This is a genomic window from Parafrankia irregularis, assembly GCF_001536285.1.
In the GTDB taxonomy this organism is placed as follows: Bacteria; Actinomycetota; Actinomycetes; order Frankiales; family Frankiaceae; genus Parafrankia; species Parafrankia irregularis.
This window is the reverse complement of record NZ_FAOZ01000015.1, coordinates 1-114374: the sequence shown is the minus strand read 5'-3', so window position 1 is coordinate 114374 and position 114374 is coordinate 1. Positions and strand designations below refer to the sequence as shown.

Sequence of the window (114374 nt, the reverse complement as noted above, 5' to 3'; positions counted from 1 at the left end):
CGACGTGCTGCCCCTCACGCTGCCCTCGCTACTGACCCAGGATTACCCCGGCCCGCTGAGCATCGTCCTGGTGGACGACGCCAGTACGGACGGGACGGGCGAGATCGCCCAGAAGCTGGCCGCGCAGGCCGCGGCCGACCGCCCGAACGGCGCGGGCCTGAACGGCGCGGGCCTGAACGGCGCGGGCCTGAACGGCGCGGGCCTGAACGGCGCGGGCCTGAACGGCGCGGGCCTGAACGGTGCCGGCCTGGACGGTGCCGGCTCGGGGGGCGCGGTGACACTGACCGTCATCGGGTCCAGTGAGCCGCCCGCCGGCTGGACCGGCAAGCTCTGGGCGCTCCGGCACGGCGTCGCCGCGGCCGGCCCGGTGGACTTCCTGCTGCTCACGGACGCTGACATCGGCCATGAACCGGGCTCGGTCCGCGCGCTGGTCCGGGCGGCGACCGACCAGCGGCTGGATCTCGTCTCGCAGATGGCCAAGCTGCGGGTCAGCACCGGCTGGGAGAAGCTGATCGTCCCGGCCTTCGTTTATTTCTTCGCGATGCTCTATCCGTTCCGGCGGTCGAACAATCCGCGGTCACGGGTCGCCGCGGCGGCCGGGGGATGTTCCCTCGTCCGCCGGCGGGCGCTGATCGAGGCCGGTGGCATCGAGGCGATCCGGGACGCCGTGATCGACGATGTCACGCTCGCTCGGCTGATCAAGAACAAGCGCGGGCGAACCTGGCTTGGGCTCGCGGACCACGTGTCCAGCCGCCGGCCGTACCCGCGTCTGGCGGACCTGTGGGACATGGTGGCGCGCACCGCCTACGCGCAGCTCTTCTGGTCTCCGCTGCTGCTGGTCGGCACCGTGTTCGGGCTCGCCGTGGTCTTCGTGGCGCCGGTGGCCGCGACCGTGGTCGGGATCGCCGCGGGTGACGTCGCGGTCGCCGCCGCCGGCCTGCTGGCCTGGTCGATCATGATCACCACCTACACGCCGATGCTGCGGTACTACGGCCAGCCGGCGCGCAGCGCACTCGCGCTGCCCTTCACCGCCGCGCTCTATCTCGCCATGACCATCGACTCCGCCCGCCGGCACCGGGCCGGCCGGGGCGCCGCGTGGAAGGGGCGCACCTACGCGGCCCCCGAAGGAAAGCGGGCCGGCCAGCGCGTCGAGCCGGCGGCGCAGGCAGGGAACGTCGTCCGCCAGCGCGCGGACGAGAACACCGAGACCACCGGGACTGCGCAGCAGCCTGAGGGCGGCCCCGTCCCGGACCGGGCTGATGGTCGCATCGAGGCCGGCCGGCGGACCGGCGAGGAGCCCTGACCCGGCCGGCCGGGTCAGGGCAGGTCGGCGAACACCACCAGGTTGTCCCGGTAGCTTGACCGGGCCCGGTCGAAGACACCGCCGCAGGTGATCAGTCGCAGCTCCGGCGCGCCGGTGGGGCCGTACACCTCGGCGGCGGGCAGGGCATCCTTCGGGAACCAGGCCCGCCGGCGCACCACGAAGACCGCGGACGAACCGTCGGCCCGCTCGACCTCCACGCGATCACCGGCGACGAGCTCCCGCAGGCGGAAGAACACCGCCGGGCCGGTCCGCGAATCCACGTGGCCGGCGATCACCGCTGTGCCCGGCTCGCCCGGCTCCGGGCCGGCGGCGTTCCACCCGGTCTCCTCGAACCTGGACGGGGCTCGCAGCCGTCCACTGTCGTCGAGGGTCAGCGACACGACGGGCGCGGAGACGCTGATCGCCGGGATCCGGACCCGCACCGGTTCGGCGACCTGGCCCGCGCCCAGGCCTGTGCTCGTCCGTGCGGCTGTGCCCGGGGTGGGGCCGGCCGCGGCCCGCGTGCCGCCGGTGGGGGCCGCGTCCCCCACCGGCCGGCTGGCCGGAACGGTCCCGCTCACCGATGGTGCGGCCGGCCGTTCCGCCGGCCGCGCACCGCAGCACACCGACCAGGGAAGCAGAACTGCGAGCGCCGCCGCGGGCAGCCAGCGTCGCCGCCGTGCCCCGGCCCTCGCGCCCGGTTCCGCCGTGCCCCGGCCTTCGCGCCCGGATCCGGCCACGCCTTGAGGTCTCGCCCCGCTTCTGCCCCGGGGCGCGTGACCGGCTCCCGTTCTGGCCACGATCAGCCGTTCACCCCGGCCCGGCGCCGCCGTAGGCCGAGGCCGGTGAGCGTGGCGCCGACGGCGGCGAGTGCGCCGAGGCCAGCGCCGCCCGCGGCCGGTGCGAGACCTGTCTGGCCGGCCGCGTCGGTCGCGCCGGCCCGGCCGGCCGCGAGGGTGGCGGGTGCGGTCGCTGTGCCTGTGCCTGTGCCTGTGCCCGTGTCTGTGCGCGCTGTGCCGCCGGCGCCCGTGTCGACGCCGCCGACCGGAAGGGCCGAGTCGCCGTCGAGGGCCGCGTCGGCGCAGCGGCGACGGGCCGCGGCCTGCTCCGCCGGGGAGGCCCCCGCACCTGCCTGATCGCAGGTGGGCGCGACCACCACCTCCGCCGGTACCGGGGCGGCGTCTCGCACCGTGGGCAACGGCGCTTCGGCCCGGGGGCTGGGGATGGTGGTGGCCCCGGCGGCCGCCTCACCGGCGCTGACGGGAACCGACGGCGGGGCCGCGGCCTGCCCGGCTACCGAGGCCGGCCTGGGTGCCGGGCTGGGGGTGGCTGTGGTGCCCGTGGCGTGTGCGGCACCAGCGCCGGCACCGACCAGCGCCGCGGCCAGCCCGACCGTGCCCAGCAGCCTGGATCCGGCCCGCGGCACCCTGCGCCCCGCGGCACTCCGGCCGTGCCCGGTGCCGGTGCGCCGATGAACCGCGCGATCGTCAGCATCAGCGTTGTGACCCATCGAGTCATGACCTCGCTTCGGTAGTCCCGTGCCGCGGCGACCCCCGGCATGGGAACGACGCTCGTCGCTGACCGTGGGTTGGGGGTGAGCCACCGGTGAGAGCCTTCTCATCGGCTCCGGCTCCGGCTCCGACTCCGACTCCGGCTCCGGGCTGGCTCCGGCCCCGGAGCCAGCCGGCGAGTCCGCGGCGCCCTGACGGAGTGTCCGCGGCGCGGTGCCGGAGAAGCGTGTGTGGTGGAGACGTTTGTGAACATCCCGTTAGCCTTTGTGGCTATGAGGCGCATTCGGCGTGACGGGCGCCACCGGCCGGCCACCCGAGTCCGTGCCACCTCCAGGGAGATCCGCCGCAGGCTGCCGACGGCGGCCCCGGGCGTCGTGCTGGCCGCGGTGGTCGCGGCGGCGATCGTCGTACCCGGGTTCGGAGTCGCGGTCACCGGCGGCAGCATGCCGCCGCCGCCTGATCTCGGCGGCCCGATCCTGCTGCCCGCGGGCGCCCCGACGCCGACACCGAGGCCGGGCGGTGTCTCCGCCGAGCCGGTGCCGGTGCGGCCCGAGGAGGTGCCCGGCGCCGTGCTGGACGAGGACGCTCGGCGTCGGCTCGCGGAGATGGTCGAGTCGCGCCAGGGCACGGAGGAGCTGGCGCGTGCTGGCGCCGTCGGCGGAGTCCCGGCGGTGACCGTCCGCCCGCTGCCGGCCGCCGTGGCGCCCGAGCAGTCGGCGGCGCCCGAGCCGGCGGCCGGGCCCGAGCCGGCGGTCACGGTGCCGCCCCCGCGGGCCAGCTCGACCCCGTGACCGAGCTGTTCACGACGCGGAGATGAGCGAGTTCTCATCAGCGTCACATGCGCGTCGAGGGCTGCCTCGACCAGGCTGGTGGGCCGTGAGGCCGTTCCGGACCCGCCGTGCCACGCGACACGTGACGACCTCGGCGCGCCTGCGGATCCTCGGCTGGCAGGTGTTGCTGGTGGCCGTGGCCCTTGCGGGGTCGGTGCTGGTCTCGCGCGAGGTGCTGCTAGCTCGGGTGGACGAGCGGGTCGACCGTGGCCTGGCCCGCCAGGTCGCCGAGCTGCGCCGGCTCGCGACGGCCCCCGTCGACCCGCGCACCTCCCAGCCGTTCTCGAACGTGCGTGACCTGCTCCAGGCACATCTGGAGCGCACGATTCCGGGGCCCAACGAGACCATGCTCGCGCTCGTCGACGGCGCACCGTTCCGGCGCAGCGCCGAGGAGCCGGTCTATCGCCTGGACAGCGACCGGCAGGTGGTCGCGGCGTTCGCCGCGGACCCGCAGCCGCGCTACGGGACGATCCGGACGCCGGCCGGCGAGGTTCGGTTCGCCACGGTCCCGGTCCAGGTGGCGGGCGCGCCGGAGCGGGGAGTGTTTGCCGCGGCGGTCTTCGTCGACCGGGAGCGGGCCGAGGTGGGGGAGGTGGTCCGGGTGCTGGCGATCGTCGGGTTCGCGGCCCTCGCCCTGGCCGGAGCCGGCGGCTGGCTGGTGGCGGGCCGGGTACTCGCTCCGGTCCGGGAACTACGCCGCACCGCCCAGGTCATCAGCGACACGGACTTCTCCCGGCGGATCCCCGTGGCGGGCCGGGACGAGATCGCGGAGCTGGCGCGCACCTTCAACGGCATGCTCGATCGCCTGGAGGACGCCTTCGCGACCCAGCGGGCGTTCGTCGACGACGCCGGGCACGAGCTGCGTACCCCGATCACGATCATCCGCGGGCACCTGGAACTGCTCTCCGACGACCCGGCGGAACGCACGGAGACCGTCGCCCTGGTCACCGACGAGCTTGACCGGATGAGCCGCATGGTCGACGACCTGCTGACGCTCGCGAAGGCCCGGCGGCCCGACTTCCTCCAGGTCGCGGAGGTCGACCTGACCGCGTTCACCGATGACCTGATGTCGCGGGTCTGCGCGTTGGCGTCACGGCGGTGGCGACTGTCGGGGACGTGCCCGGGCACCGCGGTGATGGACCGCCATCGTGTCACGCAGGCGGTCGTCCAGCTCGCGCAGAACGCCGTGCAGAACACCGACACCGGCGACGAGGTGCGCCTCGGCTCCCGCCCGTACGCCGACGGGGTGTGCTTCTGGGTCACCGACACCGGGCCGGGTGTCGTGCCCGGGGACCGGGAGCGGATCTTCGAGCGGTTTGCGCGCGGTCAGCCCGGTCGTGGGTCGTCCGAGGGCGCCGGGCTCGGCCTGGCCATCGTGCGCGCCATCGCGGTCGCGCACGGAGGGGACGTCCGCGTGCTCGGTGAGCCCGGCGACGGCGCGACCTTCGAGCTGACGGTGCCTCGCCAGGGGCCGGCCGGTGGGGCGCGGGTGGGTACCACCCGGGGGAGTGACCTGGCTCGGGAGGGTGACTGACATGGCCCACCGGGTACTGATCGCCGAGGACGAGTCCCGCATCGCCTCCTTCATCGAGAAGGGCCTGCGCGCCAACGGGTTCCTGACGGTCTGTGCCCGCGACGGGGCGTCCACGCTGGACCTCGTCCTGCAGGGCGGGATCGACCTGGTCGTCCTCGACCTGGGCCTGCCGGACATCGACGGCTTCTCGGTGCTGCGGCGGCTGCGCGGGGCCGGCGTGGCCGCTCCCGTGGTCGTCCTGACCGCGCGGGACGGCGTGCGTGACACGGTGGCGGCGCTGGAAGGCGGAGCCGACGACTACATGACCAAGCCGTTCCGTTTCGAGGAGCTGCTGGCCCGCGTCCGGCTGCGACTGCGTGGCGACCGGGCGCCGGAGCCGACCGTGCTGCGGGTCCGGGATGTCAGCCTCGACCTGCGCACCCGCCAGGCGCAGGTGGGCGGCCGGACGATCGACCTGACGGCCAGAGAGTTCCTGCTCGCAGAGATGTTCCTGCGCCACCCGGGCCAGGTGCTCGCCCGCGAACAGCTCCTCTCGGCGGTCTGGGGCTACGACTACGACCCCGGCAGCAACATCGTGGACGTCTACGTCGGCTACCTTCGACGCAAGATCGGTGCGGGCTGCATCACCACCCTACGTGGCATGGGATACCGGCTGGAAGCCTGACGGACCCGGCTCGCGGGCCCGTCGCAGCCACCGGCCCTGGCGCTGCCAGGACCAGCCACCGGTCCTGGCGCTGCCAGAAGTCGGCAGTGCCAGGCGTAGGCGTTACCAGGTGTCGGCGGGTATGTCGGCCAGGTCGCCGGCGAGCGGTCCGGCCAGTGAGTCGAGGCGGCGGCGCAGCGTCACCGCGTCGCCCGCCAGCGCGCTGACGAGCGCACCCGGTCCGGCCAGCCGCAGCAGAGCGACCCCGTCCGCCACCGAGCCGGAACCGGTAGCCGAATCGAAGCTGGTAGCGGGGCCCGCGACCAGGACCGAACCAATGGCCCGCGCGCCGGCGAGCACGGCCGGACCGGCTGCCCCGGGCAGGTCCGGGCCCAGCCGGAGCTCCTGGCACAGCAGCGGCCGCCGCCGCGGCGCCGGAGACGCCGGGTGCACGGAGGGTGCCGGGGGTGCTGCCCGGTCGACGTCGACGTCCACGCGCAGTGAGGTCGTCAGGCTGCCGCCCGGCTCCTCGAACCGGCCGAGCAGGATCTCCTCGCGGTAGCGCAGCGACGAGTCCGGCGTGAGGGTGATCTCGGTGGTCATCCGGTGCCGGGCGCCGGCGGCGACCACGGTCGGCTCGGGGAGCCAGCTCAGCGCCGCCGCCGGGCCGACCTGCGCATGCACTGCGAACGTCGACGGCCCGGCGCCGTGACCGGGCAGCGCCACGGTTGCGGCCACCGACCGCACGACCAGGTGCGCCCCCGCGCCCACGGTGATGTCGAGGCCGAGGTCGTCGCCGGCAAGCGGGCCGCCGGCACCACCCACGAGGTGGATCACCACCACTCGCCCCGACCCGCCGGTGCGCCGCAGGATCACGGGCACCGCGGAACGCAGCTCGGCGATCCTGGCGGTGCCGCCGGCGTCCAGCTCGACGCGCAGGGCCGCGCGTGCCCGAACGGTCGTGCGGGACGGGGCCGACAGCCTGGTCGTCGGGGCGGGATCGGGCGTCGTCGCCGTCGCTGCCGCAGTTGCCGCCGTTGCTGTCACCGGCGCGGGCTCAGCGGGGGTGGGCGGGCGACGGCAGCTGGGCGAGCACCCAGTCGGCGACATCCGCGGCCCCGGTGTCGGAGCGGAGGTTGGTGAACAGCACCGGGCGGTCCGCGCGCTCGCCGCGCATGGCGGCCGCGTCGCGGGCCATGACCTCCAGGTCGGCGCCGACGAGCGGGGCGAGGTCGGTCTTGTTGATGACCAGCAGGTCACTGTTGGCGACGCCGGGCCCGCCCTTGCGGGGCACCTTGTCGCCTCCCGCGACGTCGATCACGAAGATCTGCCGGTCGATCAGGCCGTAGCTGAACGTCGCCGTGAGGTTGTCACCGCCGCTCTCGACCAGGATGAGGTCGAGCCGGCCGAGTTCGGCCTCCAGGTCCTCGACCGCGTCGAGGTTGGCCGTGATGTCATCCCGGATCGCCGTGTGCGGGCAGCAGCCCGTCTCGACGGCTCGGATCCGGACGGGGTCGAGGACCCCGGCGGCGCGCAGGAAGTCGGCATCCTCGGTGGTGTAGATGTCGTTCGTCACCACCGCGAGGCGGACCCGGCCTGCCAGCACCCGGCACAGCGCCGCCACCAGCGCCGTCTTGCCGCTCCCGACCGGACCGCCGACTCCGACGCGAAGGGCGCGGTCCGTCGGCGGCGGCCCGGCGGGCGTGCCGGGCGGGCTCTGCCAGCGCGGTCCCGACTCGGCCGCGGAGCTGGGCGAGGGCAGGCCCGCCCCGTCTACCAGCGAGCCGCCTACCGCGCCACGTCGATCGTGATCAAGGTGCACCGGTCGTCGCTCCTGTTCCTGCCTGTGCCGGGTGTTCCGCTGGTGCTCGGTGTTCCGCGCGCGGTGTGCTCCGCGGCCAGCCGGCCTGCCTACCTGCCCGTTTGCCCGTCTGCCTGCTCCGATCCTGCTTGCGAAGCGTAACCCCCGCCCGCGCCGCACCGACTCGCGCGCCTCTGGGACAGGACCGAAGCGCGTGATCGATAACATTCCGGCCCGGCCCGGAGTCGCTCGCCGCCGCCTGGGCGAGGATGGCCGTTCTCGTCGACGCGATGCGCGACGCGATGGGCGCCGGGCTGCTGCGTGCCGGCGACCCCGAGGCCGTCGCGTGGCTCCTGCACGCCGCCGCGCACGGCGCGGTGAGCCTGGAGATCTCCGGCCATCTGACGGGCGACGACGCGTTGCGTTGCTTCCGCGAGCTGACCTCGGCCGCCTTCGCCGCGAGCACGCCGTCCGGCAGGCCCGGCCCAACCTGAGGACCAGGCTCTCAGGACGTGAACATGCGGACCTGGGCCGTCCGGTGCCGTTCGGAGAGCAGGTCGAGGTGCGGTGCGCTGCCGGCGGGAAGGCTGGCGGGGGAGCCGAGGGACGCCTGGTCGGCTTTGAAGGCGGTGCTGTCCACCGAGGCGGCGATCTCCGCGAGCAGACCGGTGACGGCCAGCGGGTCGAGGCCGAGGAGCCGGACGGCAGCCGTCGCCGGGCCGTTGACCGAGGCGTGGGCGGCGGCGAGGGCCGCGTCGCGTGGTTCGAGGCCGGCGGCGGCGGCGACCAGGCCGAGCGCCACACAGTGATGCGGTGCGCTCGGCTGGGTGGGTACCGGCCAGGCGGCCCGGGCCACCCGCATCAGCGCCCGGCCCTGCGCCCGGCTGGCGGCACGCTGCGCCGGCGACGGGGTGCGGGCGTCGACCTCGTCATCGAACGCCGCCAGGACATCCAGCAGCGGGACGTCCTTCGTCCCGGCCGCGTGCGCTGGTTCGGCAGGGCCGGCGGGGTTGGCAGGGCCGGCGGGGTTGGCAGAGGCGGCTGCGGCGGCCGAGGCGGCGGCGTGGACCGCGCGGCAGACCCCTGCGGCGAAGGAGGCGGCGAGCAGGCCTGCGGTCGCGAGCCGGCCGCGCAGGAACTCGGCGAGGTCGTCGAGCCCGGTGATGTCGCCACCGAGCACGGCGGCCTCCACCCCGCCGGAATGCGCATGGCCGCCCGCGGGCAGTCGACCGTCTGCCAGCAGCAGCAAGGCGGCCCGTGCCTCTACGTGACCTGTCGTGGTCGGATCCGCATTCATGCCACCTATCCTTGTCCACCATGCTCGGGCCGTTCGGCCCGCCCCCGGACTGCGTGGACGGATCGGCGTCAGGTCGCTTCTGCGACATATCGCCCACGCTCGGCGCCCGGCCATGCCAGTCTCGGCCGATGTCGATGCAGCAGAGACACCGTCCGGGCCTGCGCCGCAGCGGAAATGCGCGCGTCGCGTTGGCCCTGGTGGGGGCACTGGCGGTGTCCTCGGGAGTGGCCGCCTGCTCGGATCGTCCGCCGAAGCCGAGCTGTAAGGCCGGCTACGTGGCGGACTGGGACGACGACGACCACGAGTGGGAGTGCGACCGTAAGAGCTCGGGCTCGAGTTCGTCGAAATCGTCGGGCTCGGGTGGTTCGCACCGATCGTCGAAGCGGCGCTGACCGCCGGCAACGTGGCCGGACTCCCGATAGCCGGCACCCCGGACCCCGGACCCCGGACCCCGGACCCCGGACCCCGGCGGCTCGGTGGCCCGGTCTGGCGAGTCGCAAGAGTGAACGGTTCTGGTCGTTCCGACGACCAGGATCCTTCCTTCTTGCTGGCCGCCAGGTGAGCCTGCACCCCTTTTGCGCCTCTTGAGGATGAATTGCTGGTGCTGCGCGGCGGTGCGGGATCCCCCGGGTGGGATCGGCGGGCGCCTTCGACGAGGACTCCCCGACCAGAAGGATCCGCCAGGTAGTCGCCACGGTCACGATCGGCCCGAGGTGACAACGGGCGTAACACTGTGTTTTTAGAGTGGGCGGCAGACAGTCGGGCGGTCCAGGCCGACCGGCGGTTCCTGGATCTGCGGTTGCCCGTCGTCCACGGCCGTGCCTGGCCCGGTGGGTGTGGGTGCCGAGGCGTCGCTGGAGGCAGTGGATGGGATCGTCCGTACTCACACCGTTCGCCGAGCCCGGGGTCTTCCGGGCCGGTGCCCCTGGCGCGGCAGGTGCTCCCGGCTCGACCGGTGGGCCGGGCCCGGCGCCGACGCCAGCCGCGGACCGGGCGGCGGACCGGGCGGGGGTTAGGGCCGCGAACCTGGCTACGAACCTGGATCTGGACGAGATCGAGGCGTTCTACCAGCAGCACGGCTTTGTGATCCTGCGTGATCTGCTGGGGGAGAAGCTCATCGCCCGGATGGAGCAGGAGTGCGAGGCCGCGCAGGCCGGTGTGCTCACCGGCGACCTGTCGGCCCGCTACGGCTCCACGCAGTACCTCGACGATGCCGCGAAGGCCGAGCGGTTCGTCAACTACGTCGAGCACATCCAGGAGCTGGCGTCCGCCGTGGGCGAGGCGGCCGAGGACCCGGTCCTGACCGGGGTGATCCGCCGGCTGATCGGCGCCCGGATCTGGCTCAGCGGCTCGGAGCAGACCGGGGTCGTCTACCAGGACGCCCGACCGGGGCGGGAGTCCGGCTACACCCGCATCGGCTGGCACTCCGACTGGCAGGCGATGCCGAGCCTCGACGTCTGGCCCGGACTGGCCATCACCATCCACATCGACGCGACGAGCCCGGCCAACGGGTTCCTGCGGGTTGTGCCCGGAAGCCACCGATGGGCCACACCGGCCCCCTACCGCAACGTCAACGGGGTGACGGTCCCCGCCGACGCCCGCCCGACCGGGGGATACACCGACACCGCCCCGCCGTTCGAGATGCCGTTGGGCTTCGAGAAGGTGCCGGGGGAGATCGCCGTCTACGCCGAGCGGGGAGACGTCCTGCTGCATGACGGCTACCTGTGGCATTCGGCGGCGCGGGCGACCGACGACGACACCAGGCGCCGCCATGTCCGCGGCTCGTTCTTCGCGGGTGAGCAGGCGGCCTACCGGCGGCAGTTCATCAAAAACGCCGCACGCTGATGCCGGGCGCCGGCGCGTGCCGGCTGGCCAGGTGCTGTTCGCGCAGGTGGTGGACGTCCTCGGGAGGCAGCTCGACACCGCGTGGCATCAGCAGATAGGCGTGTGGGGCGATCCGCTCGATGTGCCCGGACAGTGCGTAGACGGCCCCGGCGGCGAAGTCCAGGAACCTGCGCTCCAGGGTTTCGCCGCCGTGATCGAGATCCACCAGCATCGGGATGCCGTCACACAGCCGGTCGACGGGCTGGCGGAAGTCGTCGTAGGTCGTCGGGGCGATCGCGGGAACGGTGGCTCGCGTCCGGGCTTTTCGGGGCGTGGTCGCGTCCATCGATGTGCCTCTCTTGTGCCGGGCCATGGCGGGCAGTCCACATGATTTCCGACAGAACGCGGCGCCGGAGGGCGACACGCCGGGACGGGACCACTGCCGGAAGCGGACCGGCGGCACGGCGGCGCTCGACGACCGGTCGGACCCAGTCCCAGCCCAGTCCCAGCCCAGCCTCAGCCCAGTGCAGGCCCCGGGCCGCCGGACTGGCGAGCTGGCCCGGACGGGCGCCTCAGAACAGGAAGTAGCGCTGGGCCATCGGCAGCTCGGTGGCCGGCTCGGGCTCGATGGCCTCGCCGTCCACGCGCACGGTGAACGTGTCCGGGTCGACCCGGATGTCCGGGGTCGCGGTGTTCTCCGGCAGGTCCGCCTTGCCGCGGCGGCGGACGTTCGCGGTGGCGACCATCGGCGTGGCCAGGCCCAGCCGGGCGTCCAGACCGTCCTCCAGCGCCGCCGGCGCGACGAACATCAGCGAGCCGGCCGCGGCGGGCCCGGGGGCCGCGCCGAACATGGGCCGCGGCAGCACCGGCTGCGGTGTCGGGATGGAGGCGTTCGCGTCGCCCATCGCCGCCCAGGCGATGAACCCGCCCTTGATGACCAGCGACGGCCGAACCCCGAAGAACGCCGGCTCGTAGAGGACCAGGTCGGCGAGCTTGCCGACCTCGACCGAGCCGATCTCGGCGTCCAGGCCGTGCGCGACGGCCGGGCAGATCGTGTACTTGGCGACGTAGCGCCGGGCCCGGTTGTTGTCGGCGGCGCCGTCGCCGGGCAGTGGCCCGCGGCGGCGTTTCATCACGTGGGCGGTCTGCCAGGTGCGCAGTACGACCTCGCCGATCCGGCCCATGGCCTGCGAGTCCGAACCGATCATCGAGATCGCGCCGAGGTCGTGCAGGACGTCCTCGGCGGCGATGGTGGACGGCCGGATGCGGCTCTCGGCGAACGCGAGGTCCTCGGGCACCGCAGGGTTCAGATGATGGCAGACCATCAGCATGTCGAGGTGCTCGTCGAGGGTGTTGACCGTGTGCGGGCGGGTCGGGTTCGTCGACGAGGGCAGGAAGTTGCCGTACGAGGCGACGGTGATGATGTCCGGCGCGTGCCCGCCGCCGGCGCCCTCGGTGTGGTAGGCGTGGATGGCCCGGCCGGCGATGGCGCCGAGGGTGTCCTCGACGAAGCCGGCCTCGTTGAGGGTGTCGGAGTGCAGCGCGACCTGCACTCCGGAGGCGTCGGCGACGCGCAGGCAGGCGTCGATGGCCGCGGGGGTGGTGCCCCAGTCCTCGTGCAGCTTGAAGCCGGCGGCGCCGGCGCGCAGCTGCTCCCACATCGCCGCTTCGCTGACGGTGTTGCCCTTGCCGAGCAGGGCGACGTTGACCGGCCAGCCGTCCATCGACGACAGCATCCGCTGCAGGTACCAGGGTGACGCGGTGACCGTGGTCGCCTTGGTGCCCTCCGCGGGCCCGGTGCCGCCGCCGATGAGGGTGGTGATGCCGGCGCCGAGCGCCTCGGGGACCTGCTGCGGGCAGATGAAGTGCACGTGGGTGTCGACCGCGCCGGCGGTGAGGATCTTCCCGTTCCCGGCGATGATCTCCGTGCTGGGTCCGATGACCAGATCCGGGTGGACGCCGTCCATGATGTCGGGGTTGCCGGCCTTGCCGAGGGCGATGATCCGCCCGTCGCGGACGCCGACGTCCGCCTTGACGACACCCCAGTGATCGAGCACCACCGCGCCGGTGATCACCAGGTCGGGCGCGCCCTCGGCCCGGGTGGCGCGGGCCTGGCCCATCGACTCGCGGATGACCTTGCCGCCGCCGAAAACGGCCTCGTCGCCGGTGGCCGCGTGGTCCGGGCCGCGGCTGAGGTCCTCGGTGACCTCGATGAAAAGGTCGGTGTCCGCGAGGCGCACCCGGTCGCCGACGGTCGGGCCGAACAGGGTCGCGTACCGGGACCGCGGCAGCTCGGTCATCCTCGCCCCTCTCCAGGCTCGGTTTCATGCGCACCGGTTGGGTGCCGGTCGGCGAGCGGGCCGGCCCATTCCTGGCGTAGCCCCGGCACGACGCGCGCGCCGACCAGCTCGACCAGCTCGACCTCGCGCTCGGCGCCCGGTTCGAAGCGCACCGCGGTACCGGCGGGGACGGCGAGCCGGAACCCCCAGGCCGCCTCCCGGTCGAAGTCGAGTGCCGGGTTCGCGGCCGCGAAGTGGTAGTGCGATCCGACCTGGACCGGCCGGTCGCCGGTGTTGCGCACGACGAGGGTGCGGGTCGGCCGGCCCGGGTTGAGCCGCACCGGGTCGGCGGCGGTGACGATCTCGCCGGGAATCAAGGGATCGGCTCGTGGACTGTGACGAGTTTCGTCCCGTCCGGGAACGTCGCCTCGACCTGGACCTCGGCCAGCATCTCCGGGACGCCTTCCATCACGTCCTCCCGGGTGAGCACGGTCCTCCCTGCGGCCATGAGGTCGGCGACGGTGCGCCCGTCCCGAGCGCCCTCCAGGAGATAGGAGGTGATCAGCGCGGTCGCCTCCGGGTAGTTCAGCCGCAGCCCGCGCGCGCGGCGCTCGCGGGCCAGGCCGGCGGCCACATGGATGAGCAGACGTTCCTGTTCATGCGGGCTCAGCAGCACGATCGCGGAGCCTACACGCACCGCACACCGCCACCACAGTGCCACCATCGGCACCGGTGTGCCGTGCACCGATACCGGTACGCCACTGATGGTAAACCTCGCCGCAACGAGATCAGACGCGCTGTGTCGATCGCAGGGGCGCGACCCATATATTCATTTCGGATCGGTTTCGAGCGGTTGCCGTTCTGGTGACATCGCCGACCTCTTGATCGGTTTTCTCCGGCTCGGTCGTTGATTTCCGGACGGGTCGGGTATCTCCCGTCCTCATGGTGGTTACTGGCAATTCACGTGACCGCGATAACTCGGATACGCGTGCTTTCTAGCCTCCGTGGGACCGCCCGGGCCGGCCGGATGGGAACGGTGCGGCGGGGGGCCGTGGGCGCGTTCGATGGGGGCTTTCGATGGGGGCTAGTGTGGCAACAGGGAGCACCAGAGGTCTGGATCGGCGCGGTTTCCTGCGCTCGGGTCTGGGGGCGTCGGCCGGGGCCGCGCTGCTCGCGCTCGGCGGCGGGAGCCTGCTGGCCGCCTGCGGTGATGACGACAGTGAGGGTGCGGCTGCGGGGGGCAGCGGCTTCGGCACGCTCGACATGCGCCTCTCGTGGATCAAGAACGTCGAGTTCGCCGGCGCCTACATCGCTGACCAGCGCGGTTACTACCGGGAGGCCGGCTTCTCCAAGGTCAACCTGATGGCGGGTGGTCCGTCGGCGACGCCGCAGGACACCGACGTGGCGACCGGGAAGGCCTTCATCGGGATCTCCGCGCCGGATATCACCGGTAACGCCATCCTCAACGGCGCGCCCATCAAGATCATTGGTGCGCAGTATCAGAAGAACCCGTTCGCGATCGTCTCCATGGCCGACAAGCCCCTCTCCGGCCCCGAGGACATGATCGGGAAGAAGATCGGCGTTCAGGCGACCAATGAGAGTGTTTGGTCGTCCTTCCTCAAGGCCAACTCGATCGACCCGTCATCCATCGAGAAGGTGCCGGTCGAGTTCGACCCGCTGCCGCTCACCACCGGAACGGTGGACGGCTGGTTCTCATTCGTCACCAACGAACCGAACCTGCTGCGGGTGAAGGGTTTCGAGGTCACCTCGTTCCTGCTCGCCGACCACAACTACCCGCTGGTCTCCGAGACCTACATGGTCCGTACGGAATCGATTGAGAAGGAGCGCGACAAGATCAAGGCGGTGCTGACCGCCGATATTCGTGGCTGGAAGGACTCGTTGGCAGATCCGACGCTCGGGGCGCACCTGGCGGCGACTGTCTACGGTAAGGACCTCGGCCTGGACGAGGACGAGCAGGTCCTGGAGAGCAAGGACCAGAACAAGCTGGTCCTCACAGATGACACCAAGGCCAACGGCCTGTTCACGATCACCGACGAACTGGTCGAGGAGAACATCCGGACTCTCGGGATCGCTGGCGTGGCCATCACCGCGGAGGAGCTGTTCGACTTGTCGATCATCAAGGAGATCTACGCAGCGAAGCCGGACCTGGTCTGATGACCCCGGCCATGCCTGCAACGGCTCCCGGCCTGGCCCCGGACCCGGCGGGCGCATCCGACGGATCCGGGGTGAGCGTGGCCGGGCTCCGCAAGGAGTTCCGCATGGGCCGCGGCCAGGTCGTCGCGCTCGAGAACGTCAACCTGTCGACCGCGGCGGGCTCCTTCCTGACCCTCATCGGGCCTTCGGGCTGCGGCAAGTCGACCGTGCTGCGCATCCTCGCGGACCTGGAGGCGCCCACCGAGGGCCAGGTTCTCGTGCACGGCGAGGCACCCGCGGTGGCACGCCGGGCACACCACCTGGGCATCGCGTTCCAGGACTCGGCCCTGCTGCCATGGCGGTCGGTCGAGGCGAACATCCGGCTCCCGCTGGAGGTCAGCGGGATGAAGGCCAACCGGTTGGTCATCAAGGACCTGATCTCGCTCGTCGGCCTGACCGGGTTCGAGCGGGCCCGGCCGGCCCAGCTGTCCGGCGGTATGCGCCAGCGGGTCGCGATCGCGCGCGCGCTCGTCGTCGAGCCCCGAGTGCTGCTGCTCGACGAGCCGTTCGGCGCCCTGGACGACATGACCCGCCAGCGCCTCAACTTCGAGCTGCTGCGGATCTGGAGCGAGCGTGCGACGACCACGGTGCTGGTGACGCACTCCATCCCGGAGGCGGTCATCCTCTCGGACACCGTCGCCGTGATGAGCGCCCGGCCCGGACGGATCGCCGCCCGGGTCAGCATCGACCTGCCGCGCCCGCGGACACCGGAGATGCTGCGTACGGCGCGTTTCCACGAGCTGCACGACCTGCTCTCCACCGTCCTGTTCTCCGGGGCGAGTCCCGGTGAGCCCGCGCAGGCCTCTGGATGAGCGATCCGAGCGCGCCGCCCGAGGTTCCCGACCTGGTTCTGAGCGCGTCGTCGGCCTCCTCGCCGGCCTCCTGGGTCTCGGTCTCGGTGCCGACCACCGACTCCGACCCGCGCGAGGGTGACACCGGGCCCGACGCGGCGGCCGGCACGACAGGTGCGGTCGGCCAGACGTCCGGACGAGCAGGCGACCGGGCGGCCGGACGGGCGGACGGCCCCGCGGCGGCCAGGCGAGCGGGCGTCCCGTCAGCGGCTCGGCCGGCGGCACCGGCGTGGATCGGCGGCGCGGTCGGCGTCGCCGGTCTGGTCGCACTGTGGTGGCTGCTCGCGGTCACCGTCCTTGATCGTGGCGGTGTCGTTCCGACGCCGTGGGAGGTCGCCCGCGCGCTGTGGGAGGACCGGCAGTTGCTCTGGCGGTCGGCCACCGCGACGGTGTCGATCGCCGCGCAGGGGTGGCTGGTCGGCAACGGCCTGGCGATCGGGCTGGCGATCCTGTTCTTCGGTGTACCCGTGGTCGAGCGGGTGCTGCTCCAGATCGGTGTCGCCTCCTACTGCCTGCCGATCATCGCGATCGGCCCGATCCTGACCACCGTGTTCGACGGCAGCACCCCGCAGAAGGCGCTCGCCGGGATCTCGGTCTTCTTCACCACGCTGGTCGGTGCGCTGCTCGGCCTGCGGGCCCCGGACCAGGCCAGCCTGGACGTCATCCGCGCGAGCGGCGGCAGGGTCATCGACCAGATGCGCTTCGTCCGCCTGCGCGCCGCGTTGCCGAGCACGTTCGCGGCGTTGCAGATCGCGGCCCCGGCCGCGATCCTGGGCGCGATCATCGGTGAGTTCCTCGGCGCGGACCGTGGCCTGGGCATCGCGATGGTCCACTCGCAGCAGGCCCTGGAGGTTCCCCGCACCTGGGCGCTGGCAATGGTGGCGTCCGCCATCGCCGGCCTCGGCTACGCGGTGACGGCCCTGCTGGCCCGGCTGCTCATGCCGTGGGCTCCCCGCGGCAATCCCGGAGGTGCCCGATGAGCACGGCCACAGTCGACGCGGGCGCACCGCCACCGCCACCGACGCCATCGCCGTCAGCAGGGGCCACGGCCGTGGCCCGCGGTCGGCAGGGGCACTCGGTCGCGGGCGCGATCGCCACCCGGATCGGGCGGACGCTGCTGTCCGTGGTCGCCTCCACCGGGGTGATCATCGGTCTGTGGTACGCGTTCATCGAGGTCTTCGACCTCAACCCGCTGGTCGCCAAGGACCCGCAGGCGGTCTGGCAGTACCTGTTCACCGCGCCGGACGCCACCGAGAACCGCGACGTCATCCTGGATGGCCTGTGGCACACCCTGGGTGACGCGGCGGTCGGGTACGCGGTGGGAACGGTCGCCGCCCTCGGCATCGCGATCGCGTTCGTGCTCAGCCGTTCGGTCGAACAGGCCCTGATGCCGGTGGCGATGATGCTGCGGTCGGTGCCGCTGGTCGCGATGACGCCGCTGCTCACCCTGATCTTCGGCCGCGGCCTGCTGGCGGTCTCCGTGATCGCGGGGATCGTCGTGTTCTTCCCGTCCCTGGTCAACCTGGTCTTCGGGCTGCGGTCGGCGTCCAGCGCGGCGGCCGATCTCGTGCTGGCCTATGGCGGCGGCCCGTTCACCGTGCTGCGCAAGGTGTCGCTGCCCAGCGCGCTGCCCGCGCTGTTCGTCTCGGCCCGGATCTCGGTGCCGTCCGCGGTCATCGGCGCGCTGCTCGCGGAGTGGCTGGCCACCGGCAAGGGGCTCGGCTACCTCATGCAGCGTTCGCAGCAGACGTTCGACTACGGCGGGGTGTGGGCGGCGACCGTTCTGATCACCGTGGCGAGCGTGGCGATCTACGCGCTGGTCGGGTTCGTGGAGGCGGTCGTCCTCGCCCGCTACGGCCCGGCGCCCTCCCGGCGCGCCTGAGTCGTCCCGGATGGGGCTGGGGCGTCCGGCGGGATGGGTCGCCACGGTTACGCAGGATGGTCACCACGGTTACGTAGCCGCCGCTGGTTACCCTTGGCGACCGTCCGCGCCCGTTTTTGGTCACCCACTGTGATGTGGCGCATATTGCACTGCTTGCTTTGGGCCACCTGACCACGCGAAGTCCCCGTCTCGTACGAGAATGCGGGTGTAGAGCAGTGCGTCGGAACGTGCCTGGGTGGTCGCGTGATGGCGTGGTCAGTGAGCCTTTTCCATCTCACGCCTGTCGGGCGCTGTCGCGTCAGGCCGGAGTCGACGATGGAAAGGCTCATCGTCGACCCGTCCCAACGAAGTCTCAGCGCGTGCATTCGTTACCGGGAAGCCGGCGGGGCCGGCCGGTGAGCTCCGGAGGGCGTCATGGCCGCTGAGCGGGACGTCGACCCCGTGGTCGACGCCTTCTACCCCTGCGCGCCTCCCGGCGGTGCGCAGGCGGCCGCGGCCGTGCCGGTGGCCACCCCGGTCGCCGCGTCCATCACCCCTCCGCCGGTGTCAGGCGCGCCGGTAGCCGGGCCTGATCGCCCTGTTGTCGGCCCGCTCCCCGGCCTTCCCCCGCTTGCGATGCCGCTGGCGGCACCGGGCGCACGGCGAGGGCCGGCCCGCCGCCGTCCCGCACCGCGCGACAGCGGGACCGCCGGCCACGTCAGCGCGACCGGCCACGTCAGCGCGACCGGCGGCGCGCTGCTCGCGCCGCGCCCACACCTGACCCCGGCAGCCACGTGGGCCGGCGAGTCCCTCGGGCCGTCCCCGGCCGAGATCGAACGTCTGCGGGCCATCGCGCTGGGGCAGGCCGAGGCCGACTTCGCCATCCGCGGCGGTGTCGTGCTGGTCGTCCAGACCGGCGACCTGGTGCGGCGTGACGTGATCATCGCGGGCCGCTACATCGCCGCGATCACCCGCCCCGGCGCGTTGGGGGCACGCCGAAGCCTCGACGCGGCGGGCCGTTTCGTCCTGCCTGCCTACGTCGACGCCCGGACGTCGGTCGAGCGCACCCTGCTCTCTCCCGGGGAGCTCGCCAGGCTTGTCGTGCCCCGCGGCACGGTGACCGTGCTGACCGATCCCGCGCAGATCGAGCAGATGTACGGCACGCCGGGCCGTGCGCTGGTCCTGGGCACCGGAACACCGATGCGGGTGCTGCCCCGCGGGCCGGTCGAGGCGTGGGGCGCTGATCCCGCCGAGCCCTGGACCGGTTCGGCCACGGAGTCCAGTGCCGGTATCGCTGGTTCGGGTGTCGCTGGACCTGGGGTCAGCGTCGGTGTCGGGGCCGGTGTGGACAGCGGGTTCATCTCCCAGGCTGTGCCCCGGCAGGTGAACCCCCTCGAAGGCCTTGCCGGTGGGCTTCCGGCCACCCCGCAGCGGCCCGTTCCGCTCACCGCGCCCGTGCCGCACCTGGTCACCGCCTTCCCGGGCCTGGAGATGCCGGCGCCTCCGCTGGCCGGCGCGTCCGCGTTCCCCCACCTCGACGACCAGGTCCGGGCGCAGATCCGGGCGGGCGGCGGTGTCGGCACCGCGGTCCTGGCGGCCACCCTCGATCCGGCCCGCGCCTTCGGCCTCGATCACGTGCTCGGCCTGATCGCCCCGGCCCGGCTCGCCGACCTGCAGATCGTGCGGGACCTGACCGCCGGTGTCCCGCCTGACGTGGTCATCGCCGGCGGACGGATCGCGGCCGAACGCGGTCGCGCGCTGTTCGACAACCTCGATGTCGCGCCGGACTGGGCCCAGTCGTCCGTGCGGCTGCCGGCGGGGCTGTACACCGGATCCTTCACGTCGCCCTGCATGCACTGGGGCGGGCGCCGGGACACCAGCCTCGGCGTCGTCGACGTGACCGTGCCCGGTGACGGCGGCATGACGTCCGCCGCGCTGCTGGCGCCGGTCCCATCCCCGGTGGTCATCGACGCGTCCGGGGGGCAGGCGGACCGGCCGCGGGTGAGCGTCGTCCGGATCGAACCGACCCTGCGCGACGGTGTCGTCGTCGCCGATCCGTCCCGGGACCTGCTCAAGACCGCGGTTCTGGACCGGACGGGGCGCGCCGACCGGGTACGGGTCGGCATGGTGCGCGGTATCGGGCTCACCCGGGGGGCGCTGGGGGCGTCCGCCGCTTCGGCTCCCGGTGACCTGGTGATCGTCGGGGCCGGTGACGCGGACATGCTGACCGCGGCCCGGGCGCTCGAGGGGATGGGCGGCGGGTTCGTCGTCGTGGACCGTGGCTGGGTGCTGGCCGCCTGCCCGCTGCCGGTGGCGGGCCTGATGAGCGACGCGCCCTGGGAGGCGGTGCTCGGTCAGCTCGCGGCGGTCGACAGCAAGGCCCGCGAGCTCGGCTGCCGCCTCGCCTCACCGCTGCGCACGATCGCCCGCCTCGGCCGGGAGCTGTACATCCGCCCCTGAGCCGGACAGGCGCTCAGATTCCGGGGGCCGCCTGTGCCCCGGAAGCCGCTCGCGCCCCGGAGGCCGGGTTGGGCTCGGAGGTCGGGTTGGGCTCGGAGGTCGTTCGGGGCTCGGAGGACGCGCGCGACCCGGTAGCCGGGCGCGACCCGGTAGCCGGGCGCGGCCCGGGGGCCGGGCGCGGCCGCAGCTGGGACGCCGCCTCACGCAGCGCGCGCCGCACGTCGGGGGACGGCGCCCAGACCCGGGTGCCACGGTCGCCGTCGATGGCCAGCAGGCCGCGGCCGACCATGCCGGTCAGCTGCCGGCGGGCCTGTTCCTTGCCGGTGCCGAGCAGCTCGGCGGCGTCGGCGGTGCGCAGCGGCCCGTCGCGCAGGGCGGTGGTGAGGACGAGCAGATCGGGCAGCTCCAGGGGGCTCCCGGCAGATGAACGGCCGAGCGCGAAGTGCGCGAAGGCGAGATCCGCCTCCTGGGCCGGCAGGACGGCGATCACACAGTCCGCCGTCGAGCGGTGGAAATCCGGCCCGGCGAGCCCGCCGGCCAGCTGCGCCGCGTAGGCGCGGCGGATGCCCCGCCCGGACCGCTCGGTGATGCCGGCCCGGCGGAACGCGTCCGCCAGCAGCGGGCTGCGCGGCCGGGGCGGCCGTACGGACAGTGCGGACGTGTGCGGCGCACGGCCGGCGTCCACGAAGCCGCCGGGGCTGGTGATCTCGATTCCCTCGCTGGTCCACTGCGTGTGGACGGCGCCGACGGCCCGGTAGTCGCGGTGCACGAAGGCGTTGGCGAGCAGCTCGCGGAACGCCTGTTCGGCGTAGGCGGGCACGCTGGTGCGAACCAGCTCGTAGCGAATCTCCCGGCCGGGATTGCGGGCCCGGAAACGTGCGAGCAGCTCCTCGGTGAGGCGAAGCAGCGGCCAGCGGAAGAAGTCGTTCATCCGCGCGCCGGGCTCACCGGCCGCACCAGGCTCACCGGTCTCCGGGCCGATGACCTGGATGGCCGCCTCGTGCTGGGGAACGTGGCGGTGTACGGCCTCCGGCCGCCCGAACAGCAGCACGGCGCCGGCGAGGACCTGCGTGCGGCCGCCCTCGGTGACGACCACTCCCAGCGAGCGGGCGATCTGCTCGTCGGACATCGTCGCGAGCGCTCCGTCGCCCTGGCCACCGGCGGCCCCGACGAGCCGGCGCAGCCGGTCGAACTCCCGCGGGTCGAGATCCCGCCAGCCCGCGGACGTCCGGCGGGCGGCGAAGTCGGGATTGGGCGGCGGGCCCGCCGCGACGCGCGCGCTCTGCACGACCGGAACCGGCGGGTTGGAGAACACGCAGGTGAAGCCCGGACCGGGCCGCCCGCCAGGCAGGTCGTGGCGGGGAAGGGTTTCGTCGGGGTCGCTCATCGACTCGCCTGACGAATCGGTGCTGTTCTGCACCAGGCACCACCTTCCGCCACCGGCCCGCCCCCGAGCCCCCGGGCGACCAGTGGTCGCCCGGTGTCGCGGCCTGATCACATCGTAGTCGGGGGACCCGGCCGACCGGGGCGGTTCCGGTGTCGGATATCCGCGGCATCGCCTCGGTACCGTGGGCCGACCTGCCGTCCGCCGGACACCTCCGTACTGAGTCTTCTCCGATGACGGAAAAGGCCTACTGCGCAGCGCAACATTTTCGCCGGTCGGTGACAGGCCCTGCACGAATTGGCGTGCCGCTATGTATTCAGCCCTGGACCAAGGGATTCTCAGTGCTGATCTTTTCCGTCGTCGTAACGTGGCCGCACTATCGTCGGCCACATGACGACGCCTGGGGGTCCGCCGACCGTCATGCACAGGCCGCGAACCGTCGGGGAGGCTGTCGGGGCGCTCACCGCCGAGGCGGGCGCGGGCCGGCGCGTGTGGCTGTTGGCCGGCGGCACTGATCTGGTCCCCGCACTGCGTGCCGGCAGCCGGGAGCCCGCGGTGATCGTCGCCCTGCGCCGGGTGCTGGAGCTGCGGGCGCGCGGCGCCGGTGCGGACACGCTCACGGTCGGCGCCGGTGTCACCTACGCCGAGCTGGCGGGCTGGTCGCTCGCGCCCGGGCTGGCCGCGACGTCCCGGGTGGTCGGGTCGGTCCAGATCCGCAACTGTGCGACTGTCGGCGGTGCGCTCGGCTCCGCCAACCCGCGCGGTGACCTGCTGACGTTTCTCACGGCCGCGGAGGCCGAGATCCTGCTCGCCTCGGCGCGCGGGCCCCGTACGACCGGCATCGCGGCTTTTCTGCGCGACGGGCTGGAGCCCGGCGAACTGGTCACGGCGGTGCGGATCGCCCGTCCGAGCGGCCCGCAGACCTACCTCAAGATCGGCGGGCGGCAGGCGGCGTTTCCCGCGCTCGTGTCCTGCGCGTTCCTTGTGGACAGAGTGCGTCAACGGGTGTGCTGTGCGGTGAGTGGCGTGGCGGCCGGGCCCTGGCGGGTGACCGAGGCGGAGCTCCTCGCCGGCGAGGAGGTCGACTGGTCGACCGGAACCGCGTCGCCCGCGGTTGCCCGCCGTTTCGGTGAGCTTGCCGCCGAGGTGCTGCGCGCGGCACCGCCGTTGCCCGAGGACCCGCGCCACCCGGCCGACTACCGGGCGCACGCGGGCGGTGTGCTCGCGGCCCGGGCGTTCGCCCGGTGCCTCGGGCCGGCACGGCATGAGGAGGCCGCGTGAGCACGGGTGGCGTGGGCCCTGACGACGCCGGCGTGGGCGTGGGTGCGGGTGCGGGTGCGGGCGGCGTGAGTGCGGGCGGGGATGCGGATGCGGTGAGCGCGGGTGTGCTCTCGCTCTCCTACCGCCTCAACATCGACGGTGTGCGGCGTGTCGTCGCCGACGCCCGGATCGAGGAGTCGCTGCTCACCGTCCTGCGGGAGCGGGTCGGCGTCACCGCGGTGAAGGACGCCTGCGAGCAGGGCAGGTGCGGATCCTGCTCCGTCCTGCTCGACGATCGGCTGGTGCTCGCGTGCACCGTTCTCGCCGCGGACGCCGTGGACGCGCGCGTGGTCACCGTCGCCGGTCTCGGTGCCGGCGGGCCCGCGGCCGACATCCAGGCGGCGTTTCTGGAGCATGGCGCCGTCCAGTGCGGGTTCTGCACGCCGGGCATGGTCGTGGCGGTCACGGACCTGCTCGGTCGCCGACCTGGTGCCGACGAGGATGAGATCCGCGACGCGCTCGCTGGGAACGTCTGCCGGTGCACGGGCTACGGCCGCATCATCGCGGCGGTGCGGGACGTCCAGGCCAGCCGGGCGCAGGCCGCCGCGACCACGGGGACCGTGAGATGGACGAACGGCGCATGACGGGCGAGGCGGGCATGGCCGGGCGGATCGGTGTGACCGGCGGCTACCGGGGCGTCGGGCGCTCGGAACCGCGGCCCGACGGGGTCAGCAAGGTCGAGGGGCGCTTCAGCTACGTCGGTGATCTGAGCGTGCCCGGCATGCTGCATGCCCGCACCCTGCGCTCACCGCACCCCCGGGCGCGGATCAGGAGGCTCGACACCGCCGCCGCGGCGGCGCTGCCCGGGGTGGCCGCAGTGGTGACCGCGGCCGACGTCCCCGGGCTGGCGACGTATGGGCTCATCGTCAGTGACCAGCCGGTCTTCGCGGCGGCCGAGACCCGCTATGCCGGTGAGCCGGTGGCGGCGGTGGCGGCGGTGGACGCGGCCACCGCCCGGCGGGCCCTGGCCGCCATCGAGGTCGAGTACGAGCCGCTGCCGCCGCTCGTCGACCCCGAACGCGTCCTCGAACCGGGTGCGGAGCTCGTCCACCCGGACGGCAACGTCTTCCGGGAGATCACGCTGAGGCACGGCGATCCCGCGGTCGAAGGGAGCGTGGTCGTCGAGGACAGCTATGTCGTCGGAATGCAGGACCAGGCCTTCCTGGCCCCGGAGGCGGCGCTCGTCGTCCCGGCCGCCGACGGCGGGATCGACCTGTGGGTCGCCACCCAGTGGCTGCATTCCGACCGCGAGCAGATCGCCGCCTGCCTCGGGCTGCCCGAGGCACTGGTCCGGCTGGAGCTGGCCGGGATCGGCGGCGCGTTCGGGGGGCGCGAGGACGTGACCCTGCAGATCCACGGCGCCCTGCTGGCGCTCGCCACCGGTGCGCCGGTGCGGATCGCCTATGACCGGGTCGAGTCGTTCCTGGGGCATCCGCATCGCCACCCCGCGCGGATGTGGTTCCGCCACACCGCCACGCCGGCCGGTGACCTGGTCAGCGTCCAGGCACGGGTCGTGATGGACGGTGGGGCCTACGCCTCCTCGTCGCCCGCCGTGCTCGCCAACGCCGTCACGCACGCCGCCGGCCCGTACCGGGTGCCGCACGCGCGGCTGGACGGCCTCGTCGTCCGGACGAACAACCCGCCGTGCGGTGCGATGCGTGGTTTCGGCGTGCCGCAGGTCGCTTTCGGGCATGAAGCCCAGATGGACCGACTTGCCGATCGGCTGGGCATGGACCCGGTCGCGCTACGGGTCCGCAACGCGCTCGTGCCCGGTGATGTGCTGCCGACCGGGCAGGTCCTCGGGCCGCCGCTGCCCGCGCGCGAGGCCATCGAGGCGGTCGCGGCCCGCCCGTTGCCGCCCCGCCTGACCGAGGACACCCCCCGGACGGCTCGTCCCGGCGGCCGCGCCGCCGGGGCGCGGATCAGCCGGATCCGCCGCGGGGTCGGCTACGCGCTCGGCTACAAGAACCTGCTGTTCTCCGAGGGGATGGACGATTCGTCCACGGCGCGGATCAGGCTCGCCCTCGACGACGCCGGGCAGCCGTTCGCCACCGTTCACAGCGCGTGTTCCGAGGTCGGGCAGGGTTTCGTCACGATCGCCGGGCAGATCGCGCGCACCGAGATCGGGGTGGAGCGGATCGAGCTGCTGCCCGCCGACACGCGGGTCGGCAGCGCCGGGTCGACGAGCGCGTCCCGCCAGACCTGGATGAGCGGCGGCGCGGTGCGCGGCGCCTGCGTGGCCGTGGTCGACCGGCTGCTGACCCGGGTCGCGCGGGCGCTGGGCCTGCCGGCGGAGGTCGTCGAGTCGCCGCGACGGGCGCTGGTGATCGACGGGGGAGAGATCATCGGCGCGGAGACGGGGACCAGGCTCGCCCTGACCGAGGCACTCGCGGCCGGTCCGGTCGAGGCCGAGTACACCTTCCACCACCGGCGCACGACCGCGCTGGACGAACATGGCCAGGGTGATCCGCACGTGGCCTTCGCCGCGGCCGCGCACCGCGCGGTGGTCGACGTGGACCCCGACCTCGGCCTGGTGCGGGTCGTCGCGCTGGCCCTGGCACAGGACTGCGGCACGGTGATCAACCCGCTGGCGCTGCGCGGCCAGGTGGAGGGCGGCACCGCCCAGGGGCTGGGGCTGGCGGTCATGGAGGAACTGGTCACCGTGCGCGGTGTGGTGACCAACCCGACCCTGCACGACTACCTGCTCCCGACCGCCGCGGACGTGCCGGCTCTGGACTTCGTCGCACTGACCTACCCCCACCCCGACTCGCCATACGGCGCGAAGGGCGTGGGGGAGACCCCGACCTGCACGGCCACCGCCGCGATCGTGGCGGCGATCCGGGATGCGGTCGGCCGCGACCTGCGCCGCGTGCCGGTGCGCCCGGTCGACCTGGTGGACCTGGCCGACCGGAACGACCTGGCCGACCGGAACGACCTGGCAGACCGAAACGACCTGGCAGACCCGGACGACCGGGACGAGCCGGTGGGCGCGGCGCCGGCGGCCTCCGCGGATCGGCCCGACGCCGCGCATCGGGCCACGGCCACGGATGGGCCGGACACCGTGGGCTGGCCGGAGGCCGTGGTGAGGGAGGGACACCGATGAGCGGTATGCCGGGGCCCGGTCGGGCGGTGCTGCCCGAGGCGGTCGAGGTGGTCCGGTCGAGCCGGGTCGTGCTGCCGGGCGGCGAACGCCCCGCGGCCGTGCACGTCGTCGACGGCCGGATCACCGCCGTCACCGCGCCGGCGGACGTCCCCGCCGACGCGGCGGTCACCGACGTCGGGAACCTGGTGCTCATGCCCGGGGTCGTGGACACGCATGTGCACGTCAACGAGCCGGGCCGCACCGAGTGGGAGGGCTTCGCCACCGCCACCCGGGCCGCGGCGGCGGGCGGCGTGACGACGATCATCGACATGCCGCTGAACGCCATCCCACCCACCACGTCGCTGGAGGCCCTGACGGTCAAGCGCGCCGCCGCGGCCGGGCAGATCGCGGTCGACGTCGGGTTCTGGGGCGGCATCATCGGCGCCGACGCGCGCCGGCTGCACGACCTCGCCGAACTGCACGACGCCGGCGTCTTCGGCTTCAAGGCGTTCCTGGCCCCGTCCGGGGTCGAGGAGTTTCCGCACGTGAGCATGGACGTGCTGGCCGCGGCCTCCCGGCACACCGCCCGGATGGGCGCCCTCACGGTCGTCCACGCGGAGTCGCCGGCGGTCCTGGCCAGCGCGCCGGCCGCGGCGGGCCGGGCCTTCAGCAGCTGGCTGCGGTCCCGCCCGCCGGCCGCGGAGAAGGCCGCGGTGGCCTCCCTGGCAGCCCTCGCCGCGTCGACCGAGGCACGGCTGCACGTGCTCCACCTGGCCGCCGCCGAGGCGCTCGACGACGTCCTCGCCGCCCGCGAGGCCGGCCTGCCCCTGACGGTGGAGACCTGCCCGCACTATCTGACCTTCGTCGCCGAGGAGGTCCCCGATGGTGCCACCATCTTCAAATGCGCCCCGCCCATTCGTGAGCGCCCGAACCTGGATCGGCTGTGGGACGGCCTCGCGGCCGGCCTGTTCGCCGGGGTGGTCACCGACCACTCGCCGGCGACCCCCGCACTGAAGTCGGTCGAGACCGGGGACTTCGGGACCGCGTGGGGCGGCATCGCCTCCATCCAGCTCGGCCTGCCCGCGGTGTGGACCCAGGCCCGCCGGCGCGGCCACAGCCTGGTCGACGTCGCCCGCTGGATGTGCTCGGGCCCGGCTGACCTCGTGGGCCTGGGCACGCCCGCCCCGGGCGGCGATGGCGGCAGCGGCAGCGGCAGCGGCGGTGGCAGCGGCGGTGGCGGTGGCGGTGGCGGTGGCGCGCCGGCCGGTTCCAAGGGCCGCATCGCGGTGGGCGCGGACGCCGATCTGGTCGTCTTCGACCCCGACGCGAGCTTCGTTGTCGACCCGCAGCTGCTGCGCCACCGCCATCCGTTAACGCCATACGCTGGACGAACGCTCGAAGGAGCGGTGCTCGCGACCTATCTGCGGGGGCACCGGGCCGACGGTGACCGGCCGGTCCGAGGCCGGCTGCTCGCACGGTGAGGCACGGTGAAGCTCGGTGAAGCAGGGAAGCACGTCGAAGGAGTTCTCGAATGTCTGATGCGCCCGACCTGACGAACCTCGTCGACCTGGCCGCGGCCCGTTTCGGGGGCTCGGTCGTGGCGGTGAACGACGAGTTCTTCGCGCACGCGGAACGCATGCTCCTCCCGGAGGCCCCGGTGGTCCGTCCCGGGGTGTTCACCGAGCGGGGCCAGTGGACCGACGGCTGGGAGACCCGGCGCCGCCGCGACCTGCCCGGTTCGGACTGGGCGATCGTCCGGCTGGGCGCGCCGGGCATCGTGCACGCCGTGACCGTGGACACGACCCACTTCACCGGCAACGCTCCGGAGGCGGTCGAGCTGCACGGCGCCACGCTGGCCGGCTATCCGTCCGCCGAGGAGGTCGCGGAGGACTCGGTCACCTGGGTGCCGCTCGTGGGACGTACGCCGGTGTCGGCCGACGCGGTCAACGTCCTGGCCGTGCCGGAGGAGGCGCGGTTCCGGATCAGTCACCTGCGGTTGACCATCCACCCGGATGGCGGGGTGGCCCGCCTGCGGGTGCACGGCGTGGTCGTTCCCGACCCGCGGCTGCTCGACCGGGTGACCTCGGATCTCGCCGCCGCCTACCTGGGCGGTGTCGTGGTCGCTGCCAGCGACATGCACTACGGCGACCGCCACAACCTGAACGCCTCCGGCGAGGCCCGGGTCATGGGCGAGGGGTGGGAGACCCGGCGCCGGCGCGGCGAGGGGCACGACTGGGCGGTGGTGCGGCTGGCCACCGAGGGCACGGTGGTGCGGGCCGAGGTCGACACCCGGCACTTCCGCGGCAACGCGCCCCGTGCGGTCGCCCTGTGGGCGGCGAACGCCCCGAAGGCGGGGGACGGCGAGGTGGCCGCGGCGGGCCTCGCGGCGGTCCCCGAGTGGCGCCCGCTGATGCCCCGGACCAGGGTCCAGCCGAACACCCGGCACCTTTTCGACCTGGAGGTACCGGCCGAGGCCACCCACATCCGGGTCGACGCGATCCCGGACGGCGGGCTGGCTCGGCTGCGGCTGCTCGGCAACCCGACGGCGGCCGGTCGTGAGGGGCTGGCCATGCGCTGGTTCGACTCGCTGGCACCCGCGGCCGCCAGGGAGGAGCTCCTGGCCTGCTGCGGCTCCGAGGACTGGGCGGACGCCGTGGTGGCCCGCCGGCCCTTCGGCACCCTCGCGGCGCTGTTGCCCGCCGCCGAGCAGGAGTGGTGGGCGCTGCCCGACTCGGCCTGGCTCGAGGCGTTCACCGCGCATCCCCGGATCGGGGAGCGCCCGGCACCCGCGCCGACGCCGCCCACGTCGTCCCGGGCCACCATCGTCACCATCGACGCCCCCCGGCGTGAGCAGGCCGCGCTCGACCAGGCGAGTGCCGAGGTCCGCCGCGCGCTCGCGGAGGGCAACGCCGCCTACGAGGATCGGTTCGGGTTCGTCTTCCTGGTTCGGGCCGCCGGGCGTGGCGCCCAGGAGATGCTGGACCTGCTTCGCGAGAGGATGGCCAACGAGCCCGACGCCGAGCTTCGCGTGGCGGCCGGTCAGCAGGCCGAGATCACGGCGCTGCGCCTGCGCCACCTGATCACCGGCGAGTGACCGCCGTCGCCCGGCCCTGGGCGACGTGACGGCGACGTGACGAGGCCGCGGCGCAGCTCCGGCTTCGCGGCGGCCGGAGAAGGCGGTGCCTGTGAGCTTGTCGACCCATGTGCTGGACACCGGCGTCGGGAAACCGGCCGTCGGGGTTCCGGTCCGTCTCGAACGGGCTGTGCTGACCCTCGACGGTGAGGTGAAGGGCTGGCGCCCGGTCGCGCAGGCCGTCACGGACGGCGACGGGCGGGTGGCGCAGCTGCCGGCGGACGGCGCCGGCACCTGGCGGCTGCTGTTCGACACCGCCGGGCACTCGGCCTTCCATCCCGAGGTCGCGATCACCTTCGTCATCGAGGACGCGGCCGAGCACGTCCATGTCCCGCTGCTGCTCGCGCCCTTCGGATACACCACCTACCGCGGCAGCTGACCGCGCACCCGGACAGCGACGGCGACCGGCGACCGGCGACCGGATTTGCTGGCTGACAAGATTCGACGGTTCTGGCTGTCAGAGCGCGGTAGCAGAACCCGGCGGAGCGGCGGAGTCCGCTCGCGACCGCGCCTGGTGGTTGCTACCGGACAAGATCAAGGAATTTTGGTCGTCCTGACGACCAGAATTCCTTGATCTTCCCATTCTTCAGCGCCTCCGACTCCTCATGGTCGCCGGGTAACAGCGGGCGGTGTCCGCATCCCGCCGTGATCCCCAGGTCGGGTCAGCGCGGTCGGGCCCCGGGCGGTCGCCCGCCCAGCCGGGAGACTGTCGCGCGGTCCAGGCCGGCTGTGCGCAGCCGCGTGTCGTCCAACAGATGCGCGTCGAGCGCGCGCAGAACATGCCCGGCCAGGGCCCGTGCCGTCGCGGGTTCGTCGGCGACGGAGCCCGAGGCGCGTGCGGCGGCGTAGTCCGCGAGCCGGCGCAGCGCGTCGGGGAGCCCGCGCAGCAGGCAGCCCGCGACCGCGGCGTGCCGGCTGACGAGCTGCGCCGGATGCAGGTCCCAGCCCTGGTAGAGACCCCGTGACCAGGCCCGGCGGACCAGCTCGCCGTGGCGGCGCCAACCGGCGTGGACGTCCGCCGCCGTCCCGACGGGCAGCAGGTTGGAGGAGCCGTCGGCGACCCGGACGCCGGTGCCCGCCGCCGCGAGCTGCATCAGCGCGGTGGCCAGCTCCACAGCCGGATGATCGCTGGCCTGGTCGGCCGCGGAGATGCCGAGCGCCGCGGAGTAGTCGTAGGTACCCACGTGCAGCCCGGTGAGCCGGCCGGGCGCGGCGGCGACCAGCGCGGGCAGGCCCATCACCGCGGCCGGTGTCTCGACCTGGATCTCCAGCGCGACGGGCCCGATTCCGAGCTGGTGTTCCAGAGCCGTCAGGACGTCACAGAAGACCACCACCTGCTCCGGCGCGCTTACCTTGGGCAACGTCACCACCAGGCCGGGTGGCGGCCCGTCGTCTCCGGCCAGGGTGGTGAGGAAGAGGTCGAGGCTGCGCAGCCCCCGGGTTCGTACGGCCGCGTCGAGTGATTTGGGGCGCAGGCCGTAGCAGGCGGGCAGCGTGCCGGCGGCGGCCGCGGACCGCAGCGCCCTGGCCGCGGCTACGGCGTCCGCGTCCTCGGCGCTGTCGGCGCGGATGCCGTAGCCGTCCTCCAGGTCGACTCTGAGGTCCTGGACCGGTTCCGCTGCCAGGGTGCGGCTGACATGCGCGTACACGTCCGCGGCGAGGGCCGCGGCTGACCCGCCCAGGGTGACCAGCGCGAGCGTGTCGGGATCCGGTGCGTGCCGGGTGAGCGTTTCGCGGGCCGCGCGGCCCCATTCACCGACGATGTCCGGGTGAACCCGGTCGGCCGGGACGTAGCAGGTGTGCACCGGCTGACGGGTGCCGGGATCACCCGGGTGGCGGGCCGCCAGTTCGGCGTCGATACGGCCCAGCGTCGCGGTGAGCGCCGCGGTGGTGCCGGCTGACAGCGTCGGCACGACCGCACCGTCGGGTCGGATCTGGGGACGTGCCTGCACGGTGGGAAACCTCGTTAGCTTGTCGATGGCTGCCGGCTGCGTGGCGCGGCAGGAGTACCGCGTCAGCCGAAGTCTGGCGTGCCGAGGTGACCTGGCGTGGCCGAACGACCTGGGCGCCGAGCGCGGCTGGAGTGCCGAGCGCTGGGCGCCGAGCGGCTGCCGGAGCGTCGAGCGGCCGGGGTGCGCACGAGAACGACGCCGCCGCCGGCGCGTTCGGCGCCGATCGGGGGATTCGGCGGGTGGCGCCGACGGCGGCTGCCTGGAACGCGATTCGTGCCGCGGCCGAGGGCGATGACGGCATTGATGCCCTGACAGTCAGGCCGAGCGCCGAACGCGAGCTGTTGGTCCGGAACTGCAAGCTCCCTGCCAGGATACTGCGCCGAAGCGGGTGCAACCAGCCATGTTCAGGGGCCGGATCGGTGTGCTGATGGGCCGTGTACGGAGTAACGGCTACCCTGCATTCTCGAACGCCGCCTGAATGCCCGCTGCGATGCGGCGGTGACGGCTGAGCATCTCGGTCAGGTCGGAGTCGACTGGCAGGCCGTTCTCGACCACCGTGCGCCCGGCCACGACCGTGTGCCGGGCGGCCGTGGGCCCGCAGCGCAGCCAGGCGTCGATCGGATCGGAAAGGGCTCCGGCGTAGGCGATTCCGTCCAGCGGCCAGACGACCAGATCGCCCACCGAGCCAACGGCGAGGAGGCCGATCTCCCCGGCGCGCCCGAGGCAGGCCGCCCCGCCCCGGGTCGCCATCTCCAGGGCGTCGCGGGCGGACATCGCACCGGCTCCCTGGCGCAGCCGGCCGAGCAGCATCGCGGTGCGCGCCTCGAGCCAGAGCGAGGCCGAGTCGGCCGACGACGAACCGTCACAGCCCAGCCCGACGGGGACGCCGGCCGCGCGCATCTCGGCGACCGGGGCGAGCCCGCCGCCGAGGATCATGTTGCTGCTGGGGCAGTGGGCCACCCCGGTGCCCCAGGTCCCGAGGCGCTCGATCTCCTCGGGGTTCGGGCAGATGCAGTGGGCGACCCAGGCGCGGTCACTGCCCCAGCCGACCTCGGCGAACTGGTCGATCGGCCGCCGCCCGAAGACGGCCAGGCAGTAGTCGTCCTCCTCGGGATCCTCGGCCAGATGGGTGTGCAGGCGGACGTCGAGCTTCTCGGCCAGCTCCGCGGTCGCCGTCATCAGCTCCGGGCTCACCGAGAACGGAGAGCACGGCGCGAGCGCGATCCGCACCATCGCCCCGTGCGACGGGTCGTGGTGCTTGGCGACGAGGCGGGCGGAGTCGTCCAGGATCTCGTCGGGCTCCTGGACGACCGAGTCCGGCGGGAGCCCGCCGTCCTTCACCGACAGCGACATCGACCCGCGGGTCGGGTGGAAGCGCATTCCCAGCTGCTGCGCGGCCGCGATCTCGGCCGTGATGAGGTCGCCGCCGCCGCGCGGGTGGACGTACAGGTGGTCGGTCGTCGTCGTGCAGCCGCCCAGCGCGAGCTCGGTCAGCCCCACGTACGCCGACGTGTGGACGGCTTCCTCATCCAGCCGGGACCACAGCGGATAGAGCGTCTTCAACCAGTTGAACAAAGTGCCGCCGAGCGCCGGCGCAAAGGAGCGGGTGAGGTTCTGGTAGATGTGGTGATGTGTGTTCACCAGGCCTGGCGTCACCAGGCAGCCGTCGGCCCGCAGCGTCCGGGCCGCGGCGGGCGGTGTCTGCTCGGGTCCGCCGATCGCGCTGACGAGCCCGTCGGTGATCGCCACCCAGCCGCCGCGGATCTCGCGCCGCTCGGCGTCCACCGTCGCGACCAGCTCCGCGCCGATCACCAGAAGGTCGGCCATGGGGCGTTCCCCGGGCACGGCGCTGGTGTCGGAGGGGCTTGTGTCGGCGGTGCCGGGTGTGCTCATGGGCGGTGATTCTGCAGGTCGTGGGTTTCGTGAATATGACAGTCGGGCGGTGGCGGGGTGGACGAGGACGGCTTGACGGCCGAGGGCGACGGGCCGGTCGTCGTCATCGACGACCCGGCGGACCCGCGCGTCTCGGACTACGTGGCGCTGACCGACGTCGCGCTGCGCCGGCGCCGGGAACCCGAGCAGGGGCTGTTCATCGCCGAGGGCGAGCGGGTGATCGAACGGGCGCTGCGCGCGGGCTACCAGCCGCGCTCGGTGCTGGTGTCACCGGCGCGGCGTCACGGCGTCCCGGCCGGCTTCTGGGCCCGGCCGTCGCCCGGCCAGCCCGCCGCGCCGGTGTATGTGGCGGGTCCGGCGGTGCTGGCGGCGATCACCGGGTTCGAGGTCCACCGCGGGGCCCTGGCGTCGATGTGCCGCCGGGAGCCGCTCGACGCCGCGCAGCTCCTCGCCACGGCACGCCGGGTGCTCGTCTGCGAGGACCTGGTCAGCCACACCAACCTCGGCGCGATCTTCAGGTCGGCCGCCGGCCTGGGCATGGATGCCGTCCTGCTGAGCCCGCGGTGCGCCGATCCGCTGTACCGGCGGTCGGTGCGGGTGTCGATGGGCGAGGTCTTCGCCGTGCCCTATGCCCGCCTCGAACCGTGGCCCGCGGCGTTGTCCCTGCTGCGCACGGCTGGTTTCGAGGTGGTGGCGCTGACGCCGGCCCCCGACGCGCAGGAGCTGACGGCGGCCTGGGCGGCACCGGACGACCGGGTCGCGGTGCTGCTGGGAACGGAGGGCAGCGGCCTCACCGACGAGGTGCTGGCCACGGCGACCCGCCGGGCGCGGATTCCGATGGCCCACGGTGTCGACTCCCTCAACGTCGCCGCGACGGCCGCGATCGCCTGTTACGTGCTCGGGCTCCGCCCGCCCGCACCCACCGCACCCTCCGCACCCTCCGCGCCGGCCGCGCCTGCCCGGTGACCTGATGGCCGCGTGCCGTGGCGGGTGAAGGCGCAGACTGGTGTTGAGTGATGCTCTGATGGCTGACAGTGGCGAGGAGTGGGGCGGTACTCATGGCGCAGGGCCCGGAACCGTCGCCGGTGCCGCCCTATGCGGGTGCGACGGGCGCTGGTGCGTCGGCGTCGGCGGATGACCCCGGGCCGGACGCGCCGGGGTACGCCGGCCTCGCCACCTTCGCGGACCGGCCCTGGATGCCCGGCCTCGACGAGCTGCGGGCGCGCCGTCCCGACGTCGCGGTCGTCGGCGCGCCGTTCGACATCGCCACGACGCACCGGCCCGGTGCCCGGTTCGGGCCGCGGGCGCTGCGCGCACAGGCCTACAACCCGGGCACCTACCATCTCGACCTCGGGATCGAGATCTTCGACTGGCTCGACGTCGTCGACGCCGGTGACGCGCACTGCCCGCACGGCCTGACCGAGGCTTCACACCGCAACATCCGGGCCAAGGTCGGTGACATCGCCCGGCTCGGCATCCGTCCGGTGATCATCGGTGGTGACCATTCGATCACCTGGCCCGCCGCGAGCGGGGTGGCCGAGGCCGTCGGCTGGGGCGAGGTCGGGCTGCTGCACTTCGACGCGCACGCCGACACCGCGGACATCATCGACGGGAACCTGGCCTCGCACGGGACGCCGATGCGGCGGCTGATCGAGTCCGGTGCGGTGCGCGGGCGCAACTTCGTCCAGGTTGGGCTGCGCGGGTACTGGCCACCCCCGGACGTCTTCGCCTGGATGCGCGAGCAGGGGATGCGCTGGCATCTGATGCACGAGATCTGGGAACGCGGCAGTCGTGAGGTCATCGCCGAGGCGATCGCGCAGGCGGTCGACGGCTGCCGCGCGCTTTACCTCTCGGTCGACATCGACGTGCTCGACCCGGGATTCGCGCCGGGCACCGGAACCCCCGAACCGGGCGGCATGACCCCGGCCGATCTGCTGCGTGCCGTGCGGCAGATCGCGCTCGACGCCCCGGTCGTCGCCGCGGACATCGTCGAGGTCTCGCCGCCGTACGACCACGCGGACATGACCGTGAACAGCGCGCACCGGGTCGCGCTGGAGATCTTCGCCGCGCTCGCGCACCGGCGGAGGTCCGAGGCCGGTGGAACGGTGGACCTGCCCGGCCGGCCGCCGCACAGCTGATCGCCGTACGGCCTGTCCGCCAGCACCGGCCTGTCCGCGGCCGGTCAGGCCGCCGTGGGCTCCGCGTGCACCTCGGGTGCCGTACCGACCCGCACGATCCGTCCGTCGCGTAGTACGGCGACCCGGTCGGCGAGGGCCAGTGCCTCGTCACGGTCGACGGTGGTGTGCACGACGGTCAGCCCGACCTGACGCTGCACGGCCCGCAGGTCCTCCCGGAGCGCTGGCCGCAACCGTTCGTCCATGGCCTGGAGGGGATCGTCGAGCAGCAGGATCCGCGGCCGGACCACCAGCGCACGGGCCAGTGCCACCCGCTGCTGCTGCTCCCCGGAAAGCTGCGGCGGGCGTCGCCGCGCGTACTCCGACATCTGGACGGCCGCGAGCGCGGAGCGCACCCGCGCTGACGTCTCGGCGCGGCCGGGGCCGGCCGGGCCGTGGGCGTGCCGCAGCCCGAACGCGACGTTCGCGGCGACATCCAGGAACGGGAACAGCGTGTAGCCGCCGAAGATCGCACTGACGGCGCGTCGGTGGTTGGGTCTGCAGGTCGGGTCCTCGCCGTCGAGCAGGACCCGGCCGGCCGACGGCTGTTCCGCCCCGGAGACCAGCCGCAGTACGGATGTCTTGCCGCTGCCGGGCGGCCCCTGAAGGCAGAAGTACTCACCGGCTTTGATCGTCAGGCTGACGTCGTCAACCGCGGTCCTGCCCCCGAAACGAAGACTCAGCCCGATCAGATCAACCTGGCCGGTGCGACGGCCGCCCTCCGCCATGCCCACCCCCAGCCGCCCGGCCCAGCCTGGTGCGTACCGGGTGAAAACGACAGTCTCACCCCGGTCGTGGACGGGTTCGGCCGGCCCTTCGGCCGCGCCGTGCGGGTCGGCTTCGGATGGATTCCCGTTGGGCGGGCGGTTATGAACGGGCCGGGCCTGGAACGGGAACGCGGGGCTGGGCCGGGAACACTCAGGAACAGTCAGGAACGCGGGTCGAGGTGAAGTGCTTCCTCTTCGGCGGTACGCCGCCACGCCTCGTCATCGGCTGGTCGGTGGCGGCGGTGGGCACCGTCACTGCTCTCGACAACCTGGTCCGAGTTCGTGTCGTCGAACGCCGCGATGTTCGACGAACCTTCGGCGAAGAAATCGCTGTCGTCCGCGCCGGCATCGCCACTTTCCGACTCGGCGTATGGATCAGGGTCAGGGACCTCGGCGGCAAGCTGACGATCAAAGGACGACGAACGCTCTTCCCGCGGCGTGATCGGATTGCGAACCAGTCCGCTCGGCGTGTCCGGCGGATCCCAGCTGTCGTCGAGTGGGTCGAGACCCGCGTCGGTCGACCCGAGGTCGTCGCTGTCGGTGATCTCGGCGCGTTCCAGCGGTGAGTTGCTGTCCAGGTCAAGGACGTCGAGGTCCGGCTGGATGTCCGAGGCGGGCCATGTCATCGCTGCCTCCTGTTCCGGTGCGAACGGCCGAGCTGATGCGGCGTGAACGCTTGCGGACGGCCAGACCGCTGGTGCTTCGGACCCGTGGTGCGCTGGCCGGTCTCGACCTTGGGCGTTCCCGGGACCGACCGGGCTAACCGGTCCACCCACGCAGTACCGCTGGTCTTACGTACCCCCGATGCGGGAAGGAGCGGGGATAACGTATAGCGTCCCCAAATGTGGCTACTGTTGCTGACCGGATTCTCGAGCAGCTCGCGCTGATTCCCGACGGACTGGATGACGGCTCGCTGGCCGCGGCGATCAGCGCGAATCGTGCAACGGTGAACCAGGCATGCCGGCGTCTCGCGGCGCAGGGCAAGTTGGACCGGGGCCCCGGTCCCGGCGGCCTGATCCTCAACCGGCTGCTGGTGACGCCGACCGCGGAGCCGGACGTCGCGGTGGCCGAGCCGGATGTCGCATCGGCCGAGCCGGACGCGGTGGCCGAGCCGGACGTGGTGGCGGTGGCCCAGCCGGACGTGGTGGCAGAGCCGGACGTCGCGGTGGCCGAGCTGGACGTGGTGGCCGTGAGCGCGCCCGTGTCGGTGGGCGCGGCGCAGACAGCGGTGTCGGTGGAGCCCGTCGAGGCGCTACCGGTAGCAGCGCAGGCCAGTGACCTGCCCTTGGCTCAACCCGAGCCGGCGACTGGCGCGGAGCCGGCCTCGCCCCAGGTCACCGTCCCGAGCGCGCGTGTGTCCGAGGAGTCCCTCGCCGACGAGGCGGCAGCTGAGCCCGTCGAGGTGCTCGAGCCGGTCGAGGTGCTCGAGCCGGTCGAGAGCGTGGTGTTGGTCGAGGAGACCGTGTCTGTCGAGGACGTGGTGTTGGTCGACGAGGTGGTGTCCGAGGACGTCGCGCCGGTCGAGAGCGTGGTGTTGGTCGAGGACGTGGTGTTGGTCGAGGAGACCGTGTCTGTCGAGGACGTGGTCCCGGTCGACGAGAGCGTCGCACCCGTCGAGGACTCGGTCCCGGTCGATCAGGTGCCGGTTGACGAGGTGCCGGTCAGCGAGGCCGCGGCGGCCTCGAACGCGCTCGTCGCCGCAGTCGAGGCCGCCGTGGCCCCCTCCATCGAGGCGGTCTCCCAGGCGGCGCTCGCACGGGATGGGGCCACCGACGGGGAGACACCGCAGGGTGTGGACGCGGTTCTGGCACTCGGGCAGGTGATCGCGGCGATCGACGAGACGGTCGCGGCGATCACGGCCACCACCACGGCCGCGGGCCGCGGCGCCCCCGTCCCGGAGGCCGCCCCCGTGTCGGTTCCGCCGCCCGCGTCGGCCGAACCCGTCGGTGACGCACTGTCATCGGGCCGGGCCGTTGACGCCGACGGTGGCGCGGGGAACGACGGCGCCGTTGACGGTGAGCTGGCCCTGGGCGCGAGTGCGGGTGACGATCGGGAACCGGTGGCGGAACCCGCGGTCGTGGTCGCGGAGCCCCCGATCAGTGATGAGGACCTCACCGCTGGCGTGAGTGCGGAGGATGCCGGTGGCCCGGCTGCTCCGCCGGTTCGTCGTACGTGGTGGCGTCGGTTGTTCGTGCGGGGCGCTGGACGAGCCTGACGGCAGGTAGCGGTCCTGTTGCCGACGGCGTGGTCGCTGTCGGTAGCCTGACCGGCGAGGCCCGCGCAGAGCTGGTGGCGTGTGAGCGCCGCCGACCTATCAGAGGAGTGCAATTCATGCGAGCGAGAGCGCTCGTCGCCGGGGTCGTGCTGTCCTCCCTGGCGCTCGTCGCCTGCGGCAGCCGTGCGGGTGACTCGGCTCCGTCCGGCGAAGGTACGCAGACCGGTGCTGCTTCGGCCAACACCGCGTCCGACACCGGTGTGACGCCCACCGAGATCAAGATCGGCAACATCACCGGCATGAGCGGTGGCCTGGGGCCGGAGACGTTCTCGGCGTCCCTCTACGGCGCACGCGCCTATTTCGAGGCGCTCAACGCCAGGGGTGGCGTCAACGGGCGCAAGGTGACCCTGGTGTCGTGCGACGACAAGAGCACCGGCGACGACAACGTCGCCTGCGCGCACAAGCTGGTCGACGACGAGAAGGTGTTCGCCCTCGCCGGTGTGACGGCCTTCGACTACGCCGGCGGCCAGTACATCAACTCCGAGGGCGTGCCGGACATCGGCGGCCAGCCGGTGGGCGTCCAGTACGACCAGTACCCGCACCTGTACTCGATCTACGGCAGTGACTACCCGCGGGACGGCCGCCGGCCGGGCTTCGACGGCAACCTTTACGGCGGCACCGAGGAGTACCGCTGGTACAAGGAGAAGCTCGGCGCGACCACGGCGGCGGTGGTCTACTACAGCATCGCCCAGTCCGAGCGGTACGCGACGAAGATCGCCAACGGCCTGCGGGCCGAGGGCTACAAGGTGGTCGAGGAGCCGATCAACCTCGCCGCGCCCAACTGGGACTCGGTCGCGCAGCACATGAAGCAGCAGGGCGTCCAGATCGTGTTCGACGCGATGGAGGACACCGGTAACGCCAAGCTCTGCGAGTCGATGGAGCGCCAGGGCGTCCCGTTGAAGGCGAAGGTGACCACCGCGCAGGGCATGTCGAGCTCGGTCGGCACGCTCTACGCCAACTCGCCGCAGTGCCGCAACCTCGTCTACGCGACGACCCAGTCGGCGACCTTCTCGGACACCTCGATCCCGGCGGTCAAGGCGTTCCAGGACGCAGTCGCGACGTACGAGCCGGAAAGCGTCGCGAAGATGAACCAGTGGATGCTCGAGGGCTATGCCTCCGCGCAGTGGCTGACCGACGCGATGGCGTCGTGCGGGGCGAACCTGACCCGTGAGTGCGTCGAGACGTACATGAACCGCAGCGAGCCGTACACCGGCAACGGCCTGCTCACCGCCCGTGACTTCGTCAAGGACCAGCAGCCGCCGGCCGAGTCGAAGAACTGCCTCAATGTGGCCCGTTGGCAGGACACCGCCAACGGTGGCAAGGGCGGATGGCTGACGCAAAGCGGCGACATGAACACCAACTGCTACACGGTCAAGAACCTGCCCTACCCGGCAGCCTGAGCCTGACGCCGGAGTGTGTCGGCGCCCGATCCGGGCCCGACACACTCCGGCGTGGTTCCGTCCCACTCCAGGTATGGCCCGCCCGCTCCGGAATCCGAAGAGGCGAAGGGGCATCCGAAGAGGCGAAGGGTGTCGCAGGCCGCGACTGGGATTGCTGCCGGGCAAGATCCGAGCATTTTTGCCGCGAGCGCGACCAGAATCCTCAGATCTTGTCAGAGGCCAGATCTTGCCTTGTCAGAGGCCATGCCTCAGCCTGAGGTCTCAGGCCAGCCCTTTCGAGGGGGCGGCTGAGGGGCTCAGGCTGAGCGGCTGTTGGCGGCTGAGCGGCTGCTGGCCCTTTGGCCCTAGGGTGCGCTGGCGGCCAGCAGCTCGCTGGCGCCGAGCTCCGCCGGTGTACCGGCGAAGGTGATCTCGCCGCGATGCAGGACGTACACCATGTCGGCCAGGGCGAGCGCCTCCTCGGTGTACTGGTCGGCGAGGATCACGGTCGTACCCGCGTCGGCGACCGTCCCGAGCCAGGCGAACAGCTCGCTTGCGACCTTCGGGGACAGGCCCAGCGACAGCTCGTCCACCATGAGCACCGACGGGCGGGCGAGCAGCGCGCGGGCGAGGGCCAGCATGCGCCGCTCACCGCCGGACATGGAGCCGGCCCGCTGGCTCAGGCGCTCCTGTAGACGGGGGAACGCCTCCAGCGCGGGGGTGATGTCCGGGTGACCGCTGGCCTCGGCGATGATCTGCAGGTTGTCGCGGACGGACAGGGTCGCGAACACGGCCCGCTCGTCCGGGACGAGCATCAGCCCACGCTTCGCCCGGTTCGTCGTGGTCATCTTCGTGATCTGCTCACCGCGCCAGGTCAGCGAGCCGCCGCGCAGGGGGATGAGCCCGGCGATGGTGCGCAGCGTCGTGCTCTTGCCGGCACCGTTCGCGCCGAGCAGCGCGGTCACCGCCCCCGAGGGGATGGCCATGTCGATGCCGTGCAGGACCTCGATGGTGCGGTAGCCGGCCCGGGCGTTCTCCAGCCGCAGTTCGACGGCGGGCAGGCCCGCTTCGGCCGTGGGCGTGCCGTTCGGGCCGTCGGCGAGGTGGGTGTCGCCGATCGCGGCGGGGTTGGCGGTCAACGAAGCTCTCCAGACGACACGGCCACGGCGGGCGGACCGCCGGTCGGCGGGCTGTCCGCGGGCGGTCCGCCCCCTGACGGCCCGCCCGCCGGCGAGGCACCCGTGTTCTTCGAGGTCAGCGGACCCTGCGCCAGGTACACCGACTGCACGGTCGGGTCCGCGCGCACGGCCGCGGGTGCGCCTTCCGCCACGACCCGGCCGCCGACCATGGCATACACCCGGTCGACGACCTTGAAGACGAGGTCGACGTCGTGGTCGACGAGCAGGATCGCCACTCCGTCGTCGGCGATCCGGCGGACCAGCGCCGAGAACCGTTCGGTCTCGGCCGCGTCCAGCCCGCTGGCCGGCTCGTCGAGGAGCAGCACGTCGGGGCGTGCGCACAGGGCGCGGGCGAACTCGACGAGCCGCAGCGCACCGGTCGGCAGGGTGCCGGCGATGCTCTCCCGGATGTCCTCCAGCTGCAGGGAGGCCAGGACGTCGTCGACGATCTGCAGCGCACCGGTGCGCCCGCGTGCCCTGAACCCGAGCAGGTCCCCGGCGTAGTCGCGGCGCCGGTTCTCGGCGGCGACGAGCAGGTTGTCCGCCACGGTGAGGCTGGGGAACAGCGACGGCACCTGGAAGGTCTGCACCAGCCCGCGCCGGGACCGGGCGTCCGGGCTCATCCTGGTGATGTTGCGCTGGCCGAGGAGGACCTTGCCCTCGTCGGGCTGCTCCACCCCGGTGAGCAGGCTGAACAGGGTGGACTTGCCGGCGCCGTTCGGTCCGATGAGGCCGGTGATCTGGCCGCTGGGGACGTCCATGTTGACGTCCTCGACGGCGGTGAGGCCGCCGTAGCGGCGGACGAGGCCACGCGCCGACAGGTTGTTGCGGCTCATCAGGCACCCCTCTCAACCGGAACTGCGGGCAGGTGTGGCCGCGGCCCGGAGAGGCCCTGGCGTTCGGCGGAGTCCGCCTCGCCCGCCCGCGCGCTGGGGAGCATGTCGAGGGTCAGCCCGCTGCGGGCCGTGTGGTTCGCGACCGCGATGAGCAGCGTCTCGCCGAGCGGGGTGGGCCTGGGCGCACCGGCGGGCAGCACGATCCGAATGCCGTCGCCGGACCCGCCGGACCCGCCGGACCCGCTGGATCCGGCGGCCCCGTGCCGGGTGGCGCCGGCCGTGCCGGCCATGCCCGGCACGGCCCCGCCGGCCCGGGTCAGCCGGTTGGCCGCGGCGTGGGTGGTGTGCGCCGAGGGCACGAACTCGTCCGCCAGCACCCGGGCGACCCACGCGATGCCGCCTCGGACCGCGGAGGCGAGGCCGCCCGGCAGCCAGCCGAGCGAGAGCGCGAGGATGCCGACCGCGAGGATCGACGAGCCGGCCGGGGCGAGCACGTCGATGGCGACGATGAAGCCGGCCGCGATGATGGCGCCGGCGGCGCTGTCCGCACCGAAGACGACCACCGCCGTGAACCACAGCAGGCTCTGCATCGGGGCGAAGTCGTCGGTGGAGAACGACGACGCGCTGAAGGTGAGCAGCGCGCCGCCGAGGCCGGCCACCGCCGAGGAGATGGTGAACGCGAGCAGCTTGAGGCTGCGGACGTCGACGCCGACCGCCGCGGCACCTTCGGAGTGGTCACGCACCGCCAGCAGCGCCCGGCCGATCCGGCCATGGTGCAGGCTGCGGACGACCAACAGGCCGAGGCCGAGGCAGAACAGCTCGAAGAGGTAGAAGGCCTTGTCGCCCAGCTCGGCGCCGAAGAGCTCCAGCGGGTCCACGTACAGGCCGGAGGCGAAGTCCGGCTGCTCGAAGACGAAGCGGCTCACGACCGCGCCGACGGCGAAGGTCGTCAGCGCCAGGACCAGGCCGCGTCGGCGGATGGCCGGCCAGCCGGTGATCAGTCCGATCGGCGCGACCATGATCGCGCCGATGAACATGGCCCAGATGCCGGGGACGGCCGGCAGGCCGAACAGGTCACCGTTGGCGAGCTTCAGGGTGAACAGGGAGCCCAGCCCCGCGTAGCCGGCGACACCGAGGGAGAGCTGGCCGCTGTACCCGGTGAGGATCACCAGCGACAGGAAGATCAGTGCCAGCGCCGGGACCATGAACGCCGAGCGCAGGTCGGCCGGGGCGAAGGTCATCGGCGCCATCAGCAGCGCGGCGCCGCCGAGCTTGCCGAGGACGTCGCGGCGGGCCTCATCCCGGCTCACCGGGCCCGACGGCGGCGCGCCCCGGCTGGAGAAGCTCCCGGTGGAGCCCGAGTCTCCGTTGCCGAGCTCGCGCAGCCTGGGCACGACGAGGAGCAGGACCAGCAGCATGACGATGAACAGGTTCGACTGCAGGACGGTGAGGACCGTTCCCGCGTCGCCGTCCAGGGTGACCTGCTTGAGCTCGCTCTGCGCGACGGCGATCCCGAGCGCGGTGAGCACCGCCACCGGCAGGCTCGCCAGCCGGGCGGCCACCACGACCGCGAACGTCTCCAGGACCAGCAGGGTCAGACCGTAGGGGGTGAGCCGGAACTGCGGCGCCAGCAGGATGCCGGTGAGGCCGGCCATCGTGGTGCCCAGTGCCCAGCCGGCCGCCGCCACCTTGTCCGCGGGCACCCCGGAGAGCTCGGCGAGCTGCCGGTCGTCGACGACGGCCCGCACCTGGCGGCCGAACTTCGTCTTCGCGCCGAGGACGCCGAGGACGATGCAGAACACGACGACCATCGCCAGCTCGGCGAGGGCGTCCACGCCGACCCGGGTGTCACCGATCTTGACGGTGTCCGCCGGGAAGATGCTCGGTGCGTCGCCGCGGGAGCCGAGACCCCAGATGCCGGCGGTCATGCCGAGGGTGAGCACGAGGACGCCGAGGCTGGCGACCAGCGACTCCGCGGCCGAGGCACGGCGGCGGGCCAGCGGGCGGAAGACGAGCCGTTCCAGCAGCAGGCCGATGCCGGGGGAGAGGACCGCGAGCGCGAGGACCGCGGCCAGCCAGATCGGCAGGCCCCACTCGACGACCATCTCGCGGAACACATAGGCGACCAGGGTGGCGATACCGCCCTGGGCGAAGTTGAGAACGCCGTTGGTCCGGTAGGTGACCAGCACGCCGATACCGGACAGGGCCGCGATCGCCCCGAGCGAGATGGCGGTGAGCGCGAGATCGATACTGGTCATCCGCTCACTCCGCGGGAGGTGCCGGGGACGGGCCGGTCAGCGGCCCCGCGCCCGGGTCGACGGTGCCCATGGTGTCGTCCGGGGCCGGCTCAGAACCGCTGGCCGGAGACGGCCGCGGAGGCGGAGCTCGTCTGGGCCACGAACGGCTGGCCCGGTGCGCCGTGGCCCGGGACGTCGTGCCCCTGGGCGGCGGGCGCGGGCAGGTCGGCGGCCTCGGTGTCGGCCGCTCCGCTGGCCGCGGCGGCGATGATCAGGGTGTGCAGGTCGTCGACCTGGCCGGCGAGCCGGTTCTGCGTGGCCTGGTTGGCGTCCACCCGGTCGGCGACCAGCAGGGCGCTGCCCACGAGGACCAGCGCCAGGCCGCCGAAGCCGCCCGACACCACATACGGGAGCTGGTACGCGACGTCCGTCTCCTTGGAGACGCCCAGGTAGCAGCCGAGGAGAAGAACGCCGCCGGCTGCGGCGACCACCCATCCCCGCAGCGCTCGCACGACATCGACGACGAGGCGCGACGTCGGTCGCGCTCCGCCGGCGGCAGCGGTCTGCTCGTCCACTTTCGTCTCCCCCAAGGAGCGTCTCGGCTGTGCCCGTCGCCCACGATTCACTGCGAGGCACGTCGAAGGTGCCTCGCAGTGCGGTGAATCCCCGACGACAGCCGCCAGATTAGTGTGCTCAGCTCACCAGGTGGAGTGTCAGGTTGCGCGAGGGCAGTTCCCGGCCAGGCAGGACCGGGCACGAGGCAGCCATGATGGATGCCTCCCTGGAAGGATATGACCTGCTTTATAACGTCTTGTCATGCCCTGCCGGGCCACGCTTTGGTCGGCAATCTGTCACGTTGCGTTGGAAAAAATTCTCCTGGCGGAGGGCAGTCCGTGTGCCACCCATGGTGAGGGTGGCCGGAAAGTGGTGGCCCGAGATCGTCTGGTGGCCCGAGACCGTCACAACTCGATGCGGGCGGCGTCGGTGAGAGCGGTGTGCCCGCCCTCCGTGAGGACACCGTCCGCGACGAAACCGTCCGCGTACTCGGTCGACTGCCGGGGGTGGGGCGGCGCGAAGACCGGAGCCCGCACCGCGGCACAGCGCCCCGCGGCGAGCAGGTCCGTGTCGGCGTCGACGTGAGCCTCGGACCGGACCTGGGCATGGGTGCCGGTGCTGGCCGGGGCGCCCGGGTTCGATGCGCCGGCCCCCACCGGCTCGCAGCGGTCCGCCCACACCCTGCGCCGGCTGGAGGTGGACCGGTCCTCCACCTCCAGCGGGGTCGGCACGCCGTTCAGGACGGCCTGCAGGTGGGCCCACTCGTGGGCGCGCTCCCAGCTCGGGAACGCCCCCAGATGCTCGCCCTCGTAGTCATAGACATGGAAGGGACGACCCACCGCTGCCCTCTCCTTCGGTCGGCTCGACTTCGTCGGCTCGGCTTTGGTCGGCTCATCGTTTCACGCCGGCCCGGGCCGATCGGGCATACCGACGAAACCCGCGCCGGGCAATCGGACGGGTCGGACGGTCAGGTGCTCAGCTGCTGAGGTGCTCAGGTGCCGATCGGGACGTCCGCCCGGCCGACCGGGACCGATTCGAGCACGGCGGTGGAGCGCCAGGCGTCCGCGACGATCCGCTCGATGGTCGAGGAGGGTGAGTTCCACCCGAGGTCGGCGCGGATCCGCGTGCTGTCGGCGATGAGCGCCCGTGGTTCGGGCACCGCGGGCAGGGTCACCCGCGGGACGTCCCGCCCCGTCACGCTCTCCACCGTCGCCAGTACGTCGGACACGCTCACCCCGACGCCGGAGCCGACGTTGTACACCGTGCACTGGCCGGGCACGACCGCGCGCAGCGCCGTCAGATAGGCCCGGGCCATGTCGACCACGTGCACGTACTCACGGATCGACGCGCCGTCGCCGTTCACCCGGAAGGCGTCCCGCCGCCCGGAGGCCACCCCGAGCGCGGCCGGGATGATCCGGCTGCTGTCGCGGTCGGAGTGGGAACCGACCGCACCGGCCACGTTGAACGAGCGCAGCACGATCGCGCCGAGCCGCCCGGTCGCGGCCTGATAGGCCACGGCCTGCTCGGCCGCCAGTTTTGAAGCTCCGTAGGGACTGGTCGGCGCGGCGGCGCGGGTCTCCGGGATCGGTGAGGTTCCACCGTCCCCGTAGACGGCGCAGCTGGAGCCGAACACGAACCGGGGGGCCACGCCGGTCGCCCGAGTGCCCGCATCGAGGGCCGCGAGCAGGTTGATTGTTCCGGTGACGTTCGCGGCGAAGTACCGCAGCGGCGTCTCGCGGGATTCCCGCACCCGGGTCAACGCGGCCAGGTGGCACACCCCGTCGAACCCGCGGCTGACGCCGGCCGCGGCGAGCTGACGCGGTTCGAGGAGGTCCGCCTGGACCACCTCGACCATCCGCGACAGCCGCGACCGCGCTGTCGCGTCCCGAACGAGGGCGGTGACCTGGTGGCCGGCGGCGCAGAGCAGGTCGGCGGTCACACCGCCGACGAACCCCGAGGCGCCGGTGACGAGGATGCGCACAGCGGCCTGATCAGACCGCTGACCGCGAGCGCAGGCCCGGCAGCAGGGTCTCCCGGTGCCGCCAGGCGAGCTCCAGGCAGGCCGCGGCGGACGGAGCGAGCGGCTCGGTGTCCACCAGCCGGCGCAGCGAGGCCTGGGTGAAGGGGATTCCCTCATGCGCCTGGCGGCCCGGTCCGGTCGACACGACCGATCCCTCGGCGTTGGTGCGGACCATGTCCGCGAACAGCGAGTCGAACGTGTCGGCCTCCACGACGAGCACGGTGAGGATCTCACCGAACAGCGTCAGGGCGTCCAGGCCGATCCCGAAGCAGAAGACCCGCAGGCCACCGGCCCGGCGTGCCTGCTCGAAGGAGCGGAACGGCTCGTCGGTGTCGTAGTCGATCGGCCGGGACGAGCTGCCGTCGTGCTCGGCGTTGCCGAGCAGTTCCTCGCTGAGCTCGCGCATGACGTTGCGCCACAGGTCGAAGTCGGCGTCGTGGTGGAACGGGGTGATGCCGGACGGCTGGAACACCCCGGCGGGCAGCACGTGGTAGACCCCGCCCGCGGTCGCCACCGAGCCGGCGCTGCGGCGGTGCAGCACGAAGCTGGCGCTGCCCCGGTCGAGGCGGATGGTCAGGGTGTTGATGGACGGCAGCGCGACGCGGCCGGCCAGGTCGAACGGGTCGCCGATGCGGCGGCGGAACGGCAGCGCGGGCCAGGCGAGCTCGCCGCCCATCATGGCCGCGGCGGTCTCGTGCGCCACGGTCTCGCAGACGTCGACCGCGTCGAAGTATGTGGTGTGTCCGAACGTGAGGGTCGGGGCGGCGCCGGCGGTCTCCGCGACGTCCAGCAGGCGGAAGCTCAGCCGGTTCTCGAAGAGGGTCGGCCGGTCGAGGTCGCGCATCGCCCGGGTGTAACGCTGGTAGCGGGACTGCGCGCCACCGTCGCCGACCAGCGGGCGGGTCGCGTCGGCCTCGGGCTCGGCTCCGGTGAGCGCCGGCTCACCGGCCGCCTCCTCCCAGCGCAGGCCGATGTCGTTGATGTCGACCGGCGTGTCCCACACCCAGCCGGGGCGGGCGAGCAGGCCGTTGCCGAGGCGGTAGGTCTCCGGGTACAGCCGCGCGGCGGCGCGCGCCAGGCTGATCCGGTGGTGGTTCAGGTGGTCGCGGGTGAGGCGCCAGGCGCGCTGGCTGCCGGCCACCTTCTCTACTGTCGAGCCGCGCGGTGGCTCACGACGCCGGTCGGCCAGACCGCCGGGGGCGAGTCCGACGTCCTCGGGTGACAGTCCGAGGTTGCGGGCGATGTGGCGCAGCGTGGAGATGTCGTGGATCGCCCGCCGACCGCTCTCGACCTTCGACACATAGGACTGGTCGAAGCCGAGAAGGTCGGCGAGTTGCTGCTGGGTCAGGCCATGGGCCTGCCGGTACGCCCGTAGCAGCGACCCGATTCCAACACTTGTTGGAGTCGGCCGCGGTGGGGTCCACAGCCAGGTTTGTCCAGTCACCCGCTGTCCTCTCGTCCGGCGTCGGAGTAACGCGAAGTGAGCATAACGAGTCAGGCATGTAGGGGCGTGAACACATAAATCGAACTGTGCGCATTATCCATCATTTATAGCGCACTGCGACGCCGCCGATACCTGCTGTTATTGGGGTGGGGACGGGGTGAACTCGCAGTGCGACGTTCCGGCGCGGGACCGGGTGATCGTGGTGGAAACCCCGGGGTGCCACGTCTTGGCCATTGGGCGCACTTCTGGAGTCTTTCGGCCCCTCGACTGGTGATCACCGATTAGCGGCCCCGTCCGCCAGATCAAGGAACACCACCACGATGATCAGTACAAACACCCAGCGCAGCAGGCCCATTCGCCCCCAGACCTCACGGACGAGGCTCCCTCCCGCGCGACGCCCGGCGACCAGCAGGGCGAGCAGCGCGCCGCCGACGACCACGAGGAAAACCCCGGCATAGCTTCGGTCCACGCGCACGACGATCTCACGGACCGGGGGTTCTTGGGACAGTAACTAAGTGGGTACCGGCCAGATCGCGCGTAACAGGCCGATCCCAGGCCCTGGTTGCGCTTCAGGGCGCCTTGATGGGGCGATCCTGGTTACGCTCCGTTAACGAGGCCTGTGTCGTGAATCACATAGCCTGATGAGTGTTTCGAGCCGCTCTCAGGCATACCCGGCCGTGTTGCTGGGTATGCCAGGGCGCGCACTCCAGGTGCCGCCTCCGGCGCCGCGGTCGGCGGCCTGGCCGGCGCCCGGCGCGGCGGCTCGCGGCCCGGTCGAGATGTGATGCGCCAGGCGGCTCTCGTCCCTACCCTGGTCCGGATGTCCACGGTCCCAACCCCCACGGCCCTGACGTCCTCGGCTCCGCAGTCCACCGTCCCGGCGCCGACAGGCCCGGCGTCCGCGGTCCCGACGTCTGCGGTTCCGACGCCCGCGGTCCCGACGTCTGCGGTTCCGACGTCCACGGCGTTGCTGACCGACCACTACGAGCTGACCATGCTGCAGGCGGCCCTGCGCTCGGGCATGGCCGGCCGCCGGGCGGTCTTCGAGGTCTTCACCCGCTCCCTGCCGGCCGGCCGCCGCTTCGGCGTCCTCGCCGGGACGGGCCGCCTGCTCGCCGCCATCGAACAGTTCCGGTTCGGTCCGCGGGAGACAGAGCACCTGCGGTCCACCGGCGTCGTCGACGACCGGACCGTCGACTGGCTGGCCGGCTACCGGTTCGGCGGCGACATCCACGGATTCGCGGAGGGGGAGCCCTTCCTGCCGGGAACCCCTGTCCTGGTGGTGGAGGGCACGTTCGCCGAGTGCGTTCTGCTGGAGACGCTCGTGCTGTCCGTGCTCAACCACGACAGTGCCGTCGCGGCGGCCGGTGCCCGCATGGTCGCCGCCGCGGGAGACCGGCCCTGCCTGGAGATGGGTGGCCGGCGCACCCACGAGCAGGCCGCGGTGGCAGCGGCCCGCGCGGCCTACATCGTCGGGTTCGCCGGGACGTCCAACCTGGAGGCGGCGCGCGGCTACGGCGTGCCCAGCGCCGGGACCAGCGCACATGCCTTCACCCTCGTCCACGACGACGAGACGGCCGCCTTCGCCGCCCAGGTGGCCGCGCTCGGCGCCGGCACCACGCTGCTGGTGGACACCTACGACATCACCACCGGCATCGCGAACGCGGTGGCGGCCGCGGGCACCGGCCTCGGCGCGATCCGGATCGACAGCGGTGACCTGGCCGCCGGCGCCCGCGCCGCCCGGGCCCAGCTCGACGCGCTCGGTGCGGTAACGACCCGCATCGTCGTCACCGGCGATCTGGACGAGCACGCGATCGCCCGCCTCGCCGCGGCGCCGGTCGACAGCTACGGGGTGGGCACCAGCCTGGTGACCGGCTCGGGCGCGCCCACCGCCGGCTTCGTCTACAAGCTGGTCGAGGCCGATGGCCGCCCGGTGGCCAAGACCTCGATCGGCAAAGGCACCCGCGGTGGGCGCAAGGAGATCGTGCGCCGTTTCGGCCCGGACGGATCGGCGGTCGCCGACGTCATCATCCCGGGCGGCGAGTGGCCGGGAGCGGCCCGGGCCCGCGGCGCGGCTCCCGCGGCTCCCGCGAATGCCGCCGATCCCGCGGATGCCGCCGATCCCGCGGCACGAGCAGCCCCCGCGGACCGGCCGCTGCTCGTGCCGCTGATGCGGGCCGGCGCGGTGGTGGCCGAGACCCTGGTCGGCGCGGCCGGTGTCACCCGCGCCCGGGACCATCACCGGGCGGCGCTGGCGTCACTGCCGGCCGCGGCCCGGGATGTCCGCTACGGGCAGCCATGCCTGCCGGTTGTCGTCGCGGGCGATGGAACCCGACCCGTTTCCTGACGGACAGCAAGAGTCGAGGATCTTCGTACCTCACGGGCAGCAAGCGCTGAGGATTCTGGTCGCTCTCGCAACCATGAGCCTCAGATCTTGCGTGGCAGCAACGCCAGCTGCGGTGGCAGCTCGAAGCCGCGGCTCGAAGATCCGAGGATTTTGGTCGTTGCGGCGACCATGATCCTCGGATCTTGCCCGGTAGCAAAGCCAGTCGCGTTGGCAGCCTGGGCCCAGGACGCGGCCGGAGGGCCGCCGGGGTGGCACGCCACCGCTGCGGCCAGACTTGCCCGGTGGCCACAAACCCGCCGTCGAACGCCGCGATTCCGGCTGCCGCCGCGATTCCGGCTGTCGCCGTGAGCGTCGACGTCGTGCTGCTGACCCTGCGGTCGGGGCGGCTGTGCGTCCTCGTCAGCCAGCGGGCCACCGAGCCCTTCTGCGGATCCTGGGCGCTGCCGGGCGGGTTCGTGGCGGCCGACGAGGATCTCGACTCCTCGGCGCGGCGCCAGCTCGCCGAGGAGACCGGGGTGACGACCACCGGCCACCTCGAACAGCTGCGCACCTACGGCTGCCCCCATCGGGACCCGCGCACCAGGGTGGTCAGCGTGGCCTACCTCGCGCTGCTGCCGAACCTCCCTCAGCCCACCACCGGGCGGGACGGGCAGCACGCCCGGTGGTGGCCGGTCGAGGACCTCGGCTCCGCGGACGGGCCGACCCTGGCCTTCGACCATCCGCAGATCGTGGCGGACGGGGTGGAACGGGCCCGCGGGAAGCTGGAGTACACGCCGCTGGCGGCGGCGTTCTGCGAGGAGCCGTTCACCCTGGCCGACCTGCGCCGGGTGTACGAGGCCGCCTGGGGCGTAGTGCTCGATCCACCCAACTTCCGGCGCAAGGTGCTCTCCACCCCGGGCTTCGTCGTGGCGGTCGGGCAACGGTCCTCCCCGCGGGGCGGCGGACGCCCGGCCGAGCTGTACCGGCTCGGTTCGGCGACGGCCCTGCACCCACCACTGCTGCGCCGCTCGGTCTGACCGCCGTTCCGCCCGCTCTGACCGCCGTGCCGCCCGGTTCTGGCGTCCGAACCGGGCGGCCGGGCGATGTTCCGTACTGTTTGTAGTTCTTCGGGTGCGCGGGACGAGAAGGCGCGGCAGTGCGCGTGCGGTCGTGAGCCCGCGGGCGGGAGGGGTAACAATAGACCTCGTGTCCGTCACCGCCGTGTCGCCGGTCGAAGTCGAGGACGTTGAGGACCTCCCCGAGGACGAACGTCTTTGGGTCACCATCGTCTGGAACGATCCGATCAACCTCATGTCGTACGTGACGTACGTCTTCCGCAAGCTTTTCGGCTACAGCGAGCGGAAGGCGACGAAGCTCATGCTGGACGTCCATCACAAGGGCCGGGCAACGGTCACGTCCGGTACCCGCGAGGAGATGGAGGCGGCCGCCGAGCGGCTGCACACCTACGGCCTGTGGGCCACCATCGCGCAGGACTGAGCGTGGCTACGGGGCTGCCGTCACGTGGGTTCGCGGTACCGGCCTGGGCGGCGGGTGCGGTCCGGGTGGCGGTCGGCGCGGTGGGTGTGGCCGGTGCCGTCGGTGTGACAGCCCGGTGGCTGTGGGCCGTAGGCTGGCGGCGGCCGGTGCCGTCGGCCAGGCCCGTGGGTGACCGCGTTCCCCGGCTGGCGGCCATCCGAGCGACGACCCAGGGGTGGATGCGTGTGAACGGTTTCCGGCGGACGAGTGCCGGGATCGAGCTGCGGCTTCCCCGGCTCGAGTCGACGCTGCTCACCGAGCTGCTGGAGCAGGTCGACGGGCTGCTGCAGCCGCCGCCGGTCGACGATCCGCTGGAGGCGCTGGTCGGCCTGCGTGACACCGCGCCCCCGCCGCCGGAGGACCCGGCGGTGGCGCGGCTGCTGCCCGACCCCTACCCGGACGACCCGATGGCCTCCGGCGACTTCCGCCGCCGCCGGACGGACGAGGCGCTGGCTCACAAACGCGACGCCGCCGCCCGGGTGCTGGCCGCGGTGCCGGCCCCCGGTGACGTCCTGCTGCTCGACGAGGCCGCCGCCCAGGACTGGCTGACGGTGCTCAACGACCTGCGGCTGGTGCTCGGCACCCGGCTCGGGCTCACCGACGACGAGTCGACCGAGGAGCTCGACCGGCTCAGCCCGGACGATCCGCGGCTACCGATGGCCGCCGTCTACAGCTTCCTGACCGAGCTGCTCGACGAGCTGACGCGGACCCTGCTCTGATCCTGTTCCCGACCTTGCTCTGATCTTGCTCCGGCTCTGTCTCCGGCTCTGTCTCCGGCCCGGCGCCGCCCCTGTTCCGGCCTGCGCTGGTGCGGCGACCGGACCGGAAGTGGGGCGCAGCTCACGCGGCGCCACCTGCTGCAGGCGGGCTGAGGTCAGGTGTGTGTTCGCATGGACGCCCGATCCGGCCCATCCGCGTCGTACGGTTGTCGCGTGCTGCGCATCGACCGAACCCACTACGAGGCGATCGTCGCCCATGCCCGCCGTGACCATCCAGACGAGGCGTGCGGGCTCATCGCCGGTCCCATCGGCTCGGACCGGCCGGAGCGGTTCGTCCCGATGCTCAACGCCGAGCGTTCGCCCACCTACTACCGTTTCGACGACGCGGAGAAGCTCCGGGTCTTCCGGGAGATGGACGATCGCGACGAGGAACCCGTGGTGATCTACCACTCGCACACCGCCACCGAGGCCTACCCGTCGCGGACGGACATCTCACAGGCGAGCATCCCGGATGCGCACTACGTGCTGGCGTCGACGCGGGATCCGGAGACGGCCGAGTTCCGATCCTTCCGGATCGTGGACGGCGAAGTCACTGAGGAGCAGGTGGAAATCCTCTGACCCCGCTGTGACGTTCTCCCAGAGGACGCGACGGCTCGGGCATCCGGTCCGGGGGCCTGCGAGCATGGGCACCCGGCCGAGTCGGATTCCGACGTGTCCGCAAGCAGCTGTCCGGAAGCGGGCAGCAGACGTGTCACGCCGCCCACGGTGGGCGGCTCGCCGCGCGGCGGATCCGCCAGCGGTAACCGAGGAAGGAGCACCATGGCAGTCCAGGTCCGTGTGCCGACGATCCTGCGCAACTACACAGGAGGCGCCAAGCTGGTCGAGGGCACGGGCGACACGCTCGCGGCGCTCTTCCTGGATCTCGAGTCCCGCCACCCGGGCCTGCGCGGCCGGCTGATCGCCAGCGAGGGCGAGGGTGATGGCGAGGCCCAGCTGCACCGCTTCGTGAACATCTACGTCAACGACGAGGACGTCCGCTTCCTCGGCAGCCTCGACGCCAAGATCAGCGACGGCGACAATGTGACCATCCTCCCCGCCGTGGCCGGTGGCTCCGCCACCGCTGGTGCCGCCGGTGCCTCCGTCGTGGTCTGTGGCTCCACCGGCACCGCCGTGGGCATGCGGCTTCTCTGATCAGGGCGGGCAGGTCCCCACTCATGCGTTACGAATCCCTGGTGGACTCGGTCGGCCGCACCCCCCTGGTCGGCCTTCCGCGGTTGTCACCCTCCGCCGAGGTCCGACTCTGGGCGAAGCTGGAGCAGGACAACCCCACCGGATCGATCAAGGACAGAGCGGCCCTGTGGATGGTCGCGGACGGGGAGAAGCGCGGCCTGCTCTCCCCGGGCGCGACGATCCTGGAGCCGACGTCCGGGAACACCGGTATCTCACTGGCGATGGTGTGCAGCCAGAAGGGGTACCGGCTGATCTGCGTGATGCCGGAGAACACCTCCGTGGAGCGCCGCCAGCTGCTCCAGATGTGGGGCGCCGAGATCGTCTACTCGCCGGCCGCCGGCGGCTCGAACGAGGCGGTGGCGGTGGCGAAGCGCCTCGCCGCGGAGAACCCGGACTGGGTCATGCTCTACCAGTACGGCAATCCGGCGAACGCGCAGGCTCACTACGAGACGACCGGTCCGGAGATCCTGGCGGATCTGCCGAACATCACCCACTTCGTCGCCGGGCTCGGAACCACCGGCACGCTGATGGGAACCGGTCGGTACCTGCGGGAGAACGTCCCCGACATCTCGATCGTGGCCGCCGAGCCGCGGTACGGCGAGCTGGTCTACGGCCTGCGCAACATCGACGAGGGGTTCGTCCCCGAGCTCTACGACGCGTCCGTGCTGACCTCCCGCTACTCGGTCGGCCCGCGCGACGCCCTGCGCCGCACCAGGGAGCTGGTGCAGCAGGAGGGCATCTTCGCGGGCATCTCGACCGGTGCGATCCTGCACGCCGCCCTGGGGCAGGCCGAGCGGGCGGTTCGTGAGGGGCGGCGGGCGGACATCGCGTTCATCGTCTGCGACGGCGGGTGGAAGTACCTGTCGACGGGTGCCTACGCGGGCACCCTCGCCGAGGCGGAGGCCGCGCTGGAGGGCCAGCTCTGGGCCTGAACAGCTCTCCGGGCCCGAACAGCTGTCCGGGCCCGAGCAGCTCCGGGTCTCCAGGCCCGAACAGCTCCGGGCCTGACCTCGGGCCCAGCCCGCGCCCTGGTTCCCGGTCGCTTCCCGTCCGTCCGGGTCAGGCCGGTCGGTGTTGGCACGACCGGCCTGACCTCAGGCCGGTCGTCGGCCGCCCAGCTGGTCGGCGATGACGGTCGCCAGCTCGCGCAGCGCCTTGCCCCGATGGCTGATCAGGTCCTTCTCGTCCGCGGTGAGCTCGGCGTTCGTCCTGGTCTCGCCATCGGCGACGAACAGCGGGTCGTAGCCGAAACCGCCCTCGCCGCGTCCGGCGGTCAGCAGCCGACCGCGTAGCGAGCCGTGGACGACGTGCTCGGCGCCGTCGGGGGTGACCAGCGCGGCGGCGCACACGAAGGCCGCCCCGCGGCGCTCGGCCTCCACATCGTCGAGCTGCGCCAGCAGGAGCGCGTTGTTCGCGGCGTCCCGGTCCGCGCGGGTTCCGGCGCGGACACCGGCCCAGCGGGCCGAGCGCACCCCGGGCATCCCGGCGAGCTCGTCCACGGCGAGCCCCGAGTCGTCCGCGATCGCGGCGAGTCCGGTGGTGGCGACCGCGTCCCGTGCCTTGATCAGCGCGTTCTCGGCGAACGTCGAACCGGTCTCCGCCACCTCGGGGCCGGGTGGCAGCGCCACCACCTCGATCGCCAGGCCCGTGCCGGTGAGGATCCGGTCAAGCTCGCGAAGCTTCCCGTCATTCCGGCTGGCCAGGACGACCCGCCACGGGCCCGCGCCGGTGGCGGTCACCGCGAGCCAGCCGACTTCGCCCCGGGGAGGGCGCGTTCCGGGCGTGGCGGGCCGGCGGGGGCCGGCTGGGCCAGAGCCACGTTCTGGATCTCGGTGAGCCGGGTGCAGCCCGCGGTCGCGAGGTCCAGCAGCTCGTCCAGGGCGGCCCGGTCGAACGGGGTGCCCTCGGCGGTGCCCTGGACCTCGACGAAGCCGCCGGCGCCGGTGCAGACGACGTTCATGTCCGTGTCCGCCGTGGAGTCCTCGGCGTAGGCGAGGTCGAGCATCGGAACGCCCTTGACGATGCCGACACTGACCGCGCAGACGCTGGTGACGATCGCGGACGGACGTCCGAGCCACCGGCAGGCGTCCGCGAGTGCCACGTACGCGCCGGTGATCGCCGCTGTGCGGGTGCCGCCGTCCGCGAGCAGGACGTCGCAGTCGATGGCGATGGTGTTCTCGCCGAGCGCCTTCAGGTCGATCGCCGCGCGCAGGCTGCGCCCGATCAGCCGGGAGATCTCATGGGTGCGCCCGCCGATCCGCCCCCGCACCGACTCCCGGTCGTTTCGGGTGTGGGTCGCCCGGGGCAGCATCGAGTACTCGGCGGTCACCCAGCCGAGGCCGCTGCCCTTGCGCCATCGTGGGACGCCCTCGGTGACGGATGCGGCGCACAGCACCCTGGTGAGCCCAGCGGAGATCAGCGCCGATCCCTCCGCGTGCTCCTGCCAGCCCCGCACGATCGTGATGTCGCGGAGCTGGTCGGTCTTCCTGCCATCGACTCGGATCACGGGAGGAGACCCTATCCGCGTGCGTGACCGGGCCTGCGAGGCGCTGCTCAGAGCTCGTAGACCGCCCCGGTGCTGGCCAGGCTCAGGTCCCCGTCGAACGCGTCCCGGGCCTCGCCATGGGTGCGTTCCACGTTTCCCCAGGGCACCAGGTGCGTCAGCACGAGCCGGCCGACGTCGGCCCTGGTCGCGTGCACGCCGGCGTCCTTGCCGGTCAGGTGCAGATCCGGCGGGTTGTCCTCGCCGTCGAGGAAGGACGCCTCGCACAGGAACAGATCGCTGCCCTGGGCCAGCCGCACGAGCCGGTCGCACGCACCGGTGTCACCGGAGTAGGTCAGGGTCCTACCGCCGGCGTTGATCCGCACGCCGTAGGCCTCGATGGGATGCGCGACCCGGGCCAGGTCGATCCCGAAGGGCCCGATGTGCAGGCGGCCGGGCCCGATCGTGCGGAAGTCGTAGATGTCGGCGAGGGAGTCGTCCGGCCAGCGCTCGAACGCCCCGCACAGGCGCTCCTGGGTGTTGATCGGCCCGTAGACCGGGAGCTTGGGCGGCATCCCCTCGGGGTGGTAGCGCCGCGCGTAGGAGGTGGCGACCAGGTCCAGGCAGTGGTCCCCGTGCAGATGGCTCAGCAGGACGGCGTCGACGTCGCGGATGTCGCAGTGGTTCTGCAGCTCGCCGACGGAGCCGTTGCCGGCGTCCAGAACGAGGCGGAAGCCGTCCTGCTCGATCAGGTAGGACGAACAGGCGGAGGCGGGCCCCGGGTAGGTGCCCGAACAGCCGAGGATCGTGAGCTTCATCGGGCGACCACCTGGCGGACCTGACAGGTCTGGCGGATCGAGCGGGTCCGGCGGTTCTGGCGGATCGGCTGGGTCTGGCGGATCGGCCGGGTCTGGCGAAGCCGACGGGTCCGGGACGCGGCCGGGGCGCCGGGAGCCGGGAGCCGATGGGCCGGTGGTGGTAGATCGGGATCGCGGAAGCGGCCGTCGCGGGGTGGTACCCGGCGGGCCAGTGCCCGGTCAGTGGCCTCTGCCGTCTCCTGCGCACTGCGCACGAGTGTGACCCCCTCTCCCGGAACAAGCCCGATCACACCGGTCAGCAGTGGATAGTGGGTGCAACCAAGAATCACTGTGTCCACATCGGCTTCCTGCAGCGGCGCGCGATACGCCTCGGTCAGTCCCAGCAGCTCTCGCCCGGACGTGATGCCCTCCACGACGAAGGCGCCGAAAGCCGGGCACGCCACACTTACCAGTTCCGTCCCGGAGGCCGCGGAAAAAGCGTCCTCATAGGCCCGACTGGTGTTGGTGGCGACCGTTCCGACGACTCCCACCCGACCACTCCGTGTTGCTGCTACGGCACGGCAGGTCGTGGGCACAATGACCTCGACGACCGGTACGTCATAACGTTCCCGGGCATCGCGCAGGCATGCCGCGCCCGCGGAGTTGCCTGCGATGACGAGAAGCTTCACGCTCGCGGCGACAGGCTGGCCCAGCACCGCCGGTGCAGGTGGGCGGACCTCGGCGCCGGGTCGCGGGCCGTACGGCGCGCTTACGGTTTCGCCGAGGTGGAGCAGGGGCCGCGCTGGGAGTTGCGCCCCGATCGCGGGCGCAACGGTGCGACCACCGACTCCGCTGTCGAACACTCCGATGGGCGCGCCACTCATGAGCGATGAGACTAAGCCGGAAACCTGTCAGCCACCCTGTGGCTGTCGTCACGGGGGCGGTGTCCGATCCCGGACAGTCCGTGCGTCATGGACATGCTCCGCGTTGCGGGGCGGGGTGCGCATTCCCGTCAGCGACGAACCCGTCCAGCTCGTGCCGTGTCGGGTCAGGGCGGCGCCATGGAGGGTGGCGGCCTGACTCGGCCCGCAAGGGGGAGTGGGCCGCCGGCCGCCTCGCTCCAGTGATGGATCTCTCTCCCTGCGCAGCACCCTTTCCCGGGGGCATTGGTGGGTACTGCCGCATGTGTCCGTCTCGTTACTTCATAGGGGGACAGGGTGAGCAAACTGGGTGTACGCTAGAACTACCTGTAGTCGATCAGTGACTAAAAGCTATCGACCAGGTAGGTTGAGGACGCGACTGAGGTGTCCGGGTCGTTCCAATCCGTCCCCGACCCGTGACACCCCAGTCGCATCCTTGATCATGCGCCCGTGCATCGTCCGAAGCGCCCGCAACCCCCGCCATATGTCGAGGTCACGTGTTTGCGGACCGTGGTGCTCAGTCCTGCTCGGATGGCGGCGGCGGGCCCGCCGGAGGTGGTCCGTGTTGCCGCTGACCTGCGGTGCTGCGCCCTTACGGCACTGTCGGGTTGGCGTCGATCGACCCCAGCAGGCCGGTCTGAGGCGTAGGAAGGCAACCGTGGCTCGGTTCATCACGGTGGCGGTCGACGCTCCGGCTTCGGGGGTCGGGGCACTGATCGCACATGCCGCGCCGCTGTCGCCGGCATCGGTGTTGCTGGTCGCAATGATCATCATCGTCGTCCTGGGGGTCAACATCTCTGCCTGGCTTGTGGTCCCGAAGGTCATCGAGTCCGCCTGCGCCTCGCTGCGCCCCACCGGTGCGGGGTGGGAGCAGCCAGGCCGGGGCAGGTCCGGCCGTGGCCGTGACCCCGACGGCGAGTGGGCCTCCTCCACCGAATGGCAGTCGGAGGCGTGGTCGTCGAGCTGGGACTACGCCGGCAGCGACACAGCGGACGGCGCCGACGACGACTGGAACGTCTCCGACTCCCGGGACCGGCGTCACCGTGAATCCGGCGCTGGAGCGAAGGACGAGCACACCGCGGTGCCTTTTGGTTTCTCCTGGGGCGGCGACCATCCGTCCGCGGAGCGCGACAGCGCCGCCACGATCCCGCCGGACTCGTCCGACGGCTTCTCCGCGGCCTCGGGCCGCTCGTCAGCCTCGGGCCGCTCGTCGTCGAGCGGCCCCCACCGGGCCGAGGACCGCCCCGCGAAGCCGTAGAGGTCCGGGATCGGCGGCGGCCCTGGCGATCCGCGGCGGTCAGGCCAGCAGTTCGTCCCGGTGCTGCCAGGCCAGCGCGATCAGTGCCGCCCCCGCGGCCTGTACCCGCTCCTGCCCGACCAGCCGCTCGACACCGGCCGCGGTGAACGGAACGCCGGCGAGCACGGTGCCCTCGGAGTTCAGCGTGACCAGCCCGGCGAACAGCGTGTCGAAGACCGGCGCCTCGAACACCGCGACGACCAGCAGATCGGTGGCGAAGGTCAACGGATCGACACCCAGGCCCAGCACCGACACGCGCACGTCGCCGGCTCGCGCCGCCCGCGTCAGCTCGGCGGCGAACGGCCAGGCATCGTAGGCGATGGGGTGCTGGTCACTGCCGTACTCCTCCGCGGTGCCCAACAGCTCCTCGGAATACTCCCGAGTGATGCACCGCCAGAGATCGAAGTCGTTGCGCACATTCCAGCCCGCCGGGCCAGACGGCTGGAAGATCCCCGCCGGGACGACCTGCAGCAGCCCGCCGGCATGACCGACCTTCGCCGGATCCCGCCGGTGCAGCAGGATGCTGCTACCAGTGCTACCAGTGCTACCAGTGCTACCAGTGCTACCAGTGCTACCAGTGCTACCAGTGCTACCAGTGCTACCAGTGCTACTGGTAACGCTGCCGGGAGCGCGGTCGGCGGAGCGGTCGAGGCGGATCGTGAGTGTGCTGATCGCCAGGTTCGCCGGCCGGCGCAGAAGGTCCCACGGCTCGCCCACCGCGCGTCGTAGCGGCAGCTCGTCCGCGGTCGCAGCGGGCGACGCGCCGGTATCGGGCCGGGCGCCCAGCTCCCGGGCGGCGAACTCGTGCGCGCAGGCCTCGCCTACGTCGATCGCGTCGAAGTAGCTACCGAGGCCGAAGGCCAGCCGCCCACGCCGTCCCGGTAACGACAGGTCGGCCTCGCGCAGCCGGTAGGTGGGCAGATCCGCGAACACGGCGGGACGGTCGATCTCGGCCATCACCGCGGTGTAGGCCTCGTACCGTCGCCCGTCGGCGCGCAGCGGTCGGACACCCTCGCCACTGGCCCCCCGGCCCGTCACCGGCCCAGGACGAGATCCTGTCGGCGCCGTGGTCCCGGGGTCCAGGTCGATCGCGACGTCGGCCAGGTGCAGCGGTCGAGGCGGGATCCAGTGCGGTGCAGCCAACAAGGGCGTCCCGGCCACCCGCGAGGCCGCCGGGTACTCCTGGGCCGCCGTCAGCGCGAGCTCGAACCGCCGGCGCCTGAGCTCGCCCCGGACCCGAGCCCATTCCCTCTCGCCGGCGGTCCTGGCCTCCCGCGAGGCTCCACCTTGCGGGGTCTCGCTGACCTGGGCTTCGTCGACCGGGGTCCCGCTGGCCGTGGCGTCACCGGAGGAGGCACTGCGGTTCAGGGCGCCACCCGTCATCGGTCTGGTGGCGTGGAGATCCCGCCGTTGACGGCGGGGAGCGGACGCCGTCCCATCGTGGTGATCATGTGTGGGTTTCCGTTTCGTGGATGGGTGGGGCTCTCGGTATCGGCTTCGCCCGACAGCCTGATGGGCGGTGACGGCCGCCCACTTCGGTGCCGCTGGTGATCCTACGGAAACATTGGGATGTTACTGACGTTCAGGTTGAAACCGAACCAGGGCGGGTAGCCGGACGGCGTTGAAAGTGCCGGCACGCCGGTGCTGGATACCGGTATCGGGTCGGTGACAGCGCTCTGGTGGCATGAGGGTCGAACTTTTCGCACTGAGTCGGTTTTCGGGGGAAAATCCCGGGCACAATGGAAACACCTGGGACGCCTCGCGCGCGGGCGTCCCCGCCCATCCCGCCAACCACACCATCCGGCCACACTCCATCCGGCGGGCAGTGACACGAGCCGTGAATGGCATGCCCGAGTGCCGCGGGCCGAGCACCAGGCGTGTCGTGGCAGGCCCGGAGCGTGTCCACGCCTGACGATCCATGCTGAGGCGACGACCGGCGCAGCGCCCTGCCGGTCGGGTGGGGCGCTGCCGATGCCGTGAAGAGCCGTTACCTGATGTGTACTCGCTCGACGTGTGCCGGAATAGGTGAAATCGCCAGTATGGGAAAGGTGGCGAGACCATGTCCCGTCGCGGCACGGCGTCGGTGGGCGCTGCCACTGTGAGGAAAGCTCGGCCGTCACCGGCGACTGTCGAGTCTCGTAGCTTGTAGGACCGCGGTTATTCTTGGCGGTACGACGTTGGAGGTGACGTCATGATTTTTCAGTCTCTTCTGCTTGATCGGGTGGGTGCCCGTGTTCGCCGGCGGCCGTCCGCGGCGCGTCGGTCAGCCGCGAGGTCTGGCAGCACACCCATCGCGACCACCTCGGTCGGTGCCGTGCCCTGCACCCACCAGCCCGAGGCGCTCACCTGCCGCCCGGCCGGCAGCCTCAGCCGTACCTGGATCCAGACCTGCGAGTGCGGGGCGGAATGGATCGTCCAACCCTGAAAGCCGACGAGCCGGGTGCTTTCGGCTCAGGTGCTTCCGGCTCAGATGGTTCCGGTGGCCCGCAGCTGAGCTAGCTCCTCGTCGCTGACCCCGGCCGCGCGAAGGATATCGTCGGTGTCCTCGCCCAGCGTGGGCAGGCCGGTCGGCGGTGCTGGCTGCAGTTCACCGGCGGCGCCGAGCCGGAACGGTGCCGCCGGAACCAAGGTGCCCGCGATGTCCACGAGCGTGCCGCGGGCCGAGACGTGCGGGTCGTCCACCAGTTGCACGCCGTCGTTCACCGGGCCGATCGTCGCCTTGGAGCCCACCGCGACCCAGTCCGCGGCGGGCCTGGTGGCGAACACCTTCTCGAAGCGTTCGGCCATCGTCACCTGCTCATCCTCGTCAGCCCACAGCCGATCGACCAGATCGTCGGCGTCGAGCACCCGGCACAGTGCGTGCCATGTCCGTGCTTCGGCGGCGGCGACCGTCACCCACCGGTCATCGGCACACCGGTACAGCCGTCGGCCGGCCGCCCAGCCCGCGTCGGAGTCGATACCCGAGAAGCGCCCCGGGGTGGCAGCCAGCAACCACGTCGCTACATCGTCGATCGACACGTCGAACAGACTGCCGCTGCCGGTGCGCGCCGCCGCGACGAGGGCGGCGGACAGGGCGGCCGACGCGACCGCGCCTGCCAGCGGCGCGGCGATGGGTGTCTGCGGCATCCAGGGGAGCTGCCCCGCGATCGCGGTCAGGGCACCGGAATGACCGAGGAAAGTGATCTCATGCCCGGCGCGGCCGGCGTACGGGCCGTCGAGGCCGAAGGCGGACAGGCCCACCCAGACCAGCCGGGGGTTCAGCTCCGCCGCCTGCGGGTAGCCGAAGCCGGCCGCGGCCCGGGCGGCTGGCGGGGCGCTGTCGACGACGGCGTCGGCGGTGACCACCAGCCGGCGCAGCACCTCGATCCCGGAACCGCTGCGGGTGTCGAGCGTGACGGACCGCTTGCCACGGTTGAGGCCCACGTGCGCCGATGTGGAACCGGTCGGGCCGCGCAGCATGTCGCCGACTCCGGGCGCCTCAACCCTGATCACCTCGGCGCCGAGGTCGCTGAGCAACCGTGTGCACCACGCGCCGGGGAACGTCCGGGACAGATCGAGGACACGGACACCCTGCAGAGGAAGCAGCACACATCGAACCTAGCCATCGAAAAATTCGGATGGAGGATTTGCTGCGGTGGGGGCCGGCCGTGAGGGCGACGCCGGATGGCAGACTGTCCCGCAGGTACGCGCGTTCCGCCGGGCACCGGCCCCGCGGGGAAGGACGAGCCTCGCCATGCCGCAGCTCGACGACCACCGGTGGATGACCCGGGCGATCGAAATGGCCCATCGCTGCCCACCCGCCACCGGCGCCTACTCCGTCGGTGCCGTCATCGTCGACGAGAACAACGAGGAGATCGCCTTCGGCTACTCCCGCGAGGTCGACAACGCGGTGCACGCCGAGGAATCCGCCCTCGCGAAGATCGCCCCTGACGACCCGCGGCTCGCCACCGCGACGATCTACAGCACCCTCGAACCCTGCTCTCAGCGCAGGTCCCGGCCCCGCACCTGCACCCAGCTCATCCTGGCGGCGGGAATCCCGCGGGTCGTCATCGCCTGGCGTGAGCCCAGCCTCTTCGTCGCCGACTGTCAGGGCTGCGAACTGCTCACCGCCGCCGGCATCACCGTCGTGGAACTGCCCGAACTCGCCGAACAGGCCCGCGCGATGAACGCCCACCTGTCGCTCTGAACACCCGCAGTGGACGGACCGGCGTCCGCCCGCGGCTGGAGGCCGGCGCGGACCACCGCGTCGGCTGCTCCGACGTGCCGTCCCGACGGTCCAGCGCTGGCCGGCCTGCCGAGCTGGCTGTCCAGGTCATCGTCCCGTGGCCTCCACGGCCCGCCGTCCCAAAGCCAGGACGACGGGCGGAAACACAGCCCCATTATGTGTGCGGTGCCGGGTACACCCACCCACGGTCAGAACATCGGGCCCGCCCTGACCCGCCCGTCATGTCCACGGACGCAGGGAACCTCTCGAGATGATCTTGAGTTCCGAAGGGCTGCCCGGCCCGGTCCACGACCTGACTACCGCCCGCATGTACGACATCCCGCGTCGCCGGACGCTCCGAACTCCCGCTCGACGCCGGCCTCGGCTTCGCCACCGCCTGGGGACCAGGACACCCGCTACCGCGACGTCCACCGCGCCCGCGCCCCGTCGTGTCGGCGCCACCGCCCGGCCACTCTCCCCTTGTCGACCACAAGGGCATCCAGGTCAACCAAGGGCATCAGGGCGGGGAGACATCGCGATTGGTGATGGCGACGTGCGGTTCATGTTCACGAAAAGCGCATAGGACGGCGCGTATCTTTGGGGGGAATCACATGCAGTTCGACGTCGCTCCCGTCAGCCTGACGCCTGACACGCCTGGACCATTCGTGGTCTGGGCTGGCGACGATGGCTACGACACCCAGGCAGGATACTTCTCCCTGCTCGCCTCCAGCGGAATCAAGGGAACATTCTTCCTGTCGGTCGACTGGGTGGACAGGGCCGGGACATCTCCTGTGTACGGGGACGCTTACATCACGACGTCTCAGGTCGCAGCCATCGTCGCCGCCGGCCACGAGATCGCCACGCATGGCAAGGACCACGAAGATCTTGCCGCCTACTACGCGACCTATGGTCCAGCGGCGCTCGACCTTCTTCTTGGCGCCGCCATCGGCGAGATCCAAACGAGATTCGGCTACTCGGTCAAGACCGGCTCCTATCCGGGCGGGTCGGCGAACAATCGGGTAAAGGAGATAGTCAGCCGTCGGCACGAGTACTTCCGGTGCAGCCGGGGCATCGTCAGCCGAAACGCGCCGGATCCGTTCGACGTCCCGGGGATAGACATCCTTGCTCCGTCCGAGTCGGACATCAAGGCTTACATCGACGAGGCTGTGGCGAACCGCAGCATCGTCGTCCTGTTCCACCATGGATCCATCGACTCGGCGCAGCTGACCAAGGTGTCCAACCTAATTACCTACGCGAGTGGCCTGGGATGTGAACAGGGGACGTTCTACCAGGCAATGAGTCAGCGGACCAGATGGGTGTCGACGCGCGCGATGATCGATGCCCAGGGTAACGCGTTCAATCCGACCGTCCACACCAATGCGGTGATCGTGGACCGCGACGACGGTGTTGGCGGCTACTACTCGCTGGGCCTGGACGAGTCGACGAACGCGCCGTACATGGACGCGACGGGGGGGACGCCATTTGAATTCAGAAAGGAGCTCCTCGCGCTTGCCGCACTCTCTGTGGGGCGCCGTCGGGTGTTCGCCGACTTCACGACGACCAACGCCTCGACGACCGTCTCGTCGGGAAGCGCGGGGTTCCGGGTCGACGACGTGGGCATCTCCATCAGCGGTACCGGCATCCCGGCCGCCACGACGATCGCGGCTGTCGTGTCCCCCACTCAGGCCACCCTGTCGGCTGCCGCGACGGCCAGTGCGACGAATGTGACGGTCACGCTCGGCCGACCCGCGCCCGGCGGCGTGGTGTCTGCGGGAGGAATGCGTCTGTACGACGGTCTTTCCCTGTTCGGGACCGGGTCGCAGGCAGTGTACTTCGAGCGCCTTGAATCGACGGTGGAAGGGTTCATCAGCTCGAACCAGTGGGTCAACAACGGTACGGGCGGCGCCGGTGGCGAGATGGCCATCGACTCGGGCAGCGGCGGGTCCTACGTGAACATCATAGGATTCGCGACAAGGATCCGAAGCCAGGATGACACCATACGTCTGCGCCTGGGGGCCGCCAAGGACGGCATCGATTTCGGCGCGGCCGAGGACGTGACGCTCCAGCGGGACGGGAGCGGAAACCTCGCCGCCAATGTGACCTTCCAGACGGATGGTGATCTGATCGTAGGTAATGCCGGAAACGGGCTCCTGGTCAAGGAAGGGACCAACGCGCGCCTCGGTGCCGCCGCGTTGTCCAGCGGCTCGGTCACGGTCTCCACGAGTGCTGTCACCGCGAACAGCCGGATCTTCCTGACGCCGCAGAACCTGTCCGGGGTCGGTACGCCCCAGCCGATAGGCGTCTCCGCGAGAACAGCGGGAACGAGCTTCACGATCACATCGGCTTCCTCGTCCGACGCGTCGACCATCGCCTGGATGATCGTGGAGCCCGCCTGACACTCCGCGGCCCCGCCAGAAGACCGCCCCGGTTCCCGCCGTGTCATGAGGGGCACGGCCGGACCGGGGCAGTCCTGTCGGGGATTTTCGCGTGCCGCCGCCTACGCGTCACATCACCCCACCAGCCCGCTCCGCCAGCATCCACCCCAGCACCTGGCCGGACGAGCCTCCGGGCTCCCGTGATCACGCCGCATCCCGACCGTTCGCGGCGGAGACCGTATCCCGGGTTCTGGTCGTCCCTTCTCGCCCAAGTGGCAACGTAATGTCGCAACACGGGCGCGCTTAGTCAACATATCTGCGCTGAGGCAATGCTCTATGCACTAGACATGCTACATAGAGTGGTCACAAAGGATGTGGCCCTTCCTTCAGGCAGAAGGAGCAGACATGTCTCAGCGACAATGGCGAACAGGACTGTGCTCGGCGGTGCTGGCCGTCGTCGGGGTGATCGTCCAGCCCACGGCCGCGACAGCGGCCGGGCCCGGCCTGGTACTGGCCTGGGGTGCGAACGGCCAGGGCCAGCTCGGCGACGGCACCACCACGGGCCGCCTGACACCGGTTCAGGTCCTGGGCATAGACGAAATCACCGCCGTCGCGGCTGGCGAGAGCACCGGATACGCGATGGCTTGGGGTGCCGTCCAGGCCTGGGGTGACAACTCGCACAACGAGCTCGGTGACGGCACCACCACCGACCGCCTGACCCCGGTGCAGGTCAACGACCTGGTCGACGTCGTCGCTGTCGGGGCCGGCGCCCACAACGGGTATGCGGTGAAGAGTGACGGGACCGCCTGGGCCTGGGGGGAGAACAGTGACGGCTCCGTCGGCGACGGCACCACCGTCAACCGCTCGATCCCGGTCCAGGTCTCCGGCCTGACCGACGTGATCGCCGTCGCCGGCGGTATGCACACCGGGTACGCGGTGCGCAGCGATGGGACCGCCTGGGCCTGGGGGTTCAACAACGCCGGGCAGCTTGGTGACGGCACCACCACCGATAGCCCGACTCCGGTGCAGGTCAGCAACCTGACCCAGGTGAAAGCCGTCGCCGGCGGCGTGTACCGGGGATACGCGCTGCGCGAGGATGGCACGGTCTGGGCCTGGGGCTCCAACAGCTTCGGCGCGCTTGGTGACGGCACCACGACGGACCGCCTGACCCCGGTGCCGGTCGCCGGCCTGACCCAGATCATCGCCATCGCGGCCGGCAGCAACAGCGGGTACGCGCTGCGCAGTGACGGCACCGTCTGGGCCTGGGGATACAACTACGTAGGCCAGCTCGGTGACGGCACCACGACGAACAGCCCGACCCCGGTCCAGGTCTCCGGCCTGACCCGGGTCGCCGCCATCGCGGCCGGCGCCTACACCGGGTATGCGCTGCGCCGTGACGGCACCGTCCGGGCCTGGGGATCCAACGCCGGCGGCGCACTCGGCGACGGCACCACCACCAATCGCTCGACCCCGGTCCAGGTCTCCGTCCTGAGCGGCATCAATGCGATCGCTGGCGGCGGCCTCAGCGGGTACGCGGTGAACTGAGACGGGCCTCGCACCCGTCCGGCCGTACCACCCGCTGGCCGGATGAGTGCGGCGCACTCGCCCAGGCCCACCTGACCGACTCCCGAAGCCCGGCCGCGCTCATCTGCGGCCGGGCTTCGTCATGTCGAGAACACGATCCGCGAGTGCCACACGCCAGTGCGAGATTGCCATTCCTGACACGCTGAGGATGGGATCTTCCTTCAACGCGCGGTCGTGGGAACGCCGCTCGGCGTCCCGGCCTCTGCTGGAGGCCTGTGCGGCTGACCGAGAGCGACCAGCCGCCCCCGCGGACCCGCCCCCAAAACCACAGAAGCCGAACCCCCGCGGTGAGGGTTCGGCTGTCTCCGATGTCCCGAGACATCACACAGGGTGCGGGAGGGGGGACTTGAACCCCCACGCCCTAGGGCGGCAGATCCTAAGTCTTCCGCCGTCATCGCCGATCATGCCCCCTGACCTGCAGCGATCTCGACCGGTACGCCAAGTCGTAATGATCCGTTCCGTGAATGTGCCGGACGTGTGCTTGAGCGCTGCTCGCTGGGCGCGCCCTACTGGATCATCGAAGCGACCCACCGGACGAGACGACGTCCAGGGACGACCCTGACGGGTTGACCGAAGGGGTGGATCAGGCCGCTCAGCTCGGTGCTGAGTGGTCCCGAGTAGCCCTGAGTGGCCCCCACCTTGCCGGCTGTCCACTGGCCTGCCGATGGCCTGCCCGTGTCCCACAGAGTTGCCACACCGGTGGGCCCGTTCAGGCGTGGATGGGGACGGCCTGAGAGGCGATCAGCTGACTCTCACCGATGAATTTCCGGGCGACGAGCAGGCCGGCGTCGTGGGCTTCGGGCCCTGAGTGGCTCGCGCATGCGTCAACCACGATCCATGGTGTCAGGTCACGCTCGAAGGCATCAACCGCCGTTTTGAGGACACAGCTATTTGTGTCGATTCCGCAGATGTAAAGGTCGGTCCACTCGTGCTCCGCCACGACAGCGGACCCCGCCTCATTGAACAGGGTGTAGATCGTCTTGTCGACGACGGCGGTTGCCTTTTCGTGGTATGGCGATAGCTCGTCAACCAGGTCTGTCTCTGGCGATTCCTGAAGTTTCGTCCACCCCATGATTCGCTCGTACTGGCTCCCCGGAAAGTTCAGATATCGAGTGAAGATGGTTGCGCCGCCTGCGGCCTGCCAGCGTTGCACCAGATCAACGATGGTTGGGACCACCGGGCGAGAATGCTCGGTGAGGAACCCATTTTGGGCATCGATGACAACAAGTACCGGTGAAGCCTGGTTCATGTCCGTCCCCCTTGAACTTCCCGCAGCGTCTCAACTGCTTGGTCCAGATGGCGAGATAGGCCGCTGGTTTCGATGACCGCTTCCCTCATAGACCTGTGTTGCGATGTTTCCTGGGGCCGCTCGGTTGTGAGGCGAGAACGAAGACCCCGCACGAACCGCCATCCGTATTTTTCCGACACCTGCGGGTCGCTGCCTCGCTCGACCTCCGACCTGATGTAGTTGCAGTACGACCACGCGGCTTGCACCGAGAGTTCACACGACACCAGCTCCTGCTCGGTGAGCGCGCGCGTGGGCGCGGTCGGGTGGTAGACAACCCCTGACCAGGAGGCGAAGCCGAGTGAGATACCGCGCATGCCGAACTCGGTGATTTCCGGGTGGTCGAACCCTTCTCGCACCAGCGACTGCTCGACCAGTTCCGCGTGCGCGCGGGATGGAATGTCGGACTCTGCGCGTTCGGTGAGCGCGCGAGGAATGCAGAGCAGGCGAAGCGCGGTGTCAGTCCTGGCCTCATCCCACGGAACGGCATGCACCCAGTAGGCACTAAGGACGTACGGCTCAACGGCCAGTTGGGCGCCGATGCGCTCCTCAAGGCGCCGCGTTGCCCAATCGATGTGCCCCGGATACGAAAGGCTTCGCCAAACGGCGACCTCGGCAATTGATTCTGGCGTCAAGCTTTCGGCCAGATGATAGACGACGACACCGAAAGGCCAGACGTATTTGGTGCAGGAGGTTCCGTCTGGCAGTTCCAACGGTTTGGTGTGACACTCGGTCCACTGGCCGGACGCGCTCTCCATGCCTTCCGCGAGTGCAGTCGCCGCATCCTCACCGATGTAGACCGGCACGAACTTATGGCTTGTGATGCCGAGTTCTCCAGACCCCTCATAGGTCTGCCTGGTTTCTCCGAAAAGGTCGTGGGGTGTGCGTTCGAAGAACTGGCAATACAGGCGAGAATAGAATTCATCGGGTGATCGTACATGCCCGGTTTCCAGGCGGTATATCTGCTTCCTGAGATTCTCCTCCCCTGGCGACGGCCACTGACGGCCGAGACAGTACAGGTGCAGCTCTTTCGCCAGACGGGGGCGGCCCCACTTCCGAGACTTCCGTAACTCCTGCAGTACGAGGTTGGGCGTTCGCTCGGCTGCGGATCCGGATGTCCTGGTGTCCATGCCGGATGTCCCTGTGTCCATGGACATCGGTTCCGTCGTCCCCTGTCCTCGGTGTCATCTATGTCCGGACGTGTCAGGCGAGCAGTCTGACTGCATGCTCCGATCCGCCGAATTCAACCGGTCGACGCCTTGCCGTTCGCGGCCCGCTCCGCCTCTAGGCGTGAGACCCGCTGCTGCAGCTCCTCAACGGCGCGTTCCAGGCTTTCGAGCGTTCGCACCGAGGATTCCGAGACGGCGCCGGGTGCCGATGGCTCCTTGACGACGTAGACGCCCTTGCCTGGCTGTCCGGCGACCACTCCGTCAGCCCGGAGTTCCCCGATCGCTGCTCGCACGACGGTGCTCGACACGCCGTAGGTGGCCATGAGCTGCTTGGTCGACGGCAGGGACTGTCCAACGGGGTGGACGCCACCGAGGATCTTGCTTCGAAGGTCGTCGGCAACCTGCCGGTAGGCCGGCTGACCGGTGACAGCAGTCACGGTGACACCTCTCGTTGCAGGTGGAAAGCCTTACGCACCTTCAACACCAAGTGCATCACAGATCCATCCCAGATCGACGCTTGACAAGCCTTATGCACAAGGTGCACTGTGTGCACACGCCGATCGACGGACCCCGGTGCCGAAGCCGCCAAGCACCGCACCGGGGTCCGGAGTCCCACTCTGTGAGGAGAGAACTCGTATGAAGCATGCCTTGCCCCGCCCGCTGGCGGGTGATGACGGCAACAGCCGTCCGTGGCCGACGCTGCCTGGCGACCCGGAGCCGTCGCGGGACTCGTGGACGGTGATCCTCGATGGGACGTCGGGTAAGGGCGGTGGCCGCTGATGTCCCCGCAACACGCCGGTAAGAGCGCCCCGACCGTCATCACCACCATGAGCGGAGCGCGGGTGACCGTGCCGGATGTCGACGGTCAGATCGCCGCGTTGCACGCCGCCGCCGGGCTACTGAACCGGATCCGCGGCGGCAACATCGCGCTTTACCTCACCTTCCATCCGACGGACGGCACCACGGTCCCGCGGGTGTCCGCCCTGGTCACCAGCGTCGATGTGTACGCCGACAGTGAGGCGAGGGACGCTAACAACCTGTCGGGCCTGCGTCTGCTGTCCCACCTGCTGGACGCGCCGTTGCGGTTTTCCGGCTACGACATGAGCGGGAGATTCCTGCAGATCACGACGACGATCGACGGAGTTCCGGTCGACATCATCGCCATGATCGAGTCTGTGCGGGTCCAGGCGCACGCCCGCGAGCTGGTGTCGGCGGTGGCCCGGTGAACGACCTGGGTGTGTTCGCGATGGAGCGGGAGCCGACGCGGGCGGAGCTGGCCGCGATCGAAGCGGAGTGGCCCTCGATTGCCGCTGACCTTGCCGAGGTCGACCGGGAGATTGCGGCGATCCGGGCCGCCGAGGACGCCAGCCTGATCCGGGTCGGCGGGGCGGGCCGCGGCAAGACGTCACCGGCCGCGGTGACCCTGGCCGCGTTCCGGCTGCCCGTGGCGAAGTCGCTGCGGTGGGCCCACGTCGCACCGTCCATGGTGGACGAGGAGTCCGCGGGGGTCGCGTCGTGAGCACGTGGGCGGAGCAGCGTCGTGCGGACCGCACCGCGGAGCGGAACGCGGACCGGGCGGACCGCGTCGCGGAGCGGGACCAGGACCGGAAGGACGCGGCCGAGGCGGCCCGACTGAAGGAGAAGCAGACCGCGGCCCGGGCCGCGGCGAAGACTCAGGCCCGCGAGAAGCGGGCGAAGTGGCGCCGCGAGCATGCGGTGGAGCTGCTGATCTACCCGCTGGCGGTCGTCAGTGCGGTGATGGCGGTTCCCGCGATGGCGCTGTTCGGGTTGGACCTGTACGACAACCCGTCCGGGCTGGTCCTGCCCCTGCTCTCCGAGCTGGGGGTGTGGGCGTTCGCGATCGCTCTGGAGGTGTCCCGGCGTCGCCACCCGGAGCGGTCGACGGTCAAGTTGACCGCCGGGGTCGCCGTGTTCGGGGTGATGGCGTTCGGGATGAACTTCGCGCACGGCCTGGAGCGGAGCCTGCTGGCCGGACTGATGATGGGTTCGGTGTCCATCGCCGGGGTCCTGGCGCATCAGTTCACCGTCGGTGCCCCGCCACGTAGCCGGGCGGAGCGGGCCCGGGCCCGGATTGAGCGGACGGCGGAGCGTCGGGTGGCGAAGGCCCGCAGGCTCGCGGCCCGCCAGGCCGTGGTCGAGCTCGCCGCGGACGGCACTGCCCGACTCGTGTACGTGCCAGGCCTGTACCTGCCCAAGGGCCGGAAGCTGGAAGCGGCGACGGTGTCCGGCCTGCCCGTGCCGGTCGACGAGTGGGATGCGGCACTCGCCGATCTGCTCGCCGGTGACCTCGATCCGCACGTGTCCGGAGCATCCGATCACGATCTCGATCCGATTCCCGGGGCTGACCTCGGTGGATCGGGCGGGGTGGCGGTGGCGGACCCGCCGCCGCCGGTCGATCCGACCCCGCCGAAGCAGGCGACTCGGACCCGCACGGCGAAGCAGGTACGTGCCGCTGCGCTCCGCCTGGCCCGCAAGAACGGCAAGCCCGTGTCGGCAGAGTTCCTGCGCCGGGAACTGCGGATCGCCCCGGCGGTCGCGCGGACGCTGCGCAACGACGTCAACGCCGAGCTCTACCCCAACTCCTGACTTCCCGGAGCGCGCGGGTCGGCCGGCCCACGACCGGCCCCGCGCGTCTCTGACCAGCCCTGAACGTCTCGTCGAAGGAGAACCTGATGGCCCGCTCCCCGCGCCGCCAGACCCGCGCCCGTGTCCGCGCCCAGCAGACCGCGCTGACCCGCACCCTGACCGGCTTGACCTTGGCCGGCCACGACGCCGCAGGGGACCTGGTCGCTGACCGGCTGGACCTGATCCGGCCCCGCTACCGCCGCTAGCCCGCGCACCTCCCGACCCACCGACGCGAAGGAGATCCCTATGGCACGCGACTGGCTGACCGGCAAGGAAGAGACCGACGCCGCCCGCAGGACCCGCGAACTGCGCGAGTCCGGCTACACCGGATGGATCGACCAGGACGGCAACGCCAAGACGGAGGAGCAGGTCATCGCCGAGAACCCGTGGGCGGAGAAGTTCGTCCGGCACGTCAGCTCGAACTCGAAGCGGAACCGCCGGTAGTTCCGCCCGGTGCGCGGCGTCTCTCTCGCCAAAGGTCGCCGCCGCGCACCGGCCCCAACCGCGCCACCAGCACGCAGGAGGAGAGCCCCATCATGACGCCGCCAGGCCGCACCACGGCACCCCCCGGGACCGAACCCCGCCACCGCGACCACACCGCCCGTTCCCGCCGCCTGCTCGACAGCGCCACCGCCCGGACCTTCGCCAGGCCGCTGGTTCCCGCCACCGGGGGTGCGTCGTGACCGGCATGTCGGACCTGCCCCGGGGGCTGGTGGACGCGGTCCTGGCCCGGTACGGCGGGGTGGCGGTAGGCCGGCTGGTGGTCGTGCTGGCGCTGTTCCTGCTCGCGCACTCGGTGCGGACCGGGCTGCTGTTCGGGGCGCGGGTGCTGCACGCGGCGATGTGCCGCGCGGACGCCTACGTCACCACCCACACGCTGACCGCCGGACAGGGGCCCTCCGATGCCGCCCGGTGAGCACCCGCCGACCCGCGCCGAGCAGGTGGCGGACTGGATCGGCTGGCATCTGGCCGAACTGCTCGCGGTCGGGGTGCCGCTGTTCCTGGCCGTGACGGTCGCGGGGTGGCTGATCGGCCTGTCCGCTCTCGCCGGTGCGGTCTGGGCCGCCGCGGAGATCCGTGCGGCCCGCGCCGCCCGCCCGGAGCTGGACACCACCACCCCCGCCGGACGGCCGGCGCTGTCCGACCGTCCCGCTGACCACCCCACGCCGGCCCGTCCGGTCGGTACCGAGGCCGAGGACCGGCCCGAGCTGTACGGAGACCCCTCATGACCCCCGGCGACATCCCGCCCGACCTGGACGACACCGACGGCGAGCAGGAGTTGGCGACGGTCCATCACCTGCCCGCCGCCCGCCCCGCCCTGGAAGGGGAGGTGATGACCGTTGAGGAGTGGCGGGAGGTCTCCCAACGGCAGCGGGCCGCGTTGCGCCGCGACATCTACACCACTGACGCCCGGCTGGTGTTCCGTAAGAGCAGGGACGTCGCCACGCATCCGCGTACCGCGACCGGCGCGAAGCTGGTGGCCCGGAACCTGTGGTACCCGGTCGCCGGTGCCGGTGTGGCCTATCGCAGGTGGCAGGACACCCATGGGGCGTCGCGGTATGAGCGGCAGATGCGCCGCGCGGAGGTCGCGGGGGATCAGGAGGGCCTGCGGGAGTGGGAGGCCCGCGACGTCGCGGAGAAGGCGCGCCGCCACGCCCGTGTCATGGACTGGGTGCGCTCGCCGGTTGACCTGCTCCGGGCGGCCGCGGCGGGGTTGGCCGGGTTCACCGCGCTGCTGCTCGTGCTCGGTGTGGTTCTTGCGCTGGGCCACCACGACCCCGGTCAGGTCCTGGCCCCGATTGTCGGTGTGATCGATCTGGTCACGTTCGTGTGCTGGTTCTTCGCGGTCTACGGCGCCACCTTCCTGCTCGCCGCCACGGGCGGTGCCGCGGCGTGGCTGTGGCATCTGGGCCGGTCCCGTTCCGAGCTGCCTGCTTGGGTGTCCGCACCGGCCGCCGCCGACGCTGGTGGCCGGGATGTGGTCCCGGACGAGCGGGCGATCACGAACGCGCTGCGGAACCTGAACATGCCGGCGTTGAACCGGAAGTTCCGTGAGGGCTGGACACCGCGCTGGCTTGACCTGCCCGTCCATGACGGCAAGGGATGGCACTCCCGGTTGCTGCTTCCCGAAGGCGTCACCGTGGAGATGATCGTCAACAGCAAGCCCGTGCTTGCCCACAACCTGCTCCGTCTGCCGGTGGAGGTGTGGCCGACCGAGCCTCGTGACAAGCCCGGGGTGCTGGATCTGTGGGTGGCCGATCAGGGCAGCCTGACCAAGCCGGTGGCGCCGTGGCCGCTGCTCACCGCCGGCGTCACCGACTACTTCAAGGGCGTGCCGGTCGCGGTCGACCCGCGTGGGAACGTCGTGCTCGGTCGGCTGTTCCAGGCCAACTGGGGTGTCGCCGGGATGATGGGCTCCGGCAAGTCGACGCTGATCATCACCGCGTTGTTGGGTGCGATCCTCGACCCGCTCGTGGACATCGACGTCTACTGCATGGCCGTCAACGCCGACTACGACCCGCTCCGCCCCCGGCTACGGACCTTGTTCGTCTCCGACGACCCCGACGAGATCCCGACCGTGCTCACCGCCCTCAAGCAGCTCATGTCCGAGCTGTCCGAACGCGGCCGGAAGCTCTCCGCCGCCGGCGAGCCGAAACTCACCCGCGCCCTGGCCGAAGCCGACCCGAGCATGCGACCCCGGGTCGTGGTGATCGACGAGTGTCAGGAGCTGTTCGTCTCCGACGTCGGTGAGGAGGCCGCCGAACTGGTCGAAAAGATCGTGGCCAAGGCCCGGAAGTACGGCGTCACCCTGATCTTCGCCACACCCGTCCCGTCGGCGGACTCGCTGCCCCGCAAGGTCGCCAAGGTGCTGTCCAACCGGGCGTGCTTCGCCATCGGTGACCATCAGGGCAACGACGCCATCCTGGGCACCGGCAAGCACAAGGCCGGGATCTCCGCGACGACTCTGCGGCCGATGACCGTCGCCGCCGACGGCACGGTGGACCTGGGTGACCTCGGTACCGCGATGGCATCGGGGTTCACCCCCGCCGACGGGTTGCTGCGCTGCTTCTACGTCCGCCGCGGCGACGGTGTCGACGACGTCACCCCCGTCGTCGAACGGGCCATGGCCCTGCTCGACACTCCACCGGCCGCCGCCCTCACCGACGGGCCGGAACCGGTCGAGCAGGTCGACTACCTCGCCGACGCCCTCACCGTGATCCGCGCCGCCGGACCCGACCCGATCATGCGCACCCAGGAGGTCCTGGCCGGCCTCGCCGCGCTGCGCCCCGAGCTCTACCGAGGGTGGACGTTCGAGCGGCTCCGTAAGGAGCTCCCCGACTCCGCCCGCCCGTACAAGACCCGGGGCCAGATGTGCGTCAACGCCGACCGCCTCACCGCGGCCATGGCCGACCGCGACACCCCCGAACCTGCCGACGAAACAGCCGACGAGTTCGACACAGCGTGACCGTCCAGGCGAGGGGACCCGTGAGGGACCCCCGAGGGACCGAGGGAGTTCTCCCTCGCCGGCTCCCTCGCCGCCTCCCTCCGTCCGGCACCGCCGTCTAGCAGCGCGAACAACCCCGGACGGCCCGCCGAGGGACCCGAGGGACCCACCCCCACACCGGCACCACCGAAGCCCCGAACACGGGATTGAGGCACTCACCCGTGCCTCCCTCCCTCCCCCTGCCACACCCACCAGCAGTTACGGAGAGTGAGGAACCTGTCATGGCTCGGAAGTCCAAGACGTAGAAGACCACCCCCGCCGCCTGGCGGGCCGCTTGATGTCCGTCCACCCCGACCCAACGCCTTGACCCTCGAAGGGGATGTCCTCGTGAAGCACGCCCGTCTCACCCGCCGCTTCCGCCGCTGGCCGCTCGTCCTGACCGTCGCGCTGGTCGCGTTCGTGGTCTACGCCGCCCGCCAGCCCACCGAGGCCGCCGCCACCGTCACCACCGTCGCCCGCGTCACCGTCGACGTCGCCCACGGCCTGGCCGCGTTCGTCGACGCGCTCTGACCCACCGCCCCGCTCCCACCACAGGAGGCAGTCATGGCCCGCGAGAAGAACACCGAGCCACCCCCCGGCGGGCACCGGCCGGACATTCTCAGTCACCTCATCGACGCTGGTCGTCGCCACGAGGGAGACAGGGTCCTGGCCCTGCGAGCCGCCGTGGAGAGTGCCGACCGTATAGAGCAGGTCTTCCCGGCCATGGACACCGTGGCCGTGAACGGTGCTGATGTTGGGGTCCTGGAGCAGTACGACGCCGGCGACGAACTCGTCGCGTTCGTCCTGGCCGGCCACCTGACCGCGCCCACCGCGCTGTCCGCCGTCCGGGCCTGGATCGACGGGCCCATGACCGCCCTGTGCGGCGCCAGCCCCTACGGCAACGACCTCGACAGCGAGGACCGGGTGTGGTCCCACGCCACCGACCGCCTCAGCCACACCCACATCCGCGTCGTCTCGTGGGAGGGCGAGGAGGCCTGGATGTGGACCGCCACCGGCACGGAGATCCCGGTCACCGTCTACCACCTGCAGGCCTGACATGGGAGATCGCATGACCGCCGACATGTCAAAGCTGTCCGCCCGGAAGCTGCACGCGGTGGTCGACGACGCGGCCGCCGCCCTGGAGGCAAACCCCGACGACCAGGCCGCGCGCACCCGCGGCACGGACGCCGCCACCGAGCTGCTCGCCCGACGCGACGCCCGCCACGAGCGCGAGCGCCAGCGGCGCAACACCTGATCCAGTCCCGCCACCTGTCCCACCTTCGAAAGGACACCTCCTGTGGCCGGAGAAACCGCCATCACCGTCATCGGGAACCTGACTGCCGACCCGGAGCTGAGGTTCACCCCAAACGCTGTCCCGGTGGCCGGGTTCACTATCGCGTCGACCCCCCGCACCCTCGACCAGCAGACCGGGAAGTGGGTCGACGGTGACCCGCTGTTCCTGCGCTGCTCGCTCTGGCGCCAGGCCGCCGAGAACGTCGCCGAGTCCCTGGCCAAGGGCACCAGGGTCATCGTGACCGGCCGTCTCAAGCAGCGCTCGTACGAGACCCGTGAGGGCGAGAAGCGCACCGTCTACGAGCTCGACGTCGACGAGATCGGTCCGTCCCTGAAGTTCGCCACCGCCCGGGTGAGCAAGGCCGCCCGCGGCACCGGCGCCAGCACCACCGCACCCGCCGCTGGCGACGCGTGGTCTGTCCCGCCGTCCGGTGGCGATCTGGACGCGCCGCCGTTCTAGCCCCGCTCCGTGGTGCGGCAGGTCGGCTCCCGACGTGTCCGGCCAGACCCATGGGGTCGGCCCGCCGCCACCACTTCACCCCTGGAAGGGACCTGCTCATCATGCCCGCAGTTCGTGCCCGTAGCGCACGCCCCCCGACCCCCACGCCGGCCCTGCCTGGTGAGATCGACCCGCTGATCACCGCCGCCGTGAAGACGTTCCGCGGCCTCACCCCGGCGGAGCAGGCGACCGTGGCCGGACGCCACGGTGCCGGCACCAGCGGCACGAAGGCCGAGAAGATCTGCCGCGGCTGCCAGTTCCGGTACCGCCGCGGCGCCGCGACCTGCCCGAGTGTGATCTACCTGAACACTGGCAGCTACCCGAGGGCCGCAGCCGCGATCCCGCCGACCACCACCAGCAGGCCATGCCGGATTTGCCGCACCCCGGTCACCGTCCCCGTGTCGACGTCGACCAGCGACCGGCCGCTGTGCGACTCCTGCCAGGACCAGCCGCCCCTGTTCGGTGCCGACGAGGCCGGTTCGGCTGGCGGTGCGGCGTGACTGTGGGGGAGTGGGTTCGTGGGCAGGTCGACGACTGGCGTACGACGCCCCGCACGGTGCTCGACACCGCCGGTCGGAGCAGGCCGAACCCCGCCTACGCCGCCGCCGCCCGCGCCGCCAGTAGCGCGCTACGCACCCTTGCCGGACACCTGCTCATCCCGCTGGACCAGGTGGGTCCGTGCACGACCTGCCACGCCTACCACCACCGCTACGGCGCCGGCGGACGCCCCCTGTGCCCGACCTGCCACACCGCCGCACTCGCACGGGCCCGACGTCGTTACCGGCGGGCCGCGTGAAGACCACCGCCGCGAGCGTTCCGGTGTTCCTGCTGGGGACTCATCAGCCGGGGTGGCTCGCGACCGCGGGGGTGCCGCTGTTCGTCTGCGACCGCCGGCTACGGGTCTACAAGCGGTTGCCCGTCGCAGCTGCGCCGTTCGGTGTGGACTCCGGCGGATTCACCGAACTCCAGCGCTACGGCGAATGGACCGTCTCTCCGGCCGAGTACGTGGCTCGGCTTCGCCGCTACCGCGATGAGATCGGACACCTGCTGTGGGCTGCACCCCAAGACTGGATGTGCGAACGGATCATCATTGACGGCGGGACGATCGCCGGTCAGCGGTTCGTGGGAACGCACCTCTCCGTTGCTGAACACCAGGCGCGGACGGTCGCGAACTTCCTTGAGTTGCGCGACCGGGCCCCCGACCTGCCGATCATTCCGGTCGTCCAGGGAGACACCGCCGCCGACTACGAGCGGTGCGTCGATCTCTACGACGCCGCCGGGGTCGACCTGACCGCAGAGTCCTTGGTCGGTGTCGGTTCCGTGTGCCGCCGGCAAGGCACCGCGGAAGCCACGGGCATCCTGACCGCGCTGCACCGCCGCGGCGTGACGCGCCTTCACGGCTTCGGATTCAAGATCCGGGGCTTGGTGGCCTGCCGGGACCTGCTGGCGTCGGCGGACTCTCTGGCCTGGTCGATCGACGCCCGCCGCCGCGGGAACCCGCTGCCCGGATGCGTCCGGCACAAGAACTGCGCGAACTGCCTGCGCTTCGCCCTGCGTTGGCGAACCCGTGTCCTCGCAGCTGCGACAGCAGGCTCCACCGCCCAACCATTCGCCCCGCTGGACGTCTCGTGATCACGCCGCCGCCGAAGGTGGCGATCCGGGTGCACGGACAGCCCGCCGACGTCGCCGACACCCTCACCAAGCTGCGCGGCCTGTTCCCGACCGCGCTGGTCAGCAGGCCTTATCCCGACCGGGCCGGTGGACGAGTCCGGATCTTCCTCACCATCCCCCGACCACGACCGGAGGTGCCATGACCGTGCCGTGCGCGGATGGGACGGTACTGCCGTCCCATCCGTCCCACCCTCAAACCCGCAGGTCAACCGGGGTGCAGCTGGGACGGCGGGACGGATCGATCCGTCCCAACACCGTCGACCCCCGGCAGGCCGCCGCCGCTGACCTCATCGCCGCGGGCCGGCGGGTGTTCGTCCTGGGCCGGACCAAGCGTCCGGTCGCGAACTGTCCGGCCTGCCAGGCGAGCAAGGGCGACCCCGGTCACGACCGGGAGACCTGCCCGTGCCTGACCTGCCACGGGTTCTACGCCGCCACCGACCAGCCCGACCGTGCCGCGGCCATGCTCGCCGCGGTTCCGGACGGCCTGCTCGCCATCCGCACCGGCGCCGTGTCCGGCCTGGCCGTGGTCGACATCGACCCCGCCCACGGCGGCACCCTCGACCGGACGCTGATGACCCCCACCGCCGTCGTGGCGACCGGCGGTGGGGGATGGCACCTGCACTACACCCACCCCGGCAGGGCAGTCCCTTCCCGCCCGCTCCCGGGGCATCCCGGGGTCGACATCAAGGCCGACGGCGGGTACGTCGTCGCACCGCCGTCGGTCCACCCGATCACTGGTGCGCCGTACCGGTGGGCGGGCGACCGGCCGGTGAATGAGATGCCCCCCGCCCTCATCGCCGCGTGCCTCACACCCACTGGCCTGCCTGCCACGCCCCGTCAGCCCGCCCGCGCGGCCCGCGTCCCGCGAATCGGGGGAGGGGGCATATCAGACCCGTCCGCGCTGCTCGCCGCGACCCTCGACACCGTCACCCGCGCCCCCGAAGGCCGCCGCCGCACCACCCTCTACGGTGCCGCCCGCGGTGTGGCTCGGATCGTCCTGGCCGGACACCTCACCGCCACCGACGCCGTCACGGTGCTCACCGACGCCGGCCGACGGGCCGAGCAGACCGACCGGGACATCCGCGCCGCCATCGCAGGCGGCTTCGCCGCGGAAGGCCTCACCCCGTGACCGGCGACAGCGCCACAGCGCTGGACCGGCTACACGACGCGCTCACCCGGTACGTGATCCTCCCGACCCCCGAAGCCGTCGACGCCGTGGCGTTGTGGATCGCAGCCACCCACGCCCAACCCGCGTGGGCCCACGCCCCCCGGCTGGTCATCCGCGCCCCGGAGAAGCGGTGCGGGAAGAGTCGCCTGCTCGACGTCGTGGAAGCCACCTGCCACAACCCGCTGATCACCGTGAACGCGTCCACCGCGGCGGTGTACCGGTCGATCGACGAGGACCCGCCCACCCTGCTCGTGGACGAAGCAGACACGATCTTCGGCACGGCGCGGTCCGGCGACGCCAAGGAAGACCTACGCGGCCTGCTCAACGCCGGCCACCAGCGCAACCGGCCCGCCATCCGATGGGACCACACCACCCGCACTCGAGAAGTCCTGCCCACCTTCGCCATGGCCGCACTCGCCGGCATCGGCGCCATGCCCGACACCGTCGAAGACCGCGCCGTCATCATCCGCATGCGCCGCCGCGCCGCAGGCGAGACGGTCGCACCGTACCGGCACCGCCGCGACCGGCCCGCACTGCGCACGCTCGCCGAGGACCTGTCCGCCTGGCTACGCCCCGCCCTACCGGAGCTGGAGCAGGCCGAACCGGATATGCCCGTCGACGACCGCGCCGCCGACACGTGGGAACCGCTGATCGCCGTGGCCGACCACGCCGGCGAGGCGTGGCCCGACCGGGCCCGACAGGCACTGGCCGTCCTGCTCGCCGAGACCGCCGCCGCCGATGAGGACCCCTCGATCACCGTGCGGCTCCTGTCCGACACCCGCACCGCGTTCGGGACCGACACCGCCATCACCACCACCCGCCTACTCACCCTGCTCAACGCCGACGTCGAAGCCCCCTGGGCAGACATGGGGCCCGGCGGGCTGACCGCCCGCCGCCTGGCCGCGCTCCTGCGCGAGTACGGCATCCACAGCCGCAACATCCGCCCCGACAACGGCGAGCAGGCCAAGGGCTACGAACGCGCCGCGTTCACCGACGCCTGGCGCCGCTACTGCCCACCCCCCACCGACCCACCCGACGGACCCGACGACCGTCCCGCCTGGCGCTGGGACGGATCGATCCGTCCCACCGTCCCACCCGCACCCCCTCCCACCAGCACCGATGACGTTGGGACGGATGGGACGGCACCCACCCACCAACACGCCGCCGCATGACACCGGCCCCCGGCGGACCACTCCCCAGCGCCCCGCCGGGGGCCGCACCCCACCCGCCCGAAGCAGGACGGAGCACAACCAGGATGCCTGCACTCGCATCAAGCGCAGTGGCCTCAACGAGCGGAGGCCACACCGAGCCCTTGCTCACCCTTGACGAAGTCTGCTCGGAGCTTCGGATTACACGATCAACGTTCTACGACTGGCGCCTCAAGGGCCTGGCGCCGAAGTGCATCACCCTCCCGTCCCGGAAGGTGCGAGTCGAGCGCTCCGAGCTGGAGGCATGGAAGGCCGCCCTCCGGGACGCTGAATGACACCCAACCCGGGTCCGCGCGAACTCTCTTACGACGTGCGGCTCTGGAGGACCCGCAAGACCCAGCGGGCCAAGTACACCGCCTACCGGGTGCGCTGGGAGGTCGCTGGCCAGGAGAAGGGGGCGTCCTTCACCACGTCCGGCCTGGCGTCATCCTTCCGCTCGAAGCTCGTGACCGCGGCGAGGGAGGGCGTCGCGTTCGACGTGGCGACGGGCTGGCCGGTGACCATGGATGCCGAGTACGCACGGAAGCAGGCCGGCAAAGGGGGCACCGAGGCGGCCTCCGGCGAACTGGCCCCGGAGGTGGACACCTGGTACTCCCACGCGACGGAGTTCGTGGACTCCATGTGGGCCGCCGCCGCCCCAGGGCACCGGAAGAACACCGCCGAGGCACTGGCGCACATCACCCTGGCGTTCGTCCGCCAGGACGCGCCCGGGAGGCCCGCCTCAGGCCTTCTTCGTAAGGCGCTCTATACCTGGACCTTCGATGCCCGCAGCCGACTTCCGGTCGCCCCGAAACGCGGAGTGGACCCGACGCCCCCCAAGCCGCCCCAGAGCATCGCGGACGCGGTTGCCTGGCTTGAGAGGAACACGATCCCGCTCGCCGTTCTGGGTGAAACCGAGAACGAGCTGGTTCGCCGCGGACTCGACCTGATCAGCAGGAAAATCGACGGGAGGCCGGCTGCACCGGCCACGATCGCCCGGAAGCGGTCCGCGTTCTACTCCTGCCTGGAGTACGCGGTCGAACGCAAGCGGCTGCCCTTCAACCCGGTCGACCAGATCAAGCGGCGGCCGGTGCGCAACAGCGGCGGAGTCGTCGACCGCCGCGTCGTCTGCAACCACGACCAGGCCCGCCGCCTGCTGGCCGCCATCACCCAGCAGGGGAAGACAGGACCCCGGCTGACCGCGTTCTTCGCCTGCATGTACTACTCGGGCCTCCGACCGGAGGAGTGCAACGACCTAGCCCTGGCCGACATCGTGCTACCGCCCGCCGATGACGAGTGGGGCTGGTTCATCCTCGATGGCGCGGACCCGGAGACGGGCGCGCGCTGGACCGACTCAGGCAAGCGGGAACCGAGGGAACTCAAGCACCGCGCGAAGGGCGACACCCGCCGTGTGCCGATCCCCCCGCCTCTCGTCGCATGCCTGCGCGCTCACCTCGCCGCCTACCCGCCCGGCCAGGACGGCAAGGTGTTCCGATCTCCTCGCGGGGGTCCGGTCCGCTCCAACACCTACGGCCGGATTTGGAAGGCGGGCCGCGAGGCAGCGCTCTCGCCGGCACAGGTCGCGTCGCCGCTCGCCGCAACGCCCTACGACCTGCGCCACGCCTGCGTGTCGACGTGGCTGAACGGGATGGTGCAGGGAAGCCAGGTCGCGGAGTGGGCCGGCCACTCCGTGGCCGTGCTCTACCGGGTGTACGCGAAGTGCATCGACGGGGACGTCGACACCCAACTCCGCAGGATCGAGATCGCTCTCGGCATCGTCCAGGCGGACGGCTCCGGTGGCGGCACGGGTGCCGAGGCTGTGCCGCGTATGTGCCGAGACTCGCCGGACACCGCCAGACGCCACCGGACGCCGGAGAGAGGTCGACCGATGATCCGAGAAGTGCATAACCGCTGCAAACAAAGGGAAACTGCAGTTCGGCCCGGCCGGTGCGGGAGGGGGGACTTGAACCCCCACGCCCTAGGGCGGCAGATCCTAAGTCTGCTGCGTCTGCCATTCCGCCACTCCCGCGTGCGTCCAGACTAGCGATCCGGGTGCGGATCGCGGGACAGGGGCTGGCCGCGGGAGCGGCACCGCCGCCGTGGGGCCGGGTCTGCTCGGCGGATGGGAGAAATCCTCCGGTGCGGGCCCGGTGTCTCGGGCAGGTGTCGCGGAAACAACAGGTGGACAGCCGCTGGTGTCGCGGACGCGACGGCGGGGAGGACCCGTTCGGGTGCAGGGTGTACCTGCGTCGGTGGGCGCATGATGCCTCTGGGGGAAAGATCTATGACCGTCGTTGCGGAACCCGCGCGGAACCAGCCTGAGCAGGTGTCCGCCTCCGTCCAGGAGGAACGCGACCGGGCTCGCCGGTTGATCGACAACGGCAGGGCGGCGATGGCGGTGATCAGCGCAGTGAACGACACGGGCGTCCGGGTTCTCGGGGGGACTGTGGCGGAGGTGCGCCTGCTGGTGGAGTGCCCCGGGGAGCAGCCGTACCCGGTGATCCGCCGCGCGGTCGTACCCGAGGCCGAGCCGGCCGCGGCGGTGCCGGTGGGACTCCGGCGTGGCGGTGTTCGCGTCCCGAGCCAGCTTCGCAGGAGGGTTCCCGTGCTGGTGGATCCCGCCCAGCCGGACAACGTGCTGCTCCAGTGGGACCTGCGCGTCGCCAGCTGAGCAGGACCGGGCCTGGCCGGAGCCGACCGAGCTGTGGATGGCGCCGGGCCAAGCGCGATGCCGGGTCCGCGCGGCACCGGGCCAGTCGGGCGGCGCCGGCCGGCCAGACGGCGGCGGGCCGACGGTGCCGTCTGGCCGCCTGCGCCGGGTTAACCGGGTCAGTCGGCGAGGCCGATGTCCCGCAGGAGCTTCGCGACGTGGCCGGTGGCGCGCACGTTGTACTGCGCCGTCTCGATCTTTCCGTCGGCGTCGATGACGAACGTCGAGCGGATGACGCCCATGGTCTTTTTGCCGTACATGGTCTTCTCGCCGAATGCTCCGTACGCGGACAGCACCGCCCGGTCGGGGTCGGAGAGCAGCGGGAAGGTGAGCTCCTCGTTGTCGCGGAACTTCACCAGCTTGGCCGGCTTGTCCGGCGAGATCCCGAGGACGTCGATGCCGGAGTCGTTGAGCAGGCTGAGGTTGTCGCGGAAGTCGCAGGCCTGCTTCGTGCAGCCGGGCGTGGACGCGGCGGGGTAGAAGTACACGACGACCTTGCGGCCACGGAAGGACGACAGCGAAACCTCGTTGCCGTCGGAGTCGGGCAGGGTGAAGTCGGGCGCGGGGTCACCGGGGGAGAGGCGAGCGGCGCTGGCGGTCTCGGTCATGTCCGAGAAGCTAGTCGCGGCTCCGGCGGGCCGGCAAACACCCTGCCGTGATCCCCCGGTGTCCCCGTTTGCACCCTTCACCCGTGTCCGTTCAGGGCTGTGACGAGGACGTGCATGATCGCGTCTGGCTCGCTCCGAAGAGTCGAGGACGTTCGTCGTCCCGGAGCGGGCGGCAGTCCCGAGCTACGGGCTCCCGGTGCCACCGCCGTCGCCCGCCACCGCCGCTGCTGCTGCCGAGCAAGGCTGGAGGATTGTGGTCGTCGGAACGACCACAATCCTCAATCCTCCGATCTTCGCAGCGGCGGCTTCGGGGATCGTCTGCTACCGAGCAGGGCCTGACGCCGATCGGCGGAGTGTCAGCCGTTCTTCTTGGCGGCTGCCACCGCGGCCTTCAGCCCGTCCGGGGTGAGCTGGTCCGCGGAGAGCTGCTTGGAGTCGACCAGCACGGTGGGCGTCGAGGTCACCCCGGCCTTCGAGGCGCTCTCGTCGACCTTCGCGACATAGCCGTCGAACTTTCCGTTCCGGACGGCGTCCACGAAAGCCGTCGAGGTGAGGCCGACCGAGGCGCCCTTCTCGATCAGGGTGTCGTTCTGGTAGCCGTCGGTGTGCTCGGTGGGCTGGTCGGCGAACAGGGCGTCGTGGAACGGCTTGAACTTGTTCTCGTCAGCCGCCGCCGACGCGGCGTTCGCCGCCCGGACCGACTCGGGCCCGAGGAACGACATCAGATGGTAGTTGACCTTGATGTCGCCCGCGTCGATGAGGTCGCTGATCGTCGACCCGGTGGTCTTCTCCAGCTGGCCGCAGGCCGGGCACTGGAAGTCCTCGTAGATGTCGACGGTGACGGGGGCGTCGGCCTGCCCGACCACGATGGAGTTGTCGGGCCCGGTGGCCGTCGACGGCAGCACCACCGGTTTCGACTCCTCCCGCGAGCTCTGGACCGCGAAGCCGATCACGGCGGCCAGGACGAGCAGGCCCGCGACGACGGAGCCGATGATGAGCTGGCGCCGTCGTCGCTCCTTCGCGGCCTCGGCGCGCCGCGCGGCCGCGACCCGCTCGCGGCGCTCGGCGGCGCTCACGCTCGCCGGGCGCTTGCCGGTCGGGCCGTCGCCCGCCGGATCGCTGCCTGCCATCAGTCCTCCCGAAACTGGTCGTCCTCGTCGTCGAGGGGCGGATGTGACGTCCTGTCGAGGAGCCGGTCGACCGTGAGGAAGCCGTCCGGCCAGCGGGCCAGCAACAGGCTGGCCAGCAGGAGCGCGCTGTCGCGAACGATCTCCTCGGTGTAGTGGGTCGGTGCCTCGGCGGTGAGGTCGCCGCCGGTGGAGAAGCAGCCACAGTCGATGCGCAGGCCACGGGCCGCCGCCGACGAGATGGCGGCGATGTAGACGGCGAACAGCGCGGCCGACACGAACGCGCCCAGCCGGACGGTGAGCCCGACGATCAGCAGCACACCCAGCGCGATCTCGACGAAGGGCACGGCGTAGGCCACCGGATGGACGAGCGACTCGGGCAGGATCCGGAAGGCACGGACCGAGCGCACCATGCCGTCAGGGTCGTTGACCTTGAGGAGTCCGGCGACGAGCCAGACCGCACCCAGCCCCACCCGCAGGACCGTGGAGAACAGTCGGAGCAGCAGCCGGTTGCGTTGCCGGCTGGGGGTGGTGACGAGGCTCATCCGGTGGCCACCGGAGTCGGCCTGGCCGCTGCCGCTGCCGCTGCCGCTGCCGCCGGTGCCGGGGCCGGGGCCGGGGAGCTGGTGGCCGCCGCCGTGCCGGTGGGCGTGGAAGCAGTGGTGCCGGTGGGCCTCGACGTGGCCTTCGGGGCGTCAGTCGGGCTCGCCGGGCCTCCCGTGCTCGTGGCCGCGCCGTCGTCGTCGGCACCGGCGGTGGTCCCGGGCTTCTCCGCGGTCAGGACGGGCAGGTCCGCGATGTAGTCGGCGACGGCGGTCCCCGCCAGGTAGAGCACCCGCGCCCGGTTGTCACGGCCGAAGGCGATGACCTGGCTGCCATGCGTCACGAGGACGGATCCGTCCGCCTGGACCTCCGGTGCCTCCAGCGGGACGCCGACCGACTCCGCCACGCTCTGGACCTTCGCGAACGGCCCGCGGACGCCGATGAAGCTCGAGTCGAAACCCTTCAGCCAACGGTCGAGGACCTCACCGGTGTCCCGCTCCGGGTCGGTGCTGACGAAGACGACGGAGACCTGGTCCCGGACCGACCGGTCGACCTCGCTCAGCGCCGCGGCGATGTCGGCCATGGTGGTCGGACAGACGTCCGGGCACATCGTGTAGCCGAAGAAAAGCAGAGTGATCTTCCCTTGCGTTCGGGTGCGAAGGTCGAACGGGCGGCCGTCGGTGTCGGTCAGGCCGAGAGCCGGCTTCGCGAAGCGTTCTGTGGGGACAACGCCGTGTAGCCCGTCGCCGGTTCCGCCGGCGTCGACGATCGTCACCCCTGTGCCGTCTCCACCGCTGGAACATGCGCCGAGTGTCGCGCCGAGACTCACGGCGAGCCCGAGGGCCAGAGCCACCCGAACCCGGCCAGGACGTCCCGTGCCGCGCCGGGCCTTTCGCCGGGGGCCGGGTGAATGCCCGGCGCGGGCCGTGGCTGTGGCCTCCGCGTCGGCCGTGGGGGTTGTTGCGGATGTCGTCTTGCTGGAGGTGTGCACCTGACTCCTACGAAGAGCAGTGGGCTGGCTGCGCCGTCCGCGCGGGCGCGGCGGTGCTGTGCCGGCGACGACGGCCAGGGCTGACCTGACACATCGCGGGCATGAGCGATCCGCGCCCGGCCGGCACGGCTGGGCGGAACGCGGGCTGCCGCGCACGGCCAGGCGGTGGCGGGGCTACCGCGGGCAGGGCGAAGCAGCGCCGGGGCTACCGCGGGCAGGGCCGGGCGGCTGTGAGGGCTGTGAGGGCTGTGAACCCGGCGACCGGGGGCCCGCGCGAGGCGACCGCGGCCCAGGGGCGTTCCAGGACACGCGGCCCGCGCAGTGCGGGCGCCCGGACGACCCGGCGTCTGGTCAGGGTCGGGGCGTGGGCCGCGCGCAACGTGGGGAGCCGCGAACCGAGAATCCGGCAGGCGGCGGCGACGGCCCGGACGCCGTGACGGGCCCACCAGAAGACCACGGCGGCGGCCAGGCTGTGCGCGAGGAGAACCGCCGGCCCGAGGCTGTGCAGGTGCAGGGCCCCGAGATGCGCCGGGTTGAGGCGTGCCGCGCCGGCCGCCGCGGTCGTGGAGGTCGTGGCTACCAGGGAGCCGGGCGGGCGGCCCGCGAGAGCCGTCGCGCGTAGCTGGGAGGCGTCGAACCAGGGCACGCCGCCGGTCGCGGCGGCCCGCTCGGCCCCGCACAACAGCCCGGCGAACTGCCCGGCCGGCGCTCGCGTCGGCCGGGCAGTGAAGGCCACGTGCAGCATCACCTGCACAGCCAGCAGCCCGGCAACGGAGCCGACGGCATCGAGCACAGGCCGACCCGTCGAGGCGCGCGCCGACCACCACGCGCTGTCGAGGCCTTGCGGCTGAACGCCTTGCGGCCGAACGGCCCGCGGACGAAGGAGGTCGGCCGCGGCACGCAGAACGGCAAGCATGAGCAGGACGAGCAGCATACGACCCGCTGCCGGCCCCGCGGAGTGTGTGGTCGGCAGGTGGGCGAGCAGCGCCAGCGCGACCGTCGGCACGGCGAAGCCCAGCCCGCGCCGCGCCGCTGCTCCGAGCCGGCTCAGCCCCGGGGACCGTGCGAGGCCGGTGTACCGCCTCTCGCACCGCCCGACTCGCACCAGGTAAGCCTATTGCCGAGCCCGGCACGGCTGGTCTGGGTGAGGGGCGGTGCTGACCCGAGGACGCGGCTGTGGGCGGTGCGGGTGGTGCGGGTGGTGCGGTGCGGGACGGTACGAGGCCGCGCGGGCGGCGGGGGCGGCCCTGATCGACGCGAGCCGGCACCGATCAGGGTGGTCCGGGCCTCATCTCACACCCGATCGGTCGGGCGGCGGCCGTCGGTAGGTTGACCAGGACAAAGTGGGCGATTGTCCGCGCGTGGGCTGGATGGACCGGCCGGGTCCCTGCCACCGGAGCGTCGTTTCGTCGAGCTGGAGAAGGGCTGGTCTGGCACGATCGAGTCGGGTCGTCAGCCCGGCCCCGTCCACCCGCACAAGAACCGAGAGGGCGACATCGGTGCCGCAGGATCCGGCCGTCATCCAGCGTCAGATCGAACAGACCCGCGCCGAGCTGGCCGAGACCGTCGACGCTATCGCGGAGATCGTCAGCCCCAGGCGGGTGGCGGAGCGCGCGAACGAACAGATCCGTGTGAAGGTCGGCGAGCTTCGCGAGCGCATTGTTCCGGCCGGGTCGTCGCCACGGCCCGCGGCACTGCCGGGCGGTCGGGCAGGGCATCAGGACGCCGAAGGCGGGCTGGCGGCTGCGGGCAGCTCCGGCACATCCGGCAAGGGCGTGCCGACTGAGATCGTGCGCACGGTCCGTTGGGAGAGGGTCGCGCTGGCGTCGGCGGTGTTCCTGCTGGCCGTGGGAGCCCGGCGGCGGCGCCGGAGGCGGTGAACCCGCCCGGAGCACCCGGAGCACCCGGAGAAACCGGTGCGTCCGGAGGAGCCGGTGCGTCCGGAGGAGCCGGTGCGTCTGGCGTGCCCGGCGTCCTGACGCTGATCCGTCACGGCGAGACCGAGTGGAGCCGGTCCGGTCGCCACACCGGACGAACCGACATCGCCCTGACCGCTGACGGGGAGCGGCAGGCGACGGCGCTGCGGAGCTTCCTGGCGGGGCGGCGGTTCGTGCTGGTGGCCACCAGCCCCCGGCTGCGTGCGACCCGCACCGCGGACCTGGCGGGGCTCCTGGCCACCGAACCATGTGTCGCGGACCGCGCCGTGTGGCCGGATCTCGCCGAGTGGGACTACGGGGACCTCGAAGGCCTGACGACGCCGGCCATCCGCCGGGACCGTCCGGGCTGGTCGGTGTTCACCGGTGAGGTGCCTGGGGGAGAGACCGTCGAACAGATCGGGCGGCGTGCCGATCTGGTGCTCGCCACGGTGCGGCCCTGGCTGGAGCGCGGCGATGTCGCCTTGGTGGGGCACAGCCACATGTTCCGCGTGCTGATCGCCAGATGGCTTCGGCTGCCGCCGACCGCGGGTGCCTGTTTTGTGATCGTGCCCGCCGCCGTGTCGGAGCTCGGCTTCGAGCGAGACACGCCTGTGCTGCGCCAGCTCAACCTGTCCGCGGAGGGCTCCACCCGGATCTGACCCGCGGACCCAGATCCGATGTTGCTGACGGGCAGGCGTTGAGGATTCTGGCTGCTGGAGAGGGCGGTGCGGAGTCCCGGGCTTCGGGCCGTGGCTGCTGCCGGGCAAGAGCTGAGGATCGTGGTCGGTCTGGCGTCCAAGATCCTCAACTCTTGCGGATCGTCAAGCGACTCCCTGCCCTTTTTGTCGCTCTTAAGATGAATTGCGCGAGCTATGTGACGGTGTGCGGGATGGGGCTGCGGCGTTCGAGCCGCGCGGCTGCGAGGCGCCTAGAGGTCTCCGCGACGGCGCATCACTGCCAGCGCGGTCACGCCCGGAATGATCGGGAGCCAGTAGCTGATCAGGCGATACACCAGCACCGCGGCCACCATCGCCGGGCCGGCGCCGCCGGAGGCGGTCAGGCCGATGACCAGGGCCGGCTCGATGGCGCCGACGTTGCCCGCGGTCGGAGCCGCGCCGGCGACGGCGGAACCGACCAGGTACACGGCGGTGATCGTGGCGAGGTCCAGCTCGCCCTCGAAGGCCCAGACCGCGCTTGCCATGCCGACGACCTGGGCGAGTTTCGTCCCGGCGGTGCCGGTCACGAGCACGGCGGTTCGCCCGGGTGAGTGGGCCAGCGATCCGAGGTGCTCGCGGAAGACCCGCATGGCGGGCCGTGCGCGGCACCGTACTCGTGGATGGGCGACAGCGGAGCCCACACCCACGCCCACCACGGCGACGCCGGCCATGAAGGGGCCGGTGCCGATTCCGTTCACCGTCATCCGGACGGGAGCCGTCACCGCCTCGCCGACGCCTGAGCTGCGCAGGGTTCCGGCGACGAGCGCGAGGCCCGCCAGATGGACGAGGAAGGCGGCGCCCTTGAGCGAGGCCACCGTGGCGAGGGCCGCGGGTCGATTCATCCCACGTCGCTCGAAAAAACGCAGATGGATGGCGATGGCGCCGAGCCCCGCCGGCACCACCCGGTTCGCCGCGGCGGCGGCCAGCTGGGACGCGGTGGCGATGCCGAGCCCCATCCGCAGCCCGCTGGCCGCCCGCACACTCACCCCGTGCGCCACGTAGAAGGCGGCAGTGGCGACCAGGCAGACCGCGAGCCAGTGCCAGCGAGGGGCGGGGACGGCGGTGAGGCTGCCGACGACATCCTCGCGGAATCTGGTCGCCATGATCGAGACGATCGCGAGGATCGCGGCCGCGACCAGAACCCGTACCCGGGTGCGGCGCAGGCCGAACCTGGGCCGCACCCGGCCGAGGTCGAGAGCGATCGCGGCGGCGCCGGTGGCGTCGACACCGCCGAAGACGGCGGGAACCGAAGCACCGGGCCGCGAGGGCCCGGTGCCGGAGCCTCGGCCGGCCGGTGCGGAAAGCTCATCCTCCCGGGGCGGGTGGCCGGCCTGCGCCTGGCGGGCGCGGCCCGGTACCGGACGCTCGTCCGGTACGGCTGCGGCACGAGGCGTGCCCGTTGCGCGCTCACCGGCCCGCCTGTGGCGGGGCAGCGTCGGCCCGACAACGCGCGGCGCGGCCGCCGTGTTGTCGGCGTTCATCGCGACCGGGATCTCGATGTCTACCCCCTCCGGTCCGGGAAGTTCGGGTTCACGCTATGTCGCGTGCCTGAACGACGGCTGAATGCTCCTCGTGCCGACTACCTCCGCACCATCACCGACGGCGGGTTGGGGTGGGGTGGATCCGCTGTCCGCGACTCCACCCCGCTCCAGGCAGTCCTGCACCGCGACGGGGCGTTCCAAACTCACTGTGACGTGGTGGTCCGCTGGGTGTGAAGTACCCGGGAGATGACGGTTGGATGGCCGCGACTGCCCCGCGAAGCGTCTGTTACGGCGGCCCGCCCGGGTGACCGAGGACTCAGGAAGTGGCCACGGTCGGGGGCCGCGTGGACCCCCCGTCGGTGTACCACCGCGGTACGCGGTCGGCCAGCCACGAGCTGATCACGTCGCCGACGTACGCGGGACGGAACTCGACCCGGTGAAGATCGGACCGCTCGACGGTGACCAGGTCGACCTCGTTGACGCGGCTGCCGAACTCCGCGTACCGGGGCACGGCACCCGCGAAGAGGACATCGATCTCGTGGCCGGTCCCGCGACCGGTTCCGTGGCGCTCCATGCCGCCGACGAAGTCCAGGGCGCGCACCTCGAATCCGGCCGTGCGCCGCAGCACACGGTGCAGGACCTGCTCGACGCCCTCACCCGGGGCGACGTGCTCACCGAGGAGGAAGAACCACGGCTGGCCGCGGTGGTTCGCGACGACGACGCGGTTGCCGAGGGTCAGGAAGACCCGGGCACGCAGCGTCGGTTCGGGTGTCGCCCCCGGGTGGCCCTGGGCGCGGGCGGGGCGAGGCGGGTTCATCGCGCCTTTTCCATCTCACGATGCACGGTCAGAGGCGCCGTAGGCCGGAGTCGACGATGGAGAGGGCTCATTCCTCGACCGCCTGGACGGCGAGCCGGCCTGCGCTCAGGCCCAGCACCTCTGCGGCCTCCTGGACGACCCGGCGTTCGTCCGGGTCGAAGAAGCCGTCGGCGCGGCCGACGACAGCCCCGAAGTGGAGCACCGCCCACGAGCGGGTGGAATCACCGCGCACCTTGCCGATCTCGTTCAGTGCCACTCGGCGGCCTTCCGCGAGATCGAGGCGCAGCCGCGCCACATGTTGGTCGAAAATCTGTTCCAGCTCGGCGCGAGGGTAGGCGGCAAGCACAGGCTCGCTGTGGATGGACTGGATCATCGCGTCGCGCTCCGCCGGGTCCACCCGGCCGTCCGCGACCGCGACCAGTGCGCAGATGGCCACCGCGGCGTCGCGGAAGGCCTCGCCCTGCAGGACATCACTGCGGGCTGTGAGCTGAGCGCGCAGGGTGCGCACCGACTTGCGCAGCATCGTCCACCACGGCTCCGCGTCCTCGACGGCGTGGCCACGCCAGGAGGCCCACTGCTCGGACCACCAGACCAGTGCCGCGCGCCCGACCGCGGTCGGCTGGACCGTCGCGAGGGTGGCCTGGGACTCGATCTCGTGCGGCCGAAGCAGGAACAGGTCCGGAAGAAGATCATCCTGGTCGCGGTAGTGCGCCGGGTCGGGAGTGACGGCGTAGAGCACCGTCAGGACCTTGCGGCGATGCTCCGGGCTGAGGTGATCGGTGTGCTCGACGCAGCCCGCGAACCGCAGGATGCCGGACACGTCCCCCGCTTCCGCCGCGTCGGCGGTGTCGGCCGGCGTGGAGAGCGGTGGTCTGGCCGCGGCTGGCCGGGCCGGGGCCTGCTCCGGCAGCACTGCACGCAACATTCGGCCGGCGGCGGCCAGCGCCGACTCTCCCGGGCCCGGAACGCATCCCGGGAAGCGGAGCGTGCCGTCATCGGACGCACGGACCACAAGTCCGTCGTCGAGTTCGACGAGCAAAGCGATGTCCACGACGACTTGCGTCTGCAGCGGCATACCGCCCCCCATCGTGACGTCGTGTCGTCACCTGGATGCTGGTATGCGAACCATCATCTACCGCTTACGGAGAAATATGCCGCATTCTGGCTGACTCATGGCGAGGAGTTGGTAGCGCGCAGTCGCAGTTGTGAATGCCGCGATCACCGTGCGAACACGCGGCGCCCGACTGGGTGATCCGACCTGCGTCGACGTTTCGCCGGGACGGCTCGGCACACCCGGGACGGTCCAGCGTGCCTGGCACGGCTCAGGACGTCCGGGACCGCTCAGGACGCCCGGGGCGGCTCAGTTTGTCCACGGCTCAGTGCACGTGACAGGCGATCGCGGCCGAGTCGCTCGCCGCCAGCTCGAACCACACCTGCTTGCCGCAACCGATCGACGGCGGGTCGTCGACGACGCCCCACCGCTCCGCGAGGGCGCTCACGAGCTGCATGCCGCGGCCGGACTCGTCGTCATCCTGGGCGGCTCTGAGCACCGGTCGGAGCGGGCTGCCGTCGCTCACGGAGACCCTGATGAGGCCGGAGCCGCACTCGACGGTGAGCCGGAGCACCTCACGGGCCCCGACGAACCGTACGGCGTTGGTGACAACCTCGCTGACCAGCAGCTTCGCGACGTCAGAGGCGCTCGAGCAACCCCACGCCGCGAGAAGATCGGCGACCAGCGCACGGGCCCGCCCAGCCGCCCGTGGATCAGCGTGCAGGTCGAAGCCTGCGGTCAGCGCTTCGGCCACACATCACCCTCCGGGCCTCGTCCATCCTCGCCTGCCAGCGGCGCCACGGCGGGGCCGGCGTCGCGTTCCTCCCACCCGGGGAGAGACCTCAAACCTCCCCCGTCATGCAGCGGCACATCCCGGACAGGCGCTGCCGTGTCCCCGGACAGGCACAGCCTGGCCTGGTCTCGGCCCGGCTGCGTGGAGGACTCGCCGTGTCCTCCTGGTACGAGGTCGCCGGCGACGAGAGCCTCGACTCGTCGGTGCCCGTCCTGCTGACTCAGATCACATCGATGCCGTCCAGTACGGAGTCCTTGCGGGCGAGCCAGGCGCGCGCGACCGCCTCGAGCTCCGCGTTCGTCGGTTGAGTGCCGCCCTGGCCGCCCGCCGTGGCCGGCCCCGTCCGTGGCCCCGGTGGCCCTCCGCCGCCGACCGTCGGTCCCGCGACGTCGGGCCCGAGGCCGGCGCCGGGCTGCCCGGCACCGCCAGGTCCCGCCGGGCCGAGGCGAGGAGCCGGATCCCGGCCCGCCCCGGCCCACGAGTCGTCGACAGAGATGGGACGGCGCTGCTCGGTGGCCTGGCTGCTCCACGGTGACCCCTGCGGGCGCGGCTGTTCCGGACCCGCGTGCCGGCCCCGTTCCGGGGCCAGTCGCCCCCCGGGTGGGCGAGCTCCCCGATCAGCACCGCGAACGTTGTCCGGGGGCCGGAGAGCCTGCGGTCCGGCCGCAGCCGCCGCGGCTGCGGCTCGGGCCATTTCGGCGGCCCGCGCGGCCGCGATGCTCGCCGCCGTCATCTCGACCGGGCCGGAGATCGGCGGTGCTGGCCGGGACGTGGGTACGGACACCCGGCCGCCGCCACCCGCTGCCGCCCTCGGATTCCCGGCAGCGGCGGGTGGCCGCTGCGGCTCGGGCGTACCTGGGTGTGCCGCGGCCGGCGGCATCGCGCCCGGCGGCTGCCGGTGCTCCGGCCCGCGGGCGTCGGGCCCGGTCGGGAACTGCCCGGTATGGATCTGCCCGGTCGGGACCTGCCCGGTGGGAGCCTGGCCGGCAGGGACCGGTCCGCGGGGGATCTGCCCGGTGGGTACCGGGCCGGTGAAGGCCTGCCCGTTCGGAACCTGCCCGTTCGAGAAGTGGCCGTTGGGGACGGGGCCCGTCGGGACCTGCCCGGGTGCGAACCGCCCGGTCGGCACCTGCCCGGTGTGGATCTGCCCGGTCGGCACCTGTCCGTTGTGGATCTGCCCGGTCGGGATCTGGCCGTCCGCGGTCGGACCGACCGGGTTCGGCCGGGTCGGAACGGGGCCGCTCGGACGGCCAGCGCCTGCCGCGGCGGCCGGGCGCGCGAACGGCTGGCTGTTGCGGTCCGGATAGCTGTTGCGGTCCGGGTATCCGTCCCGGCCTGGCTGGCCGGGTTGGCCTGTGTAGGTGGGCTGGCCGGCGTGGGTGGGCGGCCCTGCCGGCACCGGCGGCCCGACCCAGGGTGGCTGCCCGGACTGCCCTGGGCGTGCGGGCTCAGGCAGCTGACCCGGCGGAACGGGCTGGCCCATCGGCCCGACGGGCGGGCCGGCGGCGGGGCGATCGTAGGACGCCGCGGCCGGCCGCGGGAACGGCGCCGGCGGCGGCCCGCCGGGAGCCTGACGCTCACGCGGATCCCTGGTGACGTCCGACCCGTGTGGAGGCATGGAGTGCTGCTGCCCGAGGCCGCCATCGGTGAACTGGGCGGCCGCGGGCTGGAAGAGCGACGGCCCGGATCGCCGCTCCGGCTCCGGGACGCCCATCGGCGGGCGCCCGGGCGCGGGCTGTCCGGGCGGCTGGAGCCGGGGCTGGCCCGGCTGGGGCGCCCCGGGATGGGGCTGGGGCTGCCCTGGCTGGGGCTGGGGATGCGCTGGTTGGGCCTGGGGCTGCGATGGCGGGGCCTGGGGCTCGCCCGCTCCCGGACGCCGGATCCCGGCCAGCGGATCGCCGAAGACAGGTCTGCGTGCCGGTCCGCCAGGGCCGCCTGGGGCCGGGGAGCCGTCCCTGGCGGCGGCGGGGGCGGGGGCCGGCATTGCACCGGTGCCTGGGCGTGGCATGGCACCGGTGTCGAAATGCGGCATGGCGCCGGTATCGACAGGCGGGGGTGGGGTGGGCATGCGGTCCGGGGCCTGAGGCTGGCCGCCGACCGGGCGTCCGGCCGGCGCCGTGCCTCGAACCTCGCCGGGGCCGGTACGGGATGCCGTCGGCACCGGCAGGGGACGGGGCGGTACTTCGTCCTCGGTGGTCTCGAGCTCGCCGGTGATCGCGACGACGGTGGCGCAGGGCCAGAGCCGGTCACAGCCCAGACATAGGTCGAACTCGTTCGGTTGATGGAGGCCAATCAAGGCGATCAGCGAATTGATGTGTTCGACGATCCGTGGTCCGGCCAGTACCGGCCCGTTCGCGATCATCTCGAGTTCCGAGCGCAACTGACCGTGGTACTGCTCGACGTCGACTACGCGCGGGTCCTCCATCGAAGGCAGCATGCACCATTGCGGGCGGATACGTGCGGGCGGCACCGCCACAGCGGGTAACTGGTGACGTCATCATCACCATCTGCGTACGAAGTCGGAAGCGATTGAATGTGCAGTGTGCTTTCGTCGCCACGCAGCGCTGACAATCGTGAGGCTGCGGTTCCGTGCGCTCACCCGATGCCCTGGCGCGGAGTGCGTCCCGGTGGCACGGGTGGGCCGCCATGGGTGTCACGAGCCGCCGATTCCACCGAAATATGCCTAGTCAGGGCATATGCGGGCGGTCCGGCCCGAGCACGGTCGGCCTCCATGCGAATGGTGCATGTGGCGCTGGTTACCCGAAGGTGCCAGGCAGGTTCGTCAGCCGGCCTGCGGTGACCTGGGCACGCGGGTCAGCTGGGCACGCGGGTCAGGGGGCGGCTGCCGGCGATCAGGTGCGCTGCCGGCGCCGGTGCGTCCGCCGGCGCGGGGCGGCCGGTTGCGCGGACCCGCCCACTGACCCCACTGCTCGGTCAGGTGTCAGGTCAGGTCAGGTCAGGTCCGGTCGGGGCGGACTTCACCGTCGCGGCGGACCTGACGCATCAGGCCTTCCTGGAGACGCGCGAACTCCTCGATGTACGGGCTTTCGACCCCGCCCGCGCCACCGGGCTCCTTCGCACCCTGCGAACGGTCGAACACGGGCTCGAAACCGGCGAACTGGCCGTTGCTCTGGCCTGCGAGCCGGTCGGTCGGGGCGTCGAAGGCCGGGTAGTGCGATCCACCGGAGGGCGGGGGCGGCGGGGGCGGCGGCGGAGGCGGTGTGCCCCGCTCCAGCTGGCTGTCGTAGCCGGGCGGTCCGTACGCGGGAAGGTTGCCTGCCGCGGAGGCGGAGCGGTCGGCTCCGTTGTCGAACGAGGGGTAGTGGTTGCCGTTGGACGACGCGGAGCGGTCGGCGGATCCGTCGTAGCCGAAACCGCCGGACGAGCCGCTGCCGGGGGCGATGGACAGCGGCGCCGCGCCGCGCAGGCCGTCACCGGGCCCGAGCTCGGGCTGCTCGCTGGACAGGAAACCGTCCGACGCCGGATAGATCCGGGCGGAAAGGCTCACCGACATCGGGTCGCTGCCGTAGGTGATGACGTCGACCTGGTCGTCCGGACCGATGCCGCCGCTTCTCGCGAGATCGACGAACCGGAAGAGGTCGGCCCAGCGCAGCCCCTCGAGGTCCACACTGATTCTCAGCGCCATTGGTTTGCCCCATCCCTTGGCTCGTGCGTGTCGATCGGCTGACCTGGCTTCCGACGCGGACGCTTCTGCTGGGTGCCGGGCATCCCCCCCGGCGCGCCTGGCGGCACCCGGCCGTGCGGGCCCGGATGACGATGGGCGGCAGCTTATACCGCGTTGAGGTGCCTTTCCTCATCCGGGCTGGTTGGTAGGTCTGTGGTGGCTGGTGGGGTGTCTGTCGTTGTTTGGGGGGTCTGCTGCGGCCCTGCTGGCGGGCGCTGTCGGATCCGTCCCGGCATTTCTGGCGGGCGCGACGGTCGGGTGCGCGGGCCCCGGTGGCATGCAGTGGGGCAATCGGCTACATCCGGTCGGCGATGCTGTCGCGGGCGGGTAGGGTCCGAGCCTGTGAGCGTAGTTTCCGGCGATGTCGACGGTGTCGGGGGTGCGGTCGGCATCGACGCGACGAGTGGATCCCTGCCGATCCGGCTGCTGCACGACCGTGTGTTGGTGCGGCCCCGGGAGGATTCCGCGGACCGGCGTTCGAAGGCGGGCATCGTCATCCCCGCGACCGCGCAGATGGGCAAGCGGCTGGCGTGGGCCGACGTGGTCGCGATCGGCACGGTCGTGCGCACGATCCAGGTCGGTGACCGGGTGCTTTACGACCCCGAGGACCGGGCCGAGGTGGAGCTGCACTCCACGACCTACATCCTGATGCGAGAACGGGACGTCCACGCGGTCGCCGCGGAACGCCTCGATGACGGATTGACCGGCCTCTACCTCTGACCTGTGGACGCCGGCCGGTGACCTGTGGACTCCGGCCGGCGCGACCTTCGTCGGGCCGCTGTCGCCGGTCGCTGTCGCCGGCCGTCCGTCACGGTGATCGCCCAGTTCGCGGGTGTCGGCGTGCCGACGCGTGCTGACACATCCGAGCCGTCGACACCACCGAAGAGTGGTCCGCGCCACCTCGATGTCGTCCGCCGCGCCGGTCCGATCGACGTCCGATCATGGCGTCGAGGTGGGGCATCACGGGCCGTGGCGTAACCCATCCAGATCCGGATGTGGCGGGAGTGACACCGCGCCGAAGCGCCCCTGCTTGGTCTGGCGACTCTTTGGCCCGTATCCTTCGGGCGGCTTTGGAGATCCGCGTTCCGAACTGGTGGCCGTGGGTACCGGCGCCGGGGCATGGGGAATGCGGACATCTGCTTGGCGCCCACTTCTCTGGCCAGAGCCACTGCTTATTGTGATCAGCCGATGCCGTTCAGGTACGGTGCTTGCTCGATCCTGTGGTCCGGATCGATGCCGGTGTCGACAGGCCGCGGTCTGTGAGGACGAGGAAAGGTAAGGAGAGGCATGGCTCGTGACTTCGACGCTCGGCGGAGCGCGGATGTCGAGGAGGATGAGCTCCAGGAACAGAGCCTGGAGACGTTGAAGGCCCAGCGCGCCGGCGCGGCCGCCGACCTCGGCGACGACATGGACGCGCTGGAGGCTGAGCTGGATCTTCCGGACGCCGACGTCCGAGACGAGGAGCTCTCGCTGCGCGTGCTCCCACGGCAGGCTGACGAGTTCACCTGCACCAGCTGCTTTCTCGTGCAGCACCGCAGCCAGCTTGCCGACACGCGACGGACGGTCTGCGCCGACTGCGCCGCCTGACACCGATCGCAGGTCCGCGACGCTGAGCGGACGGTTCCGGAGAAGAGCGCATCTGTCAGGCGCTTCCGGAACCGTCCGCGTCCGTCTGGATATCGCACGCCCCTGTGACCGCCTGGGCCCGCCGTCTCGCGGGCGACACCGCCTCACTGGTTGCTGAATGCGGAGGGTGGCTGTACCACTACCCTTGGCATGGTGAGCGGGGGTGATCACATGGTCGAGGCGTGGGAGACGGAGGTCCGTCCGGGTGGTCCGGTGGCTGCCGGTCCCGGACGTGCCGCCGTTGATGTGGACAGTGCCGCCGTCGATGCGGACGCGGCGGCGCCGAGGCCGCCGCTGACTCCTGCGGGCGGGGGACTGCCCGCGCTCGGCGCCCGCGTGTTCCCACCTCGGCCGGCTGTCCCGCTCGTGTCCAGGCCCAGGCTGCTGGAACGCCTTGACCTGGCGGTCGAGGGCCCACTGACCGCCGTGTGCGCTCCTGCCGGCACCGGCAAGACGGTGCTGCTGGCCGACTGGGCCCGGTCGGGCCGCTCACCGCACCCCGTCGTGTGGCTGCGCGTCGACCCTGTCATCGGACGTCGTCACTCCTCCATGCCCGCCGGCCGGGCACCGGTGCCACCCGTGTCACCCGTGTCGCTGTGGTCGCAGATCCTTCGCGGACTGCGCCGTGACGCGGCGTTGCCGTGCCCGGAGCGGCTCGAACGCCTGGAAGCCGAATCCGCCGGGATGAACCCCGAGTGGTTCCAGCGGGAGCTGGTCAACCAGCTCGCCCAGCTCCCGGTGCCGGCCGTGCTGATCCTCGACGACGCCCATCTGGTTCACGAACCGGCGGACATCGCCGGGCTCGAACTCCTGGTGGGCGAGGGCGCGGGGCACCTGCGCCTGGTTCTCGCCGGGCGTCAGCCGGTCCTGCGCGTCCACCGCCTGCGCGCCGAGGGCACCGTCACCGAGATCGGTGCGGCGGACCTCGCCTTCACCAGGGACGAGACGGCGGCGTTGCTCGCCGCCCACGGCCTGCGGGTCAGCGAGCCCGCCATCGCGGCCCTGTGGAAGCGGACCGAAGGCTGGGCGGTGGGCCTGCGGCTCGCCGCGGCCCGCGCTGTCGACGCTGCTGATGCTGTGGCCGGTGAGGCCTATGCTGTCGCCAGCGGTGCCGCGGCCGGTGCCGTGGCCGGTGACGGCGGCATGGTGGCTGGTGCCGGCGCGGTCGGCGTGGTCGGCGTGGCCGTCGCGGAAGACCCCGGCCAGGGCACGTTGCCATCCGGCAGGCCGCTGCTGCCGCCGGAGCTTGATCCGGCCCGCGGGCCGCGGGCTGCCATCGCTGACTACCTGCAGGCCGAGGTCCTGGCGGACTACGCGGAGCCAGTTCGTCGCTTCCTGCTCCGGACCAGCGTGTTGGAACGGCTCACCGGCCCGCTCGCCGCGGCCGTCGCCGCCATCGACGCCCGGAGCGCTCCGGCGGGTGTGCCGGAGTACCGGGACGCGGGCGCGCCGGCACCCGGCGGTACCGCCGTCGCGGCGGCTGCCCCGACGCCGGGGCCGGCGTCGACGTGGCGGGGTGCGGTCCACCTGCTGCGTGAGTTCGCCCGTACCGGCGGATTCCTCGTACCGCTGGAGCCTGCCGCGCCGTCGCCGGTCGCCGCGGCGGAGGCGAGGTCATCCGCAGGCCTGGCCTGGGACTGGTACCGCTACAACCGGATGTTCGCGCTGATGCTGCACGGGTTGCTGCTGCGCGACCCGGACGAGGACCCGCGTGAGCTCAACCTGCGTGCGGCCCTGTGGTTCGCGGCCAACGACAGCACCTCCGACGCGGCCCGCCATGCGCTGCGCGCCGGTGACTGGTGGTATCTGGCCTGTCTGCTCGTCGACGGTTCGGCGCTGGTGGACATCCTGTTCGGGGGCGAGCCCGACCTGAGCGAGCTGGTGGCCGAGGTGCCGGCGGGGGCGTCCGGGCTGTCGCCCGAATGCGACCTGGTGCTGGCGGTCGCCCACCTGCGCTCGGGTCGGCTGGAGGCGGGTGCCGCGAGCCTGTCGTCAGCCCGCGCGGGGCTGCCGGTGAGCCCGGCGCGCCGTGACGTGTCTCGCCGTAGGACGTTGGTCGAACGCATCGACGTCGTGGAGCTGTATCGGGCCGAGCTGGCCGGAGAGCCCACGGAAATGATCGCGGCGGCCCGGAGGTTGCTGCGTGCCGGCGCGTCCGGGGCTGGGGGCGGGTCGCAGACGCAGCTGACCACGGCAGCTGAGCAGGCTGCGCCGGCCGGCGCGGTGCCGGGAAAGGTGGGCAATCCGGGTAGTCCGGGTAGTCCGGGCGGTCCTCAGGCCGACGTGAACGGTCCGCGGGCCGAGCCGCGCAGGAGCCCGCCCCGGCCGGCCCGCCGGATGGACGAGGGTGTCCGGGCCGTTGCTCTGTGCGCCCGTGGTCGGGGTGAGCTGTGGCTCGGCCGGCTCTCGGTGGCCGCCAGCGTGCTGCACGAGGGCGCCGCGACCGCCCGCCGGGCGGGGCTTGTCGGGGTGGAGACGTCCTGCCTGGGGGCGTTGGCGCTGCAGTACGCGCTGCGCGGCCGGCTGCGGCAGGCCGAGAGCCAGCTACTTCTGGTGGTCACTCGGGTGGAAGGCGCCGCCGCGGGCCGGGACACGCCCGCCTCCACGGCCGCCTCGGCGCAGCAGACCGTTCCCGGTCTGCCCGAGGCCCACCTCGCCGCCGCGATGGTGCATCTGCAGCGCGTCAACCTGGTCGAGGCCGAGCGCAGCCTCGCCGCGGCACGCAGGGCGATCACGCCTGCGTGCCCCGGGTTCCTCGTCGAGATCGCAACAGTGTGCGAAACCCGGCTGCGACTCCTGCACGGATCAGCCGACGAGGTGCGCGCGGCGCGGCGCATGCTCGCCGCTACCGGCTCCGGCCCCACCCCGCCGCTGGGCGCGGCCGCGCGCCGGGCGGCGGAGGCGGACCTGCTCGTCGCGACCGGCGCCCCGGAGGCGGCACGTCGTTCACTGCTGCGTGCCGGTGACCGCACGGCGACCGACCCGCAGGTCCTGCTCTCCCTCGCGCGTTCGGCCCTGGCCTGTGCTGACGTGCCGTCGGCGGAGGAGGTGCTCGCGCCCCTGCTGCGGGCCGACGACGGCGGCGCGGGCCTGGTGGCGGCCTGCGTGCTCGGGGCAGTCGCGGCCGCCCGCCGTGACGACCACGCGAGAGCCGGCGGGCTGCTCGCGCGCGCCGTGGCGCTCGCCGTGGACGAGGGGATGGTCGCGCCGTTCGTGGAGGCCGGGGACGAGCTGTTGGGCCTGATGACCGCTCATCCCGAGCTGACGGACAGCCACCCCGAGTTCGTCGCGGCTCTCGACCGCAGTGCGGCGTCGAGGGGGACGCCGTCCGCTCGGATTCCGGGCCTGCGAGCCGCCGAGCGGCGGCGCGCGCCGCGGTTGCCGGTGCCCGGGCTGCCGGCCTCGCGCATGCCAGCCGCGCGACACGCACAGGCACGCGAGGCGGCGGGTGGTGGCACGGTGGGGCCGCCGGAACTGGAACCACCGCGCTCCGCGGCCGCCGGCTCCGTGCTGGAAGGGGCCACAGGGGCCACAGGGGTCGAAGGGGTCGCAGGTGCCGCGAACGGTGCGGGGCCGGGCTGGCCGCGCCAGGGAACCCGAGGCGTCACGGGCCGCAGCGGCCAGGCCGGCCGGGGCACTGCGATCGGCGGTGACGGCGAGGTCGGACGGGGCGGCGAGGCGGGGCATGTCGGTGAGACCGGCCAGTGGGGCCCGGCTGGCGTCGCGGGCCCCGTCGAGGTGGTGGTGCCCGCGCCGACCAGGCCGCTCGCGGACCCGGCCTCCCGGGGAGCCTCGGCGTACTGGAACGACGATCGCGTGTCGTCGCCTGCGGCGACAGCTGCCGCCGGCGGCCTGCGGAACCCGGCCGCCTTCCAGGGAGCCGCGGGGGTGCCCAACCGCGTCGGGTCGGTCCCCGTCGGTCCCGACACCGCGGACACCGATAACGGAGCTGGCGGGCCCGGCAGGGACCCTCGGCGGGCAGCGCGCGTAGGTTCCGTGGGTTCCGCTGATCTGCTCAGCGAGCGCGAGCTGGCGGTGCTGAGCTACCTGCCGACGATGCTCACCACGGCGGAGATCGCGGCGGAGATGTTCGTTTCGGTGAACACCGTCAAGACGCACCTCAAGAGCATCTACCGCAAGCTGGACGTCGCCCGGCGCAGGGACGCCGTCCACCGTGCCCGCGCCCTGCATCTGCTCTGACCGCCCGGCCTGCTCTGACCGCCCGGCGCGGTGTGACCGCCGGCCGGGGCGGTCAACGCTGGTGCGACCACGAGTCGGAGGTGCTACCACCTTCGGGCCAGTCGCCGGCGCCGTCCCCTGGGCAGGCGTCGGCGGCGTAGCCGGGGTGGCCGGTGTCCTCCCAGGGCCGGGGGATCCCCGGACGGGGGGTGTGCCAGGAGGACGTGCCATCGTCGGCGAGACGAAATCCGGGACCACCGGGATCGGCGCTCCGCGCGGATTCGGCGGCGGGCCAGTTCCACTCGGCGGTGCCATCTTCCGGGGGAATCAGTGTGCCCAGGGGCAGCGTCCGCGCGACCGGGGCCGGCCTTCGACGGCGAGCCGTGCGCAGGTCCCGGATGAAGCAGACGAACAGGGTGGCGGCGCCGGTGGCCATGATGATCGATCCGAGCGCATGCAGGTCGACGCCGTTCAACCGGTAGGACAACGCGAAGCGCAGGATCGCCCCGGCGGCGAGCAGGAAGATCGAGAATCCGGTCGTCACATGCCTCACCTCGCAGTGGCGTGCTCACGGAACACGCCTGGCTGGTGACTTGATGTGAGCAGTTAGATGCTACCGGTAAGAAAACTACCCTCCGTGTCGACCGTTTACACGCCCGTGGTCGAAGGTGGAGGTGGTGGTCGGTCCGGGCCAGTTTGAGGGCCGTTGCTGGCACCTTTGGGTGGTGGAGTCCCGCCGTTGTCGTTACGCGCCGTGTCGGCGCGGTCGCAATTGACGATGGCTGGCGGGTAAACGGCGCATGAGCTGAGATTCAATAGTCAGATAAGCCAGTCAGGCTTATCAGGCGCCAGAAAGTAGGTGTCGCAGGCTGGCATCTGGGTAGTCGCGGCCCTAGGCTTGCCGAACATGTCCAGCTTGGCCGGAAATACGCCGGCTGATTCGCGACTACCGGCCAGTGACCTGGTGTCGGTCTGCCCCCGGAGGCATGTGTGACTGACCGAATGCTCAGCAATCCCGATGGTAGCCCCAGCGCTCATCCGGCCACTGGCCGGCTCGCCGTGACGATGGACACATCAGCGGGGGTTGCCCGGCCGACCGGCGTTCCCGCGCCGCACCGGGCGCCCGCCACCCGGCACGCGCCGATCACCGCGACGTCCGCGGTGGGCCACCCCGCGGCGCGGACTCGTCCCGGCGCGGTCGCGGCGGGGCTTCCCGCCCGGGCGCCGGCGGTCCCCGCCCGCGGCCCCCAGGTGCCGCGTGACCTGGCCCTGGGCGCGGCGGAGCTGCGCGGCGTGCTGCGTGTCGTCGAGGATTGCGAGCGTGCCGCCTCGCTCCCGGCGTTCCGTGAGGCCGCCCTGGACGGCATGGCCCGCCACCTCGGCTACCGCCACTCCGCCTTCTTCCTGGGCTCCTCCCCGCAGGCGACCTTCCAGGACGCCCGCCCGACCGGCCGTGGCCTCGCGCTGCGCATGGCAGGGCCGTTCCTGGAGCGCTACCGCAGCCTGGAGGTCTTCAACGACCCGGAGAGCCTGCGGCTCATGTGGGAGCGCGGGCTCGTCACCCTGGACGAGATCGGCGTGCCCGACCGTCCCGAGGTGCGGCTGCGGCTCGAGCGCTTCCTGCGCGCCCACGGCATCCACGCGAAGCTGCTGATCAGGCTCGCCGGTAACAGTGGCGTCGGCGCCGTGGTCTCGCTGCTCGACCCCCGCCCCGGCGCGTTCGGTCCGCGGGACCGGGCTGTCGGTGCGGTGCTGGCCCGCCACCTGGGCAACCTGCTGCGCTTCTACATCCGCGTGAACCCCGGCCCGGCCGTGACGGCGAAGCTGTCCGCGCGTGAGCGCGATGTCGTGCGCCTGGTCGCGGAGGGCCAGTCGAACCGGCAGGTCGCCGAGGCGCTCTGCATCAGCATCGACACCGTGAAGCACCACCTGACGCATGCGCTGGTGGCGACGGGCTGCTCGAACCGCACTCAGCTCGCCCTCGCCTGGCAGCGTGAGATGGGCTCGATGCCGGCTCCGGGGCTGCCCCGGTTGTAGTCAGGGCCCTGGTCCGGGTTCGCCCGGCACCGCACCTGTGCCGGCGCTGCTCGCATGGTCGGCATCGTCTGCCCGGCCGTGCCCCGGCCGGCTCGGGTTCCTGCCTGCCCTGCAGTCAGCCAGCGCTGTCCGTCCGTCGGCGCCGCCCCGCCGCGCCGCCGTCCCGACCGGCAGCCGTCCCATCTGTCCCGGCCCACCAGTACGTGTTCCGCCAGTACGTGTTCCAGCAGTACGTGTTCCAGCAGTACCGTCCGCATCGGACGTCAGCCAGACAGACGCCTGACCCGCGCCCCGGCACAGCACGGCCCGGACGACACCGTCCGGCCGCGCCCCGGATAGCTCCGCCTCGGACAGCTCCGCCTCGGACAGCTCCGCCCCGGCCGGTTCCGCCCGCCTGACCGGAACCGCGATACGGACCAGCCCACGGTCCGGCTTCGCCCGGTCGGCCGCGGCCGGCCGTCCAGATACCTGCGTGCACGCACTCGCCGCGCCGGGCCCGTACCGCATCCGGGCCCGGCGCGGCGGCCTGCGCGGCCAGCGCCCGGGCCGTCCTGGCGAACCGGATGCGGCGCCCGGTCGGCCGCCGCCATCGGCCAGGGAACCGGGTAGATTGGTCGTCCGTTGGGTATAGCTGTCGTCCCCCCGCGTCTGGGGTCCATCGGGCCACTCGGCATGGTCAGGTCCCAGGCGTACTTGTCCCACCGTTGGCGGGTAGCTACCGTCGCGGGCAGGGTGCGGCCGACAGCATGGTCGATTGCGACTTGAAGCGGTCTCGTGGCGGGTTGTGACCCCCTGGCCACGGTTGCCGGAGCCGGGCTGCCTGTCCGCTGGTCCGGCGGGAGATGACCGCCTCTCCCTGGTGGGTGACACCGTGGTCGCCGCTGCCCCCTGCAGTCGGGCCCGCATGCCAGGGAGCGCGAAACTCGCATCGGCCTGGGTTCTCGCTTCGTGGTGCGTCCGCCCTGACGGGTGCTCACCGCCCCGACGAGTCCCGCGGTGCCCGCCGTCAATGCCCTTGACGCGGCATCCACCGCAGCCACCCCTGATCCGCGGGTGAGAGCTGTCCCGATCTGTCCATCGGGTATCCCGTGAACGACGGTGTGTAGTTACTTCGGGTGGTCCAAAGGGTGCGGTGACTAGTGTTTCGCGTGCTCACGGAGAGCACGGAGCATCGCTGCTCGCGACCCGGATCCTGGTTTCGGTCGCGGTGCCGCAGTGCATTGAACAGGGCATTTGTCGATCCAGTGCCGAGGTTGCCGGGTGCGTCGACGGAAAACTGCCGTGCCTGTGCTTGCGGCTGTGCCCGAAGAGTGACTAGGTTGAACGGGCCATAGCGCGGCAGGTTCGGAGGGCAGAAGAGACGAGTCCGCTGTCAGCGCGCCCGTCCGTTCATGGCGGACGTCGGGCCGCTGTTCCGGCACGGACCGGAGGAACACCTGGATGAATGCCATGTCGTGGGGAAACCGTGCGGTCTGCCGTCACACGTGCGTTGCCCGACCGAAGAAAGCCAGTGCGGTTTCTCCTGCCGGGTTCGATCGCGGATCTGCCGCGCCGTACCAGAGCCAGGTTTCAACCCGTGTTAGCACCGGAAATCAGTCGCGAGTCCGTTGTAAATGGATCTGCTGTCGACACCTGGACTATGTCGCCGCGGTGAACAACGTGCCTTCGCACGATGCGTCCGTGACCGCCGTCACCGCGCCCGCGGGGGAGTGGGGGCGCGCCAGGACGGGCGGCGAACCACCGATGGCCTACACCGGACAGGCAGGTGACCAGCCGGATCACGGGATCGTTTCGTGGCGGCACCTAGGTGCGGGGAAGCAGGACGTGCGGGCTAGTATTTCGCGCACGTTCGTTGCCAGGGGCCAACTGATTGGGTTGGGGCGTCGCCGCGACCCAATCGTCGCTGACGGTATTGCGTCCGTCTCGGTTGTCGCCGTTCTACCCCACCTGGAGCCGCATCTGTTCGATACGCCGATCGCCCCGCCGGCACCAAGCCTGAAGCAGCGCGAGGCGTGCGGATCCGTGGCAGCCCGGCCATGACGACATCATCCACGGCTCTCCGTCGCCGGCCGGTTGTAGCCATCCGAATCCGGCGTCAGCATGCCGACCGCTTTCGCCCCCCGCTGACAGCAGCCGAACCCGGTAGTCGCCGCGTGCGGCGGTCCCAGGCCAGGAGGAGTCACCGATGAGCAGCGCAGCGAGTGCGCACGCCCGACCCGCGCAGGCGCGGCGCGCCGACCGAGATCTGGTCGTCGTCATCAGCCCGTTCGGTGAACCCGCGCCGCACCTGATCGCCGCGGTCGGGCACTGCGGGGCGCTGGGAGTTCTCGATCTCGGCCTCGACGCCGGCCGCGGTCGCGAGGCGCTGGCCGCGACGGCGGCGTGGTCCTCGGCGCCGTTCGGCGTGCGGGTCGCGCAGGGATGCCCGTTGGTCGTCGGCGACCTCGCCGGTGACCTCGCCGCCGTGGTCGACACAGTGCTACTCGGTGTGGATGCGCCCTGGAGTGTCACCGAGGCCGCCCGAGGCGGGCGGCGGGTGCTGGTGGAGGTTCTCTCCGTCCAGGACGCACTGCGTGCGCTCGCCGACGGTGCTGATGGCCTGGTCGCCCGTGGTAACGAGGCCGGGGGGCGGGTCGGTGACCTCACGACGTTCACTCTGCTACAGCATCTGAACGCCGCGAACGCGACGCGGCGGGACGGGACTGTTGCCCCTGTGTGGGCCGCCGGTGGAATCGGTCCGGCGACCGCGGCCGCCGCGGTCGCCGGCGGCGCGGCCGGGGTCGTCCTCGACTCGCAGCTGGCGCTCGTGCGTGAGGTGGAGCTTCCGGCCGAGGTGGCGAAGGCTGTCCGCGCGATGGACGGCAGCGAGACGGCCCTGATCGACGGACATCGGGTGTACGTCCGGCCCGACCTGCCCGTCGCCGCGCTGGTGGGCTGGGCCGGGAGCAGCCAGGACGGCTCGTCGACCGGCTCGTCGGCAGACGAGCCAGCACTGGACTTCCGCGACACCGGCGGCGAACGGGCCTCGGACGGCGCGCTCACCGCCGGCCGGTCGGTGGCGGCCGGATCCGTCGCGTCGCGGCTCGGCGGGCGTGATCTGCGGACCCAGCTGCTGCCGATCGGCCAGGACGGCGCCTTCGCCGCCGAACTGGCCGATCGGCACGTGTCGGCGAGTGCTGTGGTCGGCGCGGTGCGGGCCTCGATCCGCTCCTCGCTGGCCGCCGCGGCCCGCCACCGCCCGCTGGCGTCGGGATCGGCCTTCGCCGCGGCCCGGGGCCTTCGCCACCCGGTCGCACAGGGGCCGATGACCCGGGTCAGCGACCGCGCGCAGTTCGCGCACTCCGTCGCGAGCGCCGGTGGGCTGCCGTTCCTGGCGCTCGCGCTGATGAGCGGGCCGGAGGCCCACGCGCTGCTGACGGAGACGGCCGACCTGCTGGGTGACCTGCCGTGGGGCGTGGGCGTCCTCGGGTTCGCGCCGCCCGAGGTCCGGGCCGCGCAGCTCGACGCGGTGCACGCGGTTCGCCCACCGTGTGCGCTGATCGCGGGTGGACGTCCTGCCCAGTCGGCGCCGCTGGAGGCGGCGGGCATTGACACCTTCCTGCATGTTCCGTCGCCTGGCCTGCTGGAGCGGTTCCTGGCGGACGGCGCGCGCAAGTTCGTCTTCGAAGGGCGCGAATGTGGCGGCCATGTCGGGCCGCGGGCGAGCTTCCCGCTCTGGGAGGCGCAGATCAGCGGCCTGCTGGCGTTCGCCCGGCGTGCGCAGGACGGGCCGGAGAGCCTCGGGGACGTCCACATCCTGTTCGCCGGTGGCATCCACGACGCCACTTCGGCGGCGATGGTCGCCGCCGCGGCCGCGCCGCTGGTCGAGCGCGGTGCCCAGATCGGTGTCCTGATGGGGACGGCGTATCTGTTCACCGAGGAGGCCGTCGAGGACGGCGCGATCATGCCCGGCTTCCAGGAGGCGGCGATCGCCGCGTCCCGCACGGTCCTGCTGGAGACCTCACCGGGCCACGCCACGCGCTGTGTGGAGTCCGGTTACGTGCGTGAGTTCCTGCGCCGCCGCGACGAGCTGACCGCCGCCGGGGTGCCACGCAAGCAGATGTGGGCCGAGCTGGAGCAGCTCAACCTCGGCCGGCTGCGCATCGCGAGCCGCGGTGTCCGGCGCGAAGGCGGCGAGCTGGTCGCGGTCGGCGCGAGCGACCAGGCCGCCGAGGGCATGTTCATGATCGGTCAGGTCTCTGCGCTGCGGTCGGCCCGGACGACGATCGCCCGGCTGCACGCCGAGGTGACCGACGAGGCCATGGCCCGGCTTCCGGCTCGGGCCGGCGAGCTCGCGGTCTCCTTCGTCCCGGCCCCGGCACAGCCCGCCGACGCCGAGACCGGCGGCACCGGCGCAGATGTTGCCGGTGCCGCCGCCGCTGAGGCCGCTGACGCTGCCGATGCCGGCGGACAGGCGGAGCGTGCCGCGCGTTCCGTCGCTTCCGTGCGCGAGTCCGCGCGCCCCATCGATATCGCGATCGTCGGCATGTCCGCGGTGTTCCCGAGTGCCGCCGACGAAAAGGACTACTGGGCCAATGTGGTCGACGGGATCGACGCGATAACGGAGGTGCCGGCCGAGCGCTGGGACGTGGACCTCTACTACGACCCCGACTCCGTGGTGAAGGACGCCGGGCGGCGGACCCCGTCCAAATGGGGTGGCTTTCTGCCGCGGATTCCTTTCGACGCCCTGGCGTACGGGATTCCGCCGCGGTCACTGCGCAGCATCGACCCGGGCCAGCTGCTCGCACTGGAGGTCGCCGCCCGGGCGCTGCGGGATGCCGGCTATGACGATCGGCCGTTCGACCGGCGCCGGGCGTCGGTGGTGTTCGGCGCGGAGTCCGGCTCGGATCTCTCCACCGCCTATGGGTTCCGGTCCGCGCACCGGGCCTGGGTCGGGGAGCTGCCGGCCGAGCTCGAGGAGATTCTTCCCGAGCTCGACGAGGATTCCTTTCCCGGCCTGCTGGCAAATGTCATAGCCGGCCGGGTGGCGAACCGGCTCGATCTCGGCGGTCTCAACTTCACCGTGGACGCCGCCTGCGCCTCCTCCCTGGCCGCCCTGGACGCGGCCTGCAAGGAGCTCACGGCCGGTTCGTCCGACCTGGTGCTGTGCGGCGGTGTCGACACACATTCGGCCGTGCACGACTTCCTGCTCTTCGCGTCGGTGCACGCGCTGTCCCCGGGCGGGCGGTGCCGGAGCTTCGCCGCCGGCGCCGACGGCACAAGCCTTGGTGAGGGCGTCGCCGTGGTGGTGCTCAAGCGGCTCGCGGACGCCCAGCGCGACGGCGACCGGATCCGTGCCGTCATCCGGTCGGTCGCCGGTTCCTCCGACGGGCGTGCGCTCGGCCTGACCGCTCCGCGCAAGGCCGGGCAGGTGCTCGCGCTGGAACGGGCCTACTCGTGGGCGGGCATCTCGCCGTCCGAGGTCGGGGTGCTGGAGGCGCACGCGACCGGGACCGTCGTCGGTGACCGGACGGAGCTCGCGACGCTCACCGAGGTCTTCACCGAGCACGGCGCCGAGACGGGCCAGTGCGCGGTCGGCTCGGTGAAGTCCCAGATCGGCCACACGAAGTGCGCGGCGGGCCTCGCGGGGCTGGTCAAGGTCGCGCGCGCGGTGGAGACCGGCGTCCGCCCGCCGACCCTGCACGTGGACGAGCCGAACCCCTACTGGGACCGCGACAGCAGCCCGTTCTACTTCGACGACGAGGCCCGCCCCTGGGTCGCCCCACCGGCGCGGCGGCACGCCGGCCTGTCCGCCTTCGGGTTCGGCGGGACGAACTTCCATGTCGTCGTGTCGGCCTACGACAAGGCACCGGAGCCCGCGCACGGCCTTGACCGCTGGTCGGCCGAACTGTTCCTGGTGCGTGCCCGCGACCGGGCCGGCGCACTGCGGCGCCTGGACACCCTCGCGGCCCAGGTGCGGGCCAACGAGGACGCCGGCCGTCCCTTCCGGCTGCGTGACTTCGCCCGCACCGTGTGCGAGGAGGCCGGGGGAGCGGTTCAGATCGCCTTCGTCGTCGACGACCTCGATGATCTGCCGGCGGCGGTCGAGCGGGCTCGTGACCCGCGCTCCGCGCCCCGTTCCGGCCTGTTCGTCCGTGACGGCGATGATCACGCGACCGTGCTCGGTGGCGGTGCCGCTGGTGGCGGTGGCGGTGCGGGCGGCGTGGGGAGCCTGGCGTTCCTGTTCCCCGGGCAGGGCAGCCAGCGTCCGGGCATGCTTGCGGACCTCTTTGTGGCCTTCCCGCGGCTGCGGTCCCTGCTGGAGCTCGCCCCGGACGTGGCCGCGACGATGTTCCCACCGGCCGCCTTCTCCGACGCCGAACGAGCGGCGCAGTCCGCGGCCCTGACCGACACGCGGTCCGCCCAGCCGGCCCTCGGGCTCGCCGACCTCGCCATCTACGATCTTCTGGGTGGCCTGCGGATCCGTCCCGATCATGTTGCCGGCCACTCGTACGGAGAGCTGGCGGCGCTGTGCGCTGCCGGGGTGTTCGACCGGCGCGATCTCGTCCGGCTCAGCCGGGCCCGGGCGGAGGCGATTCTCGCGGCAGCCGGGGACGATCCCGGAACCATGGCCGCGGTCTCCGCGACCGCGGACCAGATCCGCGCCGTGCTCGGCGCGCCCGCGGCCGACGGAACCGTCGCGGGCGTCGCGCTCGCGAACCAGAACGCTCCGCGCCAGACCGTGATCTCGGGTCCGACCGCGGCGATCGACGCCGCGGTGGAGCTGTTGAAGAACGCCGGTCTGTCGTCGCGGCGAATCCCGGTCGCGTGCGCCTTCCACAGCCCGGTCGTGGCCGCTGCCGCGGACGGGCTGGCCACCGAGCTCGCCGGTACCGACGTCGGCGCGGGTGTGATCCCGGTGTGGTCCAACATGACCGCCGGGCCCTACCCGCAGGCCCCGGCGGAGATCCGCGCGGCGCTGGCCGGCCAGCTCGCCGCCCCGGTGCGCTTCGTGGAGCAGATCGAGGCCATGTACGCGGCCGGTGTGCGTGTCTTCGTCGAGGTCGGCCCGGGCCGGGTGCTCTCCCAGCTCGCCGGCAAGATCCTCGCCGGGCGGCCGCACCGGGTCGTGGCGACCGACGCCGCCGGCGAGCCCGGCCTGCGACGGCTGCTGCTCGCGGTGGCCGAGCTCGCTGTCGCGGGCGCGGACGTCGACCCGTCCCCGCTGTTCGTCGGCCGGGACACCCGGGTGGTCGCCCCCGGTGCGATGCCGCGGCGCCCCGGCTGGCTGATCGACGGCGCCTACGTGCGGACCAGCGACGGCGGCCATCTGCCGGGCGGCCTGCTGCCCGCCCGGCGGATCAGCCCCACCGCGCAGACGCGGGACGGGGAAGCCACGCCGGCCGGGCCGGCGGTGCTCAACGGGCCGGCGGTGCTCAACGGGGCGGCGGTGCTCAACGGGGCGGCAGTGGTGACCGGGGCCGGTGGCGGCGTCCCGGCGTCTCGACATGATCCTGAACAGCTGGGTGCGAGGCCCGGTGACACGGTGGGAGGTTCTCCAATGAGCGATCTTCGGACGTTCGACGGGCAGCTGCCCGGCCACCCATCGGGGAGCGCTGGTGCGAACGGGGCGGGTCCCGCGTCCGCCGGTCGCCACCCCGGCCCTGACCCCGCGGCCTACCCGGCGCTGCCGGCGGGTACGGCGGTGCCGGCCGGCCCGGCTCCGGCCGCCAGCCCGGCGCCGCTGCCCGCGGTGGGCCCGGCCGACACGATCATGCTGGAGTTCCTGCGGACCGGTCGCGACCTCGTGGCCGCCCAGCGGGACGTCCTGCTGACCTACCTCGGCGCGGCCCGGCAGACACCGACACCGACGACCTCCGCGGTGCCGGTGCCGATGGCTGCGCCTGCGCCTGCGCCTGCGCTCGCGCTGGTGCCGGTGCCGAACGGTGTGACGCAGCTGTCGTCGGGGCCGAACGGGCACCACAACGGAGCGCTGACCACCTACCCGGCCGCCCCTGCGGTGCCTGCTGCGCCCGAGACGCCTGCCGCTCCTGAGGTTGCCGTGCCGGCGGTGCCGCCGCTGGTCGCGGTGCCCGCCGAGGCGACCGTTGCGGCTGCCGCGGCCCCGGTTTCGGTGGACGTCCCGGTGGTGCCGGGGTTGTCGCTGGAGGCGGTGACCGAGTCGGTGGTCGGGGTGATCGCGGAG

106 protein-coding genes and 1 tRNA gene (1 of these 107 running past the window's edge) are annotated in these 114374 nt (G+C 72.1%); 62 read left to right on the top strand and 45 right to left on the bottom strand.

All coding sequences use genetic code 11. The annotated features are described in order from the left end of the window. Window positions 1-1303: the 3' portion of a glycosyltransferase gene (locus tag AWX74_RS22030; RefSeq protein ID WP_091280153.1), read on the top strand. 170 nt of this gene lie to the left of the window's left edge; only the last 1303 of its 1473 coding nucleotides appear in the window; its start codon lies beyond the left edge, outside the window; its stop codon occupies window positions 1301-1303. 14 nt (window positions 1304-1317) lie between these two features. Here AWX74_RS22030 and AWX74_RS22025 read toward each other — a convergent pair whose 3' ends face one another. Further along, complete coding sequence (locus AWX74_RS22025) at window positions 1318-1884, bottom strand: class F sortase (protein ID WP_242666349.1); 567 nt, start codon at window positions 1882-1884, stop codon at window positions 1318-1320. A gap of 221 nt (window positions 1885-2105) precedes the next feature. Beyond that, window positions 2106-2813: a hypothetical protein gene (locus tag AWX74_RS22020; protein WP_091280149.1), complete on the bottom strand. Its 708-nt coding sequence runs from the start codon at window positions 2811-2813 to the stop codon at window positions 2106-2108. A 273-nt stretch (window positions 2814-3086) separates the two neighbouring features. Here AWX74_RS22020 and AWX74_RS22015 point away from each other — a divergent pair, with 273 nt between their 5' ends. From AWX74_RS22015 to AWX74_RS22005, 3 genes are all read left to right on the top strand, one after another. After that, a complete protein-coding gene (locus AWX74_RS22015; protein ID WP_091280146.1) occupies window positions 3087-3605 on the top strand; it encodes a hypothetical protein in 519 nt (172 codons plus the stop codon). A 121-nt stretch (window positions 3606-3726) separates the two neighbouring features. After that, window positions 3727-5178, top strand: a complete 1452-nt coding sequence (locus AWX74_RS22010; protein ID WP_242666348.1) for a sensor histidine kinase — start codon at window positions 3727-3729, stop codon at window positions 5176-5178. 1 nt (window position 5179) lies between these two features. Continuing rightward, the gene (locus AWX74_RS22005; RefSeq protein ID WP_091280129.1) at window positions 5180-5842 is read left to right on the top strand and encodes a response regulator transcription factor; all 663 of its coding nucleotides are present in this window, start codon (window positions 5180-5182) and stop codon (window positions 5840-5842) included. Between the two features lie 102 nt (window positions 5843-5944). On the opposite strand, the gene AWX74_RS22000 is transcribed toward AWX74_RS22005, so the two are convergent. Next, entirely contained in the window at window positions 5945-6868 is a 924-nt protein-coding gene (locus AWX74_RS22000; protein WP_091280126.1) for an urease accessory protein UreD, read from the bottom strand. 10 nt (window positions 6869-6878) lie between these two features. Further along, window positions 6879-7643, bottom strand: a complete 765-nt coding sequence (gene ureG / locus AWX74_RS21995) for an urease accessory protein UreG (RefSeq protein ID WP_091280123.1) — start codon at window positions 7641-7643, stop codon at window positions 6879-6881. Window positions 7644-7843: 200 nt separating this feature from the next. On the opposite strand from ureG, the gene AWX74_RS21990 reads away from it, so the two are divergent. Continuing rightward, window positions 7844-8116, top strand: a complete 273-nt coding sequence (locus AWX74_RS21990) for a TetR-like C-terminal domain-containing protein (protein ID WP_278184646.1) — start codon at window positions 7844-7846, stop codon at window positions 8114-8116. Window positions 8117-8127: 11 nt separating this feature from the next. Here the strand turns inward: AWX74_RS21990 and AWX74_RS21985 are convergent, their stop codons facing one another. Continuing rightward, the gene (locus tag AWX74_RS21985; protein WP_091280119.1) at window positions 8128-8919 is read right to left on the bottom strand and encodes an urease accessory protein UreF; all 792 of its coding nucleotides are present in this window, start codon (window positions 8917-8919) and stop codon (window positions 8128-8130) included. Between the two features lie 867 nt (window positions 8920-9786). Between AWX74_RS21985 and AWX74_RS21975 the strand changes: the two genes are divergently transcribed. Beyond that, window positions 9787-10764 carry a phytanoyl-CoA dioxygenase family protein gene (locus tag AWX74_RS21975; RefSeq protein WP_193209739.1) on the top strand — a complete coding sequence of 326 codons (978 nt, stop codon included), beginning with the start codon at window positions 9787-9789 and terminating at the stop codon, window positions 10762-10764. On the opposite strand, the gene AWX74_RS21970 is transcribed toward AWX74_RS21975, so the two are convergent. The 4 genes from AWX74_RS21970 to AWX74_RS21955 form a co-directional block, all read right to left on the bottom strand. After that, window positions 10745-11089 carry a cell division protein SepF gene (locus AWX74_RS21970; protein WP_054565376.1) on the bottom strand — a complete coding sequence of 115 codons (345 nt, stop codon included), beginning with the start codon at window positions 11087-11089 and terminating at the stop codon, window positions 10745-10747. The two genes, AWX74_RS21975 and AWX74_RS21970, sit on opposite strands and share 20 nt — an antisense overlap. 226 nt (window positions 11090-11315) lie before the next feature. Next, the gene (locus AWX74_RS21965; protein ID WP_091280115.1) at window positions 11316-13043 is read right to left on the bottom strand and encodes an urease subunit alpha; all 1728 of its coding nucleotides are present in this window, start codon (window positions 13041-13043) and stop codon (window positions 11316-11318) included. After that, on the bottom strand, window positions 13040-13399 hold the full coding sequence (locus tag AWX74_RS21960; RefSeq protein ID WP_091280112.1) for an urease subunit beta: 360 nt from the start codon (window positions 13397-13399) through the stop codon (window positions 13040-13042). Before AWX74_RS21960 ends, AWX74_RS21965 begins: the two co-directional genes overlap by 4 nt. Next, window positions 13396-13698 carry an urease subunit gamma gene (locus AWX74_RS21955; RefSeq protein WP_035952877.1) on the bottom strand — a complete coding sequence of 101 codons (303 nt, stop codon included), beginning with the start codon at window positions 13696-13698 and terminating at the stop codon, window positions 13396-13398. Before AWX74_RS21955 ends, AWX74_RS21960 begins: the two co-directional genes overlap by 4 nt. Before the next feature lie 413 nt (window positions 13699-14111). Between AWX74_RS21955 and AWX74_RS21950 the strand changes: the two genes are divergently transcribed. The 5 genes from AWX74_RS21950 to AWX74_RS21930 all read left to right on the top strand — a co-directional run bounded on the left by AWX74_RS21950 (window position 14112) and on the right by AWX74_RS21930 (window position 20408). After that, a complete protein-coding gene (locus AWX74_RS21950) occupies window positions 14112-15197 on the top strand; it encodes an ABC transporter substrate-binding protein (protein WP_091280107.1) in 1086 nt (361 codons plus the stop codon). Between the two features lie 11 nt (window positions 15198-15208). Then, a complete protein-coding gene (locus AWX74_RS21945; RefSeq protein ID WP_091280287.1) occupies window positions 15209-16048 on the top strand; it encodes an ABC transporter ATP-binding protein in 840 nt (279 codons plus the stop codon). After that, window positions 16045-17067 (top strand): ABC transporter permease, encoded by a 1023-nt coding sequence (locus tag AWX74_RS21940; RefSeq protein ID WP_091280103.1) that lies wholly within the window; start codon window positions 16045-16047, stop codon window positions 17065-17067. The genes AWX74_RS21945 and AWX74_RS21940 overlap by 4 nt, the downstream gene beginning before the upstream one ends. Further along, on the top strand, window positions 17064-17969 hold the full coding sequence (locus AWX74_RS21935) for an ABC transporter permease (RefSeq protein WP_091280101.1): 906 nt from the start codon (window positions 17064-17066) through the stop codon (window positions 17967-17969). Before AWX74_RS21940 ends, AWX74_RS21935 begins: the two co-directional genes overlap by 4 nt. A 414-nt stretch (window positions 17970-18383) precedes the next feature. Beyond that, window positions 18384-20408 carry an adenine deaminase C-terminal domain-containing protein gene (locus AWX74_RS21930; RefSeq protein ID WP_165615725.1) on the top strand — a complete coding sequence of 675 codons (2025 nt, stop codon included), beginning with the start codon at window positions 18384-18386 and terminating at the stop codon, window positions 20406-20408. 13 nt (window positions 20409-20421) lie between these two features. Here AWX74_RS21930 and AWX74_RS21925 read toward each other — a convergent pair whose 3' ends face one another. Beyond that, window positions 20422-21828: an ATP-binding protein gene (locus AWX74_RS21925; RefSeq protein ID WP_091280097.1), complete on the bottom strand. Its 1407-nt coding sequence runs from the start codon at window positions 21826-21828 to the stop codon at window positions 20422-20424. A 354-nt stretch (window positions 21829-22182) separates the two neighbouring features. Between AWX74_RS21925 and AWX74_RS21920 the strand changes: the two genes are divergently transcribed. The 6 genes from AWX74_RS21920 to uraH all read left to right on the top strand — a co-directional run bounded on the left by AWX74_RS21920 (window position 22183) and on the right by uraH (window position 29706). Next, window positions 22183-23073, top strand: a complete 891-nt coding sequence (locus tag AWX74_RS21920; protein WP_091280093.1) for an FAD binding domain-containing protein — start codon at window positions 22183-22185, stop codon at window positions 23071-23073. Further along, window positions 23070-23696: a (2Fe-2S)-binding protein gene (locus tag AWX74_RS21915; protein ID WP_091280090.1), complete on the top strand. Its 627-nt coding sequence runs from the start codon at window positions 23070-23072 to the stop codon at window positions 23694-23696. Before AWX74_RS21920 ends, AWX74_RS21915 begins: the two co-directional genes overlap by 4 nt. Next, window positions 23693-26215, top strand: a complete 2523-nt coding sequence (gene pucD / locus AWX74_RS21910) for a xanthine dehydrogenase subunit D (RefSeq protein WP_091280088.1) — start codon at window positions 23693-23695, stop codon at window positions 26213-26215. The genes AWX74_RS21915 and pucD overlap by 4 nt, the downstream gene beginning before the upstream one ends. Continuing rightward, window positions 26212-27675, top strand: coding sequence for an allantoinase AllB (allB, locus tag AWX74_RS21905; protein WP_091280084.1), 1464 nt, complete (start codon window positions 26212-26214; stop codon window positions 27673-27675). The genes pucD and allB overlap by 4 nt, the downstream gene beginning before the upstream one ends. Before the next feature lie 50 nt (window positions 27676-27725). Then, complete coding sequence (locus tag AWX74_RS21900; RefSeq protein WP_091280081.1) at window positions 27726-29288, top strand: allantoicase; 1563 nt, start codon at window positions 27726-27728, stop codon at window positions 29286-29288. 91 nt (window positions 29289-29379) lie between these two features. Continuing rightward, the gene (uraH, locus tag AWX74_RS21895; RefSeq protein WP_091280078.1) at window positions 29380-29706 is read left to right on the top strand and encodes a hydroxyisourate hydrolase; all 327 of its coding nucleotides are present in this window, start codon (window positions 29380-29382) and stop codon (window positions 29704-29706) included. A gap of 283 nt (window positions 29707-29989) precedes the next feature. Here uraH and AWX74_RS21890 read toward each other — a convergent pair whose 3' ends face one another. Together AWX74_RS21890 and AWX74_RS21885 are read right to left on the bottom strand one after the other, a co-directional pair. Next, entirely contained in the window at window positions 29990-31279 is a 1290-nt protein-coding gene (locus tag AWX74_RS21890) for a DUF6986 family protein (protein WP_397311638.1), read from the bottom strand. A 450-nt stretch (window positions 31280-31729) separates the two neighbouring features. Further along, window positions 31730-33172 carry an 8-oxoguanine deaminase gene (locus AWX74_RS21885; protein WP_091280076.1) on the bottom strand — a complete coding sequence of 481 codons (1443 nt, stop codon included), beginning with the start codon at window positions 33170-33172 and terminating at the stop codon, window positions 31730-31732. Between the two features lie 72 nt (window positions 33173-33244). On the opposite strand from AWX74_RS21885, the gene AWX74_RS21880 reads away from it, so the two are divergent. Further along, entirely contained in the window at window positions 33245-34138 is an 894-nt protein-coding gene (locus tag AWX74_RS21880; RefSeq protein ID WP_091280282.1) for a TrmH family RNA methyltransferase, read from the top strand. Between the two features lie 92 nt (window positions 34139-34230). Continuing rightward, window positions 34231-35310 carry an agmatinase gene (gene speB / locus AWX74_RS21875; protein WP_091280072.1) on the top strand — a complete coding sequence of 360 codons (1080 nt, stop codon included), beginning with the start codon at window positions 34231-34233 and terminating at the stop codon, window positions 35308-35310. A 44-nt stretch (window positions 35311-35354) separates the two neighbouring features. Here the strand turns inward: speB and AWX74_RS21870 are convergent, their stop codons facing one another. Together AWX74_RS21870 and AWX74_RS21865 are read right to left on the bottom strand one after the other, a co-directional pair. Beyond that, window positions 35355-36074 carry an ABC transporter ATP-binding protein gene (locus tag AWX74_RS21870; protein WP_091280069.1) on the bottom strand — a complete coding sequence of 240 codons (720 nt, stop codon included), beginning with the start codon at window positions 36072-36074 and terminating at the stop codon, window positions 35355-35357. A 200-nt stretch (window positions 36075-36274) separates the two neighbouring features. Next, complete coding sequence (locus AWX74_RS21865) at window positions 36275-36739, bottom strand: hypothetical protein (RefSeq protein WP_054564578.1); 465 nt, start codon at window positions 36737-36739, stop codon at window positions 36275-36277. 218 nt (window positions 36740-36957) lie between these two features. On the opposite strand from AWX74_RS21865, the gene AWX74_RS40155 reads away from it, so the two are divergent. Then, the gene (locus tag AWX74_RS40155) at window positions 36958-38328 is read left to right on the top strand and encodes a hypothetical protein (protein WP_165615724.1); all 1371 of its coding nucleotides are present in this window, start codon (window positions 36958-36960) and stop codon (window positions 38326-38328) included. 116 nt (window positions 38329-38444) lie between these two features. Further along, entirely contained in the window at window positions 38445-39788 is a 1344-nt protein-coding gene (locus AWX74_RS21850) for an ABC transporter substrate-binding protein (RefSeq protein WP_091280059.1), read from the top strand. Between the two features lie 344 nt (window positions 39789-40132). Here AWX74_RS21850 and AWX74_RS21845 read toward each other — a convergent pair whose 3' ends face one another. From AWX74_RS21845 to AWX74_RS21810, 8 genes are all read right to left on the bottom strand, one after another. Then, window positions 40133-40828, bottom strand: a complete 696-nt coding sequence (locus AWX74_RS21845; protein ID WP_054565368.1) for an ABC transporter ATP-binding protein — start codon at window positions 40826-40828, stop codon at window positions 40133-40135. A gap of 74 nt (window positions 40829-40902) precedes the next feature. After that, complete coding sequence (locus AWX74_RS21840) at window positions 40903-41781, bottom strand: ABC transporter ATP-binding protein (RefSeq protein ID WP_091280052.1); 879 nt, start codon at window positions 41779-41781, stop codon at window positions 40903-40905. Continuing rightward, entirely contained in the window at window positions 41781-44039 is a 2259-nt protein-coding gene (locus tag AWX74_RS21835; RefSeq protein ID WP_091280048.1) for an ABC transporter permease, read from the bottom strand. The genes AWX74_RS21840 and AWX74_RS21835 overlap by 1 nt, the downstream gene beginning before the upstream one ends. Window positions 44040-44128: 89 nt before the next feature. After that, entirely contained in the window at window positions 44129-44593 is a 465-nt protein-coding gene (locus tag AWX74_RS21830; RefSeq protein ID WP_091280046.1) for a transporter, read from the bottom strand. Window positions 44594-44977: 384 nt separating this feature from the next. Beyond that, on the bottom strand, window positions 44978-45412 hold the full coding sequence (locus tag AWX74_RS21825; RefSeq protein WP_091280043.1) for a hypothetical protein: 435 nt from the start codon (window positions 45410-45412) through the stop codon (window positions 44978-44980). Between the two features lie 152 nt (window positions 45413-45564). Further along, window positions 45565-46554, bottom strand: coding sequence for an NAD-dependent epimerase/dehydratase family protein (locus AWX74_RS21820; RefSeq protein WP_091280039.1), 990 nt, complete (start codon window positions 46552-46554; stop codon window positions 45565-45567). Window positions 46555-46564: 10 nt separating this feature from the next. After that, window positions 46565-48037, bottom strand: coding sequence for a helix-turn-helix domain-containing protein (locus AWX74_RS21815; RefSeq protein WP_091280036.1), 1473 nt, complete (start codon window positions 48035-48037; stop codon window positions 46565-46567). A gap of 274 nt (window positions 48038-48311) precedes the next feature. Further along, a complete protein-coding gene (locus tag AWX74_RS21810) occupies window positions 48312-48506 on the bottom strand; it encodes a hypothetical protein (RefSeq protein ID WP_035953415.1) in 195 nt (64 codons plus the stop codon). Between the two features lie 351 nt (window positions 48507-48857). On the opposite strand from AWX74_RS21810, the gene AWX74_RS21805 reads away from it, so the two are divergent. The 7 genes from AWX74_RS21805 (at window position 48858) to AWX74_RS21775 (ending at window position 54780) form a co-directional block, all read left to right on the top strand. Beyond that, window positions 48858-50384, top strand: a complete 1527-nt coding sequence (locus AWX74_RS21805; RefSeq protein ID WP_226931023.1) for a nicotinate phosphoribosyltransferase — start codon at window positions 48858-48860, stop codon at window positions 50382-50384. 281 nt (window positions 50385-50665) lie between these two features. Beyond that, window positions 50666-51400, top strand: a complete 735-nt coding sequence (locus tag AWX74_RS21800) for an NUDIX hydrolase (RefSeq protein ID WP_054564568.1) — start codon at window positions 50666-50668, stop codon at window positions 51398-51400. 169 nt (window positions 51401-51569) lie between these two features. Further along, window positions 51570-51860, top strand: coding sequence for an ATP-dependent Clp protease adapter ClpS (gene clpS / locus AWX74_RS21795; RefSeq protein ID WP_054564567.1), 291 nt, complete (start codon window positions 51570-51572; stop codon window positions 51858-51860). Window positions 51861-52078: 218 nt separating this feature from the next. After that, complete coding sequence (locus tag AWX74_RS21790; RefSeq protein WP_035953419.1) at window positions 52079-52618, top strand: DUF2017 domain-containing protein; 540 nt, start codon at window positions 52079-52081, stop codon at window positions 52616-52618. 213 nt (window positions 52619-52831) lie between these two features. After that, window positions 52832-53236 (top strand): M67 family metallopeptidase, encoded by a 405-nt coding sequence (locus tag AWX74_RS21785; protein ID WP_311983919.1) that lies wholly within the window; start codon window positions 52832-52834, stop codon window positions 53234-53236. 201 nt (window positions 53237-53437) lie between these two features. Then, entirely contained in the window at window positions 53438-53809 is a 372-nt protein-coding gene (locus AWX74_RS21780) for a MoaD/ThiS family protein (RefSeq protein WP_091280027.1), read from the top strand. A gap of 23 nt (window positions 53810-53832) precedes the next feature. Then, entirely contained in the window at window positions 53833-54780 is a 948-nt protein-coding gene (locus tag AWX74_RS21775) for a PLP-dependent cysteine synthase family protein (RefSeq protein ID WP_091280022.1), read from the top strand. Window positions 54781-54942: 162 nt separating this feature from the next. On the opposite strand, the gene rdgB is transcribed toward AWX74_RS21775, so the two are convergent. The 4 genes from rdgB to AWX74_RS21755 are packed head-to-tail and all read right to left on the bottom strand — an operon-like array spanning window position 54943 to window position 58011. Further along, window positions 54943-55587 carry an RdgB/HAM1 family non-canonical purine NTP pyrophosphatase gene (rdgB, locus tag AWX74_RS21770; protein ID WP_091280018.1) on the bottom strand — a complete coding sequence of 215 codons (645 nt, stop codon included), beginning with the start codon at window positions 55585-55587 and terminating at the stop codon, window positions 54943-54945. Beyond that, complete coding sequence (gene rph / locus AWX74_RS21765; RefSeq protein WP_091280016.1) at window positions 55584-56354, bottom strand: ribonuclease PH; 771 nt, start codon at window positions 56352-56354, stop codon at window positions 55584-55586. The genes rdgB and rph overlap by 4 nt, the downstream gene beginning before the upstream one ends. Window positions 56355-56401: 47 nt before the next feature. Continuing rightward, the gene (locus AWX74_RS21760) at window positions 56402-57148 is read right to left on the bottom strand and encodes an MBL fold metallo-hydrolase (protein WP_091280013.1); all 747 of its coding nucleotides are present in this window, start codon (window positions 57146-57148) and stop codon (window positions 56402-56404) included. After that, complete coding sequence (locus AWX74_RS21755; RefSeq protein WP_091280010.1) at window positions 57145-58011, bottom strand: aspartate/glutamate racemase family protein; 867 nt, start codon at window positions 58009-58011, stop codon at window positions 57145-57147. Before AWX74_RS21755 ends, AWX74_RS21760 begins: the two co-directional genes overlap by 4 nt. 694 nt (window positions 58012-58705) lie before the next feature. On the opposite strand from AWX74_RS21755, the gene AWX74_RS40815 reads away from it, so the two are divergent. Further along, a complete protein-coding gene (locus AWX74_RS40815) occupies window positions 58706-59305 on the top strand; it encodes a hypothetical protein (protein ID WP_193209738.1) in 600 nt (199 codons plus the stop codon). Window positions 59306-59344: 39 nt separating this feature from the next. Here AWX74_RS40815 and AWX74_RS21745 read toward each other — a convergent pair whose 3' ends face one another. Further along, the gene (locus AWX74_RS21745; RefSeq protein WP_091280007.1) at window positions 59345-60727 is read right to left on the bottom strand and encodes a transcriptional regulator; all 1383 of its coding nucleotides are present in this window, start codon (window positions 60725-60727) and stop codon (window positions 59345-59347) included. A gap of 1083 nt (window positions 60728-61810) precedes the next feature. Beyond that, window positions 61811-62932, bottom strand: coding sequence for a CaiB/BaiF CoA transferase family protein (locus AWX74_RS21740; protein ID WP_091280005.1), 1122 nt, complete (start codon window positions 62930-62932; stop codon window positions 61811-61813). A 145-nt stretch (window positions 62933-63077) separates the two neighbouring features. Here AWX74_RS21740 and AWX74_RS21735 point away from each other — a divergent pair, with 145 nt between their 5' ends. From AWX74_RS21735 to AWX74_RS21725, 3 genes are all read left to right on the top strand, one after another. Next, window positions 63078-63530 (top strand): deaminase, encoded by a 453-nt coding sequence (locus AWX74_RS21735; protein ID WP_091280280.1) that lies wholly within the window; start codon window positions 63078-63080, stop codon window positions 63528-63530. A gap of 629 nt (window positions 63531-64159) precedes the next feature. Beyond that, window positions 64160-65944, top strand: a complete 1785-nt coding sequence (locus AWX74_RS21730; protein WP_091280000.1) for a polysaccharide deacetylase family protein — start codon at window positions 64160-64162, stop codon at window positions 65942-65944. 384 nt (window positions 65945-66328) lie between these two features. Further along, window positions 66329-67468, top strand: a complete 1140-nt coding sequence (locus AWX74_RS21725; RefSeq protein WP_165615722.1) for an RCC1 domain-containing protein — start codon at window positions 66329-66331, stop codon at window positions 67466-67468. Between the two features lie 748 nt (window positions 67469-68216). On the opposite strand, the gene AWX74_RS21720 is transcribed toward AWX74_RS21725, so the two are convergent. From AWX74_RS21720 to AWX74_RS21710, 3 genes are all read right to left on the bottom strand, one after another. Continuing rightward, window positions 68217-68756 (bottom strand): cysteine hydrolase family protein, encoded by a 540-nt coding sequence (locus AWX74_RS21720; RefSeq protein WP_091279997.1) that lies wholly within the window; start codon window positions 68754-68756, stop codon window positions 68217-68219. Continuing rightward, window positions 68753-69922: a hypothetical protein gene (locus tag AWX74_RS21715; protein ID WP_226931021.1), complete on the bottom strand. Its 1170-nt coding sequence runs from the start codon at window positions 69920-69922 to the stop codon at window positions 68753-68755. Before AWX74_RS21715 ends, AWX74_RS21720 begins: the two co-directional genes overlap by 4 nt. A 113-nt stretch (window positions 69923-70035) precedes the next feature. After that, window positions 70036-70398 (bottom strand): winged helix-turn-helix domain-containing protein, encoded by a 363-nt coding sequence (locus tag AWX74_RS21710; protein WP_091279993.1) that lies wholly within the window; start codon window positions 70396-70398, stop codon window positions 70036-70038. Window positions 70399-70597: 199 nt separating this feature from the next. Here AWX74_RS21710 and AWX74_RS40145 point away from each other — a divergent pair, with 199 nt between their 5' ends. From AWX74_RS40145 to AWX74_RS21620, 21 genes are all read left to right on the top strand, one after another. After that, on the top strand, window positions 70598-70741 hold the full coding sequence (locus tag AWX74_RS40145; RefSeq protein WP_165615721.1) for a hypothetical protein: 144 nt from the start codon (window positions 70598-70600) through the stop codon (window positions 70739-70741). Continuing rightward, window positions 70741-71187, top strand: coding sequence for a hypothetical protein (locus tag AWX74_RS21705; RefSeq protein ID WP_091279990.1), 447 nt, complete (start codon window positions 70741-70743; stop codon window positions 71185-71187). Before AWX74_RS40145 ends, AWX74_RS21705 begins: the two co-directional genes overlap by 1 nt. Further along, entirely contained in the window at window positions 71184-71480 is a 297-nt protein-coding gene (locus tag AWX74_RS21700; protein WP_091279987.1) for a DUF6284 family protein, read from the top strand. The genes AWX74_RS21705 and AWX74_RS21700 overlap by 4 nt, the downstream gene beginning before the upstream one ends. After that, window positions 71477-72568, top strand: coding sequence for a hypothetical protein (locus tag AWX74_RS21695; protein ID WP_091279983.1), 1092 nt, complete (start codon window positions 71477-71479; stop codon window positions 72566-72568). Before AWX74_RS21700 ends, AWX74_RS21695 begins: the two co-directional genes overlap by 4 nt. A gap of 86 nt (window positions 72569-72654) precedes the next feature. Beyond that, on the top strand, window positions 72655-72813 hold the full coding sequence (locus AWX74_RS40140) for a hypothetical protein (protein ID WP_165615720.1): 159 nt from the start codon (window positions 72655-72657) through the stop codon (window positions 72811-72813). Window positions 72814-72853: 40 nt separating this feature from the next. Then, window positions 72854-73051, top strand: coding sequence for a hypothetical protein (locus AWX74_RS21690; RefSeq protein ID WP_091279979.1), 198 nt, complete (start codon window positions 72854-72856; stop codon window positions 73049-73051). Window positions 73052-73143: 92 nt separating this feature from the next. Beyond that, a complete protein-coding gene (locus AWX74_RS40135) occupies window positions 73144-73290 on the top strand; it encodes a hypothetical protein (protein WP_165615719.1) in 147 nt (48 codons plus the stop codon). Beyond that, window positions 73287-73523 (top strand): hypothetical protein, encoded by a 237-nt coding sequence (locus tag AWX74_RS21685; protein ID WP_091279975.1) that lies wholly within the window; start codon window positions 73287-73289, stop codon window positions 73521-73523. Before AWX74_RS40135 ends, AWX74_RS21685 begins: the two co-directional genes overlap by 4 nt. Then, on the top strand, window positions 73510-73836 hold the full coding sequence (locus AWX74_RS21680; RefSeq protein ID WP_091279972.1) for a hypothetical protein: 327 nt from the start codon (window positions 73510-73512) through the stop codon (window positions 73834-73836). The genes AWX74_RS21685 and AWX74_RS21680 overlap by 14 nt, the downstream gene beginning before the upstream one ends. Beyond that, window positions 73833-76073, top strand: coding sequence for an FtsK/SpoIIIE domain-containing protein (locus AWX74_RS21675; protein ID WP_091279970.1), 2241 nt, complete (start codon window positions 73833-73835; stop codon window positions 76071-76073). Before AWX74_RS21680 ends, AWX74_RS21675 begins: the two co-directional genes overlap by 4 nt. 366 nt (window positions 76074-76439) lie before the next feature. After that, complete coding sequence (locus AWX74_RS21670; RefSeq protein ID WP_091279967.1) at window positions 76440-76622, top strand: hypothetical protein; 183 nt, start codon at window positions 76440-76442, stop codon at window positions 76620-76622. Window positions 76623-76655: 33 nt separating this feature from the next. Continuing rightward, on the top strand, window positions 76656-77147 hold the full coding sequence (locus AWX74_RS21665; RefSeq protein WP_091279964.1) for a hypothetical protein: 492 nt from the start codon (window positions 76656-76658) through the stop codon (window positions 77145-77147). Window positions 77148-77160: 13 nt separating this feature from the next. Then, window positions 77161-77346: a hypothetical protein gene (locus AWX74_RS21660; protein ID WP_131799512.1), complete on the top strand. Its 186-nt coding sequence runs from the start codon at window positions 77161-77163 to the stop codon at window positions 77344-77346. Window positions 77347-77388: 42 nt separating this feature from the next. Next, window positions 77389-77844: a single-stranded DNA-binding protein gene (locus AWX74_RS21655; protein ID WP_091279958.1), complete on the top strand. Its 456-nt coding sequence runs from the start codon at window positions 77389-77391 to the stop codon at window positions 77842-77844. Window positions 77845-77945: 101 nt separating this feature from the next. Beyond that, a complete protein-coding gene (locus AWX74_RS21650) occupies window positions 77946-78383 on the top strand; it encodes a hypothetical protein (RefSeq protein WP_131799511.1) in 438 nt (145 codons plus the stop codon). Further along, window positions 78380-78679 (top strand): hypothetical protein, encoded by a 300-nt coding sequence (locus AWX74_RS21645; RefSeq protein ID WP_131799510.1) that lies wholly within the window; start codon window positions 78380-78382, stop codon window positions 78677-78679. The genes AWX74_RS21650 and AWX74_RS21645 overlap by 4 nt, the downstream gene beginning before the upstream one ends. Further along, window positions 78676-79515 (top strand): deazapurine DNA modification protein DpdA family protein, encoded by an 840-nt coding sequence (locus tag AWX74_RS21640; protein ID WP_091279948.1) that lies wholly within the window; start codon window positions 78676-78678, stop codon window positions 79513-79515. Before AWX74_RS21645 ends, AWX74_RS21640 begins: the two co-directional genes overlap by 4 nt. Next, a complete protein-coding gene (locus AWX74_RS21635; RefSeq protein WP_091279945.1) occupies window positions 79512-79697 on the top strand; it encodes a hypothetical protein in 186 nt (61 codons plus the stop codon). The genes AWX74_RS21640 and AWX74_RS21635 overlap by 4 nt, the downstream gene beginning before the upstream one ends. Before the next feature lie 71 nt (window positions 79698-79768). Continuing rightward, window positions 79769-80683: a bifunctional DNA primase/polymerase gene (locus AWX74_RS21630; protein ID WP_242666346.1), complete on the top strand. Its 915-nt coding sequence runs from the start codon at window positions 79769-79771 to the stop codon at window positions 80681-80683. Next, on the top strand, window positions 80680-81894 hold the full coding sequence (locus AWX74_RS21625) for a DUF3631 domain-containing protein (RefSeq protein WP_091279939.1): 1215 nt from the start codon (window positions 80680-80682) through the stop codon (window positions 81892-81894). The genes AWX74_RS21630 and AWX74_RS21625 overlap by 4 nt, the downstream gene beginning before the upstream one ends. Further along, window positions 81891-82205, top strand: a complete 315-nt coding sequence (locus AWX74_RS21620; RefSeq protein ID WP_311983917.1) for a helix-turn-helix transcriptional regulator — start codon at window positions 81891-81893, stop codon at window positions 82203-82205. Before AWX74_RS21625 ends, AWX74_RS21620 begins: the two co-directional genes overlap by 4 nt. A gap of 82 nt (window positions 82206-82287) precedes the next feature. On the opposite strand, the gene AWX74_RS41435 is transcribed toward AWX74_RS21620, so the two are convergent. Together AWX74_RS41435 and AWX74_RS21610 are read right to left on the bottom strand one after the other, a co-directional pair. Beyond that, a complete protein-coding gene (locus tag AWX74_RS41435) occupies window positions 82288-82551 on the bottom strand; it encodes a hypothetical protein (protein WP_226931020.1) in 264 nt (87 codons plus the stop codon). A gap of 1306 nt (window positions 82552-83857) precedes the next feature. Further along, window positions 83858-83938, bottom strand: a tRNA-Leu gene (locus tag AWX74_RS21610). A gap of 255 nt (window positions 83939-84193) precedes the next feature. Between AWX74_RS21610 and AWX74_RS21605 the strand changes: the two genes are divergently transcribed. Continuing rightward, window positions 84194-84580: a hypothetical protein gene (locus AWX74_RS21605; protein ID WP_091279933.1), complete on the top strand. Its 387-nt coding sequence runs from the start codon at window positions 84194-84196 to the stop codon at window positions 84578-84580. A 158-nt stretch (window positions 84581-84738) separates the two neighbouring features. Here AWX74_RS21605 and bcp read toward each other — a convergent pair whose 3' ends face one another. From bcp to AWX74_RS21580, 5 genes are all read right to left on the bottom strand, one after another. Further along, the gene (gene bcp / locus AWX74_RS21600; RefSeq protein WP_091279929.1) at window positions 84739-85227 is read right to left on the bottom strand and encodes a thioredoxin-dependent thiol peroxidase; all 489 of its coding nucleotides are present in this window, start codon (window positions 85225-85227) and stop codon (window positions 84739-84741) included. A gap of 356 nt (window positions 85228-85583) precedes the next feature. Then, the gene (locus AWX74_RS21595) at window positions 85584-86357 is read right to left on the bottom strand and encodes a DsbA family protein (RefSeq protein WP_091279926.1); all 774 of its coding nucleotides are present in this window, start codon (window positions 86355-86357) and stop codon (window positions 85584-85586) included. Next, on the bottom strand, window positions 86357-86899 hold the full coding sequence (locus tag AWX74_RS21590) for a MauE/DoxX family redox-associated membrane protein (protein ID WP_091279923.1): 543 nt from the start codon (window positions 86897-86899) through the stop codon (window positions 86357-86359). The genes AWX74_RS21595 and AWX74_RS21590 overlap by 1 nt, the downstream gene beginning before the upstream one ends. Next, window positions 86896-87888 (bottom strand): SCO family protein, encoded by a 993-nt coding sequence (locus AWX74_RS21585; protein WP_091279920.1) that lies wholly within the window; start codon window positions 87886-87888, stop codon window positions 86896-86898. The genes AWX74_RS21590 and AWX74_RS21585 overlap by 4 nt, the downstream gene beginning before the upstream one ends. A gap of 205 nt (window positions 87889-88093) precedes the next feature. Next, window positions 88094-88993, bottom strand: a complete 900-nt coding sequence (locus tag AWX74_RS21580; RefSeq protein ID WP_091279918.1) for a hypothetical protein — start codon at window positions 88991-88993, stop codon at window positions 88094-88096. 394 nt (window positions 88994-89387) lie between these two features. On the opposite strand from AWX74_RS21580, the gene AWX74_RS21575 reads away from it, so the two are divergent. Both AWX74_RS21575 and AWX74_RS21570 read left to right on the top strand, forming a co-directional pair. After that, window positions 89388-89768: a DUF3618 domain-containing protein gene (locus tag AWX74_RS21575; protein WP_091279915.1), complete on the top strand. Its 381-nt coding sequence runs from the start codon at window positions 89388-89390 to the stop codon at window positions 89766-89768. 83 nt (window positions 89769-89851) lie between these two features. Beyond that, complete coding sequence (locus AWX74_RS21570; RefSeq protein ID WP_091279912.1) at window positions 89852-90463, top strand: histidine phosphatase family protein; 612 nt, start codon at window positions 89852-89854, stop codon at window positions 90461-90463. 269 nt (window positions 90464-90732) lie between these two features. Here AWX74_RS21570 and AWX74_RS21565 read toward each other — a convergent pair whose 3' ends face one another. From AWX74_RS21565 to AWX74_RS40130, 5 genes are all read right to left on the bottom strand, one after another. Then, entirely contained in the window at window positions 90733-92001 is a 1269-nt protein-coding gene (locus AWX74_RS21565) for a lysylphosphatidylglycerol synthase transmembrane domain-containing protein (protein WP_091279909.1), read from the bottom strand. Window positions 92002-92317: 316 nt separating this feature from the next. Beyond that, window positions 92318-92818: an NUDIX hydrolase gene (locus AWX74_RS21560; protein WP_091279905.1), complete on the bottom strand. Its 501-nt coding sequence runs from the start codon at window positions 92816-92818 to the stop codon at window positions 92318-92320. 67 nt (window positions 92819-92885) lie between these two features. Next, window positions 92886-93893: a tellurite resistance TerB family protein gene (locus AWX74_RS21555; RefSeq protein ID WP_091279902.1), complete on the bottom strand. Its 1008-nt coding sequence runs from the start codon at window positions 93891-93893 to the stop codon at window positions 92886-92888. A 301-nt stretch (window positions 93894-94194) separates the two neighbouring features. Next, window positions 94195-94623 carry an ATP-binding protein gene (locus tag AWX74_RS21550; RefSeq protein WP_091279898.1) on the bottom strand — a complete coding sequence of 143 codons (429 nt, stop codon included), beginning with the start codon at window positions 94621-94623 and terminating at the stop codon, window positions 94195-94197. Window positions 94624-94882: 259 nt separating this feature from the next. After that, the gene (locus tag AWX74_RS40130) at window positions 94883-96280 is read right to left on the bottom strand and encodes a hypothetical protein (RefSeq protein ID WP_165615718.1); all 1398 of its coding nucleotides are present in this window, start codon (window positions 96278-96280) and stop codon (window positions 94883-94885) included. Window positions 96281-96283: 3 nt separating this feature from the next. Between AWX74_RS40130 and AWX74_RS21540 the strand changes: the two genes are divergently transcribed. Further along, window positions 96284-96925: a hypothetical protein gene (locus tag AWX74_RS21540; protein ID WP_165615717.1), complete on the top strand. Its 642-nt coding sequence runs from the start codon at window positions 96284-96286 to the stop codon at window positions 96923-96925. Between the two features lie 693 nt (window positions 96926-97618). Here the strand turns inward: AWX74_RS21540 and AWX74_RS21535 are convergent. After that, on the bottom strand, window positions 97619-98308 hold the full coding sequence (locus AWX74_RS21535; protein WP_054564541.1) for a hypothetical protein: 690 nt from the start codon (window positions 98306-98308) through the stop codon (window positions 97619-97621). Between the two features lie 381 nt (window positions 98309-98689). On the opposite strand from AWX74_RS21535, the gene AWX74_RS21530 reads away from it, so the two are divergent. From AWX74_RS21530 to AWX74_RS21515, 3 genes are all read left to right on the top strand, one after another. Further along, window positions 98690-99067 carry a GroES family chaperonin gene (locus AWX74_RS21530; RefSeq protein ID WP_054564540.1) on the top strand — a complete coding sequence of 126 codons (378 nt, stop codon included), beginning with the start codon at window positions 98690-98692 and terminating at the stop codon, window positions 99065-99067. Between the two features lie 567 nt (window positions 99068-99634). Next, the gene (locus AWX74_RS21520; protein ID WP_091279884.1) at window positions 99635-99934 is read left to right on the top strand and encodes a DUF4193 family protein; all 300 of its coding nucleotides are present in this window, start codon (window positions 99635-99637) and stop codon (window positions 99932-99934) included. Between the two features lie 210 nt (window positions 99935-100144). Further along, window positions 100145-104173 (top strand): LuxR C-terminal-related transcriptional regulator, encoded by a 4029-nt coding sequence (locus AWX74_RS21515; RefSeq protein WP_091280275.1) that lies wholly within the window; start codon window positions 100145-100147, stop codon window positions 104171-104173. Between the two features lie 52 nt (window positions 104174-104225). Here AWX74_RS21515 and AWX74_RS40125 read toward each other — a convergent pair whose 3' ends face one another. Then, complete coding sequence (locus AWX74_RS40125) at window positions 104226-104696, bottom strand: DUF6458 family protein (RefSeq protein ID WP_165615716.1); 471 nt, start codon at window positions 104694-104696, stop codon at window positions 104226-104228. A 521-nt stretch (window positions 104697-105217) separates the two neighbouring features. On the opposite strand from AWX74_RS40125, the gene AWX74_RS21505 reads away from it, so the two are divergent. Next, window positions 105218-106189, top strand: coding sequence for a LuxR C-terminal-related transcriptional regulator (locus tag AWX74_RS21505; RefSeq protein WP_397311612.1), 972 nt, complete (start codon window positions 105218-105220; stop codon window positions 106187-106189). Between the two features lie 2185 nt (window positions 106190-108374). After that, window positions 108375-114374 (top strand): type I polyketide synthase (locus AWX74_RS21500; RefSeq protein WP_114476406.1); only part of this gene is annotated, 6000 nt, incomplete at its 3' end.

Bases quoted from the DNA above. Each gene is read 5' to 3' on its own strand.
- bcp (WP_091279929.1), bottom strand. From the start codon at position 85,227: ATGACCGAGACCGCCAGCGCCGCTCGCCTCTCCCCCGGTGACCCCGCG.
- AWX74_RS21705 (WP_091279990.1), top strand. From the start codon at position 70,741: ATGTCCCCGCAACACGCCGGTAAGAGCGCCCCGACCGTCATCACCACC.
- AWX74_RS22005 (WP_091280129.1), top strand. From the start codon at position 5,180: ATGGCCCACCGGGTACTGATCGCCGAGGACGAGTCCCGCATCGCCTCC.
- AWX74_RS40140 (WP_165615720.1), top strand. From the start codon at position 72,655: ATGGCCCGCTCCCCGCGCCGCCAGACCCGCGCCCGTGTCCGCGCCCAG.
- AWX74_RS40145 (WP_165615721.1), top strand. From the start codon at position 70,598: ATGAAGCATGCCTTGCCCCGCCCGCTGGCGGGTGATGACGGCAACAGC.
- AWX74_RS21515 (WP_091280275.1), top strand. From the start codon at position 100,145: ATGGTCGAGGCGTGGGAGACGGAGGTCCGTCCGGGTGGTCCGGTGGCT.
- pucD (WP_091280088.1), top strand. From the start codon at position 23,693: ATGACGGGCGAGGCGGGCATGGCCGGGCGGATCGGTGTGACCGGCGGC.
- AWX74_RS21760 (WP_091280013.1), bottom strand. From the start codon at position 57,148: ATGAAGCTCACGATCCTCGGCTGTTCGGGCACCTACCCGGGGCCCGCC.
- AWX74_RS21620 (WP_311983917.1), top strand. From the start codon at position 81,891: ATGACACCGGCCCCCGGCGGACCACTCCCCAGCGCCCCGCCGGGGGCC.
- AWX74_RS21935 (WP_091280101.1), top strand. From the start codon at position 17,064: ATGAGCACGGCCACAGTCGACGCGGGCGCACCGCCACCGCCACCGACG.
- AWX74_RS21970 (WP_054565376.1), bottom strand. From the start codon at position 11,089: ATGGACGCGACCACGCCCCGAAAAGCCCGGACGCGAGCCACCGTTCCC.
- AWX74_RS21735 (WP_091280280.1), top strand. From the start codon at position 63,078: ATGCCGCAGCTCGACGACCACCGGTGGATGACCCGGGCGATCGAAATG.
- AWX74_RS21985 (WP_091280119.1), bottom strand. From the start codon at position 8,919: ATGAATGCGGATCCGACCACGACAGGTCACGTAGAGGCACGGGCCGCC.
- AWX74_RS21885 (WP_091280076.1), bottom strand. From the start codon at position 33,172: ATGAGCACACCCGGCACCGCCGACACAAGCCCCTCCGACACCAGCGCC.
- AWX74_RS21520 (WP_091279884.1), top strand. From the start codon at position 99,635: ATGGCTCGTGACTTCGACGCTCGGCGGAGCGCGGATGTCGAGGAGGAT.
- AWX74_RS21790 (WP_035953419.1), top strand. From the start codon at position 52,079: ATGCGTGTGAACGGTTTCCGGCGGACGAGTGCCGGGATCGAGCTGCGG.
- AWX74_RS21680 (WP_091279972.1), top strand. From the start codon at position 73,510: ATGCCGCCCGGTGAGCACCCGCCGACCCGCGCCGAGCAGGTGGCGGAC.
- AWX74_RS21690 (WP_091279979.1), top strand. From the start codon at position 72,854: ATGGCACGCGACTGGCTGACCGGCAAGGAAGAGACCGACGCCGCCCGC.
- AWX74_RS21535 (WP_054564541.1), bottom strand. From the start codon at position 98,308: ATGGCGCTGAGAATCAGTGTGGACCTCGAGGGGCTGCGCTGGGCCGAC.
- AWX74_RS21675 (WP_091279970.1), top strand. From the start codon at position 73,833: ATGACCCCCGGCGACATCCCGCCCGACCTGGACGACACCGACGGCGAG.
- AWX74_RS21590 (WP_091279923.1), bottom strand. From the start codon at position 86,899: ATGAGCCTCGTCACCACCCCCAGCCGGCAACGCAACCGGCTGCTGCTC.
- AWX74_RS21850 (WP_091280059.1), top strand. From the start codon at position 38,445: ATGCGAGCGAGAGCGCTCGTCGCCGGGGTCGTGCTGTCCTCCCTGGCG.
- AWX74_RS21725 (WP_165615722.1), top strand. From the start codon at position 66,329: ATGTCTCAGCGACAATGGCGAACAGGACTGTGCTCGGCGGTGCTGGCC.
- AWX74_RS21965 (WP_091280115.1), bottom strand. From the start codon at position 13,043: ATGACCGAGCTGCCGCGGTCCCGGTACGCGACCCTGTTCGGCCCGACC.
- AWX74_RS21665 (WP_091279964.1), top strand. From the start codon at position 76,656: ATGGCCCGCGAGAAGAACACCGAGCCACCCCCCGGCGGGCACCGGCCG.
- AWX74_RS21595 (WP_091279926.1), bottom strand. From the start codon at position 86,357: ATGGCAGGCAGCGATCCGGCGGGCGACGGCCCGACCGGCAAGCGCCCG.
- AWX74_RS21870 (WP_091280069.1), bottom strand. From the start codon at position 36,074: ATGGCGGAGGGCGGCCGTCGCACCGGCCAGGTTGATCTGATCGGGCTG.
- AWX74_RS21660 (WP_131799512.1), top strand. From the start codon at position 77,161: ATGACCGCCGACATGTCAAAGCTGTCCGCCCGGAAGCTGCACGCGGTG.
- AWX74_RS21865 (WP_054564578.1), bottom strand. From the start codon at position 36,739: ATGACATGGCCCGCCTCGGACATCCAGCCGGACCTCGACGTCCTTGAC.
- AWX74_RS21775 (WP_091280022.1), top strand. From the start codon at position 53,833: ATGCGTTACGAATCCCTGGTGGACTCGGTCGGCCGCACCCCCCTGGTC.
- AWX74_RS21900 (WP_091280081.1), top strand. From the start codon at position 27,726: ATGTCTGATGCGCCCGACCTGACGAACCTCGTCGACCTGGCCGCGGCC.
- AWX74_RS21920 (WP_091280093.1), top strand. From the start codon at position 22,183: ATGACGACGCCTGGGGGTCCGCCGACCGTCATGCACAGGCCGCGAACC.
- AWX74_RS21840 (WP_091280052.1), bottom strand. From the start codon at position 41,781: ATGAGCCGCAACAACCTGTCGGCGCGTGGCCTCGTCCGCCGCTACGGC.
- AWX74_RS21755 (WP_091280010.1), bottom strand. From the start codon at position 58,011: ATGAGTGGCGCGCCCATCGGAGTGTTCGACAGCGGAGTCGGTGGTCGC.
- AWX74_RS21745 (WP_091280007.1), bottom strand. From the start codon at position 60,727: ATGACGGGTGGCGCCCTGAACCGCAGTGCCTCCTCCGGTGACGCCACG.
- allB (WP_091280084.1), top strand. From the start codon at position 26,212: ATGAGCGGTATGCCGGGGCCCGGTCGGGCGGTGCTGCCCGAGGCGGTC.
- AWX74_RS21565 (WP_091279909.1), bottom strand. From the start codon at position 92,001: ATGAACGCCGACAACACGGCGGCCGCGCCGCGCGTTGTCGGGCCGACG.
- AWX74_RS21945 (WP_091280287.1), top strand. From the start codon at position 15,209: ATGCCTGCAACGGCTCCCGGCCTGGCCCCGGACCCGGCGGGCGCATCC.
- AWX74_RS40135 (WP_165615719.1), top strand. From the start codon at position 73,144: ATGACGCCGCCAGGCCGCACCACGGCACCCCCCGGGACCGAACCCCGC.
- AWX74_RS21780 (WP_091280027.1), top strand. From the start codon at position 53,438: ATGGCAGTCCAGGTCCGTGTGCCGACGATCCTGCGCAACTACACAGGA.
- AWX74_RS41435 (WP_226931020.1), bottom strand. From the start codon at position 82,551: ATGGAGTCCACGAACTCCGTCGCGTGGGAGTACCAGGTGTCCACCTCC.
- AWX74_RS21930 (WP_165615725.1), top strand. From the start codon at position 18,384: ATGGCCGCTGAGCGGGACGTCGACCCCGTGGTCGACGCCTTCTACCCC.
- AWX74_RS21805 (WP_226931023.1), top strand. From the start codon at position 48,858: ATGTCCACGGTCCCAACCCCCACGGCCCTGACGTCCTCGGCTCCGCAG.
- AWX74_RS21975 (WP_193209739.1), top strand. From the start codon at position 9,787: ATGGGATCGTCCGTACTCACACCGTTCGCCGAGCCCGGGGTCTTCCGG.
- AWX74_RS22015 (WP_091280146.1), top strand. From the start codon at position 3,087: ATGAGGCGCATTCGGCGTGACGGGCGCCACCGGCCGGCCACCCGAGTC.
- AWX74_RS21730 (WP_091280000.1), top strand. From the start codon at position 64,160: ATGCAGTTCGACGTCGCTCCCGTCAGCCTGACGCCTGACACGCCTGGA.
- AWX74_RS21650 (WP_131799511.1), top strand. From the start codon at position 77,946: ATGCCCGCAGTTCGTGCCCGTAGCGCACGCCCCCCGACCCCCACGCCG.
- AWX74_RS40130 (WP_165615718.1), bottom strand. From the start codon at position 96,280: ATGCCTCCACACGGGTCGGACGTCACCAGGGATCCGCGTGAGCGTCAG.
- AWX74_RS22020 (WP_091280149.1), bottom strand. From the start codon at position 2,813: ATGGGTCACAACGCTGATGCTGACGATCGCGCGGTTCATCGGCGCACC.
- AWX74_RS21835 (WP_091280048.1), bottom strand. From the start codon at position 44,039: ATGACCAGTATCGATCTCGCGCTCACCGCCATCTCGCTCGGGGCGATC.
- AWX74_RS21605 (WP_091279933.1), top strand. From the start codon at position 84,194: ATGACCGTCGTTGCGGAACCCGCGCGGAACCAGCCTGAGCAGGTGTCC.
- speB (WP_091280072.1), top strand. From the start codon at position 34,231: ATGGCGCAGGGCCCGGAACCGTCGCCGGTGCCGCCCTATGCGGGTGCG.
- AWX74_RS21560 (WP_091279905.1), bottom strand. From the start codon at position 92,818: ATGAACCCGCCTCGCCCCGCCCGCGCCCAGGGCCACCCGGGGGCGACA.
- AWX74_RS21555 (WP_091279902.1), bottom strand. From the start codon at position 93,893: ATGCCGCTGCAGACGCAAGTCGTCGTGGACATCGCTTTGCTCGTCGAA.
- AWX74_RS21940 (WP_091280103.1), top strand. From the start codon at position 16,045: ATGAGCGATCCGAGCGCGCCGCCCGAGGTTCCCGACCTGGTTCTGAGC.
- AWX74_RS21720 (WP_091279997.1), bottom strand. From the start codon at position 68,756: ATGAACCAGGCTTCACCGGTACTTGTTGTCATCGATGCCCAAAATGGG.
- AWX74_RS21715 (WP_226931021.1), bottom strand. From the start codon at position 69,922: ATGGACACCAGGACATCCGGATCCGCAGCCGAGCGAACGCCCAACCTC.
- AWX74_RS21505 (WP_397311612.1), top strand. From the start codon at position 105,218: ATGGACACATCAGCGGGGGTTGCCCGGCCGACCGGCGTTCCCGCGCCG.